Source organism: Longilinea arvoryzae (assembly GCF_001050235.1).
In the GTDB taxonomy this organism is placed as follows: Bacteria; Chloroflexota; Anaerolineae; order Anaerolineales; family Anaerolineaceae; genus Longilinea; species Longilinea arvoryzae.
The window spans coordinates 3,489,667-3,605,009 of the sequence record NZ_DF967972.1; the positions used below are offsets into that span (position 1 = coordinate 3,489,667).

Below are 115,343 nucleotides of genomic sequence, written 5' to 3' on the forward strand. Positions count from 1 at the left end.
CCGCGCCGGTAAAATTCACCGAAAGTCTGTCGTAGCAGCGCCAGCCCGAGTCCTCGCTTACGCCAGGGCCGCCGCACTCCAAAAACGTCCACCCAACCCATGTCAGGGTCTTCAGTCGTATAAATCAGGTTCAAAGCCGACCCGCAGACTTCTTCGCCCTCATAAGCAGCCAGCCACAGGCCGTAATCAAAGTCCTTTGTATGCTCGACAAAACCCATCATGCGGTTGTAATACGCCTCGAAAGGTTCGTCGACAACGCCCCAGTGATCCAAGAAAGACTCCTGCAGCGCCCGAAAAACGGGAGCTTCTTCACCTGGCTTGACGGCCCGAATTTCGATGCCGGTGGGCAGTTCGGGCAAGAGCGGAGCCTCATTCAGTACAATTTGCATCACGCGAGACTGGCGCACCCATTTCCATCCGCAATCGGCATACAGTTGATTGGCGGCTCGATTGATTTCTGGCATGTTGGTCACATAGCTGACTTGCAATCCTTCCGGAACGCGCCGCAATCCCCAGCGGCCACGTTCTTCGATCCAATTCACCAACGCACGTCCCAATCCCAATCCGCGGAAATCCGGGTGAACGACACCCCAACACCAGGCGCGAACGCGCGGTTCACGCACATCCCATACCTCAGCGAAAGCCGCCAAACGGCCTTCTGGGGTCTCGATCATCAACGTATCTGTGCCAAGGTCCATCCCCGGGGTTTGAAAATGAGTTTTCATCTCCTCCGGATCGGTATCCATCAAACCAATATCCATCATAGATGCCGCATTAAACAAATCGGTCACCGTTAGCACATCCGCAAGCGTCATGGCGCGTTTTGTATACTCACGAAGATCCGTACAAATCATTGCCAACCTCCATCCTCATCATGCTGCCTGGAATTGAAGCGCTTCCCATTCACTGCGAAGAATTCCCATGAAGATCAAATCATAACGCTCGCCGGCCTTGAGAAGGACTTTGGGCGCCCTGCCCTCTTCCCGAAAACCGGCCTTGGTGTACGATTTCATGGCGCGTTCGTTGATCTCAAAAACATCCAGGGTCACGCGGTTCAGGTTGAGCTCGGAAAATGCATAGCGCAGCAGGGTGCGCATGGCATCCGTGCCGTAGCCCTTGCCCCACATTTCCCGTTCGCCAATCCCGATGCCCACCCAGGCGTTTCCGACCTGCCAGTTGAAACCGGAAAGATCGATCATGCCGATCTTGCGATCATCATCGAGGCGCTGGATCATAAAAAAGTGCATCGACTCGATTTCCTTCTCGAAGAAGGTCTGGGTTTGTTTCGGCGTATAAAAACCCGCGTTATCGCCATTCAACAGGCGTTGATATTCGCTGTCTTGATTCCATCCGGCCATCAATTTGGCATCCGCTTCGAGGTCCGGCGCTACCAGGCGGACCAGACTTCCTGTAAAGACATCCATGGTTTTCATGTTTCACTCTCCAGCGTTTAGCTGCATCCAATCCTGCTGTGAAATACCCATCGAAAGCCGGTCCCAGAGTCGGCCCTGACGATAGACCATCTGGCGTTGGCATACTTCCACCGCCATTCCCGAGCGGGTGTATCGCGCGGTACGGGCATCGTCGTGGCTTCCAAGCCAGGTTTGCGTGTGGTGGAGGCCCAATTCTTCGAAGATGTACCGTAGGGTAATGTGCACGGCTTCTTCGAAATAACACTCTTCGTCCTTTTCATGGCCAAAATTGAGGTAGAAGTACGCATCCCGGTTGACCCAGGATACCCAGGGCAAAACGACCACGCCCAGAAAACGGTTGTCTTCCTTTGTGCGTAAGGAATAGCAGAATGAGCTTCCATTCTCTTCGGACTTTTTCAAGGCTTCTTCGCGCTTTTTCTTCATCTCGAAGGTCGTCAGAGGATGAGGGATTCCGTCGACGTCCATCCGCCAGGCATAATCCAGGTTTCGCGTAAAACCCGCCTCGATGGCGGCGTCCTGGTCCAGGTCATACCAGGTCAGGATCAAGTGTTCACTTTCGAAAAGCTGTGTGTTGAATTTCATGGTTCTCTTCTCCTCTAGGATGGCGACTCTTCTCGGGTTGGTTCATTGATGAAATTTCGATCTTCACGGCGATGCGCTGGGCTCTTCTCTTTTGTGAAGTCATTTCTTCTTTTCGACTCAATTGGATTAACAAAAAAGGACCACAGTTCTGTTTGTGGTCCTCAGGTTTTCACCTTTTCAAAAAAAAGGACCACAGGCCTGGTGAGGTGCCTGTGGTCGCTCCAGATGATCTAGAACTTACCCGGAAACAGGCACACTCCGACAAGGCGCGCCAGCAACACCGCCAGCAGCGATTCGAACAACTTTAGCAGAAACATTACTGCGTGCCATTTGCCTGTCTCCTTTCACAAAATTACGAACGCTAAGAGTTTATCAAATCGCCTATTCTCTGTCAAGCGTTTCTTTAAGAAGTCATAGAATACTATCCAAAAGTACAGGTTGCCTGACAATCATGTTCAGTTGCCGGCAAGCCCAACCCGGCAAGGCATGATACAATGATGAGAATCCATGCTAATTATCCAGGAGCGGCCAATGGACTTCTTGCGTGATATTTTTTCCCCACCCTACCCCGCCCAACTTCGCCCGGAAGTCGAACGCCTGTTGAAAGAGCTGATCCAGATCGGCAAAATGGAGGATTTTCTCTCCGAGCATCCAGGAGGCGCATTCAACTATCAATGCCGCCACATTCGCGCCATTCAGATTGGAAAACGCCTGGATGAAATTGGTGGATTGCCGATGATGGAATTCGCCCACCGCCGCATTCGCCGCAGCGTCGGCGCCCAATTGATTTCCCATCTGGATTACTGCTGGGAAGGCGTTGGAAAATGGACCGGCTAAGGTTTTCGGTTATCGCCGGACAATAAAGGAACCAGCGCCGCCAACGTAATCTCGCTCAACTTACAAATCCAGGCTGCGGTTGAATGCCGCCCCGGCATTCGCGCATGCTGGCGGATATCGACGTGCGCGCCGCCGTCTTGATCACACACTTGCCGGATGAACTGCCGAAGGGTCAAATCCCCGTCCGGCAGTTTTTGTTCCAGCCAATCCTCCAGAGGCAGAGAAGAATCTTTGGATTGGGCGTCGATGGGTTGAAAGCGAACATCGGGCCACAATCGTTTCACCAACGCCAAAGAGACAACGCGATCATGGCGCCGCACGGTATCGCATAACAGCAGGCGCAGTTCGACCGCCGCAACCCGGTAGAAATATTCCTGCCCCTCGTGATAATGCTGTAAAACCTGCTGCAGGATCAAAACCGCATCCCGGGTGTAACCCATCAGATTCGTCTGGTTCAGTTTCGGATTCATTCGAACTCCAATTCCGTGAAGGCGATTTCTGGAAGATCCTCGTAATGTGGCTGGCGAAATTCAAACAAGATTCCATTCCTGTTGAGAATTCCTGGCAAATTGCACTCGGAAAAGAAGGCAATTTGCTATAATGATTCTACGGTGTTTCATCACCCGGTAACCTGGAGGAATGGCATGCGAGACGATTGGGCAGCCCGGGCTTTTATCCAATCCTATATCGACGCATATACAACCCTTTATGGTTGCCAGACCGGTTCGGCGGATGATTTGAACTCACTGCAATATGGCGCGAATTTTCCGGCCAAACTGGAAAATATCGAAATATTTTCCCTGGAATCCAATCCAGATCAAGTCTTTCAAAAGAAAGCCAGACTCTCTCTGCCGCCCCGGGAACATTACGTTCTCAACATTTTCCACGCCGAGGAAGAGACCCAGGAAATCGAGAAACGCTTCGAGGCGGCCGGTTTTCGTTACGCATTTACGAATGTCGTCCGTGGGCTACAGCTACCGGCCCCCCTGCCAGATCGCGGAATTCCTGTAAACCTGATTGTAGAACAAAGTCAGGTCGATTTCGTCAATTTTTCACACCAATACTTCCAACCCATACCCGACGCCGTGCTCAGCAACCCGCACGTGCGCGCCTTCTATGCCATTTTGGACGGTCAGGCGGCCGGCTGGGGTTTGTTGGTCACCACCGCGCCGGAAGCCGCATATATTTCTGATATGTTCACGCTGCCGTCCTTTCGCGGGCGGGGCGTCGCCGAGGCGCTGCTGGCGGCCATGCATGAAACGGCCGCCGCGGAGGGTAAGAAATACAGCTTGCTCGTCCCGTCAGTGATGGCATGGAATTACTACCAGCGTTTTGGATATGAAACGTTGATTTGTTTTTCCATTTTTCATCAGGTAAGCAGTTAATCCGATTTGTCTGGCAAATATCTCTGACCGCTCAACGGCCCGGTGCCGCGTGCCTTGCGGCCCAATTTGCTTATTTTGTCCGCGTACATATTCTCATCCGCCAGACGCAGCACCTCACCTAACGAATGACCTTTTCCTCCGGTCGACACACCCATCGACAGGCTCAACGGCGTGTTTTTGTGCGTTTCATTGAACGTCTGTAAATTTCGACGGACGCGCGCCAGGGCGGCTTGAGCCGCGAATTCATCCGCGCCCGGCAGGAGCACGGCAAACTCATCCCCGCCAATGCGAGCGACGACGTCTTCGGATCGGAAGGAGTTTCGCAAAAGCAGCGCAGTTTGCTGCAGGAGTTCATCGCCGGCCGAATGTCCCTGGTTGTCATTGACTTCTTTCAGGCCATCCACGTCAGCGATGAAGATACTGATCGGGAAGATCCGTCCGCGTTCGATACGCGACATCTCTTCGCCAAAATAGGCCCGGTTGTACAGGTCAGTCATTGTGTCGTGCGTGCTCAAATACCAGAGCTTGTCCTCAGCCAGCCGGCGTTCGGTGATGTCGCGCGCATTCACTACCACCCCACCCACGGCCGGACTGTCAACCAGATTTCGGCCGATGGCTTCAATGATCCGGTAATCGCCGTTCTTCGTTGGCGCGCGAAACTCGATATATCGGCCGAAATCAGCCGTATACAGTCCGTACTTCACCGCCTGCACTACTTTGGCATAATCATCCGCGTGCACAAAAGTAATCGCCTGCTTTCCGACCAGTTCTTCGGGCTTATATCCAAGCACGTGCTCGACCGAGGGACTGGCGTAATCGATCCGGCCTTTCAGATTGACGATCAGGATGATATCCAGGTTTTGCTCGATGAGCGATCGAAATCGTTCTTCCCGGTAGCGCAACGCCTCTTCAGCGTGGCGGTAATCGGTGATGTCCGATAAAATGCCGGTGATCGACCGCGGTGTGGTGTGGTTAATCGAGGGCCGAAAGGCTGTACTGACGATGTGAATATGGCGCTGGCGGTCGACCATCCGGAATTCGAAACGCTGGCTATTTGATTTACATTTTTCCAGAACCGAAATGACCTGCATCTGGTCATCCGGATAGATCAAGTCGGTGATCTCCTGCCCGATCAGATGCTCGGGTTTATAGTGCAGAACCTGCTCGATCACCGGGCTGATGTAGGTAAATCGGAATGCCGAATCGAGTTGGAAAACCACATCGCTGATATTTTCCACCAGGCTGCGGTAACGTTCTTCTGAAGCTCGTAAATCGACTTCCATCTGGCGATACAAGGTCATGTCGACCATGAACAATGCAACCGATCTTGGCTGTCGGTTCGAATCCAGAATCGGATACAGGAATTCAGTATAGAAGCGCTCGCGGATTTTATTTTCGAAACGGATGGGCTGCGCTTCCCGGAGGGCTGTTTCGAGTTTTTCCTTCTGGAAGGCCGCCGGTGCGGATGGAAGCAGATCGAACAGGTTCTTTCCGCCCAACTCTGCCGGATCGCAGCCCAAGATGATGGCTCCAGTTTTGTTGCCCGACAGGATTATGCCGTGCTCATCGATAAGGTACATCACTTCCGGCACGGCATCCATGAAAAGGCGCAGCCAATGTGCCTCAGGTTGGAACTGTTCAGGCATGGAAATACACGAGGTGATATCCCGCCATGTGATGGATGCGCCGGTCACCTTTTCGCCATCCATGACCGGAGTGGTGGATACCAGCCAAACCGACCCTTCACCACCCGGCAAAAGTACCCGCCAGAGTTCATCGGTTACGGTCTCTCCCTTCAACGCGCGCCGCAGGGTGACGATTGCCGGCAGGTTCGCAGCAACCTCCGTCTTGAGAAGGATTGCATTTTCGAAGATTTGATCTGAAGGTCTGCCAACCAATTCGGTACCCAGGATCTGAATGGCCTGTGGATTCGCATTCAGGATGAAAGCCTGCTCGTCGATCCATACGACGGCGGCCGTGCTATTTAAAGCAGAATTCCATCCCGCCACCTCACCATCGTGGTCAGGCAGCGATTTCCCGGGTTCGAGGTGATTTACAGATCCAGGATGAAGCAATGCTTCCTGCTTTCTATGCCGACAATCTCCTAAATGATTTGCTCAAGCTAGAACTGGAGAAAACCAATATCCAACCCCCCATTTGGTCATGATGTAATGCGGCTCGCTGGGATTTTCCTCGATCTTCTCGCGTAGATAACGGATATAGATCGATAACGATGGAACCGCGTCCAGGTACCCATCTCCCCATACTTCCCGCAGCAGGTCTTCATGCGAAACGACGTGTCCGCGGTGGCGGATCAGGCAGCTCAACAGGCGGAACTCGGTCGGCGTCACGTGCACGCGCTGGTTGTCGCGAAAGACGTGCTGGCGTTGAAGATCGATTCGCAGCGTGCCGTCATCATACGCGATATCGCCCGTTTCGCCGTTGGCGGAACGTTTCATCACAGCCGTGATGCGAACTTCGAGTTCCCGCAGGCTGAATGGTTTTTTAACGTAATCGTCCGCGCCGGCATCGAAACCGCGCAGCAAGTCCTCTTCTGAAGCCATCGCCGTCAGCATCAATACCGGGACCTCGGAAATCTCGCGCAGCCGGCGGCAGGTTTCGAAACCGTCCAAATCGGGCATCATGATATCCAGCAGGATGATATCCGGATGGGACCGGTAAGCCAGTTTGAGTCCTTCCATTCCATTCAGGGCAGTGATGACTTCATACCCCTTGGCATGAAAGCTCTGACGGATCAGAGAGTTCAATGTCGGGTCATCATCGATTACCAAAATGCGGCCTTTGCCCATACCTGCTCCCCTAGCTAAAAGGATCGAATAGAAGAGATATTCATTTTTCAAATGAATGGACAATTGCGGTAATGAAGAAAATGAATTCTGTCCGTTGCGAAGCCCGAAGCCCTTCAGGCCAACAATGGTTTCCCCCTGTTTAAACAAACACCGGCCTGTTGGCCGGTTTCGCCCCTTGCTCCCCGAAGACCTGGCTGCAGTTCATTCCCCAGCCTGGCGACCAATACGTACTTCGGATCATCGCTCCCACAGTAATACTTTACTATAACGATGGTGTAATACAATTATTCCTAAATCTTAAAATAGATTATCACATTCAAAGAAAAAGTCAAGCATTGGTTACAATTTTCTGCGATGCTGGCACAGAACTTGTAAAAAAGGGGTGGAAATCCGGCGTCTACGTTGGTTGCGAAAGTACCTGCTCTACGGTATAGTAAAATAAGCAACTGCCTCTACGGTAATAGTCCTTATCAATGGAACGACTTCCTCCTGTCATCCGCACAAAAATCATTTTGCCCAGTCGGCGCGCGGAAATTTTAACCCGCCACCGTCTGGTCAACGCGCTTTCCGATATGATGGACCGGCGTCTGATCATTATTGCCGCGCCGGCCGGCTATGGGAAGACGAGCCTGCTTATTGACTTCTCGCATCAGGTGGAATGGCCGGTGTGCTGGTTCGCGCTGGATCCGCTCGATCAGGATCTCTTCCGTTTCGCGGCGCACCTCATCTCCTCCCTTCAGGTCCGTTTTCCCAATTTCGGCGTTTCCGCCATGCAGGCCCTTCAGAATTTGGCCCAGGAAGCGCCAAATCTGGACGTTTTGGTTGCATCCATTGTCAATGACGCGTACGAGCACATCGACGAGCATTTCATTCTGGTCCTGGATGATTTCCACCTGGTCGACAGCAGCAAGCCCGTCAATCAGTTCATCAACCGCTTCCTTCAGGATATGGACGAGAATTGCCACGTCATCACGGCTTCTCGAACCCTGCTCACCCTGCCTGACCTGCCATTGATGGTCGCGCGTTCGCAGGTCGGCGGCCTCAGCTTCGAAGAACTGGCATTCTTGCCGGCCGAAATTCAGGGGTTTTTCCTGCAAAATCAGCATCTCACCCTGCCGGATGGACAGGCTGAAGAACTTGCCCGCCAGAGCGAAGGCTGGATCACGGGCCTTCTTCTTTCAGCCCAAATGGCAGGCCAGGGAATGGCAGATCGTTTGCGAACGGCGCGAGTTTCGGGAATCGGTCTGTATGAATACCTGGCTCAACAGGTACTGGAACAACAGCCCGAGGATGTCCAGTTATTCCTGCTGCGCACATCCCTCCTGGGAGAATTCGACGCAGAGTTGTGCGAAGAGGTCATTGGGAAAACGCTCGGCCTGACGCAGGTGCCGTGGGCGCGCCTGATGGATTACACCCTGCGCAGCAATCTGTTCATCCTGCCGGTGGATCAGGAAACTCAATGGCTACGCTATCACCATCTCTTCCGAGATTTTCTTCAGGCCCGCATTCAACGCGACCGCCCGAACGAAGCGCTGGTAATTCAATCCCGCATGGCCGACCTGGCGCTCGAACATTCGGAATGGGAACGCGCGTACCGTTTGCTCCAAAACACCGGCAATCAGAACGCCCTGGTGGATTTGATCGAAAAAGCGGGCTCAGGAATGGTCGCCAGCGGCCAGTTGACTTTGCTTAACGATTGGCTCGAAGCTTTACCCGTCAGTATCATCCAGCAGCACCCTGTTTTACTCTCCTTGCAGGGCACTGTGGCGATCATGAAGAAGAATCCGCGCGATGGTCTGGTGCTGTTATCACGCGCGCTGGAGAGTTTGAAAACCAGCAACTGGAAATCTGAATACATCCGCACATTGGTTCGGCGTTCCAATGCGCAACGAATGTTGGGGCAAAACCAGGCATCACTCGTAGATGCACAAGAAGCCCTTTCTTTGACCGAAGGGATACCAGAGCTTTTAAATTTGCAGGCTGAAGCCCTGCGAGCGATTGGCGATAATTATTTTGCTGGTGGCATGGCAACTGAGTCGCTCCAATCTCTGGAAAAATCACGGGGCATCTATGAGGATTTAGACGATTCTCGCAACATCGCCGTTCTCTCGATGGAAATTGGCATGGTGCAGATGGCGCTGGGTAAATATGCCGCTGCCGAGACCTCTTATACTCGGGCACTCGAACACTGGCAATCAGCCGGAAATGCGGTCTGGCAATCCAACCTGCTCAACAATCTGGGCGTGCTCCAACACCTGCGTGGAAATTATGAATCAGCCCTGACCACCCTGGAACGGGCCATTGATTACGCGCACCTGGCCAGCATACCCCGCGCCGAAGCCTATGAACTGGTTTCGATTGGCGATATTTATCACGATTTGGACGCTTTCGAGGAGGCCGCAGAGGCCTATGCTCGCGCCAGAACGCTTAATATCGAAGTCAATGAGCAGAATCTGGCCGTATATCTGGATCTGGCCGATGCGCACCTCGCGTACCATCTGAACGATTCCCAGCGGTCCGAAATGCTCCTGGATCAATGCAGGTTGAAGATGACGCAGGATGAAAGCGGTTTCCAAAAAGGCCACTGGGACCTGGGAAAAGGCCTCTGCCTGCTGAACAGTTCGAAGTGCAAAGAAGCCATTCCATATTTGTGCAGCGCGCTGGACATTTTTTCCCAGGAAGGCCTCCAGGTCGAGTCGCTGCGCGCGCACCTTTTTCTTGCCGCTGCAGCTTACCAGTGCAACGATCTCGATCTGACGATCCCGCATTTACAGCACGTCGCATTGCATTTCAAAAATAGTGAGGCCCGAACCCCATTGATCAGCGCGGCCCGGGAGATCGGCCCGCTTCTCAAACGCATTAACACCGAAACCCGATTGCATTCATTGGTGGGTGATCTTTGGAAAGCCGTGAATCAATTCGACCAGCATGTGCCAACCCAACGCCGTCTGGTGCGCCGCTTTGCCTCCGCAGTACCGCTCTCACCCCCACGGATGATCATTCGTTCTCTCGGGCAAATTCAAGTCATCGTCAACAACCGCGCCCTGACAAGTTCGGACTGGGTCTGGCAGACCTCTCGTGATCTATTCTTCTTTTTGCTCTCCCAACCCGCCAGTGTGACGAAAGAAACCGTCGGCGCGATCTTTTGGCCGGATTGCACGCCCCTCGAACTCAAGCAACGCTTCAAGAATTCAATCTATCGACTGCGACACGCCGCCGGAAAAGATGCCGTCTCTTTCGAAAATGAATATTACCAGTTCAACCGGACCATCGATTACGAATATGACGCGGAATCCTTCGATAAGGAAATTACTTTGGCCCGGCAAACCCTGGATGCAGAAGAACAGATCAGCCGTTACCAGGCGGCTGTACAGCTTTATCAGGGACCTTTTCTTCCGGAGATCAACGAGACCTGGGTATTGCCCGAGCGAACCCGTTTACAGCAGATGTATTATGATGCGCTTCTGAAGCTCTCCACACATTATCTGGCGCAACACCGCTACGAACAGGCGCTTGAGTTCAACAAACGTCTGATCGATGAAGACCATTCTGAAGAATCATACCGGCTGTCCATGCGAATTTTCGCCGCCATGGGAAACCGTTCGGGTATTGCCCGCCAATATGAAGAATGCTGCTCGGTTCTGGACGAGGAATTTGGTTCTGAACCTTCCCTCCAAACGCGCCAGCTTTACGAATCATTGATCCGGTAATTTCCTGGCAGTCATTTCCACATATAATGCCCCCCGATGCGAGAGCTGTCGGATAAGAATTCGATATCATCTTTTTTCTAATCAGACCCACTCCCGATGGATGGAGCGGGTCTGCCCGATGATCGGGACAACCTCAATTCTTCTGGTTTATTAAGAATTAACCTGGCAAAAAGATATTGGCCGGCAGGTAATTTATAATAAAAGGCATCACCTTACAAACACCTTACAACGACTTGAAAATTATAAAAACATTGAAACTGAAGGTGTTTCTAGCATGTTTTGTAGCCACTTTTGTAGCCTCCCATCTGCCATACTGTCAACATCAATAACAAGTTTGCAAGAGGAGATTCCGCGATGTCCAAAATCATCAACACACTCAGCCAGTTAGATCCGCGCGTTCTGCGCTTCGCACTTTTCGTCATTGGTGGAATTCTGGCCCCGATCATCATCCAAACCTGCCCGGGAATGCCCGGCGGCATCAGCGGATAATTTCCCTGCGAAAATTTGTTGGTTCTACCGGCCCCTTATGGGGTGTCAATTGACCGGTGCCTTTTTCTCACGCGGTGGCGATCTACCGGATGTGAGGCTTATCGAAGGCCCTGCGCCGGGTAGAGTCGACCGGACGTTACCGTCAGTAGGATGAACGGCTAGGCACAAGCCAGACGATGTTCATCCTATTTTTAATCCACCCTGACGCGCCTGTCAGGTCTTCTTTGAGGAGGAAACGATGAATAAAGGTTTCCAGGAATCAAACTGCGTTTCCGCAGCCTCTCGCCAGAATGAATATAGTCGCATCTTGACGGCCGCTGTCATCAACGTGCATTTTCGCCAGCTTTTATTGAGCAACCCGGGAATGGCCATTGCCTCCGGCTTCGGTGGGGAAGCCTTCCACCTCCCCAAGGAAGAAAAAAGTCGGGTAGCATCCATTCACGCATCTTCACTGGAGGATTTCGCCAGCCAACTAACGCAGGGTTCCGATCTGGTACGAGGCAATCTGGCTTTTGTCACAGGGGATTGATTTATTCATTTTCATAACGATTAATAGGTAGGGATTAATGACAATGACGACCCCGGCTTGGTATCTTTCGTTTATGAGATCGGCTTCATCCAAAGAAGCCGAATCTGAAACCTTTCTGGCAGGCAGCCTCCGTTCAGCCGGCCAGATAGAAAGCGATACCAAACCCACCCGCCATCTACCCTCCGACAAGATGAGCATGTTGCTCGATCTGGGCCGGAGATTGGTGGCGACCAATTCCCTGGACTTGATCTTTACATCCACCGTTCGCGCCGCCGCTGAAATGGTGCAGGGAACTTTCTGTAAAATCCTGACTCTGGATTCGACCGGTTCTTTCATCTGCCGGGCCATATTCCCTTCCAAGATCGATCCGCAAAACAGCATTATCACCGGGAAACCGGAACCGCTGGTCTCACAGGCTATCTATGAGGAAATCCTGCAATCCCGCCTGCCCAGTTTGCTCCATTACCAGGATCCACGTTTTTCGAACCAGGAACGCCGGGCGTTGGGACTCTTCTTCATCGACACCTTGATGGTTGCTCCGCTGTGGGTCGATCTCGAACCCATCGGCCTGCTCGTGCTGGGCGATCAGGCGCGCTTCAACAACAGCGGCCTCAGCCTGGATGAGAAACTCTATCTCACCAGCCTGATATCCGATCAGGCTGCCAGCGCCATCTCGCGCGCCAGTTTGCTCTCGCAATTGACTGAAAACCGTTTGGAAACGGTTCTGGCGCTTGCCAAAACCATCGAAGCCCGTGACCAGTACACTGGCGGCCATGCCCAACGGGTCACTGATTTGACCGAGAAATTGGCGCGAAGTCTGAAGCTCGAAGAGAAAGACGTGCAAAATATCCGCTGGGCCGCGTTGTTACACGACATTGGCAAGATCGGCATATCCGACGATATCCTTCATCGGCCGGGCCCACTTTCCGATGACGAATGGGAGATGATGCGCCAGCATCCGGATATCGGGGCCGAGATCATCTTGATGGTGTCGGACCTGACCGAGGTAGCCGAATTGGTCCGCTGTCACCACGAACAATTCGATGGATCCGGCTATCCGCGCGGCTTGAAAGGCAAAGAAATTCCCATCGGCGCCCGCATTCTGGCGGTCGTCGATAGTTACGGTGCGATGACGGATGGACGGGTTTACCGCCCGGCCAGCACGCATTCGGAGGCGCTCGCGGAGTTAAAACGCTGCGCCGGTAAGAACTACGATCCTGTCATCGTAGAGCAATTCGCAAGACTCTTCTAAATTGCCCGGTTCGGGGGAAGCTCCTGATTCCCAGCCGCCCGCGTGGAAATCCCGCAGGCGGTTTGGGTCTTAAATTACCAGAATCATCCTAGTGCATCTCTTCGCCATCGGTGGCGCGCTCCAGATATTCCTTTAACGGTTGAAGATATTGTTCCTCCCACCCCAGCCGGTAATCATCCACCTGTTCGTCCGGTAAACTCCGGTGGTACAGAGTAAGGACGGTCCCACCCGTGTAGCTTTCGAACAGGATTTCAAGCTCCGAATCAGGCGCGTCCTCGGGAAAATCGGTTGTGCGCCAGGATTGCAATATCCGGTGGCCGGGTTCAAGCGCCAGATTTTTCCCGGTAATATACCCATTCCAGGCGGAAAATTCTCCCCCTACCCGATCGTCGATCACGGCCGGGCTGCCGGTGAACTCACTGTGACGTTGGCTGCTCATCCAGATCCGATATAGGATCTCAGGCCGCACCGGCAGCAATGCATGGATTGTCAGAGATTGCGTCATCTCGCACCTCCTGACCAAAGACACCATATTCCTAACACTATACAAAATCTCCTTCGGAAAATCAACTGCTGCGTTTTTGGGGTTCAAAAGATATAATCCAGGCATGCTGACCATGCCAATGTCTTCCCGGATTGCCTTATTGGAGCGCGCCCTGAAATGTCGGCGGCCGCTGCTGGACGAACCACATCTTGGCGCCTTGCGCCTGTTCAACGGCTTCACGGAAGGCTGTCCGGACCTGGTCATCGACCTTTATGCCAATACATTGATCCTCTTCGATTACTCAGTATCCCCCCAGGCCCCACAAAGCTGGCCGGGGCTGGTCGAGTGGTTATGCCAACGCCTGCCGTGGATCGAGGCGGTTGTGCTCAAGATCCGCAATTCAAAAAAAGATGCGGACCGCCGGGGAATTTTGATCTATGGGACCCGGCCGGCTCAAAAGATGTGTGAGAATGGGGTCTGGTACGCGCTCGATCTCACCCTCAATCAAGATGCCGGCCTGTACCTGGACACACGCTTGCTGCGGGATTGGCTGCGTGAAAACGCGGCCGGGAAAGAGGTCCTGAATACGTTTGCTTACACCGGCAGCCTGGGCATTGCCGCCGCAGCCGGCGGGGCGCGCAGGGTGGTGCAGTGCGATTTGAACCGGCGCTTTCTCGAACTCGCCAGTCGATCCGCCGCCCTCAACGGAATCACGAATGATCGCCATCGCATTCAGACAGGGGATTTTTTCTCGCACGTTGCCGGTTTCAAGGGCAGTTCCGCGGTATTCGATATCGTCATTGCCGACCCGCCTTTCTTTTCGAGCACCGCCAAAGGGCAGGTTGATCTGGTCGGGCAAAGCCGGCGAATCATCAACAAGCTGCGTCCATTGGTACGGGACGGCGGCTGGTTGGTGAGCATCAACAATGCACTCTTTGTTTCCGGCCAGGATTATCTCCAGGATCTGGAAGAATTATGCCGGGATGGTTATCTATCGCTGGAACGGATTATCCCCGTGCCCGAGGATTTTACGGGCTTTCCGGCGACATACCAGGGGAGTTGGCCGGCCGATCCGGCGCCCTTCAACCATCCCACCAAAATCGCTTTGCTGCGCGTCCGCCGCAAGAACGTATAAGCCGCCGGATCGACTCACTCCGGCGGCGATTCATCCCAGGAAAGATTAGATTTTGCGGATCCAGATCATGGCGCCGGCCGGCTGTTCCGGTAAGGGAAGCCGGCCCGAAGCAACCAAGGCGTGTCGGTTGTTATAGAACTCTACGAATTCCGCCCCATCTTCGATGCCGCCCTGCGCCACCGCCAGGCTGCCGGCCGGACGCGGGCTGGCGCCGCGGTGGGCCGTGACGATGATCTGCTCCTGGTCCGCATCCCGCAGGAAGCCGAAGCTGTCTTTTTCCACCGCCAGGATTTGAAAACCGCCTTCACTCAACGCGGGCGATGTTCTGCGCAGGTGAATCAAACGCCGGTAATCTTCCAGTAAGGCGTGATTCCATGAGCTTTCATCCCAGGCCATGCAGACCCGGCTGTCGAGGCCCGCGCCTTTCAATCCAATTTCGTCGCCGTAGAAAATGCAAGGCACTCCCGGCGTGGTCATCAACAGGGCAACCGCCAGTTGAACCCGGGCCGGATCATTCTTTAGTATCGTTTGAATGCGCGGGGTATCGTGGGTGCCCAGGGTGTTGAACTGCTGGTTTACGATTTGCCACGGAATACTGGATCGATACGCCTGCCAGGAATCCACCAGAGCCTGCGTGCTAAACCCGCCCGGCGCCTGGATCAGCTCCCGTTTCATTCCGGTGGAAAATTGAAAGGTTGTCAACCAGAACCACAAAGGGGTGGTAAAACCGGCGTAATTCATCGCCGCGTCCAGAAAGTCGCCCTGTAATTGGAGCGCGGGATCGAAAAAGTTTTCACCCAGCAGGTAAGCCTGCGGATTTTCGGTCTTGACCGCCGCGCGAATTCCACGCCCGACCTCCATACCCAACTGGCTGGCGCCCTGCCGGCCGAGCATGTTGGCGACATCGATCCGCCAGCCATCGATGGTATATGGCGCTTTCATCCAGTGCCGGAAAACCGAATCCGGATCTGAATACATCGCCCGTCGCAGCGCAAGGCTGTTGTAGTTCAACTTGGGCAGTGATTTCACGCCCAGCCAGCAGGCATATTCATCCGGCCGTTTTTGGAAAGTAAAGTACTCCGCTGTCCGCGAATTGGGATCTGCCTGGGCCTGTTGAAACCAGGGATGAGCCACTCCGCAATGATTGGGAACGATATCTAAAATAAGCCGCATTCCGCGATCCGCGGTGGCGCGGCGTAAAGCAATCAGGGCCGAATTTCCGCCCAGGTGCGGGTCGACGTTGAAATAATCGACCACGTCGTAGCGGTGGTTGCTGAAGGAAGTGAAAATGGGCGTCAGATACACCGAATTCACACCCAGATCGGACAGGTAATCCAGCTTCGAAAGGACACCATCGAGGTCGCCGCCATAGAATTCGACCATCTTCGCCAGGCCGCCTGGGCTGGGCGGCTCACCCCACCGGCAGGCGCGCGCGGTCTCCCCGCGGTAGGTGAATTCACCATTTCGAAGGTTGTTCTCCGAATTGCCGTCGCAGAACCGATCCGGAAAGACCAGGTAAAAAACGCTCTGTCGTACCCAATCCGGGGACTGGTAATCGGCCAGCAGCCGGAAATCGTCGCTGTCGGTTACGGTGAAATCGTGCAGGCCGGAAGCGTTGTACCAGTAAGGAATGCCGCCAACCAGAATCAGGAAGCGATATCCGGTCTGCGGCATGGAAATGGGAATCTGGATGCTCCACCAGCGGCAGGCCCGGCCGCCCGGTTCGGGCTGCATCTCATCGTAGCGCCCCTCGCCGTCCGGGCAGGTATATACAAAGACACGATCCACCGGCGTATCCAGACCGGCGCGAATGCGAAGCTGAACGTTATCGCCGAGGTGAATGGATGGGTTGGCCAGCGTTTTGACATACCGGCCGGAGCCGTCATGATGGATCGAACTCAAATCGACGGGCATGAATGTACCTCGAAACCCGGGTTTATGGCCTCCAATCATACCAGAAGAATAAGGCACGGCTTATGAAAGAACAACGGACGGGCGGAGTTGATCCGCCCGTCGCTTCTAGCTGTTTTGGTCCTTATCTTTACTGCGTTTGATGCGATATTGTTCCATGGATGCCTGCTTGCGTTCCGTCTGGTCCAAACCGCGTTTGACGCGCTCGCGCAAGGATCGATAATCCCGGGCGGTGTTTTCGTCCATATAAGGCATGGCGGCGGCCAGTTGGTGCTCCAGCAACCGGTCAGCTTCCTGGCGGCGGCCTTCCCGTTCCAGGCGCAATGCCTGCGAAGCCACCTGCGCCGTGGAAACGCGGTAGTAGCGGTCCAACAGCCCCGCGTCGCGAAGGATTTCGTTTGCTTCGTCTGCCGATCGATATTCAAACCGGACCGTACTCTCCCGCTGGATCTCCCGGCCCTCCGGTGTCTGGGCGTGGAACAGGAGGTGAATCTCCAATGCGTCCGCCTCCGACGGCGGCGCCAGCACTTCGAGGTACAACCGGCGTTGCTGTTCGGATGCCAGATCGCCGATGGAGACCTGAAGGCGGCCGTCCGCCTGCCGGGTGCGCCATTCCCCGGGTATTTGGATGGCGGTATGCGGCGGAACGTCGATGATCAGGGTAATGTCCTGTAACGTGATGGCAGCGATTTCTTCCAGCTCGCGCCGGAAAATTTCCGGGATCGATTCAGGATGGTCGATATAGTAGTAATTGCCACTTCCCTGGTTGGCCATCACTTCGAGCAGGTGTTCGTCGTAATCGCTGCCGGCGCCGAACGTGGAAGTCGAAACGCCGCGTTGGCTTAACTGGCGGGCATGCTCACCCAGCTCTTCCCGATCGGTAATCCCGACGTTGGCCAGACCGTCGCTGAGCAGCAAGGCCCGGTTGACCGCGCCGGTCGTCTGCACCAGCCCGACCTGACGGCAGCCTTCCAGCCAGCCTCCCGAGAGGTTGGTCATTGATCCGGCTTGCAAGTCGTCGATCCGGCGCAGCATGGCGGCGCGTTGCTCCGGGGAAACCGGCTGCATTTCAGACACAACCCGCACATTCGTGTCGTATACAACCAGCGCAGCCCGGTCCCGCTCGCGCAGTTGGTCGAGGAGATAGGCAGTGGCCTGTTTGGTATACGCCAGTTTATCGCCCGACATCGAACCGCTGACATCCAGGACCAGCGCCAGGTTGAAGTCGGGGCGAGTTTCACGGCGGGAACCTTGCGGCGCGCGCAAATTGATCTCGATCAGGCGTTGCGTTGGGACGGTTTTGGCAATCACCGCCGCATCGCATTTCACATCGAACTCGATTGCTGCTTCAGACATATTTCACCCCTTGAGACGAGAATAACGATCCGGCAAATTGGAGCAATTCCTTTACTCTTTTTTCATTGACATCATCCAATGAATCGCTGGCCAACAGGATGACGCCCGGCGCCAGACGGTAGTGGCGCCAGTGCTCGGCTGGCTGGCTGAGATGCGGCTGCGGTTTCGGCGCCGCGGTCAGGTGTTCGGGCGACGCGCTGAATTGGTGGGTCGTCTCGGGCGAAACCTGGCGGGACGCCTCCCTGTGCGCGGTGATCTGATCGATGTAGTCCAGCGCTGAAGAACGCGAGCTTTGCGCCGCCGGAGAGTTTTGCTCCAGTTCGGTCAGCAAGCGCTGCACGTCGGCGGTACTCAGGCCCGTCAGGCGTTCGCGGATTTCACGAAGGGGAAGGAAGGTTTCTTTCAGGCGGCGGATCACATTCAGGCGTAGCAGGGCATCCTCGCCATAGGTTGCAAATCGCCCGCGCGCCTGCGGTGCGGGCAGCAGGCCTTCAGCGATGTAGAACCGGATGGTGCGCACCGAAACGTTCGCCCGCCGCGCCAGATCGCCGATCAACATGCCTTCTTCGTCTTGATTCTGCAATTTCATGTGCACTCCATTTCGATCCATCTGGTTTGCTATTATTATACAGTATTACGTAATACTGTCAATATACCAAAAATATTAAACCGGGATGAGATTAAGCTCCTCCCGGTTTTGAGTGCTGAACTCGATGAGTTGGGCTGAACTCAGTCCCGGGTAAGGATCGCCCGGCACGGAGCGCCGTCCGCGTCGCGGATCTTGACCGGCAGACACATCAACCCGTACGCGCCCGGCTGAACCTCACTCAGGTCGAGCCCCTCGACCAGGATGATCTCGGCGCTCAACAACCGCTTGTGAACCGGCGCGCCGCGTGAGACGCTATCGCTGCGTTCGACGCCCAGGTAATCGATGCCGACCAGCCTGACCCCGCGCTGCACCAGCCACTCCGCCCCATCGAGGGAGATGCCGATGAAATCTTCGTCGAAGACGGTTGGTTTCTCACTCCACAGGCGTGAATTGCGCGTCTTCAGAATCAGGCGCGCAGTTCCAACCGGGATTTCGGCTTTTTCAAAATCCGCGGCAGTGATCTCGTGGGTCGAGCCAAATTCGGCTACCCAGGCCGGCCCGACCAGAACATCCAGGTCCAACCGGTCGACACCGCGCCGGCCGTCCAGAAAATGCAGCGGCGCGTCGACGTGCGTGCCCGTGTGCGCACCCATATTCAAGTGGGTGATATTGGCCGCGTCGCCGCCGGCGATGCTGGACTCACGCAGAATGGAGACCGCCGGGTCACCCTTCCAAACTGGAAGGTCCGGCCGGATGCTAACGGATATATCGATATACTTCATAAAACCGCCTCGCAAAAGAAATACCAGAGACGCGCGTTATGCGCGGCTCAACAACTGTTCGAAGCGCCGGACGCTGTCTTTCAAGCCGCCCGGGCGCGACCGCTCCAGCCACAACGCCCGGTATTCTTCCAGGAAAGCCGCCAGTTCGGCGTGTAATGCCGGGTCGCGGTCCGGGTCTTTCCCGGCCACAAGCCCCAGCCCGCGCCGGCAGGCATACCGCATCAGCCGGGCCGTGTTCTCGTATTCGCGCCGGATCAAGGCTGCATCCGGCCGGGTCATGTGTTCACCGGCCAGCGCCGGCATGGTGGCGTCGATGGCCTGCAGCGCGCTGCGCAGGCCCGGTTCGGTCACGAACGGCGCCTGGCTGACCTGCTCCGGCTCGGCCTGAATCAGGTGATACAGGAGTGAGGAATTCGGCGGTTCGAACCCGGCCGCGCGATAGACATTTCCCAGTTCGAACGCCAGCCTGCCCATGCTTTCGCTGGGGTCGTCGAAGGCAAATCGACTGACCGTCTGGGGCACGGCCAGATCGGCATTGCTCTTCAGGCACCAGCCGAAGGCCGCGCCGGCAGCCAGCCCCAACCAGCTCACCGGGGGCACCTGCCAGTGGCCATTGTCGCCCCAATCCGTGTTCAGATAACCGCTGGCGCCATGCTTCAGGCCGTTTTCGGCCGCATTGACCAGGTTGCCCAGGGCGTTGTCGGTGCGTCCCGCCAGGCTGTTCCAACTGGAAGTACCCGGACAGACGTAGAACGGCACCCCGGCGGCCTCGAATTGTGCGCCGTGTTCGTCGAAGGGATGGCTGGCCTCATAACCCCATTCCAGCGCGATCGCACCCTTTGGCAGTTCCGGCACCAGATCGGGGTGCTTGATGATGATATCCCCCCAGAATTGCGGTAGCCGCCCGCGGCGCTGGATCTCCGCCAGAATTCGGTTCAGATATTTCAGGTAGACGCGCCCGACGCCGGATTGCGCGCATAATTCACGGCTGCGCCCCTGCCCCAGGTCGAAAGTCTCGTCGCAGCCCACATTGACCATGCGGCTGGTAAAATGCGGCAGCAGTTCATCGTACAGCCCGCTCACCAATTCGAACGAGCCCGGATCGGCCGGCGCCAGACTGAACGGCCCATGGTGTTTGCCCCACGGCGTGGAGAATTCGCCCTGAATTTCTGCCAGCGCAGCATAACGGGGATGCTTGAGCCAGCGTTCCATGTGCCCGAACGAATTCTGGTTCGGCACCAGCTCGATGAAACGCTCCCGGCAGTAAGCATCCAGGTCGAGAATCTCCTCCGCCGTCATCGGCGAGGCTTCGCTCCAGACCTCCGGATGGGCCTGATAGGCAAAGGTGTGTTCCATATAAAGCTGGAGCTGGTTGACCTTCCAACCGGCCAGGCGATCCACCAGTTCATAGAGCGTTTGCATGGTCGGCACGCGATCCCGGCTGATATCCAGCATCACGCCCCGCGCCGGAAAATCGGGCCAGTCCTCGACAGACAGGCATTCGACCTGGAGAGCAGGCTGCTGCGCCAGCCATTGGATGAGCGTGCAGACGCCATAGAAAGCACCGGCGGCGTCGGCAGCCGTGATGGACAATCCCTGCCCGGAAATTTCCAACCGGTAGCCCTGCGGATGGACGACATCATTGGCTATGCGCAGTAAGAGACCCTGGGCCGGGGCCGGCACACAGGGCGATGCCGAAATCTGCCAGCGCAAACCGAATTGATGCTCCAACGCAATCTGGAACCTCCGGCCGGCCGGCAGCAGGGTCCGGGGATCACCCTGCAGGACGATGAAGGCCGCGGAGGGCAAGGTAAAGAACCCGGCGCGATTTTCGACACGCCGTGGAATGGGTAGGAATAACCGATCGATCGTCATGGATGTCCTTTCGCTCTGACACTTACGTGAAGTTCGATGTTTGGATCGACTGGCATTATCTTAACACGGATTTCCTGGAGGATAGGTCCGTTCTCGGAAGAAAGATAACCACAGAGACACAGAATACACGGAGAAGAGTCTTTGATAAAAAAATAGGAGAGGGTTCTCCACAGAAACACGGACCACACGGAGAATCTGCCATGCAAGAGTTGAGAAAAATGAACAAGATCAACAGGATATCCAGGATATGAAAACCTCCGCCGTGAAGCGGAGGTGATCGAAGATCCGGCAATGCGGTTCATCCCTCAATCCATCAGAATAAAGGTCACCTTCATCTGGACACGGTATTCGACGATTTTTCCGTCCTCATCGATGAAGACTTCTTGATTCTCGATCCAGGCGGATTTGACGTTCTTGAGGGTCTTGGTAACCCGGGCGATGCCCTCATGGATGGCGTCATCGAAGCTCTTGGTGGAAGAGGACTTGATTTCGGTCACACGCGCGACAGACATGGCCAACTCCTTTCACGAATACAGCCTTTCAAACGACTCGAAAGAACGGGCTTTCTTCCGTCCTGGTTTCATTATCCGATATTCTTTCGATAAAGCAACCTCCTTGTTTTTCAGCCAGGCAGGTCGGATCGTAAAAGGGCTGACCAAATTAGCAATGGGCAGCCCTTGAAAACGTAGATACGAAATTTTCACCCGAAAAAGTCGATTTTCAAGGCTCGACGACGTACCATATCTCGCTGATGTAGCCCTGCGCGTCAACCTGAAAAGTCTGATTGCCGGCGACGGCTTTGCCAGCCTGGCACTTCCACTCGTAGATCGTGGCGTGGCCGGTAACCGCAGCCGGTATGAACTCGGCGGATGGATTGGACTTGCAGTATGCATCCATATCGGGCGTGGACTCTTTGCTGGTATCCGCTTTACTGTCACAGGGCAGATTCGCGCCGACGAAACAGCCATACACCTTGCCGTCCATGCAACGCCAGACCGAACCCTGGCTGAATACGTCCAGCGGGATCTCCGCAGACGCTCCGGATGCCTTCATCAGACCCTCGATGACGGCCTTTGGCTTGGCCTCGCCGGTGTAACGACCGTCCGGCTGGTCGATCGTGCCGACGCTGGCGCAATACACAAACGGGTTGCTCAGATCCGCCGCAGCAACCGTCGGGGTCGGGCCGGGGATAACCGTTGTTGTCATCCCGGTCGGGGCGATGGCCGCTTCGGTGGGGCCGGCAGGTGGATTTGCAGCGCTCTGGCAGGCGGACAGCACCACCAGCCCGCACATCCAGAAAACGATTGCTTTGAATTTCATGATCGGTTTCATAACCTAAATTATAGGTCTGCTCGTTCTTTTTTTCGAGACCCATGTGAACTTGATGATCGAGAATGGAATATGAGCCGGTTGAACTCCAAGACGCTTTCTCTTGTGGGCCCGGATGGATTCGAACCAAAGCCCTATGGGTCAACCAAGCGACTTAGTAGAATATGAGCAGATAAAGTTACCAGTTGTTTTTTTCTTGTGGGCCCGGATGGATTCGAACCAAAGCCCTATGGGTCAACCAAGCGACTTATCAGAATATGAGCAGATAAAGTTACCAGTTGTTTTTTCTTGTGGGCCCGGATGGATTCGAACTAAAGCCCTATGGGTCAACCAAGCGACTGAATGGAATATTATCCGCTTAAATTTTACAGACTTTTCTTCTTGTGGGCCCGGATGGATTCGAACCATCAACCAAGCGGTTATGAGCCGCCTGCTCTGCCATTGAGCTACAGGCCCATCGATTCAAGATTATTCTCGCCCGATTATATCACACCCAAACCACCCTCAGGTTATCTCCACCCGGGACAGGCATGGATTATAATCAGGACATGGCCGAGGAAAACGGACTGAGCGAGCGTGAACGCGATATCCTGCGGCTGGTCGCAACGGGGGCAAGCAATAAAGAAATCGCCCAGACACTGGTGATCAGTCCCAATACCGTCAAAGTACACCTGCGCAATATCTTTGCGAAAATCGGTGTGGTTTCACGCACCGAGGCAACCTTGTATGCCCTGCGTGTCGGGTTGATCGAATCCCCCGCGGCAACTCCGATTACACCGGAAGAATTGCAGCCCGCGCCAGAGGATGCGATCAGCCTGCCTGCTGAAGAAAACGCGGCCCTGCCCTGGACGCGCCGGCTGCGCTGGGCGGGTTTGATCACACTTACACTGGTTGCCATATTCGCAATGGTCGTGTTCGGCGGACGCGCACTCGGGCTGCCGCTCTTTTTGACGCCCACTCCTCTGAATCCGGTCATGGCGTCTACCGCCAGCCAGCCCTTGAACCGCTGGGAAATCCTGACTGCCCTGCCGCAACCACTCGATTACGCTGCTGCGACGGTCTATGAGACCAATCTGTACCTGATTGCGGGTCGAGTCGATTCCACTCCCTCCGGCGCGGTATATTCTTACGATACGGTCGCTCAAAAATGGAGTACGCTGGCCGCCAAACCCACACCGGTCAGTGAAGTGCAGGCGGCTCTGCTGGGGGAGATGATCTACGTGCCCGGTGGGCTGACCGCGGACGGCAAATCCTCTGCGGTCGTGGAGCGCTTCGACCCACGTTCCAATACCTGGAAAAACGCCGCTCCCCTGCCCGCTCCCCGGTCTGCTTATGCCCTGACTTCCCTGGAGGGCAAGTTGTATCTCTTCGGCGGCTGGGACGGCCAGGAATACCGGAACGATCTATTCATCTACGATCCGGCGGAAGACCGTTGGACGCAGGGTTCGAGCATGCCCTATCCGGCCGGCGACCTGGCAGCGGTCAGTTCGAATGGAAAGATCTACCTGCTGGGCGGCACCAGCGATGGGACCACCCCACTGGACAAGGTTCTGGCGTATTACCCGCAACGCGATCTCGACGACGAAGATCCCTGGGAAACACACACCGCCATCCCCCAGGCGCGCTACGCCAGCGCGGCCACGGCATTGGGAGATCTCATTTTCCTGTTCGGCGGCAGTGCTGGTTCGGATAATTCCAATTTACCGGGCGTGCAATACCGTCCACAGCGCGAAGAGTGGTCCGTGTTGGACGACCCTTTGCAATCCATTGGCATCGGCGCGGCCGCGGTCGGCCTTGAAAATTATATTTACGTCTTTGGGCCGGGGATCACATTCCAGCGCTACCAGGCAATTTACACGATCACCATTCCGGTGATTAAAAAATAATCGATGACTTTCGTAAACTGATCTTTGGGATAGGAATAAACCATTCCGAACGGAATTGCCAGAATACTCTTGATCTGGTATGGTTATTTCTAAGCCACTCTTCAAATCGGCTTAAGTTTCTGGCCTGTAAAACGAAAAAGAGCGGGCGACCGGTTTCGAATATCATCCCCTTGCGGGGACCGGTGAAAGTCCGTGAACTTTAAAATAAAAGAGCGGGCGACCGGTTTCGAATACCATCCCCTTGCGGGGACCGGTGAAGGTCCGTGAACTTTAAAATAAAAGAGCGGGCGACCGATTTCGAATACCATCCCCTTGCGGGGACCGGTGAAGGTCCGTGAACTTTAAAATAAAAGAGCGGGCGACCGGATTCGAATATCATCCCCTTCCGGGGACCGGTGAAAGTCCGTGAACTTTAAATAAAAGAGCGGGCGACCGGATTCGAACCGGCGAATGTCAGCTTGGAAGGCTGATGCCTTACCACTTGGCGACGCCCGCAATACCAGCCCCTATTCTACCGTTGTGCGGCGCTCTGGTCAAGATATTGCACCCGTACAATCAGCCAAACGACACCTCATGGAGGGACAATGAATTTGTCGAAACGTTTGAAAATCATATTTCTGCTCCTTGCAGCCGCCGTCCTTGCCTTTGTTTTCATGGATTTCCATCTGGCCAAATCCGTGACGAACACCGACACCAACTCATCCCGGGCCAATACACAAATTCCTGCAGATTACCAGCCCTGGGGAACCGCCCTCTACATCGTACCGGCTCAAAACGATCCTTTGACGCGCACAATGGCGGAAGCGATTTATCAAAAGGCTAAAGATTCGGAATATTTCTCCCCGATTTTGATGGAAAGCATGCCCCAGAATGGGCCATATCCCATCCTGCTGGTGGGCGTGACCGGGAATCGATATTTCTGGACGCCGTTTTTTGCAAAATCAAGCCTGACGATCCAGTATGCTTTCTCAAACTTCGAGACCCTGACTTCATTGGACGGTCCGAAGACAGTTATGCTTCGCAACGATGGTGAACAACCCGCCATTCACGCTGATGGCGAGGTCGTCCAGAGGGATCAATCCTTTGGCCTGATTTCCCTGGCGGGGTATCGCGGCTTGGTTTGCGACCTGGCCGCCAGGACGATCATCAAAGATCTGGAATTGACGATACAGGCCAAATAGAAAAATCAACTGTTTAATAGCGGACGGCCGGTCCCGATACCGGCCGTCCTTTTCAGTTGAGGCCCTGGAATCGATTGTGATCCGCAGGGCAGAACCCAGACTGGGTCACTCTTTATTGGTAATTCTCATAGATCGACAAGACCAGATCCGCGTAGCGGTAGCCGATATCCATCGGCCCGTACGCCCGCAGCGCCTCACGCACATCCCCCTGTTTGGAAACCAACGCCGCCAGCATGCGCGTGCCATAGGAGATGTTGTACTCCGGGTCGAACAGCTCATCCATCGATGGCCGCGATGAAAAACACGGCCGCCCGCTGCACATGAAATCAGCAGCCAGGCCGTCCCGCGGCATGACCTGCATCAGGCCCACCGCGCCGCTATGAGAATAGGCGTCCGCGCTCCCACCGCTTTCCTGCAGGATCACCGCTGCCACCAGGCGGGGTTCCAGGCCGACCTCGGATGCGTACTTCTCGATCCATCCGCACCACTGGCGGATGCTGTCGGGATAGCGCTGCGGAATGGAACAGTTTCCCTGTGAAGAATCGCCCTGCCCACCGGCGTTTTCAACCAAAGCGGCTGACTCTGCGCTGAGAGAGGCGTCCTCGACCGCCGGGGTCGTTTCTGGATCGTTGACCGTCTCCGCAACCGGGGCTTGTGTCGGGGGTTCCGTAGCGGCCATCACGGTGATTTGCGGGCTGGCAATCAGGCGCGTAATTCCCACTAAAATCAGGGAACTGATCAGGATGGCTGGAAAAATCACTTTTTGGATGCTGTTCACGGTCAATGCCTTCAAATGACTTGATTGCATCCATTATAGGTATTTTGTTCTATTAATGCAAGAGCCCAACCTTAAAAAATAGAACTCAATTTCGACACAAAAGGCGCCTTGCGGCGCCTCAATGTCATTTTGTCTTGGATATGATTTCCGCCAGGCCCAACCGCAGCAGGCGTTCGATTTCGTTCGCTGCATCGGTATAGGCTTCGGGCGGGCCGCCCATGGGATCCTCAACGGAACCGTTCTCACCGGCCAACTCTGCCAGAGTATATATTCGTTCCCGAGAGGGTCGAAACTCAGCCTGCAGGGCCTCTTTGTGCCCGGTTTCCATGGTGATCACCAGGTCGAAACGCTTGATCATTTCCTGGTCCAGCATGCGCGAGCGGTGAGCCTTGAGATTCATACCGCGGGCTGCCAGAAGCGCGACCACCTCGGGCGCGGCCGGGCGCCCCTTTGTCGCCCAGGTGCCGGCTGATTCGATTCGCCAGAAAGTTGGATCAACGCCATTTTCCTTCAGAATCGATCGGAAAAGGGCCGCGGCCATTGGAGAGCGGCAAATATTGGCCGTGCAGACGAACAGTACTGCCGGGGTCTGTTCTTCTGCCAGCAGGCCCATGGTCTCAGCGCTCCATGCTGACGACTTGCGAATCCCAGCGGTGCCAGCCACCGAAGCGTTCCTCGAGAATCTTGCGGCCCTCGCCGGGCGATTTTCGTCCGACCAGTTCCAGGTCGGCGTCGACCATGATTCGCACCAACTCGTGAAAATGGACGCTGGGCTTCCAATTTAATTTCTGCTGAGAGCGGCTCGGATCGGCAAGTAAATAATTGACTTCGGTGGGGCGGAAATAGCGCGGATCGATCTTGACATATTGATTCCAGTCCAGGCCGACGTAGCCAAACGCCTCATCCAAGAATTCGCGCACCGAATGAGATTCGCCGGTTCCGATGACGTAATCGTCCGCGGTATCCTGCTGCAAAATCCGCCACATCGCTTCGACGTACTCCGGCGCATAACCCCAGTCACGGCGTGAATCGAGATTGCCCAGATAGAGCGTCTTTTGGGTGCCGGCGAGGATGGCGGCCAGGGCGCGGGTGATCTTGCGGGTGACGAAAGTTTCGCCGCGGCGTGGGGACTCATGATTGAATAGAATTCCGTTGGAGGTGAACAGGTGATAGCCTTCGCGGTAATTGCGCGTCACCCAGTAGGAATAGACTTTGGCGGCTGCGTAAGGACTGCGTGGCTCGAACGGGGTATCCTCATTTTGCGGAGGCTTGGCGCCGCCGAACATTTCACTCGAGGATGCCTGATAGAAGCGGGTTTCCAGCTTCGCCTTGCGAATGGCCTCGAGGATGCGGATGGTGCCCAGGCCGGTGACGTCACCGGTATATTCCGGCATATCGAAGCTGACGCGTACGTGGCTTTGCGCCGCCAGGTGATAGATTTCTTCGGGACGAATATTGTAGATCACGTCCAGCAGGCTGTCGGCGGTCGCGACATCGCCATAATGCAGATACAGGTGCACCGGTTCGCCGTTGGCGTGCGGGTCGTGATAGATGTGATCGATGCGCCGCGTATTGAACGTGCTGGCGCGGCGGATCAGGCCGTGGACTTCATAGCCCTTCGAAAGCAACAGCTCGGCTAAATACGAGCCGTCTTGACCGGTGATACCGGTGATTAACGCCTTTTTCAAAATATCCCCTCCGGGTTTTTATTCAATGGAAAATGTACTGCCCAAACGTCAAGATTTTGCAAGTATAAACTACACCCGCGCATGCTGTCAAACGGTAATAAAAACAGCGGAGGGGGTTCCTCCGCTGTCATTGATTCGATCTTGCAGGTTATTTGGCTTCTTCAGCCACGGCTTCGACTTTCGCATCCAGTTTGGTGAAGAACAACTGGTTGGTTTCCTTATCAAGGTCGACCAGCACGTGGTCTCCCTCGGCAAATTGCCCTGACAGCAGGCTGATGGAAAGCGGGCTTTCGACATGCTTCTGCAGCGCGCGGCGCAGCGGCCGGGCGCCAAAGGCCGGGTCGTACCCCACCGCTGCCAGCCAATCCCGGGCGGCATCCGAAAGACTCACATCCAAACCGTGTTCTTCCAGGCGCTGGTGAATTTCCTTCATCTGCAAAGTGACGATCGCGCCCATTTGCTCCAGGCTGAGCGGCGAGAACATGATAATTTCGTCGATGCGGTTCAGGAACTCCGGCCGGAAGGTGGTCTTGAGGGCCTTGTCGATTTTATCCTGCGTCTGGCGGTCTTCGGCATTATCCGAAGTCTGCAGGAAACCCAGTGTTCCGCCCTTATGGACGTATTCCGTTCCCAGGTTGCTGGTCATGATGAGCACCGTATTGCGGAAATCCACCAGGCGGCCCTGCCCGTCGGTCAGGCGACCGTCGTCGAGGATCTGGAGCAGGGCGTTCCACACTTCGGGATGCGCCTTTTCGATTTCATCGAACAGGATGACGCGGTAGGGGCGTCGGCGTACGGCTTCCGTCAACTGCCCGCCTTCCTCATATCCAACGTAGCCCGGAGGCGCGCCGAACAGGCGCGAAGCAGTGTGCTGCTCGCGGTATTCACTCATATCCAAGCGCACCAGGGCATCCTCATCGTCGAAAAGGAATTCAGCCAGCGCCTTGGCAAGCTCGGTCTTTCCAACGCCGGAAGGTCCGATGAAGATGAACGATCCGATCGGCCGGCGCGGATCTTTGAGACCCGAGCGGGCCCGGCGAATGGCGTCCGAGATGGCCTGAATGGCCTCGTCCTGGCCGATGATGCGTTCGTGCAGGCGCTCTTCCATGTGCAACAGTTTTTCGGCCTCGGTTTCCATCATTTGGCTGACCGGGATGCCGGTCCACTGCGCGATCACCTGGGCGATATCATCCACATCCACGACCTCATCCAGCTTATGCTCGACTTCCCACTGGTCGCGCTGCTCGTTGAATTCCGTCTCCAGGCGGATCCGTTCGGCCTTTTTGCGGGCGGCCCGTTCATAGTCGCGTTCCAGGCCGGCCTGCTCTTCCTCAGCGGTCAGGCGGTCCAGCTCGGATTTTTTCTCTTTCAGGTCGGCGGGCAGCGAGTATAACGCCACGCGCAGCTTGGCGGCTGCTTCATCCATGAGGTCGATGGCCTTATCCGGCAGGTGCCGGTCGGTGACATAGCGCGAGGAAAGGCGCGCGGCTGCGACCAGGGCATTATCCGAAAAGCGCACTTTATGATGCGCCTCGTAGCGGTCACGCAGCCCGAACAACATTTGAATGGTGTCATCGACGCTGGGTTCGTCTACATAAACCGGGGCGAAACGCCGCTCCAGCGCCGAATCTTTTTCGATGTGCTTGTGAAACTCATCCAGGGTGGTGGCGCCGATGCACTGCAATTCACCCCGCGCCAGGGCCGGTTTAAGCATATTGGACGCATCCATGGCGCCCTGGGCCGCGCCGGCGCCAATGACGGTGTGCAGTTCATCGATGAAAAGGATGATCTCGCCTTCCGAACGCTGCACCTCTTCGATGGTTGCCTTCAGGCGTTCCTCGAACTCACCCCGGAAGCGTGAACCAGCAATCATGGCGCTCAAATCGAGCGAGACCACTCGCTTGCCGGCCAAAATCTCCGGAACATCGTTGGCCGCGATTTTTTCGGCCAATCCTTCGACGATGGCTGTCTTGCCCACGCCGGCTTCCCCGATCAGCACCGGGTTGTTCTTGGTGCGGCGCGAGAGAATTTGCATGACGCGCAGGATTTCCTTCTCACGCCCGATGACGGGATCGAGTTTCCCTTCCCGGGCCTGGGTGGTCAGATCGCGCGAATATTTCTCCAGGGTGCGGTAGCGAGTTTCAGCCTGTGGATCGGTGACGCGCTGCCCGCCACGCAGTTGCAGGATGGCATCGTTGACCCGTTCGCGGGTGATGCCGGCGCCTTCCAGCAGACGCGCCGCCGGTGTGTTGCGTTCGGTCAGGATCGCCAGAAAGAGATGCTCTGTGGAGATGTACTCATCCTTCAACCGGCTGGCTTCTTCATTGGCCTGGTCGATGATTCGCTTGACGCGGGGAGTGATAAAAATCTGCCCGGCGCCGCCGCCAAAAATACTTGCTTTGGGGCTGGTGCGCAGAATATAATCCAATCGGTCCGCCAACGCGTTCGCATCAACTTTTAAAATTTCCAAAATCTGCGGAATCACGCCCTGAGGCTGCTCGATCAAGGCCAGCAGGATATGTTCGGTATCGATCTGATTGTGGCCGTAGCGCTGAATAATCTCAGCGGCCCGCTGAGCAGCTTCTTGAGCACGTTCTGTAAATCGATCAAATCGCATCATAGGAGTTTTTTCCTTTGTAATTCAAGAACCAAAGGGATTATAGCATCCCGTATATTAATAGTATATCTGAGGCCGGTAAGAAAAGTATAAGAATGGCCAGCGCTCAGTTCTGACCTGATTGTATCCAGAAGAGGCAGGATTGCAAGCCGAAAACCGGAAATGACCACCCTCGATCCTTCAACAAATCCGCTTCCGGTGCCGAAGCGTGTTTACATCCCATTCTGTGTGGTGCTAAAATACAGCCATGTCCACCTCCATTACCACCCATGCCACTCACCTTCGCCCGGTGGATGTTCGCAAGGACCTGCCTGAAATCGCGGACTTGATCGAGTTATGCTTCGCCAGCACGATGGATGCGGATGGGCGTGAATATATTCGCCAGATTCGGCGCATGGCAATGGAGAATCGCGGAATTGGGCTGGCCATTCCGGCCGCGAGGCGGTTCGTCGTACCCATTCAGGGCTACGTCTGGACCGAAAGCGACCACATCGTCGGCAATCTGACGTTGATCCCCTATTTTAAAGGCAGCAAGGTGGTCTATATGATCGCCAATGTGGCGGTACATCCCGATTACCGGCGGCGCGGAATTGCCCGCCAGTTGACTCAGCAGGGCATCAACCACGCCCGCGAGCACGGCGCATCCGCGACCTGGCTGCAGGTGCGCGATGACAATCCTGGGGCTACCCAGCTCTATCTGTCCCTGGGTTTCATCGAACGCGCCCGCCGCACCAACTGGACTTTCGATTCATCCGGCCAGCCGATACCGCCGCTGACACCCCGGGTGACTATCCGCCGGCGCACGATGAACGATTGGCATTTTCAATTCCGCTGGCTGCAGGAAATTTATCCACCCGAGATCAGTTGGAATTTGCCATTTCAAATCAACCGTCTGCAACCCGGTTTTTGGCGCGAATTCATGCGCTGGATGAACGGCGAACGCATGAATCAATGGAGCGCGTGGTTGGACGATCGTTTTCTGGGCGCCGCTGCCTGGGAACCGGGCAATGTGGTTACAGACGTCATCTGGCTGGCGACCAATCCGTTGGAAGAGGACCTGGCTGCGCAGGCGCTCCTGACCCACGCCCGGCGTATCCTGCCGCCGCACCGAACAGTGACGATCAACTTTCCGGCCGGATTTGCGGTCAAGGGCCTCGAAGCTGCCGGTTTTAAAGCGCACAACACATTGATCTGGATGGAAACATCTTTTTCGAACCCCGCCCGAAATGGTTGAAACACTTTTCTCCTTTTTTCGTATACTCTAGAAAAGGAGTGTTCCGATGCGCAGATTCCTGCTTCGCTTGATTATCAACGCCGTTGCTTTATATGCGGCAATCGCCTTGATGCGCAATTATGGCATCACCCCCACCAGCCAGAACTGGTATGACTACCTGTGGCTGGCTTTGATCTTTGGCGTAATCAATGCTGTGATCAAACCCCTGTTGATCGTGGCAAGCTGTCCGCTGCTCGTGCTGACATTGGGCCTGGGGACACTGTTGATCAATACCCTGCTGTTCTTCCTGGCCGGCTGGATCGGGACTCAATTCGGCGTCGGCTTCACGGTCGACGGTTTCCTTCCGGCATTTTTCGGCGCGCTGATCGTCAGCATTGTCAGTTGGGTGCTCAGCGCGATCTTCCGGGACGAAGTCAAATAATCCCGGGTTCCATTGCAATCCCATCGAAAAGCGGCGCCGGAACAATTCCGGCGCCGCTTGTTCTTATCTCCAAAGTCCGATTCTCAGGGCAGGGTGAAGCGCAAAATGCTGTTGTTGATGGCGTCGCTCACCCACACATGTCCTTCCGAATCGAGCGCCACGCCGGCCGGCATGCCAAAACCGCCCGCTCCGGCGCCCGGGTCGCCCCAGGTGCGAACGAAGGTGCCGTCCGTCTTGAATTCCAGGATTCGATAACCTTCCGGATCGTTGACGAACACATTGCCATCCGGGCTGACGGCAATGAAGGGCTTGTTATCCAACGATTCACCGTACCAGGCCGAGACATCCCACTGCAGGAGCGGTACGAACACATCGCCGGTCGGGGTCGGCGAGAACACCTGAATGCGTTGATTCCAGGTATCCGTCACATAAACCAGGCCTTGCGAATCGACGGCCACACCCACCGGCTCGTCGAATTTTCCGGCTTCGAAACCCTGCCCGCCGAATTGAGTGATGGATTTACCGTCCGAGGTAAACACGGAAATGCGTTTATTGCCGGTATCGGCCACATAAACCCGCCCCTGGCTGTCGACGGCAATGCCGCGCGGCCCCCAGAAAGCGTCCGGGGTCTCGGCGGTGCCGAAGTAGCCCCACTTGGTGATGAATTTCCCGTCCGCGGTGAACTTCTGGACGCGGTGGTTCCAGGTATCGGTCACATATACCGAGCCATCCGGGCCAACCGCGACGCCCCACGGCTCGTAGAACATGCCGTCAGTGCCGCCGCTCTGGCTGATATCCGTGAAGCCGCCCCACTGCTGCAGTAACTGCCCGTCCGCTGAGAAGTGCTCGATGCGGTTGTTGTGCGAATCGGCCACATAGATCGTACCGTCGGCTGCCACGGCCAGACCGCGCGGGGTGTTGAGCTGACCCTCTGCTGAACCCGGCGTACCGAAAGACAGATCCGCCGACAGACTGATCTTTCCACTTTCGTAAGGATCGACTTCAGTCACCGGCGCGACCGGCGCGGCGCCGTAGTTCCAGATCTGCGAAACGATATCCTTGCGGATATACAGGCGAATGCCGGCCGAGGGATACCAGTTTTCCAGGGTCAGGTCGGTGCGGCCTTCCAGTTCCGCGTACTTTGTATAATCCCGGTTCAACCAGATATCGAAGAGCGCCTGGCGCATTTGCGGATTGGATATGGCGCTCCACACCCGGTCCCAGGTCAGGTTGAAGTAATCCTGCATGGGCCACCACAAACGTTGGTATTGGTAGTAGATGAAATTATCCTTGAGAATCGGTTCGACCCGCGAATACATGTTATCGCTGACGATGACGATGGCCTTGTCGCGCAAATCCCGGGTCGGGGTATCCTTGTAATACGTGACGTTGGTGTAATCGCGCAGGTACCACCAGAAGGGATAGATGCCATCCTCGTCATAGGCGATCTGAACGCCCAAGCCGTCCGTCGTACGCCGGGAAATTTCCTCGATTTGCGCCAGCATTTGTTTGGGACCGTTGCCGCCATGGGCGTACACCAGAAACTCGGTCGGAAGGTCGTAATTGATATAGGATGCGGTGAAAGCCGTTCGCGCCGTCAGCACGGAAAGCAGCACGAGGAATGCCGAGGCAAAAATGCGCAGCAGTTGCCCGGTGTGAACATCGCGCAGCAGGTGAACGATCCCCCATCCCGAAAGGACTAAACCGGCGAGAGACAGAACGAAATCGCTGGTAGCCTGCAACTGGGCCAGTTCCTTACCCTGGAAGGGCAGTTGACCGCCCATCGTGGAAGCAAACAGGCCCGCGGCGCTGGCGACAAAAACGGGTAAGAGCAGCAGGGCCAACCAGCCCTTTTGTTCGCCAAACCGTTTCCAATCCGTGGTGTCGGCCAGATAACCAAAACCCCATCCAGCTGCCAGGATCATCGGCGTGGCGATGTGCAGCGTCAGCCAGGGCATTTTTTCGCCGGCCAGGCTGTAAGCGACCAGGCTGGTGAACGTCCAGAACAGCAGCAGCGCCAGAACGGGCACGCGCTGGGCTGCGTGAGGTTCTTCGATCGCTTCGATGAGATTGTTATCGGCATCCTCGGCTTCCGCCAGAGCCGGTTCATCCGGTTCAATCTCTGACGGCTCCTTCGCTTCATCCAGTTCAACGATCTTTGTCTCCGGAGTGGTTCCGTCCTCCGGTTGGTGCGCAGGCGAGAAACCCGCCCAGGTCATGAAGCGGCGGTACCGCAAGCCGAAGTACAACGCCACCAGGGCGCCGATCGCCGGTAAGTATTCATAGATGGGAATCTGGATCAAAGCATAGTAATACAACGGCTGTGATCCACGCTGTACGCCCTGTTGGGAGAGCCAGTAACCCAGGCTGGCGATCAGCCCCATGAAAAAGCCCTGTCCGTTGGTGAAGAACGAAGTATACAGAACGGTGAAAATGGCTGAAAAGATGGCCAGGCAGGTGAGATAAATGCGCGGCCGCCACCACAATCCCAACGCCACGCCGATGGCCACCATGGGAACCAGGAACAGCGCCGTATGCAGCATGCCCGAGGTGGAATAATCCAGCGGATTCCAGCCCACCATGCGCACCGGAAAAGCCGCCAGCAGCGGAATCACCAGCGCCATCAGCAGCATGATCAGGTCGAAGGAACGTTGTTTGCGAATGACCTTCCAACCCAGGGATCGCACCAGGGTCACCACCGCTGCCAGGCCGGCCACCAGGGCCAGGACCAGTCCGCCGTATTCCAGTCCGCGCAGCAGGCTGAGCGAACCGATTTGCGGCGTCGTCGCATTCGATTGCAACGGTGTGGTCGAAGCGTCCGCAGATGCCACCCCCGCACCCAATGCGACGACCACCATCACAATCATGATCCCCATCAGCAGGATGAAGCGTTTTCGTGTCGCTTCCTCGGGCCATTTCAAGCGCGTGACCTGATCGAGGAAGAACAGCGCCAGGAACATCAGCGCCTGAGCCGTATAGATATAGGATGTGGCCTTATCGCTAAAGTGGAACGCCGAGACAATCGTCAGCAAAATGAGCGCGGATTTCTCCCCTTTTTCCAGATACCGCAAGATTCCGTAGATCATCAGAACGGTCCACAGGCCCTCGAAGGCTTCATTGCGTGTGTACCGGCCGTAGAAAAGGAGGATGGGTGAGATGAGCATCATTGCCCCGGCGAACAGAGCGCCGCGCTGCCCGAGATACCGTTTGAAGGCCAGCATGCCAACCGCGATGGTGGCAATACTGAACAACGCGTAAGGGGCGCGGGCGCTGAAATCACTGTCGCCGAGCAGGAAATAAGAGGCCGCCAGCACATGGAATTGGAACGGTCCATGCGTTACCGGGTCGTAATTGTAGCCGCGACCCTGATAGTAATCCCAGGCCGGCCGCACGTGATTGGTTTCATCATGACTCATCACGCGCAGGTCGATATTGTAAAAGCGCGTGAATATCGCCGCGATCAAGATCAAGACGATGAGCAGGGTTTCCACGCGAAACTGTGGCAGTGCTCGAAAAACAGGACGGTCTAACCAGGATGCAGCAGGGGACTTTTCCGTCGATTTTTCCATAGGTTCTCAACGCTTTTTTATGAATTTGGAATATTTCAACCGTGACTATACTTTACTCTGACCGTTATGGCAAGTATACCTTGTTTGGAGCCGGCCGATATCCCGTTGGATATCGCCTCTTCGTTGACGGAAGGGCGGCTCTCTTCTATACTTTTACATTATCGTTGCACGGGAGAGAAAATTGCCGCGTTCTCGAGTTTTGCGTTACAGCCTGTTTGCATCGTTGCGGCATCCATGTTTGCCATTCTCATGGCCGTCGCCAATCAGGGTAATGCCGTCGGAATGGAATTGAGCGGAATTCTGGTCGATCTCCTCGGCTACCGCCGGACCTTTACCGTCATCGCGGGATTGAACTTGCTGGCGCCATCTTTGCTTCCGGTCATCTTTCGCAGTAGAATTCAACGATCGGTTACTACTTAATAATTTTTAGAAATGAGGCTATTTTGGATACAAATACAAAATCATCGACCATCATCGCTTTTGATTGGGGGGACACTTTGATGCTCGATTTACCCCAGTACAACGGTCCCATGGTCGATTGGCCGGAAGTCATCGCTGTGGAGGGCGCTCAATCCACCCTGTCGGAGCTCTCGCAGCATAATCAATTGATTGTTGCCACCAATGCCGCTGCCTCGAATCCGGAAAAAGTTCGCGCGGCCCTGCAACGGGTTGGCCTGGCTGAATTTATCGGCGACATCTTTACAAGTCACATCGTCAACGGCAAGAAACCGCAGCGCGAATTCTTCCGCTCCATCGAAAGGAAATATAACCCTGAGGCGGAATTCATCATGGTCGGTGACAGTTATTCGAGTGATATCGTCGGTGCCTGGCAGGCGGGTTGGCTGGCAGTGTGGTACAACCCGTCCGATGACGCCGCGCCAGGCCTGATGCCGCTGCATGACTTGGAAATCCGCCACCTGGATGCGCTGCCGGCGGCGCTGGCGCAACCCCGGCTGCCGGGTTGGACGCAGGCCATATCCTGGCTGACCGAGCAAAAGGCGCCAGCCAGCCTGCAATTACACATTCAGGCCGTTTCCGCCGCGGCATACCAGATGGCGGTCTGGATGCACGCCGCCGGCGAGCCGGTCAATCCGCTCCTGGCGCAGCGCGGCGCCATGCTACACGATCTGGCCAAAGTCAGTTCGTTGCACGACAAACACACCAATCACGGCGAAGCCGCTGCGCACATCCTGATCGAGCGCGGCCAGCCCGCGCTGGCGGAAATCGCCCGCCGGCACCTTCTCACCAACCTGCTGAATCCGGCACTTGCTCCGCGCACCTGGGAGGAAAAGATCGTCTTCATGGCCGATAAATTGATGGAAGGCAGCCATCTGGTTACGTTGGACCAACGCATCAACGCTTTGAGTCGGCGCTACAGTCGCTTCAGCGCCGGAATTCAGGCCTGCCAGGCGCCGCTGCGCAACCTACAGAAGGAATTGTGCGCCCACATGCATATTCCCGAGTCCCAATTGACCGACCGCTTGCAGGACGCATTCCTGGGCCACGCCTGACGCCTTAAGGCGCCAGGTTGTAATAGTTATAGACCGCCATCGATAATTTAGCCACCATCACGTTCGCCTGATCCCAGATCACCTGCGTGGGATGATACACGTAAACTGTCAGGATGTAATTTCCGCCTGAACTGTAAACGATTCCGGCGTCGCTGATGGTGTGAATGACACCGTCGGTTGGGTCAGTCACCCAGCCGTGTTTGTGCGCAAATTGAGTACCCTCGGGCAAGCCCGCCTGCAGCAGCACGCCGATCTTGTCCAGCACCAGGTAATTGATCATCTGGCGGCACTCATTTTGAGAAATCTTCCCCGGGAAAACCGCCGCGAAAGTCCCGCCGCCGGTTTGCGAACACTGATAGATGTCCGAAAGCAGCATGCCCATTTCGGCCGGTGTGGTCTGGTTGTAAGCGTCCGGCGACGTGTACACATCCGTGCGCTGGTTGGCCGGCGTTGAAAATCGCTGCAGCAGAGGCGCGCCGGCATAGAAATATCCCGCCAGGAAAGTGTTGGGCAGGCCCAGGTCTTCCATATCCTGGGTGAGTTCGAGCGGGCCCAGGTTGGGATCCATTACCTGTTCCATCAAACGATCAGCCGGATCGTTTTCGGACCGTTCGATCATCAAAGTCATCAGATCGGCCAAATCCGAAGGCAGTGGTTCGTCTGTGCGTTTAAAAGTCGAGACCATAATCGGGATCTTCATCGTCGAAGCAGCCGTAAAGGCAATCCCCGGCGTCACGGTCTCGCCGTTTTGATAGGCAAAATTCAACTCCTGACCGGTTTGCAGATCCATCAGGTACAATTCGGTCAGGCCATCGAAATTGGAGGCGTCGATGACCTGCTGAAGCAGGATTTGCAGGTTCTGGAACGACGGCCGCGGCGGGGACACCTGGACAACCGACAGATTGACGACCCGCGCATCCGGAGAACGCAACGCATCGCCGATCAAGGTCACTGCTCGATCGACATCCAATGTCAACCCGGCGGCGCCGGTCGAGAAATTGGTGCTGCCGGGCACGGGCTGCGCCGCAGCGGCCGGCTGGTCATAGCGGGAAGCGATTTCATCCTTCAGATAGGCGCGCAAGCGTTCTTCAGAGAATGTGGCCCGCAGAGGAACTTCGCTTGGCGTGGGCAGGCGGTTCCAGAGATAATCCCAGAAAGCTGACCAGAAGGCCTGGTTGACGCGTTGCTGGTCCGCCACGGCCAGCATGGTTTCCAAACCCAGATCAAAACCGACCACCGATGGCTTGATCTGAATTACGGCGTCGCCGTAATGGATTTCCACCGGAAAGCTGTAAGCCTGCGTCAACCGTTCAGCCGCTTCCTGTTGGTCCAGGCCACCCACCGGTACGCCCGCGATGACTGTGCCCAGTGCGAAATTGGACCGAATCCGGCTGTAGGTGACCAGTTGGATAATCAACAACAGCATGGCCAATACGATTAAAACAATCGAAATCCAACGTAAATAAGGAAAGCTTCTTCCTCGCAATTTTCAACTCCTCATTGGCGTATCCGCCAGATACGATTCTACCAGATTTAGCGCTATACTTATCCCATGGGTGACGAAACTTCAGCCGTTGATTTGTTCGGCCAGATGTCGCTTTTTAACGGCCTGGACACAGATCAACTGGCGCAAATCGCAGAACACACCCCTACCCTGGTGCTCTCCAGAAATGAGATCGTATACGAGCAGGGCAGCGAATCGGATACATTTTATATCATTCTCAGCGGACACGTTCAACTCATTCGCGCGTTTCATCAGGCAGAACGGTCCCTGGGTGTGCTGGAAGATAGCGACTATTTTGGCCAGGAAGCTCTGGAACCCGCCCAACTGCGGCAGACGAGCGCCAAAGCCGCCACGGATATCGTAGTCCTGGTATTTGCAGCCGATTATATAAAAGAACTGATCGAACGTTATCCGGTGTTGAAGAAACGCTTCAAAATCATCACCGACAGTTTTCGCTTTTTTCTACAACTGGATTTCCCCTGGCTGGGCCCGCGCGAATCGATCTATTATATTGGCCGGCGCCACATTGCCTATCTGATTCCCCGGCTAATCCTGCCGGGTCTGATGATCCTGTTGCTGCTGCCGTTGTGGATCTCTCTGTATGTCTCCCTTCACATGCTGATCTTTTTCTATTTGATTCTGGCCACAGCCCTGATCGGCGCAGCCTGGGTGACCTGGGTGGCCTTCGATTGGAGCAACGACTATTCGATCATCACCAACCGGCGCGTTTTGTTTCAGGAGAAAATCATCCTGATCTATGACAGTCGCCAGGAAGTCCCCCTGGACGCGGTGTTGGCGGATGATGTGACCACCAGCCAGATCGGGCGTTGGTTCGATTTCGGCGATTTGATCATCCGCACCTATACCGGCGCCATTACCCTGCCCGGAATTTCCATGCCGTCCGAGGTCAAGGTTCTGCTGGATAACCGCCGCCAGCGGGCCAATATTCGCGCCCAGCGGAATAAGCGTCAGACGATCCGCAGCACCATTCGCCAGCACCTGGGCATCGACGAAGAAATGCCCACCGAATCTTCATCCGAAGAAGCGATCAAGCCGACCATCCACACCGGCACCCTGCCCAACGCGCTTTCGAACCTGTTCATGCTGCGTACCGAAGTCAACGGGGTCATCACCTATCGAACCCACTGGTTCATTTTATTGAGTAAAGTGGCTCTCCCCTCTTTACTCCTTTTCCTGACCCTGACCTTGCTGATCGCTCGACTGGTCAATGCGGTTACATTTTTGAGCATTCCATCCACAGTACTGCTCTGCCTTTTGCTCTTTCTCATCTTTGGCTTATGGGAACTTTACCAGTACGTCGATTGGAGTAATGACCGCTACATCATTACAGACAGGGAACTCATCGACGTCTATAAACGCCCCCTGGGCGTCGAGCAAAAACGCACCGCGCCGTTGGAAAATATCCTGAGCATCGATTACGAGCGTCCCAACCTGATTCACCTGATCCTGAACTTCGGCACGGTTTACATTCGCATTGGTGAAGCCTCATTGACCTTCAATAACGTTTTCAATCCGGCCGATGTCCAACGGGAAATTTTCGAACGCTTCTTGAGCAAAAAATTACAGAAACAGCAACAAAGCGACGCAGACGATCAGCGTCGGCTGGCGGAATGGCTGGAAATCTACCACCAGGAAGTTACCGGCCCGGTCGCGGGAGAAGAAAATCCGGATGACGAAGAGGAAGAAAACGAGTAAAATAAGGCCGTAGTTCTACTGATTTACCCGGTAAAGAGAGAAAAAATGGCAATTCGTCAAATCGTTTTCTTACCCGATCCCGTTCTACGGCGAAAGGCGCATAAAGTAACAAACTTCGATTCCGATCTGCAGGTGCTGATCGATGATATGGTGGATACCCTGCGCGATGCCCCCGGCGTCGGGCTGGCGGCCCCGCAGGTGGGCGTTTCGCAGCGCGTGGTCGTCATCGAGTATCAGGAAGACGAAGAGGATGACGATTCTCCCAAGAAACTGTACGTCATCGTCAACCCGGAGATCATCCAGACCTCGGAAGAAACCGAAATGGGGATCGAAGGCTGCCTTTCGATCCCAGAATTGGTTGGCGAAGTAGAACGCCATTTGGCCATCACCGTCAAAGCACTCAACCGCCGCGGACAACCCGTGAAATATAAAGTCAGCGGCTGGCTGGCGCGCATCTTCCAGCATGAAATCGACCATCTGGACGGGGTCATGTACACGGATCGCGCTACGCGAGTGTGGAAACCGCGTGAGGGAGAAGAAGCGCCGGTCGATTAGCATGCACCTGTCGCATCTTTCACTGACCAATTTTCGCGCGTTCACCCGCCTGGACATGGATTTGCCTGGGCGGATTCTTTTGTTGGTGGGCGACAACGCCCAGGGAAAAACCAGCCTGCTGGAAGCCGTCTATTATCTGGCGACCTTCAGCTCATTTCACGCTCAAAACGATCGCCAGTTGATCAACTTCGTTGCCGGTCAGTCCGCCCAGGCGGTCACCCGTCTGGTGGCCGATTATCAGGTCGACACCCACAAACATCGCCTCGAAGTACGTCTGATTTTGGAAGCCGTTGGCGCAAATGGCACCCGGCTCCGCAAGGAAATCCTGGTCGACGGGGTGAAGCGCTCGGCCAACGAAGCCTTGGGTAAATTCACGGCCGTCATCCTTCTGCCGCAAATGACGCATATTCTCGAAGGCGGGCCCGAAGAAAGACGCCGTTACCTGAACCTGGCGATCTCCCAGGCGATTCCGGGCTACGCTCAGGCTTTAGCTGACTATACGCAGGCAATTACCCAGCGCAATGCGCTTCTCAAGCAACTGAATGAACGCGGCGGCGACCCCGGGCAGCTGGCTTATTGGGACGAAATGGTTGCTTCGCGCGGCGCCGTTCTCATCTATAATCGCATTCACGCCATCGAAGAATTGGAACGCCTTGCAGCGCGCACGCACGACCGCCTGACGCACGGCGCCGAAGTGCTTCGCCTGGTCTACCATCCCTCCTTCGATCCCCTGCCCATGCCCGAAGGGCAATACACGCTGCCCATGCAAACCACCCTTCAACGTACCAGCCTGGGCGTTGAAAAAATCCGTCAGGGTTTTCTGCAGCGGCTCTCCGAAATTCGGGGCGAAGAAATAGCCCGCGGCGTGACCACCATCGGTCCCCACCGCGATGAAATTCGCTTTCTCGGCAACGCCATCGACCTCGGCGATTTTGGCTCGCGCGGCCAGGTTCGCACGACGCTGCTTTCCCTAAAACTGGCGGAAGTGGATTGGCTGAAAGAGAAAACCGGCCATTGGCCTGTTTTGCTGTTGGATGAAACGCTGGCGGAACTGGATTTGCAACGCCGCGCCGATCTGCTGGAATACCTTAGCCACTGCGAGCAGGCCCTGCTCACCACCACCGATTTGCACCTCTTCTCCGAGGAATTTGTGGCTCAAAGCAAGGTATGCCGGGTCGAAAGCGGCATCGTCAGTTTGGAATAATTACAGAGATTTTTTGGCAGCCAGGCCCACCCGGCGCGGATATTGCGGGGGCGTGCCGGCAATTTTATCGATAATGACCAGGAAGCGTTCCTCGGCAATGCCGGGCAGTAGCACCGGTTTGAGCTGCCGCAAGCGTCCCCCCAACAATTTGATGGCCCGTTCAGCCTGCTGCACTTCCGCCGGTCCGCCCTCACCCTTTTGGGCCAGCACCCCGCCGCCGATCCGGACCAATGGAAGAAGGTATTCCACAAGCACCGGCAGGTTGGCAACGGCTCGCGCCACCGCCCAATCGTATTGCTCGCGGTGAGCGGCCTGCTGCCCGATTTCCTCCGCCCGCGCCTGCAGTACCAGGACTTTTTCGAGTCCCAGTTCCTTAACCACCAGCCGGCAAAAATCGGCCTTCTTGCCGACCGATTCGACCAGGGTGAGCTGCATGCCGGGATTCATGATCTTCAGTGGGATACCCGGGAAACCCGCCCCGGTACCGACGTCGATCAAGCGTCCGGGTGGGTTGTCGCGCCAGGCCTGGATGCAGGTCATGGAATCCAGGAAATGCTTGGTTCGAACGCCTTCCACATCGCGCACGGCGGTGAGGTTAAATCGCGCATTCCACTCCATCAAGAGCTGCTCGTAACGTTGAAAAGCAGCCATCTGCCGGGCGGATAGCTTCAAACCAATCAAATCTTGCATTTCTTTACACAATTTTTCCATGCCAGCCTTATTATACTTGCGGATATGAATTGGCAATAAATGAAAATTAGAAAAGTTTGCGATTCCAAATTTGTGAGTTGGCGCCAATTCGGCACAGGTGCATTAAAATAATTGGTCATGAAGAGCCATTGGATCTTTCTGTCTCCCCACCTGGATGACGCGGTGCTCTCCTGCGGCGGGATGATCTGGCAGCAAATTCAGGCCGGCGGGCGGGTGGAAATTTGGACGGTCTGCGCGGGTGAGCCGCCCGCTGGGCCGCCGCCCGAATTCGCGGTCCAGATCGAAAAACGTTGGCGGACCGGAACGCAATCGGTTGCGGCGCGGCGGGCTGAAGACATCGCTGCCTGTGAGCGGTTGGGTGTACAGGCCGTGCATCTGGACCTGCCGGATTGCATTTACCGGCGTCTGCCGGATGGCAGCCCGCTGGTGAATGGTGAAGAGGACCTGTGGCAGCCGCTTCCTGACACTGAACTGCCGCGAGTGGATGAATTGGCCGGTCTACTTGCCCGCTGTTTGCCGACCCGCTGCCGGCTGGCCGCTCCTCTTTCCATGGGGGATCACATCGATCACCGGCTGGTTCGAACCGCTGCGCTGAAATTAAAGCGCGCGATCCATTTCTACGCCGATTTCCCTTATGCGGCCCATTCGAATATGAATCTGCGATCGTACATCCAATCGGACTGGCGGCGGGAACGGTTTACGGTCTCGGAAGCCGCCCTGGATGCCTGGCAGTCCGCGGTGGCCTGCTATGCTTCGCAGCTCTCTTCTTTCTGGAGTGGGAAGGACGAAATGCGCGCTGCCTTGCGCAGATATAGCCAACAGGGCGGCGGCAGCTTACTATTTCGCAAACCAGAATAAAAGTTCATGCGCATATATTTCCGAAAGCTTATGTGCTATACTGTTACCATGCAGGCAGACCGTACCTATTGGCCGGCTTGGGGTCGATTCTTGCATCGGTGGGGATTAGCCGAACCATTTGCCGTATTGATCGAAACTGCCGGTCCGCTCAAATTGCTTTTTGCACAACTGGTTTACCTTGGTCAGCCGCTATTTACCAGCGGCGGCACTCAAAAATGGCAGGCATTTGCCAGCCTGCTGGAAAACGAAGCGGAAAGCCGGTCCTTTGCCGCGTTTATCCGTAAGGAGGAAGCCCGGTAATGAGCATTGAAAGCATCGCTGGCCTGATCATCGTGGTGGCTGGGATGGGGTTGATGATCCTCTTCTCGCTGCCCTTTGCCAACAAAAAACGAACCGTCTTCCGACCCATCACCGCTTTTATGAGCCTGCGCCGCGGCATCGGCCTGGCTGTGGAACAGGGCACACGCTTGCACATCTCCCTGGGTAAAGGCGACCTGCTGAGCAGCAATAACACCTCGGCGTTGGTCGGCCTGACAACCCTGGAGCGTATCGCCCGATTGAGCACCGCCAGCGACCGACCGACCGTGGCCACATCGGGCAGCGGCAGCCTGGCCATCCTGAGTCAGGACAGCCTGCACGCTGCCTACCGTATCGCCAATGCCGCCGAACAGTACGACCCCGACCGCGGGCGTCTGGCTGGTCCAACGCCGTTTTCGTATGTCGCCGGTGTTTTACCCGTCGTGCGCAGCGAGCATGTTTCCACTCACCTTTTGATTGGCAATTTTGGCCCGGAGATCGGCATCGTCACCGAAGAAGCCGATCAGGTTTCCGCTTTCACCCTGGCCGCCAGCGATTCACTGCCCGCGCAGGCGGTGCTCTACGCCACCACTCAGGAGCCCTTGATCGGTGAAGAGCTGTACGCCGTTCCGGCCTACCTGCAGGCTGGCCCGATCTACACCGCCAGCGTGCGCGCCCAGGATATCCTGCGGTACGGATTAGCCGGAATCATCCTGGTGGCCGTCATCTTAACAATGGTGGGAATCTTATGAGAAATCCTGTCGCCACCGCCATCGCCATTGCCGTCGGCATGATCATCCTAATCGGTTATTTCATCCCCCTCGGGATTCTCACGAATCTTCGCACTTACTTGCTCGATTGGGCCATTGGCCTGGCGGGCGTCGCATCACTGGTCGCCATCATCAATCTGGTGCAGGTGCACCTTCATAAGATTCGCGATAAGCGCGAACCGGATCGTTTCAGCATCTTTTTGATCATTGCTTTTCTGGCGACCTTTGTGGCAGGGTTGATTCTCGGACCGGCTTCAGGCACTTTCCAGAATATCATTACCTCCATTCAGATACCCATCGAGGCCAGCCTCATGGCCGTTTTGGCCGTCAGCCTGACCTACGCGAGCCTGCGATTGTTCAAGCGCCGCAAGGGCTGGATGGCTTTGTTATTCGTGATCAGCACCGTTGTTTTTCTGGTGGTCGGCAGCGGTTTTCTTTCGATCGGTTCCCAAATTCCACTGCTGCGCGATATTCTCGGGGCAATCAACATGCTGCCCATTGCCGGCGCGCGTGGAATCCTACTCGGGGTTGCCCTGGGTGGATTGACCACCGGTCTGCGAATTCTGATGGGCGCCGACCGCCCGTATAGTGGATAAGCCCATGGCCGATATTCGCTGCTCGAAATGTCAAACTCTGAATCCCGCCGGCGCCACCGTTTGCAAGAATTGCGGCCAACCTCTGGCGGACGAATCGATAAGCTGGCTGGACAGCCTGCGGAGCGGTACAGCATCTTCCGCCTGGGAAGAACCTGAAACCAACGCCAAAGCTGCCGAAGATGCTCAACCCGAGGATACTCCAGATTGGCTGCAACGGATTCGCCAGCACAACCAGGAGGAACAGGCCCGGTCCGAACCACCGGCGCCCGCGGAAGAACCCTCTGAAGATCTTCCGGAATGGCTGCGCGATATCCAGCAATCTTCTTCCGGTCAATCAACGGGTTCCGAAACAGGCGGGAATGCGGATTGGCTTCAGAATTTGCGCTCCTCCGAATCGGCCATGTCCAGAGGCGATTCTGGCCCGAGCGAGATACCCGCTGCCGGTTCGTTGCCTTTTGCGAGCGAACCTTCCGAAGAGTCCGGCGAAGACACGCCGGATTGGATGAAAAACCTTGAATCCTGGAAAGCAGGCAAAGAGGCAGAATCAACGCCCCCGGATGATTTTCCCGATCGGGTCAACCCGGATCAACCCTCCGCGCCGGCAAATTCCGCGTTCGAGGAAGATGACCAGGAATGGCTCACCCGGCTTTCCCGGCAGAGCAGCGGCCAGCCTTCCGCCGCCGGCTCCTCGGATTCGGATTGGGCAGCCGGGCTTCAAACTGGTTCTGAATCTTCTTCGCAGGACGCCGCTCCCGAAGAAAGGGACGCATCCAAACCGGCAGCCGAAGAACCCCCCGCCTCAGCCGCCGAGTCATCCGATCTGGACTGGTTGTCCAGCCTGCAAGCTGTTTCCGGGCCGGCCGCTGAAGATCTCCCCGCGGAAGAACAACCTGCCGTATCCGGTGAGGATTTCGATTGGATGAGCCGCCTATCTGGCGAAACGCCGTCCACGGAGCCAGACTCGGGCGCAGCTTCGAATCCATTTTCCAGTTCAGACTTCCCACAGAGTCAGGGGGAAGGTTTCTCCTGGGAAGGAGAAATTCCGGGTCAGGAACCTCCGACTGGCGATCCACCCGAAACGCCCGATTGGCTGCGTGCGTTCGGTACGCATCAACCTGTAATGGACTCGGGCGCCAGTAGCGAACACCCATTCGAATCCTCGCTTCCTGAAGAGGGCGAATCCGGGCAGCCTTCCGGTGAATTACCGGATTGGCTGAGCAAATTCTCCTCACAAGAGCCCGAACGGCTCGCGGACGAGACCCAGCCCGATTCCACCGGCGAGTCAAAGCCAAACGTTCCAGACTGGTTGAACAACTTTCCCTCGACAGAGCCTGAACCACCTGCCGCCGGTACGCAGGCTGAGTTCACGGGCCAACCCGAGCCGACTGAGCCTGAAAACGTCCCTGCCTGGCTGAACAATTTCCCCGGGCAGGCGCCTGAACAACCCGCCGCCGAGATGGAGGCTTCGCCAGAATCCACGGAAGAACCAAAACCATCTGAACCGGAAAATGTTCCGGATTGGTTGAAACAATATCCACCGGCGGAACAGACCTCACAGCCCGCCGAGCCGGTCGCTCCCATTTCCGAAGAACCTCAGAACGAGAAATTTACCTGGCAGTCGCTGGGCATCCAGGAGCCCTCCGAGGCCGAAAAACCCGAAGAAGCGGCGACGGATTTGCCCTTCGCCGGCGCGAATCTGCCGGAATGGTTGGATCAAGCGGGAAGCGCAGAACCGCGCCTCCCCCTGGACGAAGAATTGATTCCCCCGGCAAAACCCGCCAGCGAATCGGAGACTCCCACGCCATTCGCGCAATCCGAAATTCCCGATTGGTTGGGCGAATCGGGTCCAGCCGCCGCCGCCGCGCAGGCCGCGGGCGAGCATCCCGCCGAGAGTTCCGACAAACCCCTGGAAGCCGCCGAACTGCCCTCCTGGCTGCAATCCATGCGCCCGATCGAAACGGTCGCGCCAAAGCCAATTTCGGCTGAAGAAAAACGCATCGAAAAAGCCGGGCCTCTGGCCGGTATTTCCGGCGTGCTGCCCACCGAAGATCTGGTCGGGCAATATATCAAGCCGCCTTTATATACGGTCAAATTGCGCGTGAGCGAAAAACAGCGTGTCCACGCTTCGCTCATCGAAAGCTTGATCGGTGAAGAGACCCAGTCCCAGGCCATCCCGGCCGAACGAAGTGAAGCGCCGAAACGCGTGCTGCGCTTCCTGGTGGCCATCGTACTCATACTGGCCATCCTTCTACCAATGTTGAATATCCTGCCGTCTTTCCCGGCTCCGGATATCCTGCCGCAGGAATTAGTGGCCTTCGAGCAGGTCATGAGTGATGAGACGATCATTCCCCAGGGTTCGGCAGTGTTGCTGGCGCTCGAATATGAACCCGGACTCTCCGGCGAAATGCAGACCGCTTCAGAAGCGGTGATTCGCCAGCTCGCCGAACGGAATGTCAGTCTGACGGTCATTTCCACCTCACCCACCGGATCGATTCTGGCCGAATCTCTGCTGAACAAGGCAAAATTCGATTCCGCGAAAGTGGTTAACCTGGGTTATCTGGCTGGCGGAAGCACGGGCCTGCAGAGCTTTGGCCTTTCGCCGGTTCAGGCGGCTCCGGCCACCCTTCAGGGCCAACTCGCTCCCTGGAACAGCGGCATTTTGGCGGGTATTACTCATTTGAGCGATTTCGCGGCTACGATCGTACTGACCGATGATCCGGATAAAGGCCGCACCTGGGTCGAACAGATCCAACCGACGCTGGATGGAAAACCCATGTTGATGGTTTCCAGCGCCCAGGCTGCTCCGCTGCTGCTGCCCTATTACAATTCCGGCCAGGTAAAGGGCATCATTTCGGGCATCAACGGCGCCGCCGGGTATGAAAGTCTCGTACAGAGCAGTGGAACCGCCACCCTGCTGCGCGGCTCCTATCAGTATGGGATGTTACTGGCTGCTGTATTGATCCTGGTTGGCGGGTTAATCACGGCAATTGCTTCGTCGATCACGCGCGGAAAAGCGGAAAAAGGGGCATAGATGGAAACCGCCGATCTGATCTGGACTATCGTGGGCTTTGTACTGACACTGCTGGTTCTCAGCTACGTGCTGGGTGACAATCCATTCTTTAAACTGGTTTCCTATCTGTTTGTCGGGATTGCCTCCGGAGCGGTGGCCGTGATCGCGATCTATCAGGTGATCTGGCCGAAATTGATCCTCCCGGTGCTGAGCGGAAACTATTTGACTCTCATCCCGCTGCTCCTCTCGGTGCTGCTGATTTGCAAGCTTTTCCCGAAAGTCTCTTTCCTGGGCAATATTTCGATGGCTTACCTGGTTGGCGCCGGGGCTGCGGTCGCCGTCGGCGGCGCCGTGATGGGAACCCTGGTCGCGCAAACCAGCGCAATGGCGGCTCCGTTCGACCTTTCGAGCGCGGCTGCCTCCGGCAATCCGCTCTCGCAAATCGCTGAAGGAGTTTTCATCCTGGTGGGGACACTGGCCACCCTGTTCTACTTCCAATTTTCGGCCAGGGTGCAGGCCAATCAAACCATTCAACGTTCGCAATTCGTGGAAGTGGTGGGCAAGATCGGGCAAGGGTTCATCGCCATCACTTTCGGCGCATTGCTGGCCGGGGTCTTCGGTTCAGCCATCGCAGCGCTGATCGAACGTCTGGCTTTTCTATTGACCGCCTTCCGTTTCTAAACCGAAATTGTTATGACAACTTCACTCATTGACGCTGAATCCGTTCTGGTGTTGGACCTGGGCTCGTTGTATACGAGAGCCCTCTTTTTCGATGTCGTCGACGGGCAATATCGGTTCGTGGCATCGAGTTCGGCGAGTACAACCGCCAATGCCCCCTATCATGACGTCCGTGAAGGGGCCCATACGGCCATCCTGCAACTGCAGGAAATCACCGGACGCGAGTTCACAGATGCTGAAGCTCGTATCGTCGTCCCCACCCAACCCACCGGCGAAGGCGTGGATCGGTTGGTCATTATCTCTTCGGTCGGCTCCGAATTGCGAATCGTTACGATGGGCCTGTTGGACGAAGTTTCGGTCGATAGCGCCAATCGGTTGGCTTCCACCACCTGCAGTCAGATCGTCGAGAGTATCGGCCTGAACGACCGGCGCAAGCCGGAAATCCAGATGGACGCCATTCTGCGCGCCTCGCCTGACCTGGTTATTCTGGCCGGCGGCACCGAACATGGCGCCACCCGATCGATCGGCAAGCTGGTCGAATTGATCTCGCTGGTCTGCCGGGTGACCCCGACCGAAAAACGGCCTCAGATTCTTTTCGCCGGCAATCAGGTGCTTGCCCGCAAGATCAAGGAAATTCTGGAGAAACTGGCGCCCACGCAAATTGCGCCCAATATCCGCCCGTCCATCGACCTCGAAGACCTCAGCCCCGCCCAACAGGTGATGGGGCAAATGGTGATGCAAATCCGGCAAAATCAGATCGGCGGCCTGCAATCCCTGGCCAGCAATGCCAATCTGCCGCCTGTGCCTTCTCCGCAGGCCTTTGGACGCATGATTCGCTTTCTGAGCCATATCTATGACCCGCAAAAAGGGGTCCTGGGCATCGATCTGGGTTCTTCCTCCACCACACTGGCCGTTGGCCAGGCCGGCAAGTTGCTGCTGGACGTGCTTCCGTACGGAACGGGTTATGGATTGCGAGCTGCTTTGCAGCGTTCGAAGCTCGAAGAAATCGAATCCTGGTTGAGCGTTCATGTTCCGCAGGATGAATTGCGCGATTATCTTTATCAGAAGAGCCTTTTCCCACAAACCATACCGACCATAGGTGAAACCTTTGCCATCGAGCAGGCCATGGCGCGCCAGATTCTTCGCCTGGGCAGCCAGCATCTCGAGGCCCAGCGCCAGGGCTTGAGCCATTCCTTCGAACCCATCGTCGTCAGCGGCGGTTTCTTTTCGCAAGCTCCCCTGCCAGGACAGGCCATGCTGGCCGCCCTGGATGGCATCCAACCGGTCGGAATCGGGCTGGTGTTGCTCGACACGCACGGTTTATTGGCCGCGTTGGGCGCCGTTGCGCCGCTCAATTCGATCCTGCCGGTCCAGGTGCTCGAGTCTGCCTTCCAGAATCTGGGCACGGTCATCAGTCCGGTGAGCGACTCACGCTACGGCACGCCCATTCTCAAGGTTCGTCTCGAAATCGAACAGGGAGATGAAATTCGGACGGAAGTCAAACAGGGCGCGCTGGTCAGCCTGCCGCTCAAAACCGGCCAGGTGGCGCGCATCCACCTCGAACCGCTCAACCGCACCGAAATCGATCCGCGCCGCAAGACCGGCGGCAGCTTCAAGATCATCGGCGGTCTGTGCGGTGTGGTCATCGACGCCCGCGGCAGATCGCTCGCCCTGCCGCCGGACGCATCCCGCCGCCGGGATATGCATAAGAAATGGCTGGCCGCTTTGACCAATTGACCCAACCTGGTACAAATGTTGCACCCGTGAGAAGAGACCTATGATTGTACCCGTTACGCACGTTTCACCCCTCGCTACCATACGCCGCTCCCGCCTTTTGCCGGAGAAGGGGCAGGTGCTCGTCCATGCCGGGCAGAATGTCACTGCCACTGATGTCATCGGCGAGGTCCTTCTGCCGGGCGATCATCTGATCGTCGATGTTCGTCGCGCCCTTGGGCTGTCTCGCTCCGCTGAAGCCGAAAAGCTGATCGACCGGCATGCCGGCGAACGCCTTCAAAAAGGGGATGTCATCGCCGAGACAGGCGGAATGCTACCACGCGTGGTGCGCTCATCGGTCGATTGCCAGATCGTCGCAGTCGCCAATGGCCAGGTGGTCCTCGAAACCCAACCCATAAAGATGGCGCTCAAAGCCGGTTTCAACGGCACAGTCACCGAAGTCATGCCCGAACGTGGAGCGGTAATCGAGACCAACGGCGTCCTGATCCAGGGAGTGTGGGGTAACCAACAGGCGGATTTTGGCCTGCTGCTCGTCCTGGCGAAGACGCCGGATGAAGAATTGACCCGCGCCCGTCTGGATGTCAGCATGCGCGGCGCAGTCGTCCTGGCGGGGCATGCCAGCCAACCGGATGCGCTGCAAGCCGCGGCCGAATTGCCGCTGCGCGCGCTTATTCTGGCTTCCATGTCGGCCGATTTGATCAGCCTGGCCGGCACATTGGCCATCCCGATCATCCTGCTGGAAGGTTTTGGCCGCATTCCCATGAATGAGGCCGCCTTTAAATTACTCACCAGCAATGAAAAGCGGGATGTCTGCGTCAATGCCACCAATTGGAATCCGTTGAGCGGTGAACGGCCCGAAATCATCATTCCTTTGCCCGCCAACGGTCTGGATACGAAAGAGATGGCGGATTTGGTGCCCGAAACACGGGTGCGTATTCTGAGCGCCCCCTATCAGGGCCAGATCGGTACCGTCGTTTACATCCGGCCTGGAATCACGGCCCTACCCAACGGTTTGCGCGCCCAGGCTGCCAACATTCAACTCGAAAATGATGAGATCGCTGTTATCCCCCTGCAAAACCTGGATGTGCTAGAATAACATCATTGTGCAGGAAATTTGATCGAGAGAGGTGCCCACTATGAGCCTAAACGATTTCGACGACACCCAGTTTGAGGATTTCTCGCCGGAAGAACAACAACCCGCCGAAGGCGGCAGCCCGGAGCCCAGCGGCGGAAACGGCGGTAACCGTAATTTTATGCTGGCCGTCGGCATCATTGGCGCCATTTTTATCATCAGCCTGATCGGCCTGGGCTTATACATCTTCCTGGGACAACCCCGCCAGACGCAATCCTTGCGTGAAACCGCGGCAGTCATCAATGCCAACAATACGGCCACCGCGATGAGCGCCACCCAATCGGCCGGGCTCAACATTCAACGCCTCACGCAAACTGCGGGCGCGCCCACCAAGACCCCCATCCCTGCCACCAACACGCCAGTGGTCGCCATTCCCACGGCCACGCTCGATCTGACCGCCACCAGTCTGGCAAGCGGGCTAGCTGATCCGGCTGCGCGTACGGCGACCGTGGCTGCATTCCAAACCCAGGTGGCGGCCGGAACGAAGATCACCGGCACCTCCACTGCATTACCGAAAACCGGTTTCGCCGAGGATGTGGGCCTGCCGGGTTTGTTGGGCGCCGCCGCCATTCTCCTGCTGGTCATCTTCCTGGCCCGCCGCCTGCGCATGTCGCAATCCTGAGCCTCTGTACGTTTGCCAGGTGTGAGGAAGCATTCTTTCCCACCGCGCCTCTCTTTTACGATCGTTCCAACATCCGCCCTGACCTGATCCGTCCGGGCGGATTTCGTTAATCATAAACGCGGCCGCCTGTTTGTCGCAGGCGGCCGCGTTCGATCAAGCCAGGTATATCAAGGGTTACACGATACTGGCGGCAATTTGCTCCCCATACCCCAACAGGTCGCGGACCATGGCTGTGCTGCGTCCTTCAGCGTACACGCGCAGCACAGGTTCGGTGCCCGAGGGGCGCACCAACAACCAGGAATCATCGGCCATGATGTACTTGACGCCGTCGATGGTGCTGATTTCTGCAATGGCTTCGCCGCCGATGGTTTTGGGCGCCTGCTCGATCAATTGCTTCATCATTTGTTCCTTGGCGACGGGGCGCTTCAGGCGCAGATCCTTGCGTTCGTAGAAGGCCGGACCGACATCCTCGAGCAGGTTATTCACCAGCTCACCCAGTGGCATATCGTAAGCAGCTACCATTTCAACGACCAGCAGGCCCATCAATACGCCATCCCCCTCGGGAATGTGGCCGTGGAAGGAAATGCCGCCGGATTCCTCGCCGCCGATCAGGACGTCTTCTTTCATCATCCAATCTGCAATATGGTTGAAGCCCACCGGGGTCTCATGCAGGGTCAGGCCATACCGCGCCGCCAGGCGATCGATCATGCGGGTGGTTGAGACGGTGCGCACCACCGAGCCGGTCAGGCCGCGCTTCTCGACTAGGTAGCGCAGCGCCAGCGCCATAATTTTGTGGGGATCGACAAAATTGCCGCGTTCGTCCATCGCGCCGGTGCGGTCCGCATCGCCGTCCGTGGCGATGCCAAAACTGCCCGCTCCCGTGCTGATGGCTCCGGCCAGCGTACCCAGAAAACGCGCAATCGGTTCGGGGTGAACGCCGCCGAAGCCCGGGTTCATCTCGCCGCGCACTTCCGCCACTTCGCAGCCCGTACCCTGCAAAATGCCCCGAATCACACCCCGGCCGGAACCGTACATCGAATCGATGACGATGCGCTGCGGATTATCCGCGATAACATCGAAGTTGATCAGTTTGCGCAGGTGATCGTAATAGGCCGGAATGGGGTTGAAACGTTGAATCAAGCCGTTACTCTTGGCCAGCTCGTAATCCATCAGGTTTGGACCGCGCGCCTGGGCTTCGTTATCGTTCAAATATACTTCCACCCGACGGCACTGTTCCGGAGAAGCTGAACCGCCAAAGGCGGATTTGAGCTTGACGCCATTGTACCGCGGCGCGTTGTGCGAGGCTGTAATCATCACGCCCCCGATGGCGCCCAGGTTTTGAACCGCGTGCGACAGGGTCGGCGTAGGGATATCGGCTTGAGAGATGAACACCGTAAACCCGTTGGCAGCCAGAACGCGCGCTACTTCGGTGGCGTAACGATCGGATAAGAATCGGGTATCGAAGCCGACCACCATTTTTCGTGAATCGATCGGATGATCAGGCACATTTCCATTGAGCCAGGAACCCGACGAGATCGAATCGGCGATCGCCTGTGTAACCAGGCGCAAATTCTCAAATGTAAAGGTATCCGAGATGACGGCGCGCCAGCCGTCCGTTCCAAAATGGATCGTCATAGACTTTCCTAAACTCCTTCAGCAAAGGATCATTTTTGATATTTTTAAAAATTGCCCCTACCAGCTTGGCGCCGGAGTGGCAGTAATCAACAGAGATTGGTTGATCCAGCCCAGTGTTTCGGAATTGACCCGCACGTGCACCCAGGTGACGGAACCATCCTGCACGGTTTCCGGCAAAATCTCGACCAGGCTATCATTGAGCAGGGTGTAAACGATCTTGGAAGTCCCATCCGGTTCGAGCCGGACCAGGACGCCGTTGGATTCCGGCGCATAGACTTTTGCCCACAATGGGGTGGGAATGGGCGTCAGCGTGCGCGTTGGAGTTCCAGAGGGCACCAGTGTGTGGGTCGGAGTGGTCGTCACCATGCGCGGCGACACGGTATCCGTCGGCGCCAGGCTGCTCGTCGCGGTCACGCCAGTGACGGGCGGTTGGGTTGGTTCTGACGGGGTCAGCGGCTGGAAAACGGTCCCCAGGCCCAAAAGCGCCACCGCGGCCAGGATGCAGATCAGGGCCAGACCGGTGACCACCGTATATCCGAAGAAGTTCAATGGCCGCAGGTGCAGCGCCGCCAGGACGATCGCGCCGACCAGCACCGCCCAGGCCAGGTGCACCGCGAAAACGATCAACCCGTTCGGCCACAGGCCGGGCGCGCCCGAAATCAGGCCGAAACCGGCCACACCGGCCGGAAGATAGAGCGCATAGGTCAGGGCCACATTGCTCACCAACGGTTTTACATCCGGCGAACGCACCAGCAGAAAAGTCGTCAGGCCCGCGCCAAGCGTCAGGAGCAGAAAATCGGTCCAGGTGAAGACCGCATGTAGACTCGCCTGTGCAGAAGTCAGAACCGGAAGATATTGCGCGATCCAGCCGGCCAGCGCCCCCATACCAAATACGATCAACCCGCCAAAGAAAACAGCAGCCAGCGATTCCAGGAAAAAGCGCGGGGACCCCAGCAGGGTTCCAAAGGCCAGCCCCATCACCGGAGCCAGGAAAGGCGCGATCAACGCCGACAACACAAACAGCGCCGGCGAATCCAGCAGCAAAGCAGCGACCAGCGCCGCTCCACTGAGGAGGGTGAACAGGTAAAAATCCGCTGAAGGCGTCACCCGATGCGCGACTTCCGCCAGGAAGGCGGCCCGTTCATCGTGACTGCTGCCTGAAAAATTCAGGCGGCGCGAACGCCGGCGGCGAGCAGGCGGCATGGAATCAGGATCTTCGGGCAGGATGGGTTCGATGGAAGGCAGGTTCATTTTCGCAGGGTCGCAACGATTCGCATGGGTTTTTCCAGCAATTCCAATGCAGTGAAAATATCCGGGACCACCAGATCGGCGGCCGACAGCGTTTCCGTGGCGCATCCTTCTCGCGATAGAATCGCGATTCCCAGGCCGGCCGTTTTGAGCATCTCGGCGTCATTGGCCCCCTGGCCGATCGCCACGGCCGTCTCTGCTCCCAGGCTGCGCATAAATTCAGCTTTCTGGGCCGCCTCTCCCCCGGGCTGGATACGGTGTGCATGCAGATTGAGCAGATGATCGATCTCGGCCTGGCCCCCGTGCGTATCGGCAGTGATCAGGTGCACTTCCAGGCGGTCCCGCAGCGCATTCAGCGGTCTGAACAGGCCATCGATCAGGCGGCCATCCAACGCCAGCGTGCCGTTCACATCACATACCAGGTGGTAAAGGCGCAGGGTGGCCCGGCCAGGGATATTCAACTCAATCATGGCATAATTATAATACATACGGTATCATCAGTTTTCAGAGGAGCCTGCCTTTTCAATGATGCATTTTTCATTCCCACCTGCCCGTTGGTCATCTGCCCGTTGGTCGCGCCAGATTGCATTGATCGCGCTCGTTCTCGTCCTGGCTGCGTGCAACAGCGCAACCCCGTTGGCGACCGGCGCCCCCACCGCTGCCATCGATCAAGCCACCGTTACCAGCCAGCCTTCGCCAGAGCCAACCGCGGTGGCGGCCAAAGTAATCCTGGTCAGTGATTCCAGCGCTGCAACCGCGGACGTGCAAAACGCCGAAACGCACTTGACCGCCCTGGCCGCGCAGAACAACATGGCCCTGGTCAAAGCCGAAACGCTTGCCGCCGCCGACCTGACCGCGGATGTAAAAGTCGTCGTCTGGGTGGGCGCAGCCAGCGGCATCACAGATCTGGCTGGCGGCGCGCCGCAGGTCCAGTTCGTTGCCATCACCGCCGGTGATTTGCAGTCTGCTGCCAACCTGAGCGTCATCCGCTCACACCCGGAAGATGTTGTTTTTATCGCCGGATACATTTCCACCCTGATCGCCCCCGACTGGCGCGGCGCCGCCCTGCTCCCCTCGGACGGGCCGCTCGGCGACGAGGTCCAGACGATCTTCGAGAACGGTGGGCGCTTCTTCTGCGGGCGCTGCGCGCCGGCTTACGCGCCCGTGGTTCTCTTCCCACTCAGCGCCACGTTGCCATCCACCAGTCCGGCTTCAGCCTGGCAGGCTGCTTTCGAGACGTTAAATCAAAACGTGATCGAGGTTTTATATGTCAGCGATCCAGCTTCCAGCCCGGAATTGCTGACGCCGCTCAAGGATGCCGGCATCACCCTGATCGGCAGCCAGCCCCCCTCGGCGGAATTACAATCCAACTGGGCCGCGACCGTTCAGATGGACAACGCTTCGGTGTTGGATACCCTCTGGCTGGGCCTGCTGGCCGGGAAACCCGGCCAGACGTTGGAAGCGCCGGTGACCTTGAGCGACATTAATCCGGATAAATTCAGCCCGGGACGCCAGGACCTGGTCCAAACCATGATTTCCAATCTACAAAACGGTCTCGTCGATCCGTTCAGCGTACCGGCTCAATGATGTGAATTTAATTCGCTGGGAGTACCCGTGAACTCCCCGGCAGTCGCCTGGCCTGGCGCGGTGATCCCTTCGCGGCGCAGCACTTTCCAGATTGTCAGCACAAGGATCTTGAGATCCAGGCCGGGCGACCAGTGATCGACATACCAGACATCCAATTTAAATTTATCTTCCCAGGTCAGCGCATTGCGACCGTTGATCTGCGCCCAGCCAGTGATTCCGGGCAGCACCGCATGGCGGCGCGCCTGTTCGGGCGAATAGCGATCCAGATACTTCACCAACAATGGGCGAGGACCCACCCAGCTCATCTCGCCGCGCAGTACGTTCCACAACTCGGGCAGCTCATCCAGGCTGAACGCGCGCAGTTTGCGGCCAAATGAGGTCAGGCGTTCCTGATCCGGAAGCGGTCGGCCGGTGCCATCGAAAGCATCCCGCATGCTGCGAAATTTATACAGGGTGAAAATTTTCCCGTTCAGTCCCGGCCGCTCCTGGCGGAAAATCACCGGGCGGCCTAGTTTGGCGCGAACCAACACCGCGATCACGCCCAGCAGCGGGGACGACAGGATGATGGCCGGGATCGTAACGAACAGGTCAAAGACGCGTTTGATCCGGGGGATGCCGGGTGGGAACAGGTGGGCGCTCACAGCGTCATTGTACCAAAACTATGCGGCTTGGATTATAATTTTAGATAACTTCTCCCGCGCGAAGGTATTCGAGTTGGCGAAGTGGCATTCAACCTTCGTGGAGGCCGCTGAGATGTTATTGAAAATCGCCGTGCAATACTGCACGGTCTGAAGATATCTACCCCGGGCCGCCAGTCTGGCAGCCGAACTGCTCAACAACTTCGAACCCGAGATCGAATCGTTGACCCTGATTCCATCCGAGGGGGGTCGCTTCGAGGTCACGATCAATGACCGCTTGATCTACTCGAAATTACAAACCAACCGCCACGCCGAACCGGGTGAGATTTCCCGTTTGGTCAGGCAGTATCTACAGGAAGGCAATCGATGAGTTTGAAACCTGGTCGCGTTTTTTCCGGTGCCCGCCCCACCGGACGCCAACATTTGGGAAATTATCTGGGCGCAATCAAAAATTACGTCGCACTGCAGGACGAATATGAGTGCGTTTACAGCATCGTCGACCTGCACGCCCTGACCACGCTCGAATCAACCCAGGATCTGCGCCAGAATTCTTACGAAATGGCCCTGGATTGGTTAGCCGCCGGTCTCGATCCGCAAAAATGCATTATTTTCATTCAATCGCATGTCCCGGAAGTCACCGAACTGCATACCATTCTTTCGATGGTGACGCCGCTGGGCAAATTGACCGATCTGCCGACCTTCAAGGAAAAGGCACGCATGCACCCGCACAACATCAACTACGGCCTGGTCGGTTATCCGGTATTGATGACCGCGGATATCGCCCTCTACCGCGCTAACTGGGTGCCGGTCGGCGTCGATCAGGCCCCGCACATCGAATTTTCGCGCGAGACCATCCGCTCGTTCAATTTCCACTTCAACACCAACGCCCTGGTCGAACCGCAGATGAAGGTCACCAACGTTCCCAAAGTATTGGGCATCGACGGGCAGCAGAAGATGAGCAAGAGCCTGAACAATCACATTGAGCTGGCCGCCACTCCCGAAGAAACCCAGCAGCGCGTGTTGAGCATGGTCACCGATCCGGCCCGCATCCGCCGCACCGATCCGGGCAATCCGGACGTATGCAATGTATTCTCCATGCATAAAATCTTCTCCGGCTCCGAAGAAGTGGAGATGATCAACGTGGAATGCCGCCGGGCCGGCATCGGCTGCGTGGATTGCAAGAAACGCCTGGCAAAGAACATGAACGCCAGCTTGCAGCCCTTCCGCGATCGGCGGGCTGATTTCGACAGCAAGCCCGATCAGGTTTGGGATATTCTCCACGACGGCGCCCGCCGCGCAACGGTCATCGCCGAAGAAACCATGCACGATGTCCGCGCGGCCGTAGGCCTGGCGGAGAGGGATTAAGGCGTGCGGGCGGTCGTTCAACGCGTGACGCACGGCAAGGTCAGTGTCGATGGGCGCAGCGTGGCCGAAATTGGCCTGGGTCTGGTGATCCTGCTGGGCATCGGCCCCGGTGACGAGAAAGAAAAGGCGCGCGCGCTGGTGCGCAAGATTTCCATGCTGCGCATCTTTGGCGACGCCGATGACAAGATGAACCTGTCCTGTAAAGACGTCGGCGGTCAGGCCATCGTCGTCTCCCAGTTCACACTGTACGCGGATACCCGGCGCGGAAACCGGCCTTCATTCACCGAAGCCGCCCCGCCCGATCTGGCCCGCCCGTTGTGCGACCGCTTTGCCCAACTGCTCACCGAAGCCGGCATTCCTGCCCAGCAGGGTGAATTCGGGGCCTACATGCAGGTACAGATCGAAAACGACGGCCCGGTGACCATCGTATTCGAGATATGATCCATTTACCAACCAAAAGCGGCAAACGACTTGTTTGCCGCTTTATTATTTAAACTCATTCTTCCCAACCGCGCCACAACACGCCATCCAGGGCAACCGCCCAGGCGCCGGACTTCAATAAGACTTCCCCGTGCGCTTTGGAATACACCCCCGCGGCGGCGATCACGGGTAAGCGGGACCGGCGCGCCGAGCGCAGGGCGGAAAGCACCTGCGGAAACAGCCCCGGTCCGGTTAGATGCCCGCCGGTCACCCGGCCGTCCTCATCCGGCAGCGCGCCGCGCGGCGCCGACAGGCACACCGCGCTGACGCCCAAACCGGCCAATCGACCGATCCAGCCATCTCCGGCAGCCGTCAACGGCGCTTCCACCACCAGCGGGCGCTCACCACTGGCGGCCGCCACAAGGGATAAGGCCTGCTCTCCGTGGATATGAGGTGGAATGCCCAAAACGATCGCCGCCACGCCGTCCAATTCTTCCAAAGCCTGCACCATTTGGCGCACGTTCTCGGGGGAATCGGCCAGCAGGTGGATCCACACCGGTAACGTTGCGCGCGCCCAGCGCGATGCATAGCGCTTGATGGCTTCATTCAAGCCCGGGTTGGCCACGCCGGTATGCAGCAGATAGCCGCCCGAATATTCAATCAGCGTCCGATCTTCGGCCGGCGTCCGCGGGCGCAGGCTGATGGGGTTGGTGACGAAAGCTCCCTGCGGCATGGGAACGGACCAACTCCCGGCCGGGGCGTATCCCAGGCTGCCAGCGGCGTTGATCCAGGGGGACGTCAGAGTTATTTCCTCACGCGGTGAAAAATACACCCTGTCCTCCTTTCTGTGGGACCATCCAATCCGCAAAATCGGAAGATTTACCATCCCGCATCGGTCACCCTTCCAGTTCCTGGATGTCGAAGACGGGTCCGTCCTGGCAGGCCAGGCTCCAACCGGAGCGGGTTCTCACCGCACAAACACCGCAATCCCCCATTCCGCCGCACAGGATGGGCGTCCGCACCAACGCCTGGCCGGGAAAGGGCAGCCGCGTTCCCTCTGTCAGGCCGGCTGCTTCCTGCCAGCGATCGCGCCAGTTGCCGGCCAGGTCCAGGGCGAGATAATCCGCCCACTCCAGTGTTTCGCGAAGTTGTTCGGGCAGCAGCACCTCGACCGCGGACGGCAGTCCATTCGGAATTTCAGCCGAGTAGAGCGCCACGGCGGCGTCCTGAGCCAGGGCCTGCTCTGCCAGCGGCAGCAGCCGCTCGGGGCCGCAGCCCAGCGGCGCCAGGGCCACCCGGCGCGCTCCGGCCGGCAGCCTGAAACCGTTGCCCAACGGCCCGCGCACCTGCAAACGCATGCCGGCTGCCCACGAGACCGGCAGCGGCGGCGCCACCCGTAGGAATTCGCCGGCCTGTCCGGCCGGGAAGAGCGGCGTCGCCAGGGCTTCGGATTGTCCGGGCGCAAACGCCAGCAAATATTGTCCCGGCAGCGGTCGAATGGTCGGCGGGCAAGCCAGCAATCCCTCCAACCCGGCCGGATTCAGGCGCAGTTCGATCAGGTCGCAAAACGCAGTCGGCATGTGACGATTCTAGCCTGAAATCGAAATTGCAGCAATTTCAAAATTCTTATGAAAAATCGATCATTCATCCGGCATAATGACGGGAACAATTTGGAATACCCTGTATAATCGGAATTTCTGCATCTCGCTTTGGAGCACACACGAATGAACATTTCCAGCATTTTCTCAGCTCTGGCCGGCCTGGCCTGGGTCATTGCCATCGGCCTTTTGATTTACTTGGGCTTGCGCGCCAGTCAGGGAAGAGCCATGCGCGGTGGTGGTCGGATCGTCCTGGGCGTCGTCGTGGTGGCGGTCTTTTCCACCGTCCTCGGCGCCGGCACAATTTTCATCGAACCCCAGGAGCGCGGCGTGGTGATTTCCGCGTTTTCACCGACCGGCTACCGCGACAAGGCCCTCGAACCCGGCTTGCGCTGGGTGATTCCTTTCTTCGAATCGGTGATCCGTTATCCCATCTCCAACCAGACCTACACCATGTCGGTGGTAGACACCGAGGGCCAGAACCAGGGAGACGACTCGATTGCCGCCCGCACGGCGGACGGTCAGGAAATCTTCGTGGACGCCTCCGTGATCTTCGCGATCGATCCGAGTAAAGTGATCGATGTCCACATCAAATGGCAGGACCGTTATGCGGACGATCTGGTGCGATCGCAGGCGCGGGGTATCGTTCGCGATGCAGTGTCACAGTACAACGTCGGCGAAGTCGTCACCACCAAACGCTTCGATTTGATCAATGCCATTCGCGCCAACATGAGCCAGAAGCTGGCCGATAATGGACTGATCCTGGTCGATTTCGTGCTGCGCAACATCACCTTCTCCCCCGAATATGCCGCATCTGTCGAACAGAAACAGATCGCCGAACAACTATCCCAGCAGGCAAAATTCGTGGTCGAACAGAAACGCCAGGAAGCGGAACAGGCGCGCCAGGTCGCCCAGGGCGAGGGCGACGCGATTGTGATCCGTGCCAAATCGGATGCCGAGGCCCGCATCATCGAAGCCAAAGCCGAAGCCGAGGCATTGGGGTTGATCAGCGCGGCCATCAAAGATAACCCGGACCTGCTCACCTACCAGTACATCAGCAAACTCTCGCCGAATATCCAGACCATGCTGCTGCCCAGTAACTCGCCTTTCCTGCTTCAGATTCCACAGTATGGTCCGACCCAAACCACCACCACGACCGTACCCACGCCCGAACCGTAATTTGTGGTTTGCCGATCGATCCCCTGTCATCTGGCAGGGGATTTTTATTGGGCCTTATCTCCAAACTGGTATAATACGCTTATGAGCAATCCGACTTTATCGCCGTCCGGTAAACAAATCCGCCTGACCAGCCTCTCGAGCTGCGCGGGTTGAGCATCGAAACTAAGCGCTGAAGCGCTGGCGCACGTGCTGCGCCCGATTGCGGATACTTTCAACCCACAGGATTATCCCGACCTGCTGGTCGGTTTGACGTCGCCCGACGACGCCGCTGTCTGGCGTCTGGATGACGAGCGCGCGATTATCCTGACCACCGATTTTTTCACCCCGGTGGTGGATGACGCTTACGATTACGGCGCCATTGCCGCGGCCAACAGTCTTTCGGATGTCTACGCCATGGGCGGCAAGCCCTTCCTGGCGCTCAATGTCGCCGCGCTGCCGCCCGATCTGCCCTCCGAAATCGGTTCTGAGATCATGCGCGGCGGAGCGGATAAAGCCAAGGAAGCCGGGGTGGTCATCGCCGGCGGGCACACCGTGCGCGATAAAGAGCCAAAATACGGCCTGGTCGTCGTCGGGTTCGTCGATCCGAAGTTGACGCTTTCCAAAAGCGGCATTCGACCCGGTGACCGGCTGGTGCTCACCAAGCCGCTTGGATTTGGTGTGACCACCACCGCGCTCAAACGCCAACAGGCTGCCCCGGAAGATGTGGCCGAGGTCGTCGGCTGGATGAAAAAGCTGAACAAAGTGGCCGGGCAACTGGCCAGCGAATTGGGCCTGCGCGGCGGCACCGACATCACCGGTTACAGCCTGCTGGGGCACGGCTGGGAGATGGCCAGTGCCAGCGGCGTCGGTTTGCGCCTGGAATTCGAGCGCATCCCCTTCGTCTCCTGCGCCCGGAAGTACGCCGATCTGTTCACCTTCCCTGGCGGCGCTTACGACAATCGCGAATTCTTCAACCGGCATTTAAAATTCGATCCGCGCCTGAGTGAAGCCCAGCAAATGCTGCTCTTCGATCCGCAGACCAGCGGCGGCCTGTTGCTGGCTGTGCCGCCTGAAAAATTGGATCGCTTCCGACAACGCGCCGCCGAATTGAACCAGCCGGTCTGGGAAATTGGTGAGGCGTTTGCCGGAGACCATATCGAAGTCGAATAAGGGGTAGGCGCAGACCTGCGTGTCTGCCAATCTCTCAAACGGCCCCGGTTTTGACCGAACAGGATCCAAGAGGTGAAATCATGCCAGCCATGAATTTTGAATCACGCCGTTCGCCTGTCTTTGGGCGCGGCGGCATGGCGGCCGCTTCGCAGCCGCTGGCTGTAGCGGCCGGGTTGAAAATTCTCGCCCAAGGCGGCAGCGCCGCGGACGCCGCGGTGGCCATCGCGGCCGCGCTCAACGTCACCGAACCGACCTCCACCGGCCTGGGTGGAGATGCATTTGCCCTGTATTTCGACGCGGCCTCGAAAAAAGTCAGCGTTTTGAACGGTTCCGGCCGCGCCCCGGCCAATCTCACCTTGGAACGCCTGCAGCGGGAGGGATTGGGCGATGCCCTGCCGCCGTATCATCCATATACGATTACCGTTCCGGGCGCCTGTGCCGCCTGGTGCGATCTTCACGAACGCTTCGGCCGTCTGCCGCTCTCGCAAATTTTGGAACCGGCTGAAAAGCTGGCCGAAGAGGGCTTCCCGGTCGCACCGGTCACAGCTTACTTCTGGCAGCGCGCCGCGCAGGGCCAGCTTGCGCGATCCATCAACGGCCGCGAGCTGACCCTGGACGGACGCGGCCCAATGGCCGGTGAGCTCTTCCGCAACCCCGGGCTGGCCCGAACTTTGCGGGTCATCGCTGAAGGCGGCAAAGAAGCCTTCTATCACGGCCCGATCGCCAGCGCCATTGCAACGGTGATCGCCGAAGCCGGCGGCTGCCTGACCGAAGCGGACCTGGCTGCCCACACCAGTACCTGGGAAGAACCCATCAGCGTCGATTATCGCGGGCTGCGCATCTGGGAATGCCCGCCCAACGGGCAGGGATTGGCAGCGCTGCTCGCGCTCAACCTGCTCTCCGGTTTCGACCTGGCCGCGCTGCCGGCTTTGTCGCCGGAACGCCTGCACCTCGAGATCGAGGCCATGCGCCTGGCCTTCGCGGATGCTTTTCACTATATCGCCGACCCGGCTTTTTCACCCGCGCCGCTGGCCGATCTGCTCAGCCCGAACTACGCCGACATTCGCCGCCGTCTGATCGACCCGCGCAGGGCCGATCTGGAATTTTCACACGGCACACCGCCGGCCGTCAGCGATACGGTGTACTTTTGTGTGGTCGACGGCCAGGGCAATGCCTGCTCGTTCATCAACAGCAACTACATGGGCTTCGGCACCGGCATCGTCCCGCTCGGTTGGGGATTCAGCCTGCAAAACCGCGGGCACAACTTCAGCCTCCAGCCCGGCCATCCCAACGTGCTGGCGCCCGGCAAGCGTCCCTACCACACCATCATCCCCGCCCTGGCCACCCACGCCGTGAGCGGCGATCTCTACGGTCCCTTCGGCGTGATGGGCGGTTTTATGCAGCCTCAGGGCCACATGCAGGTGGCGGTCGCGCTGGTCGATGATGGCCTGGATCCGCAGGCCGCGCTCGACCGGCCGCGCTTTTGCATCGAACCCCAGGCTGCCGGCGGCAAAGTGGCGCTGGAGGAAGGCATGCCGGAAGCGACCCTGCAAAGGTTGGCTGAAATGGGCCACCCGATCGAGATCGCCGGCGGCATGGCGCGCAGCCTGTTCGGCCGCGGCCAGATCATTCGCCGCGATCCGCTCAATGGTGTGCTGTGCGGCGGTTCGGATCCACGCGCCGATGGCCTGGCCATGGTGATCGACGGCTGAGGGCGGCACCATTCGGATCTCCGTTCATGGGGTCACAAAAGGAGGTCGACAGATATTACGATTGTCACTATAACTATAAACAAACCACAGGTAGAATAATGGTTAGTAAGCGTAATCATCTTCACAAGGGGGTGAATGCATAACAGTTCCATTCTTCACATCGGCAAGACCTTACCGGTAATGATGGCCCATTCGATCGACATACACGGGTCATGAAGTGTCGGCTTCCTTCTTTCCCCGAACAATTTCAAGATAAAAATCCACCGGCGTGTTTTTAACCTACAGTAGGGGATGCAGGAACGTAAAACGTTCCGTCTTTTCATTTCTGTCACACAATTCATAGGGGAGGTTTGAATGAACTCACATAGCAACAGGATCCTCCGCAATCTGATGGCAGCAGCGATCATCGCTGTCCTGTTCTTCGGGCTCGGCGGCATGCAGCGTGTTCAGGCTCAAACGCCAACACCGCAGACTCTACAAGTTGCCAACTGGTCTGACCCAGCGACGCTGACCAATGTAACCGGAAGACCCACTGTGATCTTCGATGGCACCACCTATCATATGTGGTACACGGTCACAGAATCTGGAGATCTGAATTACACTTTCTTCACCGACCCGGCAAACGTGCCTGCTGGACTTCCAACGACCGGAGATTTGGTATCAGGTCATGAAAGCAGCCCGGCCGTGTTGAAGGACGGTAATACTTTCTTTATGGTCAATTACACAGACGGGACCGAAAAATCGTTCTCGCTGTACACATCCACGGATGGTATCGCCTGGGTCCAGGGGAATGTCATTTTTGCTGGCGTCAGTCTTCCTGGAGATTATCAAAAGGTCGATGCCCCTTCGCTGATCCAGGACGGCAACGGCTACCGGTTGTACTTCCAGGTGAAGGCAGCCGATGGGACGTATTCCATCTACACGGCCACCTCGAACAGTCTGGGGGGAACTTATTTCCTCGACAATTGGAATAATCCTGTCCTTACCCCGGGAGCCAGCGGCACATGGGATGCGTATCGGTTACAACACCCGATGGTTGTAAAAGACGGCGCGAATTATTACATGTGGTACGTCGGATATCCAAACGGCGGAACCCAGAGACTGGGCTTTGCCTATTCCAGCAATGGAATCACCTGGACCAAAGGTGTGGGCAGTCCCATTTTCAGCGGCAGAGCTGCTGAACCTTCGGTTGTCAAAGCCGGCGACGTGTGGCAGATGTGGTACCTTGCGGAAAGCGCTGCCATTAAATATATTTCCGCCACCGGTCCCTTCCAATTTTCCACCATTCAGGCGGCCGTAAATGCAGCCACGGCAGGCGACACCATCAACGTCGCGCCAGGCGTGTACCTGGAAGAGGTCAATCTAAACAAGGCCGGCTTACGCCTGATGGGCGCAGGCTATGAGACCGCCACCATCATGGGCCGAAAGGACACCGGCGGCGCTAACACCCTGACCCTGGCCGCCAACAACTTGCTGGTGGACGGCTTCACCATCACTCGCGACGGCAATAACGTCACCGATTGGGCTGACAACGTCAAGACCCAGGGCGTCATCTTCAACCAGAGCACCACCGGCAGCACGCTGCAGAACTGCCGCGTCACCGGCAACCGCAACGGCGTTTATCTGAATAACACTCAGAACCAGACGGTGCGCAACAACATCATCACCAATAACCGCACCGGCGTGCAGTTGGTCAACAACGTGACTGGCCTGGTGGTGAGCGAAAATGAAATCGCCAACAACTGGACCATGGGGGTGCTCTTCAACTTCAATACCGGCTCCTATACCACCAGCGTTCAAATCACGAACAACAACATCAGCGGCAACTGGTACGGCGAAATTCAGAATCGCTGGGCAGTTGACAACGGCGTGATGAATGTCTCGGGCAATTGGTTTGGCAACACCACCATAACAACCAGCACGGAAAACTCCAGTGAGCCTGGTTATGCAAGCCTGATTCCGGTAGAGTTCGGCGGCACGTCCACACCACCCTCCACGCCGGTCGCCATCATCGGCGGCGTGCAATCTGCGATGGTGGATTACTCCCCCTGGCTGGTCTACGGTGCCGACACCGACGACACAAAGCCTGGTTTCCAGGGCGATTTCTTCGCCCTCAACGTCAATGATGACAGTCCGCAGTCTGGCGCCGTCGCGCGCATACAGGAAGGCGTCGACCTTGTCGCCGTGGGCGGCACGGTAAATGTCCTCGCGGGTACCTACACCGAGCAGGTGACCATCTCCAAAGAGATCACCCTGAATGGGGATGGCCGCGCCAGCATCATCCAGTCTTTCGCCGCCATGCCCGCCTGCTTCACCACCTCCGCGGCAAACCGCCCGGTCGTGTGCGTAAAGGACACCGACAATGTAACCATCACCGGTTTCACCATCGATGGCCTGGGGCTGGGTAACTCCAACAGCCGCTTCGTGGGCGTCGCCTTCCGCAACGCCGGCGGAACCTTGCAGGATAACACCGTCCAGGATATTCGCGACACTCCCTTCAGTGGCGCGCAGGGCGGCGTTGCCATTTACGCCATGAACGACGACGCCGTTGCCCGCACAATCCACGTGTTGAATAACACCGTGACCGGCTTCCAGAAAACCGGCATCGCGCTGAACGCCTCGGATACGAATCCGTTGACCGTCGATGTCCAGCGCAACACGGTAACCGGTGCTGGCGCAACCACCATCACCGCGCAGAACGGCATCCTGGTTTGGGCGCAGTCCGGCAATGGCGTGGTCGCTGAGAACATCATCAGCGGCATCGCCTACGATAACACCAACAGTGCGACCAAATGGGTGGCCACCAGCATCCTGAACTATTACACCGACCTCAATACCACCGGCAATACGATCACCGGCGCGCACATGGGCATCTACTACTACGATGGGTACGGTCTGATCGAAAACAACGACTTGACCATCGAGAAAGTGGGCGTGTATGCCTACGGCATCAATGCCGCCGACCCGCCTCAGGCTGTTCCTTCTCCGTACGATGCCCCAACCACCTCGGCCGGAATTTCGACCCCCAGCGGAATCGATCAGCCTGCCTCCGCCCTGAGCCCGGTTGAAATCGCGAATAACACGCTAACCTTCAGCGGCGCCGATAATACCGCGACCTACGGCATCGAGGCCGATGCCGGTTTTGATGTGAATGACCTTTCGATCAATATTCACCATAATGCGGTCACCGGTTTCGAAAACGGCCTGGTGTTCTATCAATGCGACCAGAATTGCTCTAGCGGTGTTTTTGACTCCATCACGGCGGTCAGCAACGATTTGCTCGATAACACAACCGCGATTTACTTCTACGGTCCCATCCCACAGGATGTCATTCCGGTCATCCACCACAACCGTATCTTTGGCGACGTGGCCACGGACAGCGGCCTGGTCAATGACTCAGCCATCGCGCTTACCGCCGAGAACAACTGGTGGGGCTGCAACGCCGGCCCGGCAGATGCTGAATGCGTGGGCGTAACCGGCCCGGTGGACGCTGACCCCTGGTTGATGCTCACCTTCACCGCCGATCAGACCCGGTTGATCGCTGGCAGCAATATCAACCTGACCGCCAACCTGACTCACAACTCGGCTGGCGACGATACCGCGCTGTTGGGCAGGGTTCCAAACGGCCTTCCGGCAACCTTCGCTGCCAGCTATGGCACCGTAACGCCTGCCAGCGCCAACACAATTGACGCGGCGGTGGCATCGGTCCTGGCCGTGCCGGATCCGGTCACGGTTCTGTCCTCCACGGCTTCCGTGACAGTTGACAATCAAACTCTGGTGATCACCTTCGGCGGCCAAACCTACATCTTCCTGCCATTTATCACCCGCTAAGCCTTTCTTTTCTCCTTCAGCGGACGGTGTTTTACGCACCGTCCGCTTTTTTAATCATTTGATAGAACTTAATTTCTTGACACCCTGTGATAAAATCGAGCTATGACTCAGGTTCCCGAGCACATCCAGCAGATCCTCGATACGCTGCCCACCAAACCCGGCTGCTATATCATGAAGAACGGCGCCGGCGAGATCATCTATGTGGGCAAGGCAATCAATTTGCGCAACCGGGTGCGCTCCTACTTCCACAGCCCCAATGAGCTGACCTTCAAGACCCGCCAGCTCGTCAAGAACATCGCCCACATCGAGTGGATCGTGGTCGACTCGGAGCTGGAAGCGCTCATTCTGGAAATGAGCCTGATCAAGAAACACCGCCCGCGCTTCAACGTCCGCCTCAAGGATGACAAACGCTATCCCTACATCAAGGTGCACTGGGCCGATCCCTTCCCCAAGGTCACCGTGACCCGCCAGATGGTCAAAGACGGTTCGCGCTACTTCGGTCCCTATACCAGCGTGTGGGCCGTTCACCAGACTCTCGACGTTCTACGGCGCATCTTCCCCTACCTAACCTGCGATCGCGAAATCACAGGCAAGGACGCCCGTCCCTGCCTGTATTTCGACATCAAGTTGTGCAGCGGGCCCTGTATCGGCAGGGTCGATCAGGCCGGCTACCGCCAGATGATCGACGATCTGTGCCAGTTCCTGGACGGGCGCACCGAAACCATCGTCGAGCGCCTGCGCCAGGAGATGGGAAAAGCGGCTGAAGAGCTGCGTTTCGAGCGCGCAGCCGCCATCCGTGACCAGATCACCGCCATCGACCGCGTGGTGGAGAAACAAAAGATTTTCTCCAGCGAGCAGATGGATTCGGATGTCATCGCCATGGCGCGCGCCAACGGCGAGGCTTGCGTTCAAATCTTCTTCATCCGCAACGGCAGGATGATCGGACGCGAATACTTCATCCTCGAAGGCACCGAGGACGAACCCGACAGCGAGATCATCTCCGAATTCATGAAACAGTTCTACTCCGAAGCCGCCTCGATCCCTACCGAGGTGCTGCTGCCGCAGGAAGTGGAGGAAGCCCAGGTCATTCGCGAGTGGTTGAACACCCGCCGCACCGGGCCGAAAGTGGAGCTGCGCGTACCCCGCCAGGGCACCCCGCAGGAACTGGTGCAGATGGCCACCGAAAACGCGGTCGAAACCCTGCGCGCGCTCAAGGCGCAGTGGGAGGCCGATACCAACAAGCAAACCGAGGCGCTCACCGACCTGCAGCAGGCCCTGGTGTTGTCCGAACCGCCCAACCGCATCGAGTGCTACGATATCTCCAATACCCAGGGCACCGCCTCGGTCGGCAGCATGGTTGTATTCGAACAGGGCGTGCCCGCCAAGAAACTCTACCGGCGCTTCAACATCAATACGGTCGAAGGGCCGGACGATTTTGCCAGCATGGAAGAAGTATTGACCCGGCGCTTCCGCCGCTGGCAGGCTGCCCAGGAGAGCGCCGCGCCCGGCGAGAAAAAAGATCCTTCCTTCGCATTCCTGCCCGATCTGCTCATCGTGGACGGCGGCAAGGGGCAATTGGGCCGCGCCGTGACGGTGCTGAAAAAATTCGACCTGCTCGGCAAGGTCCCGGTGGTGGGCCTGGCCAAGCAGCAGGAAGAATTGTTCCGCCCCGGCATCAGCGAATCGCTGCTGCTGCCGCGCCATTCGCAGGGCCTGTATCTCATCCAGCGCATCCGCGATGAAGCCCACCGTTTCGCCATCACCGCCCACCGCAACCGGCGCACCAAACTGGGGCTGGCCTCGCGTCTGGATGCCATCGACGGCATCGGTCCCGTGCGGCGCAAGGCCTTGCTGATGAAGTTCGGCAGCATTCAGGAAATTCAACAGGCCACGATCGAAGAACTGACCAGCATCAAGGGCATCACCCCCGAAATCGCCATGGCGCTCAAGTCGCAGCTCGAGGTATCTTGACCCCTGCCGGTGAATCTTTTGAAATCCACCCCATTCACTCCCCGAATCGATAGAATAACCAAAAACCGTTCCTCCATGCATCCATGACAAGAATATTATTCGTCGAAGACGATAAGATCATTGCATCCGGCCTGTGCTATTCGCTCACACAGGAGGGTTATTCGGTCACCCACTGTCTGGACGTCGAATCGGCGAAGGAAGCCATTCAGGCCGATCAATTCGCGCTGGCAATCCTCGATTTGTACCTTCCGGACGGCAATGGTTACGATATTTGCCGGATTCTCAAAGCGAACGAAGATATTCCGGTGATCTTCCTGACGGCGAACGACGATGAAGTGAACGTCGTCATGGGCCTGGATATGGGCGCGGATGATTACATCACCAAGCCGTTTCGCATCAAAGAACTGCTTTCGCGAATCAAATCCGTACTGCGGCGCTATGACAAAAAAGAATCCTCCAAGACCCGGGTTCATTTTGGAGACGTCCAGATCGATGTCGTGCAGGCCAAGGTTTTTAAAAACGACCGGGAAATCTTACTGACCTCCCTCGAATACCGGCTTCTGCTGATCTTTGCCAATAACGCCGGCCGGGTATTAAGTCGGAATCAACTTCTGGATGGGCTGTGGGATTTTGCGGGTGATTTCGTCAATGACAACACCCTGACGGTGTATATCAAGCGCCTGCGCGAGAAGATCGAAGATGACAGCCAGAACCCAACCCTGATTACCACCGTGCGTGGAATTGGATATAAGGGCGGTGAGCCAGATGCTGCGAAATAAAGAATTGAGATTCTATTTCGCGTCATTGTTCGCAGTCCTCGTCACAGGAACGGTTATCAGTTACTCCATCGATCCCCGGGCCGGCCTGGTCGCTCTGATTGCCTTACTTCTGACGGTCGTTATTTCCGGGCTTTTTTCATACTGGAGATATCGCCAGATTGGAAAATTATCCAATTATCTCAAACGCATCACCGGCGGCGATTATTCCCTGGATATCCGGGATAACGCCGAGGGTGAACTCAGCATTCTGAAAAATGAAATTTTCAAGGTGACCGTCACCCTGCGCGAACAGGCTGAACAACTGAAGAAGGACAAACGCTTCCTGGCCGATTCGATATCGGATATTTCTCACCAGTTGAAAACTCCGATCACTTCGATGCGGGTCATGACAGAACTGCTCGGGGATGAAAATCTACCCCGGGAGAAACGCGCTGAATTCACTCAGAATATCCGCTCCCAGCTCGAAAGGCTCCAATGGCTGGTGACGTCGCTGTTGAAACTATCCAGAATGGATGCCGGAACGATCGAGTTTCGAAAAGAGACCGTGGATGTACGGTCCATGCTCACCAAGGCGGTCGAGCCCTTGTTGATCCCGATGGAAATCAAGAACCAGGCGCTCGAAATCAGCGGGGACGAGCGCACCCGGTTTACAGGCGACTTGAACTGGTCCGCCGAAGCCGTCACCAACGTCATCAAGAATTGCGTCGAGCACACGCCGCAGGGCGGAAAGATCAGCATCCAATTTGGCGAAACGCCCATCCATACCTGGATCGCGATCCAGGACAACGGCGAGGGAATTCATCCGGACGACCTGCCGCATATTTTCGATCGTTTTTACCGGGGCAGAAAATCGCATAAAGACAGTATTGGCATTGGCCTGGCAATGTCGAAAAGCATCCTGCTAAACCAGGGGGGCGCCATCGAGGCCAACAGCGAACCCGGCCGGGGCGCGCTTTTTACCATAAAAATCTACAAAAGCATCGTGTGACAAAATTGTCACCCGGATCGTCACCAGGCCGTCACCTCCAGCCGCTAAACTGAACCCATAGCCTCATCAAGGAGTGGGCAAATATGGAAATCTTGCGCGTACAAAATCTTACGAAAACATATGGGAAAGACGAGACCGCCGTCAAGGCCCTGGATGATGTCTCGTTTAGCGTTCAAAAAGGAGAATTCGTAGCCATCGTCGGGCCTTCCGGCTCGGGAAAATCGACCCTTCTGCATATCATCGGCGGCGTGGATACGCCCAGCAGCGGGAAGGTCTTCATCGACGGCACCGATATCTATGCCTTCGATGAAACCCGGCTGGCCATCTTCAGGCGCCGCCAAATCGGCCTGGTTTACCAGTTCTACAACCTCATCCCGGTCCTCAACGTTCAGGAGAACATCACCCTGCCTTTGTTGCTGGACGGGCGGGACGTGGATAAGAAACAACTGGATCAAATCATCGCCACGCTGAACCTCTCCGACCGCCTGGATTACCTGCCCAACCAGCTCTCCGGCGGCCAGCAGCAGCGCGTCTCCATCGGCCGGGCAATCATCAACAACCCGGCCATCGTGCTGGCGGACGAGCCCACCGGCAACCTGGACCGCAAGAACAGCGCCGAAATCATCGACCTGATCAAGTTGTCCAATAAGAAATACAACCAGACGCTGGTGATCATCACCCACGACGAACGCATCGCGCTCCAGGCCGACCGGATCATCTCGCTCGAAGATGGGCGCATCGCGAAGGATGAGGTGATTCGTCAATGAACGTCATCCAGGCTTTGACCCTTCGTCATCTGAAGTTGAACAAGAAACGCACCCTCACCACCCTCATCGGCGTGATCCTTTCGGTTTCCATGATAACGGCCGTTCCCACGTTCGTCACCTCTTTTCTGGACATGATGCAGAGAAGCGTCATGGAAGAAACCGGGGTCTGGCACGTGATCTACAAGGACATTTCCACTCAGGCGGTCGACGTCGTGAAGAACGATGAAAACACGAAACAAACGATTCTCAACCAGGATATTGGTTATGCGGTTTTGAAAGGATCGAAAAACGAAAACAAGCCCTATCTTTTCATCACTTCCTATGACGATCAGGGTTTCACCAACTTTAATGTCAAGCTGATCGAAGGCCGCCTTCCTCAAAACGACCATGAAGTCGTCATTTCCGCGTACATCGGAGAAAATGGCGGCGTGCAATACAAAATCGGCGACGTCCTTCACCTGGAAATCGGCAACCGTATCCTGAAAGAAAATGACCAGGAGACTGTCCTCGAGCAGGACTATAATCTTCAGGAAGCGGGTGAAGATCAGACCGGCGAGAGCCTGGTGCTGACCACGGCCAGAGACTACACCATAACCGGCATCATCGAACGGCCCGGGTTCGAACCCTACTGGGCGCCTGGGTATACGGTCATCTCGTACCTGGATAAAGATGAACTTTCTCCCGCTGATAAGGTCAACATCGCGGTCGTCTGGAAGAACATCAGCAAGCCGGCCAACAATCACGCCAACGCGCTGGCAGACAGCCTGGGTGTTACCCCCATGAACGTGGACTACAACCAGGATCTGCTGCGTTATTACGGGATCATCAACGACGGCATGCTTGGGACGTTGTTGACCCTGGCTGCCATCATCACTACGCTCATCATCATCGGATCGGTGGCGTTGATCTATAATGCCTTTTCGATTTCGATTGTGGAGCGCAGCCGCCATCTGGGTATGCTGGCAAGCGTGGGCGCGACGAAACAACAAAAGCGTAGTTCCGTTTTCTACGAAGCCTTTATAATCGGCGCGATCGGCATCCCCATCGGCGTGCTGTGCGGAACGCTGGGGATGGGAATTACCTTTGCCCTGGTTCAACCCCTCGTAGCCAGCTTTACCGGTACGAATACCGAACTAAGGCTGGCAACCTCTCCGCTGACCATTCTGATTGCGGTGGTCGTGTCGGCAATCACGATTTTTATCTCGGCTTACATCCCCGCCAGGCGGGCTTCGCGGATCTCGCCCATCGACGCCATCCGCCAGTCGCAGGATATCAAGCTCACCCACAAGGTGGTGAAGACCTCCAGGTTGACGCGCCGCATCTTCGGGATCGAGGCAGAGCTGGGTTTGAAGAACCTGAAACGCAACCACCGCAGTTACCGGACCACCATTTTTTCGATGGTGATCAGCATCGTCCTGTTCCTAACGGTCTCGTCCCTGGCGTTGCTCGCGCAGGGGTCCGCCCAGTCTATCACCGATAATGTGCCCTACGATGTAGAGGTGTTCGTAACTTCCTCTGCCACGGCGCAGGAGAAGCGGGATTTCTACACTGCGGTCAGCCATTTGGATCATGTGGATCAAAGCGTCATCTCTCAAGATTTGATCGCCGCCGGCATGATCGGGAAAGACCGGGTGCCGGAGAATATCAGAGCCATCCTCGACGAAAACGGCATCCTCCCGGAAACCGAAGGCTATCGAACGTACTTCCAAATCGAAGCGATCGACGATGACTCTCTTGCGCGCTTTGCGCGCGAAAACGGAATCGACGTCGCGATGCTCAAAGATACGGCCAACCCGTGCGGGATTTTGATTAACACGGTGATCACCCAACTCGACGACCGTTATCAATTCTCGAAACTTTTAAATGTCAAAACAGGCGAAACGTTGCCGTTGACTCTTTCCTCCCCCGAGGACGCGGTCCAACAAGACGTCACCCTGAAAATCGCAGCGCTGGCGGACAAAATGCCATTGGGGAATACCGAGCCATTCAAACCCATGCAGGCGACCATCATCATTTCCGAAGACGTCTTCGCCAGCCTGTCGGGAATAATGGCGCAGGGATACTACCTATCCGATGTCTTTCAATTTATCAAGAGCGCGGATCCCACCCAATTGGTCGAAAGCATCCACGAATACCAAAAAGGGACCTCCATCGGGAACGTGCAAATCGATGATATCGCGGCATCCCAAAAGAGGGAACGGCAAATTAAAACCTTCGTTCTCGTGTTCACCTATGGATTCGTCGCGCTCATCACGGCCATCGGCGTGGCCAATATTTTCAACACGATTTTTACGAGTATCGCCTTGCGGAAAAGAGAATTCGCCATGCTGCGATCGGTGGGGATGACCCCCAGGGATTTCCTGAAGATGGTTAACTATGAAAGCATCTTCTATGGCATCAAGGCGTTGATCTACGGGCTGCCCATCAGTTTTGCCTTGATGTACCTGCTTTACTGGGTCACGAGCGATTCATTCATGGTAAAATTCATTTTTCCGTGGAATTCTGTATTGCTCGTCGTCATTGGCGTATTTGCCATCGTGAGTTCGTGTATGCTCTATGCAAGCTCAAAGGTAAGGCATGAGAATATCATCGACGCCTTGAAAATGGAAAGTTATTGATCGTAAGGGATTCTAACGGGGAAGGTGGATCGTAGATCGGAAAGGTTGAAGGGTGAAAATGTACCCTTCCCTCGGCGGGGAGGAAGTGTTATAATCTGCCTTCGCGTCTAATCATGATGCATAGGCATTATGCAGCAGAATTATTGCGAAAAACAAGCAGGTAAGGAACTCTGACGATGGAAGATTTGATGAAGGCCGTTGAGGCTCCTGTTAATCCCAATATCCCCGACCTGCATGCCGGCGATTCGGTCAGCGTGCATGTCAAAATCCGCGAAGGTAACCGCGAGCGTATCCAGGAATTCAAGGGTATCGTTCTGTTCACCCACAACAACGGCGCCAATTCAACGTTCACCGTTCGGCGTGTTGCCAGCAATGGCATCGGCGTTGAACGCACGTTCATGGCGCGCTCTCCACGCATCGACAAAGTGGTTGTCGAACGTCACAGCGTTGTTCGCCGCTCCCGCCTGTATTACATGCGCACCCGCACCGGCAAGAGCGCCCGTCTCAAGCAGAAGTTCTCGTAACTCGCTGCCTTTCGTCCACATCAGGGTGCAGCCTGCTCACGCGGGTTGCCCCTTTTTGGCTTAAAAGAACCCATGAATATGACTACACCCGCCATCGGCCTTACTGTCAATCGTCTCGCATCATCCAATCCAACGGCGCCCTATCACGGCCTCTCTGAAGCATATATCAACGCCGTCGTTCGAGCCGGGGGAATTCCCCTGCTCATCCCGCTGGGTTTGCCGGAAAGCGATTGGAAAGAACTCTGCAGCCATCTGGATGGCATCCTCCTGACCGGCGGCAGCGATATCGATCCCATTCGTTTCAACGGCCAAAATCATCCCTCCGTTTACGATATCGACTCGGAACGCGATGCCCTTGAAATCGCGCTTGTCCAGCACGCCGCTGAAAATCATCTGCCCTTCCTGGGAATCTGCCGCGGCGTCCAGGCCATCAATGTGGCCCTGGGCGGCACGCTTTTCACCCATATTGCCGACCAGGTGCCCGGCGCGCTGCGCCACGATTGGTACCCGAATGTCCCCCGCGACTACCGCGCCCACTCGGTGACCCTGGAGCCGTCCAGTCGCCTGGCCAGCATTCTCGGCGAAACCCAACCCCAGGTCAATTCACTTCACCACCAGGGATTGGACCGCATTGGCAAAGGGCTGGTCGCCGTCGGTCACGCGCCGGATGGCCTGGTCGAAGCCATCGAACTCCCCGGCCATCTCTTCGGCATCGGCGTGCAGTGGCACCCGGAATGGCTGCAGGATGATCCGGCGATGCGCAATCTCTTCCTGGCCTTCATCCAGGCTGCGGCAAAAGGGGAATAGAAAATGGCAGATCTTCCGATCGGAATATTCGATTCGGGCGTCGGCGGGCTATCGATTCTGCGCGCCATTCGCCAGCGCCTGCCCGCGCAGCCGGTGCTCTATCTGGGAGATCAGGCACACGTCCCGTACGGCCTGCGCACCCTGAAAGAAGTTCGCCACTTTTCGGAACAGATCACCCGCTTCTTATTGAGCCAGGGTGCGCGTCTGATCGTGGTCGCCTGCAACACCGCCTCGGCCGCCGCCCTGCATGAGCTGCGCGCGCAATTTCCGGAGGTGCCCTTCGTGGGTATGGAACCGGCCGTCAAGCCGGCTGCCGAACAAACGTTGACCGGCGTGGTCGGAGTCATCGCCACCCCGGCGACATTCCAGGGCCAGCTCTACGCCTCCGTGGTCGAACGGTTCGCCAACGGCGTCACCATTCTGCAGGATACCTGCCCCGGGCTGGTGACGGCCATCGAAAACGGCCAGCTCGATGCCCCCGAGACGCGCGCCATTCTGGAACGGGCCCTGATGCCCATGCTGGATCAGCATATCGACACCGTCGTCCTGGGCTGCACCCATTTCCCGTTTGTCATCCCCCTCATCCAACAAATCGTCGGCCCGCAGGTGCGTGTGATCGACCCGGCCCCGGCGATCGCCCGTCAGGTGGAACGATTGCTCGAGGGTCACGGCTGGCTTCCGACCGGTGACCAACCCGGCGTCGTGCGATCTTTTACCACCGCTGAAATTCAACCCTTCGAAACTTTATTGCAGCGCCTGATGCGCGAGAATTTTCAGGCCGATGCCTTGTGTTGGCAAGACGGCGAGCTGCACTCCTGACCTGGAACCGGCGAAGGCCCATCCGCTGAACCGCATAACGCATATGTTATACTAATCCATATCCCGATGGAGGCGTATAACGATGTCCAGAGTGGAAATTGATCTCGATCCAGTATCACACCTGACCACCGATGCCATTGGGCAGCCCGGCCAGCGTGTTTTTTATTTACAGGGCCGGCAGAACGAACGCGTGGTCACCTTATTGATCGAGAAGGTTCAGATCCAGAGCCTGGCCATGGGGTTGGACGATTTCTTGAAAGAGATCAACGAACGCTATCCCGGCCTGCCGGAAGCCTTGGACGACTATGATGAAAAGAGGATGCGCATCCTTCCGCCTGTCGATCCCGTTTTTCGGGTGGGTGAGATCGGTCTGGGGTATGACGCAGACCGCGATCTGGTGTGCCTGATCGCCCGTGAAATCCTCAGCGGCGATATGAAACCCGATGACGCCAGTGTGGCGCGTTTTTGGGTAACCCGCTCGCAGATGCGCGCCCTGACTCACTGGGGAATGGATGTCGCCAGCCATGGACGCCCGATTTGTCCGCAATGCGGCGAGCCCATGGACCCCGAAGGTCATTTTTGCCCCAAGAAAAACGGGCACAAGCATTGATCTTTTCGCTGCGCGCGACCTGCTGCGCAGTTTAAGTATCGTAGGTGAATGACATGTTCACAACCGCCCTGCGCGATAAGGAATCCATCCTGGCCGCTTTGCAGAACGGTAAATTAAGCCTGAAGGGTCAATTCGTCAACGGCTCGAATTACACCTTTCTGGCCGAGGTGGCCGTTTCCGAGGGTGTACTGCGCGCGGTATATAAACCGGTGCGCGGCGAGCAACCTCTGTGGGATTTTCCCGCCCAGAGCCTGGCGCGCCGCGAGGTCGCCGCATACCTGGTGAGCGAAGCCCTCGGTTGGGAACTGGTTCCCCCGACGGTATACCGCAAGCGGGGGCCGCTGGGCGCGGGCTCGCTGCAGTGGTTCGTCGAACATGACCCGGATCGCCATTATTTTACGTTTTCGGATCTCGAGAAAAAGCGCCTGAAACCGGTGGCCGTTTTCGACATGCTGATCAACAATGCCGATCGAAAAGCCGGCCACATTCTGCTGGGCGAGGCCGATCATTTGTGGCTGATCGATCACGGCATTTGTTTTCACGTCGAAGACAAACTGCGCACGGTCATCTGGGACTTTACCGGCCAGCCCATCCCACCCGATCTGTTGGAAGATATCCGCCGTTTTCTGGCGCTCCTGGAGAGCCCTGAAAGTCCGCTGCAAACCGGACTGAGACCGCTGCTCAGGCTGGCTGAAATTCGCCATCTGGCGGCGCGGGCGCGCCGGATACTCGAAAATCCGGTTTTTGCGGCGCCGGATCGCCATTATCGGACTTATCCCTGGCCGCCGGTATGAATCTTCCGGCTTGCGTTGTGGTTTTTAGCGGGGCATAATACAATCAGGTAACATTCGTGAGGAGGCTTTCATGAAACAAGTAACACTGGCGATGCTGGGTTTTGGCAATGTCGGTCGCGCATTCGTCCACCTCATTCAAGACAAACAGGCCATGCTGGAAAAGGATTTCAACCTGGATTTGATCGTCACCGGCATCCTCACCGGCCATCATGGCGCCGCCATCGATTCAGCCGGCATCAACCTGACCCGAGCGCTGGAACTGGCCGAGAACGGCCAATCCCTGGATACCCTCTCCTCCCAACCCGCCCCCGCCAACGGTGTCGATTTCATCTACGCCTGTTCGGCCGGCGTGATGCTGGAAACCACCCCGGTCAATCAATATACCGGGCAGCCTGCCATCAGTCACCTGCAGGCCGCGCTGAACAAGGGGATGCACGCCATCACCGCCAACAAGGGGCCCGTGGTACACGCCTACGCTGAATTGACCCGCCAGGCGGCTGCCCAGGGCAAGCGCTTCCTGTTCGAGGCGGCGGTCATGGACGGCGCGCCGATCTTCTCGCTCTTCCGCGGGCCGCTGCCAGCCATCGAACTGCAAGGCTTTCAGGGCATTCTCAATTCCTGCACCAACCTGTTGTTGGAACGCATGGCGAACGGCGAGAGTTTCGACGCAGCCGTGGATTACGCCCGCTCGATCGGCATCGCCGAAACCGATCCCAGCGCGGATGTCGATGGCTGGGACGCGGCCATCAAGGTCGCCGCGCTCTCGACCGTGCTGATGGGCATTCCGCTCACCCCGCAGCAGGTGGATCGCGAAGGCATCCGCGGCATCACCCCGCAGATGATCGCTGAAGCCCGTGCCGCCGGCGAGCGTTGGAAACTGGTGTGCAAAGCCCGCCGCCGCGGCGGACAGATCCTCGAAGCGCGCGTGCGCCCCGAGCGCGTCAGCCCGGATTCGCCGCTCTACAGCATCGGCGGGACCAGTTCGTATGTACAGTTCGAGACCGACGTCTTGCCCGGATTGGGCATCGTCGAATCGAACCCCGGCCCGCAAACCACGGCTTACGGCCTGCTGGCTGACCTGATCAACGCCCTGCGCAAGCAGTGATCGCCAATGGCTGATGTCTTCTGGTTGGGTAATTTTTCACTCCGGGACGATTTTTCGAAAGGTCTGCGTTCTCTCGGGTTGAAATCCGAATGGGTGCAGGAAGCCCATATTCTGGGCGACGCGCCCGAACTGCCCATCCAACCCGTATACCGTTGGCCTGGAGCGGCTTCTTCGGCCCATCGATTGCTTCACTTTGCCTGCCAGGCGTTGCAAAGCGGGGACCTGGATATCCTGCTGCTGGCCAGCGCTGACCAGGCATTCGTCCTGTCATCGCCAAAGGCGGCCGGACGTTGGAATTTGATGCCGCGCGCCAGTTTGAGTGATCACTTTAATTATTCGCCCGAGGCAACCCCGGACCAATTTCTGCCTGCGTTGGCTTTGCAATTAATAGTCAAAGAAATCGACCCGGACCAGGCCGGACTGGCCGCCGTGCTGGACCGGGATGAGTTCGCGCTTTCTCCAGCCTTCCCCAGGCTCGAGTGGCTGACTCAGGGTGAGCATAATTTCCTGGCAGGATTGATCCATTTGTGCACTGCGTTGGAGGAGCGTTCGGCCGGATTGGGGCTGCTTTTCACCCCCGGTCTGGCAACCGTGATCGAACGTATTTGAGGAAGAATGACGGAAACCATTTTTCTAGCCTTGGGCACCAATCTGGGCGATCGGGTGGAGAATCTGCGCGCCGCGTTGGAAGCGCTTTTGGCAGTGGTCGAAATCAAGCGGGTCTCGCCGGTCTACGAAACCCCACCCTGGGGAGTGACCGACCAGCCTGCTTTCTTGAACATGGTCCTGCAGGCTGAGACGGAACTCGATCCGCCCGGCCTGCTGCGCGCGTTAAAAGACATGGAGGTCAGGCTGGGGCGCAGGCCGAATGTCCGCTACGGGCCGCGCCTGATCGACCTGGACATCCTCTTCTACGGGCGACAGGTGGTCGAGCTCGAAAATCTCAGCATTCCGCACCCGCGCCTGCCCGAACGGGCCTTCGTGCTCGTCCCGCTGGCCGCCGTCGCGCCGGACCTGCGCCACCCGGTTTTACACAAGACCATCTCTGAATTGCTGGCGGCTGTCGATGCGAGTGAAATTCAACCCTTCGAGGCCGTGGTCTATGCGCCGAAAATCGAACCTGCCGGCCCGGCCGGGGGTTCGGCGCTGATTCACCTGCCGCCCTTTTCACCGGCAGCGCTGGGCAAGGGCCGCAAACCGGTCAGCGCCAATCTGAACGGCTATGTGTTTCGCAGCTCGGTTTTTCCGGAGAATCGGGTTCGCCAGTACCTGGTGATCAATGCTCAGATGCGCTCCGCGGCCAGCCTGGCGCAGGGTCAGGTGATCGCCGCCAGCCTGGTCCCCGACCGCGAGCCGCGCAGTGTGAGCCTGCCCGCGGACCTGGTGCAGGCTCTGGCCGCGGAATCCGCCGCGCAGGCTCGTTTTTCGGCCCTGGCGCTCTCCCACCAGCGCGAATACGTGAACTGGATCGAAGCTGCCAAAAGACCTGAGACACGGGCACGGCGGATCGCCGAAACCCTCCATAAATTGCTGGCCTGAAGAACGGAGAAGTCCATGTCACCCCTGGCTTACCCCCTGGATTGGGGTTCACGAACCTTCATCATGGGCATCCTGAATATCACTCCGGATAGTTTTTCAGGCGACGGCCTGATGCGCCAGGATGAAGTCATCGCCCACGCGCTTGAACAGGCGCGGCGATTCGTTGCCGCCGGCGCCGACATTCTCGATATCGGCGGTGAGAGCACCCGTCCCGGCGCCGCGAAGGTGAGCGCTGAGGAAGAAGTCGGACGCGTGATCCCGGTCGTCCGGACCCTGGTAAAGGAAGGCCTGGACGCCCTTATTTCGGTCGACACCTACAAGGCCGCGGTCATGCAGGCCGCCCTGGAGGCCGGCGCGCACTGGATCAACGATATCTGGGGCCTGCGGGCGGACCCTGACCTGGCCGGTGTGGCTGCCCGGAGCGGCGCGCCGCTGATCTTGATGCACAACCGCCGCCAACCCGTCGCCACCGAACAGCACAGCGGCCTGGGCGGGCGTTACGTCGGCGCGAATTACGAAGACCTGGTTCCGGATGTGTGCCGCGAACTGATGGAAAGCGTCAAGATCGCGATGGACGCCGGCGTGAAGAGCGAGAATATCATTCTGGATCCCGGCATCGGTTTTGCCAAGACTCGCGAACAAAATTTGGAACTGCTCGACCGGTTGGATGAAGTTCGGGGGTTGGGTTTCCCAATCCTGCTGGGCCCATCCCGCAAATCCTTTATTGGCTATACGCTTAACCTGCCGCCCGACCAGCGCGCCGAAGGCACCGCGGCCGCCGTCGCGGTGGGCATCGTCCGCGGCGCCGATATCATCCGCGTTCACGACGTGGAAATGATGGTCCGCGTGGCGCGCATGACGGACGCCATCGTTCGCCGCCGGCACTAAGACAAATCATCTTCGCGCGAAATTCTAATCATTTGCTAATCCAAAGTGATTTGTTTTGACCTCCGTGTAGTGGTATGCTTTACAATAAAGGTAAATATTAACCAAATATTTGCCACTCGATGGTTCCTCGCTTTACCAGGAGGTCGATGCAATGGCTTTATCCGCAGAAACCAAGCGGGAAATGTATTGGATGATGCTGCTCGCGCGCCGGTTGGATGAGCGTGCCTGGGTGCTGCACCGCCAGGGGAAAATCGCTTTCCACATCTCCGGCATCGGTCACGAGGCCGCCCAAATTGGGGCGGCCTTTGCATTGCGGCGCGGTTATGACTGGTTCACCCCGTATTACCGCGATCTGGCCTTGATGCTGGCGCTTGGGTACACGCCCACGGACTTTATGATGAGTCTTATGGGCAAAAAAGCCGACCCTGGCTCGGGCGGACGCCAAATGCCCAGCCACTGGAGCATGCGCAGCGCCAATGCCGTCAGCCATTCCGCCCCGGTTGCCACCCAAACGTCGCATGCAGCCGGGATCGGGCTGGCCATCAAACTTCACAAAGAGGATAAGGTGGTGCTGACCAGCGTCGGAGAGGGCGCCACCTCACAGGGTGAATGGTACGAAGGCGTCAACTGGGCGGCCGTCCACCGCCTGCCCGTCATCTTAATGGTGCAGAACAACCAATACGCGATTTCGGAGCCGCCCCAGACGCAGATGGCCGTTCCCGGCCCGGCCGATAAAGCCTGCGGGTTGGGCCTGCACGGCGAACGGGTCGACGGCACGGATGTGTTCGCCGTTTACGACGCGGTCAGCCAGGCCGTCGAGCGCGCGCGGAAGGGCGAAGGACCCAGCCTGATCGAAGCGCGATTGTACCGCATCACACCCCATTCATCCGATGATGATGACCGCACCTATCGTTCACGGGAAGAGGTGGAGGATCATAAGAAACGCGATCCGCTCCTGGTGGCGCAAACGGCGTTGAAGAAAGAGAAATCGCTGAGCAACGCCCAGGAGGATGAAATGGAAACCCGCGCCAGAGAAATGGTGGACGAAGCCGTCAAAGCGGCGGAAGCCGCCCCTTACCCGAGTCCGGATGAGGCCGCCTATCCCGTGTACGTCGAGGAGATCCGCCATGGCTGAAATTACCCTGATCGAAGCCGTTCGCCAGGCCATGGACGAAGAACTGGCCCGCGATGAAAACGTGTTCATCGTCGGTGAGGATGTGGGCAAGCGCGGGGGCGTATTCCGCGCCACCCAGGGCCTGTTCGAAAAGTACGGCGGCGAGCGCGTCATCGATTCACCCCTGGCCGAGCTTTCCATCGTCGGCGTGGGCATCGGCGCGGCCCTGTATGGGATGCTCCCCATCTGCGAAATCCAGTTCGCCGATTTCATCCACCCGGCGCTCAATCAGATCATCAACGAGGCCGCCAAGATGTGCTACCGCTCCAACGGGGCCTGGACCGTGCCCATGGTCATCCGCGCGCCTTACGGGGGTGGTATCGGCGGCGGCTTATACCATTCGCAGAGTCTGGAGGCGTTGTTCACCCACATCCCGGGCCTGAAGGTCGTCATTCCCTCCAGCCCGTACGACGCCAAAGGGCTGCTCAAATCCGCCGTGCGCGATCCCAACCCGGTGGTTTTCTTCGAGCCCAAGAAAGGCTACCGCCTGATCAAGGGCGAGGTGCCGGACGGAGAATTCACGGTCCCCATCGGCCCGGCCAACGTGACCCGCCCGGGCAGCGATTTGACCGTCTTCAGTTATGGCATGATGCATTATTACAGCCTGCAGGCGGCCGAAGAAGTGGCTAAAGAGGGCATCGATGCCGAAGTGGTCGACCTGCGCACGCTCTACCCGGTCGACCGGCAGACCATTTTGAACTCGGTCCGCAAGACCGGCAAGGCGCTCATCGTCCACGAAGACAACCTGACGGGCGGTTATGGGGCGGAAATCGCCGCCACCATCGCCGAGGGCGCCTTCACCGACCTGGACGCGCCCGTTCACCGTCTGGCCGGCCCGGATGTGCCCGCCGTGCCTTTCAGCCATCCCATGCAGGACTGGTTCATGCTCAATCCGGCCAAGATCGCCGAAGCCATCCGCCAATTGGCGCGGTATTAATTCGAGGAGGAAAAACATGGCAACGAAAGTAATCATGCCCCAGCTCGGCGAATCGGTGGTCGAAGGCACCGTGATGCAGTGGCTCAAGCACGAGGGCGATCAGATTGCCGAGTTCGAGTCGCTGCTCGAGATCAACACCGACAAAGTCAACTCGGAAATTCCCAGCCCCGCCAGCGGCGTCCTGCTAAAGATTCTGGTGCCCGAAGGGGAGACCGTGAGCGCCGGATCCACCATCGCCTGGATCGGGCAGCCCGGCGAGTCTCTCCCGGAAGGCGCACCCGACCAAACCCCGCGGGCTGAACCCGCCCGGGCCGCCCCTTCTGCAACTTCGGTTCCCACACCGGTGGCGGTGGGCCGCGATCGCGAACTGGGTTTTATTTCGCCAGTGGTGGCCCGGCTGGCCCGCGATCACAACGTCGATTTGCACGCCGTGAAAGGCAGCGGCGAAGGCGGGCGAATTACCAAGAAGGATGTGCTGGCTTACCTCGGGAGCACCAGCTCCTCCACCCAGCCCTCCGGGCAGGCCGAACCGGCCGCCTGGGAGACGCCCGGCGAAGGGGATCTCTTCCGCCCGACCGAAATGATGTTCCCGACCCAACCGCCTGCGCCTGTCCCCCAGACGCCCCCTGTTCCGCCCGCAGTGGCGTCTCAACCGCCCGCTGCCGGGAACGGTCGCCTGGTGCCGCATTCGCAGATGCGGAAACGCATTGCCGAGCATATGCTGTTCAGCAAGAACACCGCTCCGCATGTCACAACCGTGATGGAGGCGAATCTCCAGCAGGTTGTGGCCCACCGCGAGGCGAATAAGCCGCTCTTCGCCAGGGATGGCGTCAAATTGACCTATACGGCCTACTTCATGGCGGCTGCGGCCGCCGCCCTGCGGGCCAACCCTCTGGTCAATTCCTCCTGGCGCGAAGACGGGGTCTGGATTCACGACGCCGTCAACATCGGCATGGCTACCTCGCTGGGCGAGGAAGGCCTGATCGTGCCGGTCATCCAACAGGCCGACGGTCTGTCGCTGCTGGGATTGGCCCGCATCATCGAGGACCTGGCCGGCCGGGCGCGCGGTCACCGCCTGCAGCCTGACGAGGTCCAGGGTGGGACCTTCACCATCACCAACCACGGCACGGCCGGATCGCTGTTTGCCACGCCCATCATCAACCAGCCACAGTGCGCCATTCTCGGCGTCGGCGCCATTCAGAAGCGGGTCGTCGTCCTGGAAAACGACGCCATCGCCGTGCGCCCCATGGTCTATCTCTCCCTGACTTTCGACCACCGCATCCTGGACGGCGATTCGGCCGACCGCTTCTTGAGCAAGATCGTTTCGATCCTGGAAAAATGGAGCTAACGATTTCGCAAACGGACGAAGGCCGAGCGCCGGGTCTGTTTCACGTGTATAATCGAGGGAACGTATGCGAGTCAAGATCTCATCACCAAAACGAGGAATGCAATGAGTGAATATGATGTCGTCGTGATTGGCGCGGGTCCGGGCGGGTACGTCGCCGCCATTCGCGCCTCGCAACTTGGGTTGAAAACCGCAATCGTGGATAAGCAGTGGTTGGGCGGTGTATGCTTGAACGTGGGTTGCATTCCCTCCAAAGCGCTGCTGAAGAACGCCGAACTGGCGCACACCCTGCGCGAACGCGCCAAGGATTTTGGGATTTCCTTCGAGAATCTCAACCTCGATTATTCCGTCGCGGTCAAACGCAGCCGCCAGGTCTCCGATCGGTTGACGAAGGGGGTTGGCTTCTTGATGAAGAAGAACAACATCGATGTCTACATGGGGACCGCCAGACTGACCGGCAAGACCTCCGTGGCTGTGACCGACAAGGACGGCAAGGTTCAGGACCTGATCGCGAAGAACATTATCGTCGCCACCGGCGCCTTTTCTTCCACCATCCCGGGAGTCACTGTGGATGGCGAGAAGATCGTTTCTTATAAAGAAGCCATCCTGCAGGAAAAACGTCCCGAATCGGTCGTCATCATCGGCGGCGGAGCCATTGGCATGGAGTTTGCCACCGTGTGGAGCGGTTATGGCTCGAAAGTGACCATTGTCGAAATGCTCCCGCGCGTTCTCCCGCTGGAAGACGAAGAAGTCAGCAGCGAGCTGACCAAGGCTTTCAAGAAACGCGGCGTGAAAATCCTCGCCGGGCATAAGGTGCAATCGGTCCAGGCCACCGAAACCGGCGTCAAGGTTGTCGTCAGCGTGGACGGTCAGGAGACGGCACTGGAAGCCGAACAGGCCCTGATGGCCATCGGTTTCAAGCCCAACAGCCTGAACATCGGCCTCGAAGAAGCCGGCGTCGAACTGAATGAACGCAAGTTCGTCAAGATCGACGAGAAAATGCAGACCAGCGTTCCAAACATCTTCGCCATCGGCGACGTGACCGGGCAGGTCCTTCTGGCTCACGTTGCGTCGGCCCAGGGCATCATCGCCGCCGAGAACATCGCCGGCGTCGAGACCATCACACTGGATTACCGCATGATGCCGCATGCCACTTACTGCCAGCCCCAGGTTGCTTCCTTCGGTTACACCGAAGCGCAGGCCAAAGAGGCCGGTTTCGAAATCAAGGTTGGGCGCTTCCCCTTCCAGCCCAACGGCAAGGCGCTGGGTATGGGCGAGACGACCGGTTTCGTCAAGATCGTCACCGATGCCTCGACCGGCGAGATCCTCGGCGCACACATGGTCGGTCCGGATGTGAGCGAATTGCTGCCCGAATTGACGCTGGCTCAGCGCATGGAACTGACCACCGAAGAGATCGCGCGCAACGTGCACGCCCACCCCACCCTCAGCGAGGCCATCATGGAGGCTGCCGAAGCCGCCGAAGGCCATTCAATCTCGATTTAAACTCGTAATTTTGTACGAAGCCAAACATGGGACGCGCGGAAATTGCGTCCCATGTTTTTAATTCTGGATGCCAGCCCTGGAGTCTGTGTTTATAGAATTCTAATAGGCCTATGCTATAATCCACCCGAAAGGGTGCCTTATGTTCAATAAAATTATCCGCATTCTGGGGGGAGACCCTCTCAGGCGTGAAGTCGAACGATTATCCCAGATTGTCGAACAGATCAACGTTCTCGAACCCGAGTTCGAAGCATTGAGCGACGATCAGTTGAGCGCAAAAACCGACGAATTCAAACAGCGCCTCGCCAACGATGAGACGCTGGATGACCTGCTGCCGGAGGCATTCGCTGCCGTACGCGAGGCCAGTAAGCGGACCATCGGGCTGCGGCATTACGACGTGCAATTGATCGGCGGCATGGTGCTCCATCACGGGAAGATCGCCGAGATGCGCACCGGCGAAGGCAAAACGCTGGTCGCCACGCTCCCGCTGTACCTCAACGCGCTGGCCGGTAAAGGCGCGCATCTGGTAACCGTCAATGATTATCTGGCCCGCCGCGATGCCCGCTGGATGGCCCCCATTTACAACCTGCTGGGCATGAGCGTGGGCGTCCTGCAGATGGCCTCGCGCACCGAAAACGGCAAGAAAGCCTTCATCGTCGACCTGGAAAAGAGCTCGCCCTTCGAAGATCAGCATCAACTCCGCATGGTCGACCGCAGCGAAGCCTATAAAGCCGACATCACCTACGGCATGAACAGCGAGTACGGTTTCGACTTCCTGCGAGACAATCTGACCTACAGCCTGGCGGAACGCGTACAGCGCGGCCATTTTTACGCCATCGTCGATGAAGTCGACAATATCCTCATCGATGAGGCCCGCACGCCGCTCATCATTTCCGGACCGGCCGCTGACGACGCCGAATGGTACATTCGCATGGCGCAGGTGGTGCGCGCGTTGAAGCCGGAAGATTACGAGATCAGTGAGAAGGACCGCACGGTCTCCCTGACCGAGGCAGGTTCAGCGCACGTGGAAGAACTGCTGGATATGCCCCTGCGCGATCCGGAACGCCCGGAAGATATCACCCCCGAACAGGCGCGTGTGATGGGCTTCCTCGAACAGGGCCTGCGCGCGCAATACCTCTTCCACCGCAACAAGGATTACCTCGTCCAGGCGGGCAAAGTCGTCATCGTCGATGAATTCACCGGCCGGTTGATGCCCGGACGGCGCTGGTCCGAAGGCCTGCACCAGGCCATCGAAGCCAAGGAAGGCGTGAAGGTCGAGCCCGAGAACGTCACCTATGCCACCATTACTATTCAAAATTACTTCCGCATGTACGAAAAGCTGGCCGGGATGACCGGCACCGGCCTGACCGAAGCGGAAGAATTCCACAAGATTTACAAGCTGGAAGTCCAACCCATCCCGACCAACCTGGAATTCGCGGCCATGCGCGCAAACGCCGATCTGGCCGAAGTGGAGGGGAAGGACGAGTCTGGGTACAAGATGACTTTCTACGCCCGGAAAGGCGATGCGGACAAGAGCCCCATCTTCTGGAAGCGCAAGGATTTCCCGGATGTAGTCTATCGTACCGACGAAGCCAAACTGCGCGCGATCATCGAAGAAATCCTGCATTTCTACCTGGTCGGACGCCCGCAATTGGTCGGCACCACCTCGGTCGAACATTCCGAACGTCTTTCAGATCGGTTGAAAGCCGAGCCCATCCGCCGCCTGCTGCAGGTGATTTTGGTCAGGCGCGCCTGGATGGAAAAGAACCAGCAGGAGCTCATCGAGCAGCGTATCAAAGAGCTGGAATTCCTCAACAAACCGTTGGATGATCTCAATCCGGGTGAACTTCGCCAGGCCGGCAAACCCCTGGGCCTGTCTTCGATCAACCCCGAGGATCCCGCCAACCTGGATATCCTGCTGCGTGCGCTGGATGTGACGCAGAATGAAAAAGAACGCCTGATCAAGTCCATTCAGGGCGGCGTCCCGCACCAGGTCTTGAACGCGCGCAAGCATGACGAAGAAAGCCAGATCATTGCCCGCGCCGGTTCGTTCGGCATGGTCACCATTGCCACCAACATGGCCGGCCGCGGTGTGGATATCAAACTGGGTGGTGAACTGCCCGAAGATGTGCTGGCCGGCGTTATTCGCGTGCTGAGCCGCAGCGAAAAAGATCCCTACGACATGAGCAACGAGCAACGCCGCCAGGCGCTGCAGGCCATGCCGCGCGAAGATTACGGGATCTACGAGGAATCGGTCAACGCCTTTTTGGAATACATGGATAACATGGAACGCGTCCGCGCCCTGGGCGGCTTGCATGTCATTGGGTCCGAACGCCACGAGGCGCGCCGCATCGATAATCAGTTGCGCGGCCGCGCCGCTCGCCAGGGCGATCCGGGCTCTTCCCGCTTCTACCTTTCCCTCGAAGACGAATTGATGCGCCTGTTTGGCGGGCAGCAGGTGGACAACTTGATTCAGCGCCTGAACATCGACGATAACTATCCCATCGAACACAATCTGCTGGGACGGTTGGTGGAACAGGCTCAGGAACGCGTCGAAGGCAGCAATTTCGATGTCCGCAAACACCTGCTGGAATACGACGACGTGCTCAACACGCAACGCCAGCGGATCTACTCGCAGCGCGACCTCGTTTTCACCAAGCCCGATTTGACCGATGACGTTCTCGAAATGTTGGAAACAGACCTGAACCTGCGCGTTCCGGAGGCGTTGAAGGATAAGGAAGAAGGCCCCTGGCGGCTTCTGGCGTTCATGGACGAAGTCCAACCGACGTTCGACTACGAAGGTGTGCTTTATCCCACCCTGACGTTACGCCTGCTGATCGACGATCTCAACCAACGGCTCGAAAAAACGCCAGGCACGGTTTATGATATGCGCGAAGCCTGCCTTGAGACGGCCGCCCGCGCCCAGCAGGCTGAAAACGAGCACATTCTCAAATCTGCGCGAAAACTGCTCGAAAACATGAGTGAGGCCCTCGAGCGCCAGCGCGACGAGCGGTTTGAAGTGCTGGATAATTACCTCGAGTCGCTGAAGGATAAAGAAGAGGAAGAACCGGCCGTCCAACGCAGGCCGCAGGAAATCGCCGATGAGTTGGGTCTGCTGCTGCACACGCCGCTCCGCCTGACGCCTGATCAGGTCCGCCAACTTTCCGACGGATCCGAACCTGTAAAAGACGCCATTCGAGAGCAAATCGAAACCAATTTGTTGAACATTGCCATCGCGCGTTCAACCGGCGTGCTTGAACGGCGCGTGGAAAATTTCGGCTTCAAGTCGGGCCAACTGCAAAACCTGAGCTGGCAGGAAATTTCAGAATCCATGCTTCAATCGGCCGAAAGTGGGCTTTCGGCGCAGGCTGAGCGTCTGGTTGGAGAAAATGGTCAAATTGCTCATGACCTCGAACCCTGGGTCGAAAAGCTCAAGGACGTTCCGATCGTGGAGCGCAATCTGGCCGCCATGCTTTCGTTGATGGCCCAGGGGACGCGGGTTGCTTTCGACAAGCGGACCCACCGCCAGGCAACCATGCGCTACGTACGTCTGAATTATGTTTACCTGGCCGCTCGCCAGTTGGAAGATCGCCCGGCCGGCGAAGTGACCAGGTTGGTGCTGGACCATGTCCGCGGAGCACTGGATGCATTACGGCGCATCTGGGGCATCAATGAATGGAAACGGTTGAACCAGAACCAGATCACGCTGAACCAACTCGAGCCGCGCCAGCAGGAATATCTGGCCGAACAGATTGGCGCCGAAAAGTTTTCCGAAATCGCCGCCCAACCCCTCGCGGAAATGGCCCCGGAAGACCGTGACCAGATGATGAGCGTCTTCGGAAAACGGATGTTGAACGAAAGCCACCGGGAGTTGTTGCTTTCGGTCATATCGCAGGCCTGGGTGGAGTATCTGACCAAGATCGAAGCCTTGCGGGTGTCCATCGGGTTGGAAGCCTATGCGCAGCGCGATCCGTTGGTGCAATATAAGGGCAAAGCCTCTGAATTATTCCAGGAACTGCTCAAGGAAATTCGATCGGGCGTGGTCAACCGCATGTTCACCTTCCGGCCCAGCCGGGCGGCCTCCATCAATGTCGAACACGAGCACGCCGAAGCGCCTGCTGAGGCCGAAGCCGTCGAAGAAAGCGTTCCGGTCGAGGCTGGCCCGGTGGAACAGACCAGCGCCGCCAGAAAGAAACGCCGCCGCCATTAACACGGAGTAAATCCACAGGCGTCGAAAATGTGATTTTAATCATGACGCCGGAGAAATTCAAACCAGAAATGGATTAAACACGTCCATTTCTGGTATAATCTTTAAGTTATAAAGGCTCTGCTGATCTAGACAGCCGAGGGGTTGTCAAGAAGCATGGATGCATTTATAATGTGCCTTATATTTTAGCAACCGGAGTACACAGATCGTATGATGGACCAAAACGACGCCCAACTCGAGCAGGGGGCAACGCCCGAGAATCATCAGGTTGACAACCAAAACGACATGGCCTCTCTTCTCGAACAAGAAGGTCCTGGCATCGATTTCCCCAAAGCCGGCGAGATTCGCACTGGAATGATCGCCAGCATCACCCCAGGACAGATTTTGGTCAGTGTCGGTACAAAATCGGAAGGTGTAATTACCGGCAAGGAATATGAACTGATTCCTGCCGATGAGCTTTCCGAGCTAAAAGTAGGTCAGGAAATCCCGGTCTTTGTCGTCAACCCCGAGGACCAGAACGGGAATCTTGTCCTCTCGTATGTTCGGGCGCGTGAAGAAGTCAGTTGGACGCGGACAGAAGAATTGCTCGCTTCCAAAGAGGTCTATCACAGCTCGATCGTCGGCTATAACAAGGGTGGCCTGATCGTCCCGGTCGGCGGCCTGCGTGGTTTTGTCCCCTCCTCGCAGATCAGCCTGTCCCGCCGCGCCAGCCTGTCGGGTGAGACGCCCGATCAACGCTGGAGCAAGATGATCGGTCAGGAAATCGATGTGATCGTGATCGAAGTCGACCGCGAACGCCGCCGCCTGATCCTTTCCGAACGCGCCGCCAGCACCGAGACCCGCGAATCCCTCAAGGAACGCGTGATCGACGAGCTCAAAGAAGGCGAAATCCGCACCGGCCGTGTCACCAGCCTGGCCGACTTCGGCGCTTTCGTCAACATCAACGGCGCCGATGGCCTGGTTCACCTCTCCGAAATCTCCTGGGACCGCATCCAGCATCCGGGTGAAGTTCTCAAGGTCGGACAGGAAGTCAAGGTCAAGGTCATCAGCATTGACCGCGAAAAGAAACGCATCGGCCTTTCCATCCGCCAGTTGCTTGAGGATCCCTGGACCCAGAAGTCTGCCAAGTATGCTGTGGGCCAGCTTGTGGAAGCCAGCATTACCCGTCTCACCAAGTTCGGCGCCTTTGCCCGCCTGGAAGATGACCTGGAAGGCTTGATCCACATTTCCGAAATCAGCGAGAAGCGCATCGAGCACCCCAAAGAGGTGCTGCATGAAGGCGAAGCCGTCACCCTGCGCATCATCAAGATCGATCCGGAAAATCACCGCATCGGCCTGAGCCTGCGCCGTGTCGAATCGATGGCCTACGCCGACATGGACTGGCAGTCGTTGGATGATATCCTCAACAATGAGGAAGAAAAACCCACCGACGAAGCCGAAGCCTAAGTCTCATATAGGTTCGATATAGGGAGCGCACCGTTGGTGCGCTCCTTTTTCTACAACTGCTAAGGAAAATCCATGGCTTTCATCATCGACGCGCATGAAGATCTGGCTTATAACGCGCTTTCCTTCAATCGCGATTATCGAAAATCCGCCGCGGAAACCCGGGCGTTGGAAGCCGGAACGACCATTCCCGGCCTGACCGGCGATTCCGTTTTGGGTTGGCCGGATTACCAGCGTGGACAGGTGGCCGTCATATTCGGCACTCTTTTCATCGCCCCGCGCAGCCACGCCGGTGGTCCCTGGGAAAACCAGGTCTTCGACAATCCTGCCAACGCCCACCCTCTTTACCAGCGCCAGGTCGCGTATTACCGCCGCCTGACGGATGAACATCCAGACGAATTCCGCCTGATTGTCTCGCAGGCCGACCTGAAGGCCGTCCTTGAACCCTGGCAATCCCAACCCGCCAATCCACCCGCCGTCACCCATCCGGTGGGGTTGGTCATGCTCATGGAAGGCGGCGAAGGGATCAAAGATCCGCGCGAACTGGAAGAATGGTGGCAAAACGGGCTGCGGTTTTTTGGCCCGGTCTGGTCGGGTACCCGTTGGTGCGGCGGAACTCATGAAGGTCGCGGTTTCACCTCCGAAGGATACGAACTTCTGGAAGTGATGGCCGAAATGGGATACTCGCTCGATATCTCGCACATGAACGAGCAGTCCGCATTGCAGGCCCTGGACCGCTACGAAGGTCAGATCATCGCCTCGCATGCCAACGCGCGCGCCCTCATCCACAATGCCCGCGACGAACGCCAGTTGTCCGATCTGGCCATCCGCCGCCTGATCGAACGGGATGGGGTGATGGGCGTGTTACCCTTCAACCGTTTTCTGGATCCCGAATGGAAGAATTCCGATCCGCGGGAAAGGGTCACGCTCGATCACCTGATCGCGCATATCGATCACGTTTGCGAGCTTGCCGGGGATGCGCGCCACGTCGCCATTGGCAGTGATTTCGACGGCGGGTTTGGCCTGCCGGCGGTTCCCTTTGAAATCGACACGATTGCCGATTTGCAGAAACTGGAAACCCGGCTCCTGGAACGCGGATATCATCAAGATGAGGTACAATTGATTTTTAATGGCAACTGGCAGCGTATGCTCGAAAGAGGCTTGCCTGCATCATGAGCGAAACTGTTCCAAACATTCCCATTCCCCCGATTCTTTCTGAAGACACCATCCCCCAACGACCCTATTCCCGCCGGCGTATCCGAACGGGATTGATGATCACGTTGGTGGGACTGTTGATTTTCCTGGTCGGCGCGCGCCCGAGCATTTTCGGGTTGGACCGAAGCCCGGTGATTGGCTTCGTGCAAATTGCCGTCTTCCTTATCGGCCTGGCGTTGATCTGCATCGGAGGATATCTGAGCATGATGGCGCTTTGGAAAAAGCAGCAGCCGTCCATCGCCGCCGATCTGGGTCTGCGCCTGGTCTGCACCGGTTATGTGGTCGCGGTCTTCGCCGGCATGGCGGATATCTTTGGCCTCGGCAGCCACCCCTTGCCGGGTCTGCCGTTTTTCGGCCAGTGGCAGGCGCGCGGGGTGGAGGTTGGCCAGGCAATCATTGCGATCGGCTTTCTGATGCTGATTCCGTTCAAAAAGCCGGACGATACCCGACCAGCCAGTAAGTAAGCTTAAAAAAACCAGCAGTCGATGCGACTGCTGGTTTTTTAATTAATGAATTTCGGCGATGCCGATGGCCTGCAGCATTTCTTCATTGGTTGAATATTTAAATTCTTCCACCTGAAGCTCGAGCGCCCGGGCCTGCTCTGCGGCCTGCAACTGCTGGAGTTCGTGCCAGGTCACCACGGGTTTCTGCAGCGCCTGAATTCGTTCCTCAATCTCGATCAGCTTATTCGGGCCCGTTTCAGGAAGATCTGTGAGATATTGCAACACGATACGAGCCCCGTTCGTGCCATCTTTTCGGGCGATGCCCACCAGCCCGGTGCTGGCTTTTCGGGACCAACCGGCCACGAAAATATCCTGGATGGGCTCCCCGGTATCCGGATCGATCAGTTCATAGGATTGCTCTTCGACCGGGTAGCGCGGCGCGGGATTCTTGATGAATTCACTGCCCTTGACCGGGATCCCAAGCGAGCCGTCCACCTGATCGCCGATGGCGAAGATCACGGTATCCACATCCAACACGCTGTATTTGCCCAGGCCGCGCGCCTTGGAATCGCCGTTGAGATTGACCAGCGTATTTTCTTCGATTTCCAGGCCACAAACGTGCCTATTCTCATCGCCCAGAATTCGGGTGGGTGAAGCCAGAAATCGCATGTGCAATTTCGTTCTGGAAGTATTCAGATCCCCCTTTTCAAGGGCGGTCATGACGAAATCGTGAAAATCGACCGGATTCTGGCCCACCGAGACCATCACCGGGCGCACCCGTTCCAGTTCGTTGTACAGATCGGATAGATCGATATACGCGACGACGTGCTCCAGCTCTTTGATGTCGAATTTAACCTCGGCCGGGCCCCGCCTGACGACGGAGATCACTTCGTCCACCATCCGGCTGGTCGCCAGGAAACGGGTGATATCCATGCTGACATTACCGGCGCCGATGATGGCGACCCGTTTCCCGATCTCGAATTCTTGAGTGCTGTAGGGTGGCAGACGGTTATAGTGATAAACCAGGTCTTTGGCGTGATAGACGCCGGTCAGGTCTTCTCCGGGCAATCCCAACCATTTGGTGCCCTGAGCGCCTACCGTAACCAGGATTGCCTGAAAGCCCATTTTTCGTAAATCATCCAGGCTGAAATCCGCCTGCGAGCCAATCAAAACATTCCCAAAATAATGCACATTGGGAAGGGATAGGATCTGCCGGAATTGCGTGCGCAAACCTTCCTTCATTTTATGCTTGTCCGGATAGATGCCGTATTCGGCCAGCCCGCCGGGCTTGATATCCCGGTTGAACAAAATAACATCGACTCCCTGAACGGCCAGTTCGCGGGCAGCGAACAGACCAGCCGGACCAGCTCCAACGATCGCCACAAGATGTTTATTGGGTTGCATGCGTCCTCGTTAGATGATCATTTTTGTATAGACATCTCAGTGATTATACATGAGTTTCATTTTCTTTTTTGTCATTTTTATGCTATAGTCAACTCGTCCAGGTCAGTTTGAACTGGAATAATGGTTGAAACCCGATTATCATTCTAGCATCATCAGAAAGGACGATTCCAGATCATGACACTGACCGATTCAGATCCTTCTTCACAATTCAACGCCCCCCAACCTGAAACCGGGCTTTCCTCCGCGAAAAAGAGATCTCTGCAGCAGGCGGCTTACCGTCCGCGCTTCTGGACGCTGACTGCGATCTTTTCCCTGATTGTGAATTTTGTGTTGGTCATTGTTGTCATCGTGCTGTTGACGCAGGTCTTCGCCATCAAGAGCGCCATACAGACCGGTCTGATCGATCCGTTATACGATAATTTCGTCCGGATGGACGAAGCGCGTATTCAAACCACCGTCACCGTCGACACCAGTGTGGCCGCTCGTTTCGATCTGCCGCTGGATACGGACACAACCGTCCGTCTTTCCCAGGATACCTTAATCGATAACGCAAACGTCGACATCAACTCGGGTTCGCTTTCACTCAAAGCCCCGGCGGATATCATCCTGCCCTCCGGAACGAATCTTCCCATTCATCTGTCCCTGACGGTTCCGGTCGACCAGCAAATTCCCATCAGTCTGACCGTGCCAGTGGATATCCCGCTTGACCAGACCGAACTGCATACGCCGTTTGTCGGCCTGCGCGACACCGTTGCGCCTTACCGCGACCTGTTGAATCACATTCCCAACAGTTGGGAAGAAGCCCTGTGCGGGCTTAATCCTGCTAAATTCTGCGCCGCATTGATCCCCTAAGTGCCCCTGAGGGAACTCCATATGATCCCAACGACTTTGGTAAAGCTCCCGAACGGCCTGACCATCCACCTAAAAGAAATCCACACCGCCCCAATCATCAGCCATTGGGTCTGGTATCGCATCGGCTCGCGCGATGAACGCTCCGGTCTGACCGGCATTTCGCATTGGGTCGAACACATGCAATTCAAGGGCACGCCGACCTTCCCAGCGGGCAGCCTGGATAAGGCCATTTCGCGCGAGGGCGGTTTTTGGAACGCTTTCACGCATCTGGATTGGACGACCTTCTTCGAGACGCTGCCCGCGGATAAAATCGACCTGGGCCTGCGCCTCGAGGCGGACCGCATGGTCAACAGCCTGTACGAGGAAGCGGAAGTCGAATCCGAACGCACGGTCATCCTTTCCGAACGCGAAGGAAATGAGAACGAACCGCTCTTCCGCCTGGGTGAAGCCGTCCAGCAGGCCGCTTTCGATCGCCATCCTTACCGCAACGAAATCATCGGTTTGCCGCAGGATCTGGCCGCCATTCAGCGCCCGGATCTGTACCAACACTATCACGCCCATTATCACCCGGGGAATGCGCTTGTGACCGTCGCCGGCGACTTCGAAACCGAAGCCATGCTCAAACGCCTCGAAAATCTATACGGGGCCATTCCAGCCGGCGAACCCGTCGACCATCCAGCCCGCCCTGAATCCCCCCTGACCGCTGAACGGCGGATCGAGGTGAAGGGCCCCGGCAAGACGACCTTCCTGCAGCTTTCCTACCGTGCGCCCGACGCGGCCAATCCGGATTTCTTTCCCTTTTCGGTCATGGACAGCCTGCTGACCGGCCCGACCAGCTTGAACATGTTCGGCGGGGGCGGCACTTCCAACAAAACCAGCCGGCTCTACCGCGCGCTGGTCGAAAAAGAACTTGCCATCGGCGTCAGCGGCGGCACCCAGGCAACCATCGATCCCTTCCTGTATGACATCACCATCACCGTGCGCCCTGGCAAGAACATCGAGACCATCCTGAGCGCCGTGGACGCGGAAATCGATCGGCTGCAGCAGGAAGATGTCCATCCGGACGAAATCGCACGCGCCATCAAACAGGCGCGCGCCATTTTTGCTTACGGCAGTGAGAACATCACCAACCAGGCTTTCTGGCTCGGATACGCCGAAATGTTCGACCATTATGAGTGGTTCGTGGAATACATGCGGCGGCTGGAGCAGGTCACGCCGGCCGAACTTCAACGCATCGCGCGAGAGTATCTCGCGTCGAGCCGGCGAGTGGTCGGCATTTACATCCCCAGTGGAGAGGAGGACCCCAAAGAATGAACAAGAATTCCAATTCATCCTGGAAGTCCCTGCCCGGCCCGCTGGATATTACGCGCAGCGTGCTGCCGAATGGCATCATCCTGCTCACGCGCTCCAACTATAACAGCCCATCCGTTGTGGTGAGCGGTTATCTGCCCAGCGGTAGTATTTTCGATCCGCGCGAGAAATTGGGATTGGCGCATTTTACCGCGCTGGCCTTGATGCGCGGCACGCAAAAGCACACCTTCCAACAAATCTACGATGCGCTCGAATCGGTCGGCGCCAGCCTGGGGTTTGGCGCCAGCGTGCACAACACCAGTTTTGGTGGCCGCGCGTTGGCTGAGGATCTGCCCCTGCTGCTGAACACACTGAGCGAGGCGATCCGCGAGCCCGGCTTCCCTGCCGAACACATCGAAAGGCTGCGCGCTCAATTACTCACCGGCCTGGCCATGCGCGATCAGGATACCGCTGATCGGGCTTCCATCCGCTTCGATGAGGTTGTATTTGCCGATCATCCGTACGGGTTGCCCGAGGACGGTTACCCGGAGACGATTCAGGCCATCCGGCGCGAGGATATCCTATCCCACCACCAGCGCATATATGGCCCGCGCAATATGGTGCTGGTCGTCGTCGGGGCAGTTTCCGCCAGTCAGGTCTATGATTATGCCAGCCAGGCCTTTGGGGAATGGGAGAATCCACTCCAGCCGGCCGCGCCCGAACTCCCGGTGCTGGCTCCGCTGACGGTACCCGTTCGCGAGCATATTCCCTTGCCCGGCAAGAGCCAGACCGATCTGGTGATGGGCGGATTTGGCCCCAAACGCAGCAGCCCCGATTACCTGGCGGCTTCATTGGGCAACAACATTCTGGGCCAATTCGGCATGATGGGCCGCATTGGCGACGTAGTGCGCGAACAAGCCGGATTGGCTTACTACGCCTCCACAAGTTTGAACTCCTGGATTCACACCGGTTCCTGGGAAGTCTCCGCCGGCGTCAACCCGGCCAACCTGCAACGCGCCATCGACCTGATTCTGGTCGAGATCAACCGTTTCATCTCCGAACCGGTCAGCCTGGAGGAACTGCAGGACAGCCAGGCGAACTATATCGGGCGCCTGCCGCTCTCCATGGAATCGAATAACGGCGTCGCCGCCGCCCTGCTCAATCTGGAACGTTTCCAGCTTGGATTGGATTATTACCAACAATTTCCGGTGCTGGTGGCTGCCATCACGCCCGAGGATGTGTTGCAGGCTGCCCAACGCTACCTGTTCCCCGATCGGATGGTCGCCATCAGTTCGGGTCCCGAATTGCAATCCTGAAGGTCGCAATGCAGCTTCGCAGCGGGGTAGACGTGGTGGAAATAACGCGCTTCGAGCGGTTGAATCCCGCCATAAAACCCCGATTCTTGCAGCGGGTTTTCACGCAGCAGGAGCTCGATAGTTGCCGCGATTCGGCTGCCAGCCTGGCCGGCCGTTTTGCCGTCAAGGAAGCCGTCGCCAAGGCCTTGCACACCGGCATCGGTCCGGTAAGCTGGCAGGACATCGAGATATTCGAAGGGCCGGCCGGTGAACCTTTACTCGCCCTGCACGGAGAAGCTGCCCGCCTGGCCGATGGGCTGGGTTTGCATCAATGGTCGATCAGCATCAGCCACACCAACACCATTGCCATCGCGGTTGCGGTCGCCATGGGTGAATCCGATTTACCCGACGCTACCGATGGGATCAAAATGAGATAGAATCAGGTTGATCGATGAAAATCCTATCGGTAAGCGATGTCGAACTCGGGATCATTTACAGCTCGCAAATCGCCGAGCGCTTTTACGATGTGGATCTCGTCGTCAGTTGTGGTGATCTGCCGTATTACTACCTCGAATACATTATCAGTACCCTCAATGTTCCACTGTATCACGTGCGGGGGAACCACGCGAATGTGGTCGAAATGACCAGCATGGGCGAGCGCACTGAACCCTGGGGAGCCGTCAACCTGCACCGCAAGGTCATACAGGATGACACTGGCTTGATTTTGGCCGGCATTGAAGGATCGATCCAGTATAATTTCGGCCCGCACCAATATTCACAGGCAGAAATGTGGATGATGGTGTTCATGATGACGCCGGCGTTGTTTCTAAACAAATTACGCTACGGCCGCTATCTGGATGTCTTCGTAACCCATGCCCCGCCCTGGAAGATCCACGACATGACCGATTTGCCCCATCAGGGCGTAAAAGCCTTTCGCTGGTTCGACCATGTCTTCCAACCCCAGGTGCAGTTGCATGGCCACATTCACATCTATCGCCAGGACGCGGTGACCCAAACGCAATTCGAAAAGACTCTGGTGATGAACACCTACGGCTATCGCGAGTTTTACATCAATGTTCCACGCAGCCGGCTGCATCGATAACCGCAAAACCGTTTACCGGTATTGGAAGGAGGCAAAACATGCCTGAAGAAAGTAAACCCGGATCGTTGAATTCAATGCTTTCCCAAACCGCCAAGGATGACTTCGACCAGGCCCTGCGCAAGGGATTCTGGCGTTCGTTTTCAGCCTGGTTCAAAGGAAAGGAAAATCGCCTGCTGCCATATGATGAGGTGCGCCGTCTGATGCCCTATCAAGGCCAGCATTATCTGGGTATGCGCGAGATTCCGTTGAACAAGATCATTGGCAGCGTGGGGCGATACCAGGATTTCGACCGCGCATTTCTACCCCGCCGCGCGAACCTCGGTTCGCGATGGGTCAGCATCGATATAGCCCATCTACAGGACGTCATCCTGCCCCCCATCGAGGTCTATAAAATCGGGGATGCATATTTCGTCAAGGACGGCAATCACCGTGTATCGGTGGCCAGGGAACGGCATCAGGAAGAGATCGATGCCTATGTCATCGAAGTCGATTCGCCGGTCGTGGTGGATGAAAACACCAACATCGATGATTTGATCCGCCAGATCGAGAAAAAGGATTTCGAACAACGTACTCGCTTGATGGATCTTCGCCCGGAAGCAAAAATCGACCTATCCTTGCCCGGCGCGTATACCAATCTCTTCGAACACATCGAAACTCACCGTTGGTTTCTGGGTGAGCGTTGGAAACGACCGGTGTCCATCGAGGAGGCCACGGCTTCCTGGTACGACGAGGTGTATATGCCATTGATCCAGGTCATCCGCGAACAAGGCACGGTCAAGGAATTTCCCGGCCGCACCGAAGCCGATCTGTATCTCTGGATCATCGAACATCTATGGTATCTGCGTGAAGAGTTGAACAAGGACGTCAGTCTGGAAGATGCCGCTCACCACTTCACCGAGGAATTCGCGTCCTCACCCCTCCGGCATATCGCCAACCTGTTCCGGCAAATCGCAAACGCATTTTCAGAGGGTCATGATCCTTCAATCACGAACGTAGAAAATTCACCAGAGGAAAACCCGGCGCAAAAGAAAGAGGAATAGTTGGGATTGCCTAAAACGCGGACACATTCTCCAGACAAGGTCAGGGGAATGTGTCCGCTCAGAGTTTGCTTTGGGTTTCGAGAATAGCGGTCTCTTTCGGATTACCGCGTATGATTATCAATGTTCCAACAGCCCGATCCAGAGATGATTGGGCAAAACCATCTGGCTGCCGCGAATTTCGATACCGTCGCAGCGCTGCGTCTCTTTGACAGCGCTTGGATGGACGAAACACACCTCGGGTTTCTTGCCGTACTTCTTCTGATAATAATCGGCGGCCCGCGAGACCTTGGCAGGCAGATCGCTGCGTGGATCATTGTCGAACCATAACATGCCTGTTTCCATGGTAGCTTCTCCTTTTATCGGCCAGGAAGCCAGAAATTCATCCAATTTCGCTGAATACGCACACAGAACTGCTGGGTGGGGTGAAACGAACCTGTATCCGGCGGGCGGGTATTGGCCAGCCAGGTCGAATGGAAGGGATCGTTCACATAACCCAGGATTCGCGTTCGAAAGGCGCCTATAAATGGATCATTTTGTTCGACCTTTTCAGGCTGAATCGCGGCCAGGGTCCACATGCGGTGCCTGGCGCCCTCTTTGGCGAACCACTGGAAATTGATCTGGACATCGAAATCCACCCGGTTGAGATAATCGATATCGTCCACCAGCAACAGGTGAATTCCACCTCGAGTCCGGCCATTCATGCGCTGATCGAGAATCCGGCTGAAGCGTAGAATGGCGGGACCGGAGGCGCGGTCGAAGACCGGCAAGATTTCGAGGATATGTTGCCCGGCCAATGCCTGAAACGGCTGCCAGGCACTCGGATCTCGTGAGACAACCAGGATATTCAGATCGTTCGCCGTCGTACAGATCAGGGTCGAAAGAAGGGCCGTCTGGAGCAACCGGGTGCTCCCTTCGATGTGGGTGCTTCCCACCAGCACCGAACCCGGATTGGGATCCGTTAAATCCAGTAAGATCGGCAAACCATCTTCGCAGACGCCCAGGACGGCGGTGGATTCGGGCAGATATGGATGGCGTTGGAGGATTTCCTCGAGGCTCAGCGTAGCGAATGGATTGGCTATCTCCACCACCGGCGCCACCTGGAAATTCAGGGGCCGGATCGTCTTTCCTTTGATTTGAGGCAGGTTTTGAACAGCCATAGCATCACCTTAGAATTTATTTTCTAGTATTCACATTATACCTGAATAGAACATATTTTCAAGACCCAATTTTCAGAATTCTAATTTGGCTACGCGAATTGAATTATTTATACTATTATGATAAAAATAATTAATATTAAACCTCCTCAAGGAGTTTATCATGGTCGATTATGCTCATCCAGAAGTTCTCGTCGAAACGGAATGGGTCGCCAGGCACCTGGACGATCCTAAAGTTCGCCTGGCCGAATCGAACGAGGATTATCTGTTATACGACACAGGCCATATTCCCGGCGCCGTGAAAGTGGACTGGTTTACCACCCTGCAGGACCCACTCCGGCGCGAATTTATCGACAAGGCCGGCTTTGAAAGGCTTTGCTCAACCCTCGGCATCGACCGCGATACCCTGGTGGTCTTCTACGGCGACCGGAACAACTGGTTCGCGTGTTACGCCTTCTGGCTTTTCGAATACTACGGACATCCGCAGTTGAAGATTCTAAACGGCGGGCGCATGAAATGGTTCAAAGAGAATCGTCCGGTCTCGATGGAGTTTCCCAAGTTCCCGCAAACGAATTACAAAGCATCCAAACCCGACCTGTCCATTCGCGCTTTCCGGGATCAGGTGCTGGCTCACGTGCAGCAGCACGGCGCACTTGTGGACGTGCGTTCCCCGGGCGAATACAGCGGCGAACTGTTGCACATGCCCAATTACCCGCAGGAAGGCGCCATGCGCGGCGGGCATATCCCCGGCGCAATGAACATCCCCTGGTCGCAGGCCATCGATGAAATCGACGGCACCTTCAAGCCCGATGAAGAACTGACCCGGCTGTACCTGGGCAAGCATAACCTCGATCCGAAAAAAGAGACCATCGCCTATTGCCGGATCGGCGAACGCAGCTCGCACACCTGGTTCGTCCTGAAGTATCTGTTGGGTTTCGAAAACGTTCGGAATTACGACGGTTCCTGGACGGAATGGGGCAACCTGGTCGGCGCCCCGATCGAAAAAGGATAAGAAAAGACACCATGGATCGCAGCGAAATTCTGGAAATGGTCCTCGATCATTACCATAACCCGCACAATCGAGGTGAATTGACGGATGCGAACGCCATCTGGAATGGTGGGCTGCCCGGTTGCAGCGATATCGTCACCACTTACTTGAAGATCGAAAACGGGCGCATCATCGGGGCCGCTTTCACCGGCGAAGGCTGCACCATCAGCCAGGCGGCCACCTCGATGCTTACGGAAGAACTGGTCGGTCAGGATGTCGAAGCTGTCGCCGGGTTGGACCAATCCACGGTGGTGAATTTACTGGGAAAAGAACTGGTACAAACGCGGCCGCGCTGCGCCACCCTGGGCCTGGATACCTTCCGCGCCGCGGCTCAGGAATATATGCGCCTGCACCCGACGAAGCCATAGATTTCTTACGATTGCCGGAAAGCTGCATATCAGGTGATCCAGATGAAAGGAGGGCCTGAAATGTAGCTTTTTTTACTATTTTAAGGTATCCTTATAGGCGTTTGCAGGCAAGAATTCTATTCCTGCAAATAAAAAGAAAACCCAAAGCCGGAATAAAACTGCATAGGGAGGCCAGTGTGATTAAAGAAACGGTAAAAGAAGCTGAAACTCGCATGAAGGGCGCCCTTCAGAATCTCGAAGATAGTCTCGCGACGATTCGAACTGGACGCGCCAGCCCTGCTTTGGTCGAAAAACTACCGATCGACTATTACGGAGCCCCCACGCCCTTGATGCAGTTGGCCAGCATCAGTGTCCCCGAACCACGCACCTTGATGATTCGACCATTCGATGCCTCCAGCCTTAAAACGATCGAACGCGCTATCATTGCCTCCGATCTGGGTCTGACGCCCAACAATGACGGCCGGGTCATTCGCCTGAATCTACCGCCCCTGACGGAAGAGCGCCGCCGCGACCTGGTCAAGATCGTCCACAGCCGCCTGGAAGAATGCCGCGTTTCCATCCGAAATGTTCGTCGCGATTTGCTTAAGGATTTGCGTGAATTCGAGCACGAGAAGATGATTTCCGAAGATGACCTCAAACGAGGCGAGGAAGAGCTTCAGAAATTAACCGATAAAATGATTGCGCAAACAGAGGAAATCGGCGAACGTAAAGAAAAGGAAATCCTGGAAGTGTAAGCTTCCTATTCGTTCGATGGACCAATCCCAACCCTCCAATTCGTCTGCTGATCTACCAGCCAAAACCCCTACGCATATTGCCATCATCATGGATGGAAATGGTCGTTGGGCGGCAGCCCGTGGCCTTCCACGACTGGCGGGTCATCGCGCCGGCACCGAAAACTTGCGCCGCGTGATCCGAGCATGTGTGGAGTTTGGAATCCAGTATCTGACCATTTATGCGTTTTCCACTGAAAACTGGGGCCGTCCCAGCGATGAGGTGGAAGGCCTGATGCATATCCTTTCCGAAGTCATCGATAACGAACTCGAAGAATTGAACAGTGAAGGCGTCCAGATCCGCCACATCGGTCGCATCGACCGCATGGAAGAGGATGTGCGCAATAAAGTTCTTCATGCGGTCGAGGTGACCCGCCTCAATCACCGCCTGGTGTTATCCGTAGCCTGGAATTACGGCGGGCGCGATGAAATCGTCTACGCCATCCAACGCATGATCGCGGATGGGAAACGCCCCGACGAGATCGATGATGAACTGATTGCCCAGTACCTGTTTACGGCCGGCATGCCGGATCCCGATCTGGTCATCCGCACCTCCGGAGAAATGCGCGTCAGCAATTTCCTGACCTGGCAATCGGTCTATTCGGAATGGTACTTCACCCCAACTCTGTGGCCTGATTTCGACAAAGAAGAGTTGCGGAAAGCGCTCGAGGTTTACAGCCAACGCGATCGGCGTTTTGGCCGGTTATCCACTACTGGGTGTTAAAGGGGGCCTGATGTTAACCCAACGCCTGTTGGTAGCAATCCTGATGATTCCGATCGGCGTGACATTTATCGCGTTGGGCGGGTGGCCATTTGCGTTATTGATCATGGCCGTGATGGGTGTGGCTGCCTGGGAATACTGGCGCATCTTCAAGACCGGCGGATATTCAGCCTCGGCGGCGCTGGTGGTGGGTGGGACGGCAATACTCGTCCTCACCCGTTTTTTATTGGGCTTCCGTGAAGCGGATGCCGTACTGGCCGGGCTAGTCCTGGCCAGTCTGGTGCTCCACACCTTCCTCCACGAGAACGGCTCCGATCATTCGGCTACCGATTTTGCTATAACCATTTCCGGCCTTCTATACATCGGTTGGTTGGGTAGTTATATGGTTTCGTTGCGCAACCTGCCCGACGGCCTGTGGTGGACTCTGTTGGTCGTTCCAGGCACAGGCCTGGCGGATGCAGGCGCTTATTTCGTAGGCAGTCACCTGGGCAAGCACCCGCTTGCGCCGCGCGTCAGTCCCAAGAAAACCTGGGAAGGTTATATCGGTGGAATCGTCATTGGCTCCCTGGGGTGCGCTTTGATGGGTGCATTATGGGGTATCATGACCCCTGCCATCACGCCGCTGCGGGGTTTGATTTTGGGCTTCGTGCTTTCCACGCTAAGTATTTTGGGCGACCTGGGGGAGAGCATGATCAAGCGACAGTTCAACGTCAAGGACTCAAGCCATCTCCTCCCGGGGCATGGCGGCATCTTCGATCGGATCGATTCCTGGTTATGGGCCGCCCCCATTGGGTTCTATCTGATCCTCTGGTTGTGGTAATTCTGGCAATCCCGATGCCAGTTGATTCCTTATCATCTATCCCTGAGGAGGCGAAATGATCCACTCTAAGCCAACGCGTAACCTGGCGCTCGATTTGGTGCGTGTGACCGAGGCAGCCGCGCTGGCCGCCGGTCGATTTATGGGTCGCGGTGACAAGAATGCTGCCGACAAGGCTTCGGTCGATGCCATGCGCCTGGTATTGAACGAGGTCGAAATGGACGGCATCATCGTCATCGGCGAAGGCGAGAAAGACGAAGCGCCCATGTTGTATAATGGCGAGCACCTGGGAACCGGCGAACCACCCCAGGTTGATATCGCCGTGGACCCCATCGATGGCACCCGCCCGTTGGCGCACGGCCAATATAACTCACTCTCGACGGTAGCACTGTCCCCGCGCGGAACGATGTTCAATCCGGGTCCTTTCGTGTACATGAATAAAATCGCGGTTGGCCCTGAAGCGCGGGATGTAATCGACATCGACGCTTCCGTGGAAGATAACCTGAAGGCCGTCGCCCGCGCCAAAGGAATGGATGTCAACGACGTGACCGTCGTCATCCTTGACCGCCCGCGGCATGAGAAACTGATTTCCGAAGTCCGCCGGTTGGGGGCTCGTATTCGCCTGATTCCGGATGGGGATGTAGCCGGCGCCTTGATGACTTCCATGCCCGAAACCGGCATCGACATTCTGATGGGCATCGGCGGCACTCCCGAAGGCGTCCTGGCAGCCTGCGCGCTGCGCTGTCTGGGTGGGAATATGCAGGGCAAGATCTACCCGCGCAACGACGTGGAACGCCAGAAGGGCATCGAATTGGGCTACGATCTCGATAAAGTGCTCAAGCTGGAAGACCTGGTCTCTTCCGAAGACACTTTCTTCGCCGCTACGGGTATCACGGGCGGTGAACTTCTGCACGGCGTTTCATACACCGGCGCTGGCGCAACCACCGACAGCATCGTAATGCGCGGGTTGACTGGAACCGTCCGGCGGATCATGGCGCAACACCGCTTTGCCAAACTTAGCCGCATTAGCGCAATCAATTATTAGAAAAGATTATCTGTACTTATCAAAACAGCGCTGACCTTGAATCAGCGCTGTTTTGATTATTGAAATGGACTCTGTTCGGGTTACTTGATCTCGTACGCTACGCTGGCGTCCGCAGTGATCAGCAACTGGCCGGCGGCTACCGGCACCTGGCCTGACGCCGCTGACATGGCAGCGCCGCCCTTGCCTTCGTAGACAGTCACGGGTGAACTCGAATTGTAGACGCTCACCGAAATGAGTTTCCCCAGTTCGACGCCCGAAACTTTGGCGACCTCGCCGGCGCGGGACTGGGCATCCTTGATGGCCAGTTCGCGAGCCTGGGCTTCGATGGTCGTGCGATCAGCGACGTCGAAGGAAATTCCGTTGATGCTGTTCGCGCCTGAGCGAACGACCGCATCCAGCACCTGGCCGAGCTTGCTCAAATCGCGCAGGGTCACGTTGACCGTGTTTTCGACCACATATTGGATCTCGGTCGGCTGTCCGTTTGGGTCGTAGTTCTGCTGCGGATAGACGTTGAAGGCGCTCGTCTGGATGTCCTGATCCGCCACGCCCAGTTCTTTAAGCTGCGAGGCGATATCTGCGGCTTTGGTATTGCTCTGATTGAGGGAATCACTCAGGCTGGCCGTCTGGACATGCACACCGACATAGATATAAGCTAAATCCGGCACGATGTAGACTTTGCCCTGGCCCGAAGCGTTCAACTGCCGCGGATAGGGATTGAACGAATTCGCTGCCGTCGGCGCGCAGGCGCTCAACAGACTGGCAACGAGGATAACGATCACGCCGAAGATAAAGTACTTTTTCATTGTTCTTCTCCTGATTTATCGATTATTTCCAAGACGAATCTTACAGGAAAAAGTTCCCGGAGGATAAAAAAAGCAGGCAGCAATTTGATTCGCTGCCTGCAATTCTATTCAGATGAGCCTTAGGGTAAATATTCGATCTTGACCGCGCCGAATACGTCCTCAAGGGTCAACACGATGTCGGCGTTACCATTTGCGGCACCCGGGGAATAGACCCGGTCCTCTTCCTTTACGAAATCCTGTGGAATGTTCTTACCCACCAGCACAGTGTCCAGGATAAATTCGACGGATGTGCCCCGCGGAACGCGAATCACAAGCTCGCCGAAGATCACGCCGGCCTTGCCATTCAACTCGCCATTCTCGGGCAGGATAAGGGTGGATTGTCCAAAGATGGTTTCTGTTTTCAGGTCTGTGATCTTCAGGTTTTGAAGATCGAGGTCTTGTTTGCCGGCGATCAAGGTCAGATCGAGATCGGTCGAGATGGAGTTGTTGATCTTGAGCTCGGTCTGGTTGCCCTCATAATTTCCGATCAACGGAATGTGGTTATATGGCGCGGGTTCCAGCACATAACGCCCCTCGCCCCCGCTGACGGAGTAGCTTTCGTTGACCTTCGCCTGTCTGGGTAACATCACCGTGCCTTGGATCAACTGGTCTGCTTCCGCGTCTCCCGAGATGTTGACATCCCCGGAAAGGAAGGTCATTTTCATCGATGCGCTTTGAGCGCCTTCCAGGGGCTGGCTGATATCCACCGGTGTGGTCCCAGTGCTGCCGGGCCCGACAAAGCCGATCCAGATCATGCCTGCGACCAGCGCCACGGCCAGGACCACCACCACAATGCCACCCAGGGCTGAAGAGCGGCCCTGCATCATCAAATCCAATCCGGCGGCCACAATGATCACCGGCCACAGGCGCAGCAGCAGGTCCAGACCGCTCCACGGGAGCGCGTTAAAGTTACCGGCCAGCAAAACGCCGCCCAGACCCAGCATGATCACCGCCCCGACCCAGCTCTTGCCCTGATAAATCTGGTCCAATCCGCCCAGAATGAACAAGAGCGGCCAATATCTGGCTACATAGTCCCACAGATTCCCTGAAAGTGCATTCAGGTTGGTCAACAACAATACAATGCCAACCGCCACCAACATCAGCGGCCAAAAAATGCTATGACGGGTATGGGATTGATTTTCTGCCATCGTACACGCTCGCTTTCTGCCTTAATTCTCAAGGCGCCTTACTTTTTCATCGCCCGCCACACCAGCAGCAAACCGCCGCCGATCAGCAAAACCGCCCAGACCACACTGGTGACCTTGAAGGAGGATACCAGAACGATCAACGCAATAACCGCCAGAGCGGTCGCAGGATACCAGGCCCAGGTTAATTTTCGGCCGGTCGCGCGTTCGGGCAGCAACGCCACCATTGCAAAAGTCGCCGCCATGCCACCCAGAAAAACCCAGCCGCTGTCGAAATTATGAATATTATCCAGCACGCTAACCAGGGCCAGGGTAGCCATCACCCCGGCCGGAATCAACGCCCACCAGTTTAACGGGCTGAGCGCGTAAACGGCGAAAAAAGCCGCGCTGATGCCGCCCAGGATGATCAGGCCGCTGATCCATTCCGCCGCATTCGGAGCGAAAGAATCCAGGATAATCGCCGCGCCAATGCCCAGCAGGACGATGCCCGGAATTGCCGCCCACCAGCGGCTGCGGTCTTGAAACACCACGTACAGGAAACCGATGCCAGCCGCGGCGAACAAGGCTCCCCAGATGACCCCGGTATTCTCGAACCCGGTCAGGGTTTGCAACAGCGCCAGAGCGCCCACCAACACCAGCAAAACCCCAACCAAAACACGCCAAGAATTTGGATTTTTCATTTCGATCTCCTTTTTCCCTCGCATCCGAAACTTCCGGGGTTACCGGATTTCAATCCCGCCCATACCGGCTTCGATCTCGATATCGACTTTATTCGCCGCGCTGTCGAAATCCGGAGATTGGTAAACATCGCCGTTTTGCGGAAAACGGAGTGTGTTGACCTTGCTGCCCGAAATTCCGGTGTGCAGGCTGATCCGGGCGGCCACATCCTGGGGAACATTGAATTCCAGCGAAGCCATGCCGGCTTTGGCCATCACGCGAGTTGCGCCAGCCTTCGCCGGCAGGGTGACTTTGGTCGAACTGGCGCCGGTTTCGATGCGCAGTTCTTTGACCTGGGTGTCGCTCAAATCGAGCGTGGTCTCACCCGCGCCGGTGTGAAAGTTCAAGCGCATGGGTAAATCGCGATTTACCGACAGGTTCCAGATGAAACCTTTGAAATCGGTGCTCGGAAAAGGAATCCCGAAGCTGACTTTTTGCATGGAAAGCGCCGCGGAAAGGATGCCGCCGTTGTGGGCGATCTCTTTATCGACCCCACCCGTGATCGTGCCGCTGAGAAGTTCACCCGGCAAATTCGCTGAATTCACGTTCAGGCGTCCCGCGCCATGCTCGAAACGAACTTCCGCCTCACTGGCGCCTTCCAATGGAATTGAAATCGATTCTTCGGTCCAATCGCGTCTGTACAGTCGCGGTCCCATTAAGAACCAGACGCCCGCCAGGATCAGGAAAATCGCCCAAAAAACCGGCCAGAAGTTGAAGACGAAGATATTCAACGTGTTCAACAACAGCAAAAGCCCGGCCAGTAAAACAACCACCCCCCAGAAGAAACTACTGCGTCGCATCGCTTACTCCTTGATCAACGAATGAAATGCTACTTGCGCCAGAACGCTCGGACCAACAGCCATAAACCGGCCACGATGACCAACGCCGGCCAATAGGGTCCAAGCCAGGTCAAACCGCCAAAAAATGAGGCAAAAATGACGAACAAAAGCAGGCTGGCGGCAATGGTGTTCAACCCACGGCCTATGCGGCCGCGTTCGCTGTTGAGCAAGCCGGCCAGCACCTCACCCACTCCGGCGCCGCCCGGGATCAGGGTCCAGGCATAGGACCAGGAGAGATGGCTGCCGGCCGTTTCGGTGGCCAGGATAATTCCACCCACACTGGCGATCACACATCCAGGCACCATCAGATTGCCGTCCCGCGTGATCAGCCCGACCAGCAGCAAGAGACCCCCTGCTCCGATGACAATCATCGAACCCGTCGAAAAAAGCTGCGCCCAATTGCGCAACGCCGGAAATAACTGAACGGCCAGCAGCCACAAACCAACGAGCAATACGATCAAGCCGAAAGCCAACCTTGAACGTTGTTTGGATTCCATTTCGAATATTCCCTTTCAGTTGAATTTAGCCGCCCCCCAGGAATGCTAAGGCGCTTTAATCTGCTACATAGATCTACGTTGGTGGCTCGACAAAGTTGCTGCGCTTCAATTACTTTACCAACATTCAAGGCAAATGTGCACTGGACAAAAGTAGAGAATGCCACTATCTAAATTAATAGCAAATCTTACAATAAACTAACGCGTTATGTGATATACTACGCGCTATTAATTTGCGACGAACATCCTTTACAAGGATGATATAAGTTTGCAACGATCGTCTGTAGATCAAGTAGAGGAAGACTAAAGTAAATGCGTTGGGTTCGTGATTACAAACCAGAACCAGAGAAAGGAAGACTCTTTCGCCGGGCGTTGATCATTACGCTTGCCGGTAATATTGTGCTGGCCGTCACCAAGGCGATTGCAGCCAGATTATCTGGGAGCGCAGCGCTGTTCGCGGATGCCGCCAATTCGGTATCCGATGTGGCGTATTCCGTCATGATGGTCCTGGGGCTCTGGATGGCTCAAAGACCGCCAGATATCGGCCACCCGCAAGGCCACAGCCGGTTCGAACCGCTGGTGGGCTTGATGGTGACCTTCTCGATGGCCTTCGCGGGCTACGAGGCGGCCCGGAATTCGATCGAGCGTTTCGTGGTAGGCGGTGAAACGATCCAGATGGGGTTGCCCGTCTTCGTCCTTTTGTTCGCTGCGGCGGTCAAAGCCGGCATGTTCGGTTCCATTCGCAGCATCGCCAAAAAAGTTGACAGCCCCACCCTCTCGACCACCGCCGCAGACAACCTGAGCGATGTGCTCACCTCGGCCGCGGCCTTTGTTGGCATTCTCGGTTCATCCCTGTGGCCGGTGTTGGATCCAATCGCCGGTATCGTCGTGGCAGTATGGATCTTCCGGGCAGTCTATAACGCCGGCAAGGAAAACCTGAAATTCCTGACCGGGGCAGGCGCATCCGAAGAGACCCGCCAACAGATCGTCGAGGTCGCCGAAAAGGTCCCGGGCGTCCTGCGCGTTCACCACATGATGACCGATTATGTAGGCCCCAAACTCGTGATCGAACTGCATGTCAACATGGACGGCGCGATGACGCTGAGCGAGGCCCACCTGGTCTCGGATGAAATTACCCGCCGTCTGCAGGAATTGCCGGATGTGGATCGAGCCTACGTTCATATCGAACCGGACGGTTGGGAAGACGAAAAGCCGTAACAGCCTTTTACTTGTAAACATCCTGGCTGCTGCTATTCCGACCCGTGAGGTTTGAATAGTGGCAGCCAGTCTTTTTTCACTGACCTTCATCAATCCGGCAAGGTAGGTTTGGAAAGGGGACTGGTGGTCCTGAAAGCCGTCCATTTCGGAGACTCGCTCGCTGTCCCCTGAAAATCAAAGCCACTGGGCTTTGGATCAGCCGCCGACCTGGCACAGTACTTGCTGCGATTAAACCTGCCTGGCAAACATCCCCGGGCTTTGATGTATAATCACTTCAACTTGCACAAAAAGACCGGATTGGACCACCACCTTGTTTGATCTTCTTTTCAATCCACTCTCTCTGGCTGCAGGCCAGGAACAAACCAGTCTGCCCGGATTGTTCATTTCGCAGTCGCCCCGCAAAGCGTCTCGCAATCGCAGCGGCGACATCCTGCTGATTCTGCTTGGCCTGGACGGCAATTCCCCGCTGCCGGCGCCTGCGCTGGAGAATCTGCTGCTGCAAACTGCCGAGGTCTACTACCGCTCGCAGCATTCGGTTACCGCCGGATTGCGCGAAGCTGCCGATTCCCTGAACGAATTTCTGCTCAACCGCAATCTGAAGAGCGCCCGCGAGGGTTTGCAGGCCGCCGGTCGGCTTACCTTGCTGTCCATCCATCACGATCAGGTTTTACTGGCGCAGGCGGGGCCGACCCGCAGTTTCGTCGTCTCCAATTCCGGCGTCGAAGAATTTTCCGACACCAGTATTGGGCGCGGTTTGGGCCTCAGCCGCACCACAACGCTCCGTTTTTACCAGCCGAATTTCGAACCGGGTGACCTGCTGTTGGTCAGCCCCAATCCACCCGCAACCTGGATCCCGGCCACGCTTGCCAGCATCAACAAATTGGGCAGCGAAGCGCTTCGCCGGCGGTTGGTGGCGCAGAGCGGCCCTGATTTGCAGGCGGTCATCCTTCAGGTCCAGCCGGGACGGGGCGACGTTCGCCCACTGCGAAAACTGGCGCCCCAAAGCGCCGATGCGGTCGAATCCAACCCGATTCCATCCAGCGCGCCGGCCGTAAGCATGCCTTCCCAGCCTTTCGAAAGTCTTGAACCGATCGCGCCGATCGCCCGGGAAGAGTTCATTCCACCCGAAGCCGTGGAATTGCCCGCTGAGCAACCCCGCGTACCTCAGACGCCCCCTGCGCCTGCTGAACGAAAACCGCCGCAGCCTTCTTCTGCAACCCACGAGCCAGCCTTCACGCCCCGCCCAACTCGTACACGCCGTTCCGCCGGGCAGGCACAAACTCTCAATCCTGAAACCCGCCGCCGCCTGGCCAAAGCCTGGAAGGGTTACGGCGCATTCAAATCCCGGATCGGCCAGGGTTTGAAGACCTTTGCCAAACGGGTCTTGCCCGGAAATGGCGAGCCGGGCGGCCTTTCGACCTCTTCCATGCTTTTCATCGCCCTGATCATTCCGCTGGTGGTGGTTGCCCTGGCGATGACAGTCTATTTCCGCAGCGGCCGCAGCGAGCAACATACCGCCTACCTGGAACAGGCTCAAAAATTCATTCAGCAGGCCAGCCAGCAAAACGATGCCGCCTTGCAGCGCGC

103 protein-coding genes, 2 tRNA genes and 2 pseudogenes (2 of these 107 only partly in view) are annotated in these 115,343 nt (G+C 56.9%); 70 read left to right on the top strand and 37 right to left on the bottom strand.

Going from position 1 to position 115,343, the window contains the following annotated elements:
- The 3 genes in view from LARV_RS15660 to LARV_RS15670 are tightly spaced (at most 18 nt apart) and all read right to left on the bottom strand, a layout consistent with a single transcriptional unit that may run on beyond the window.
- Positions 1-854, bottom strand: the 5' portion of a protein-coding gene (locus LARV_RS15660; RefSeq protein ID WP_075074518.1) for a GNAT family N-acetyltransferase. 157 nt of this gene lie to the left of the window's left edge; only the first 854 of its 1,011 coding nucleotides appear in the window; it begins with the start codon at positions 852-854; its stop codon lies off the left edge, out of view.
- Between the two features lie 18 nt (positions 855-872).
- Positions 873-1,433 (bottom strand): GNAT family N-acetyltransferase, encoded by a 561-nt coding sequence (locus LARV_RS15665; RefSeq protein WP_075074519.1) that lies wholly within the window; start codon positions 1,431-1,433, stop codon positions 873-875.
- Between the two features lie 3 nt (positions 1,434-1,436).
- Entirely contained in the window at positions 1,437-2,015 is a 579-nt protein-coding gene (locus LARV_RS15670; RefSeq protein WP_075074520.1) for a GNAT family N-acetyltransferase, read from the bottom strand.
- Between the two features lie 531 nt (positions 2,016-2,546).
- On the opposite strand from LARV_RS15670, the gene LARV_RS15675 reads away from it, so the two are divergent.
- Positions 2,547-2,852, top strand: coding sequence for a hypothetical protein (locus LARV_RS15675; protein WP_075074521.1), 306 nt, complete (start codon positions 2,547-2,549; stop codon positions 2,850-2,852).
- Here the strand turns inward: LARV_RS15675 and LARV_RS15680 are convergent.
- The gene (locus LARV_RS15680; RefSeq protein WP_075074522.1) at positions 2,849-3,322 is read right to left on the bottom strand and encodes a hypothetical protein; all 474 of its coding nucleotides are present in this window, start codon (positions 3,320-3,322) and stop codon (positions 2,849-2,851) included. The genes LARV_RS15675 and LARV_RS15680 overlap by 4 nt on opposite strands.
- A 174-nt stretch (positions 3,323-3,496) precedes the next feature.
- Between LARV_RS15680 and LARV_RS15685 the strand changes: the two genes are divergently transcribed.
- On the top strand, positions 3,497-4,237 hold the full coding sequence (locus tag LARV_RS15685) for a GNAT family N-acetyltransferase (protein ID WP_075074523.1): 741 nt from the start codon (positions 3,497-3,499) through the stop codon (positions 4,235-4,237).
- Here LARV_RS15685 and LARV_RS15690 read toward each other — a convergent pair.
- Together LARV_RS15690 and LARV_RS15695 are read right to left on the bottom strand one after the other, a co-directional pair.
- Positions 4,234-6,312 (bottom strand): PAS domain S-box protein, encoded by a 2,079-nt coding sequence (locus tag LARV_RS15690; protein WP_075074524.1) that lies wholly within the window; start codon positions 6,310-6,312, stop codon positions 4,234-4,236. The two genes, LARV_RS15685 and LARV_RS15690, sit on opposite strands and share 4 nt — an antisense overlap.
- Before the next feature lie 42 nt (positions 6,313-6,354).
- On the bottom strand, positions 6,355-7,047 hold the full coding sequence (locus LARV_RS15695; RefSeq protein WP_075074525.1) for a response regulator transcription factor: 693 nt from the start codon (positions 7,045-7,047) through the stop codon (positions 6,355-6,357).
- Positions 7,048-7,520: 473 nt separating this feature from the next.
- On the opposite strand from LARV_RS15695, the gene LARV_RS15700 reads away from it, so the two are divergent.
- From LARV_RS15700 to LARV_RS15710, 4 genes are all read left to right on the top strand, one after another.
- Positions 7,521-10,757: a BTAD domain-containing putative transcriptional regulator gene (locus tag LARV_RS15700; RefSeq protein ID WP_075074526.1), complete on the top strand. Its 3,237-nt coding sequence runs from the start codon at positions 7,521-7,523 to the stop codon at positions 10,755-10,757.
- A 354-nt stretch (positions 10,758-11,111) separates the two neighbouring features.
- Complete coding sequence (locus LARV_RS20825) at positions 11,112-11,246, top strand: hypothetical protein (RefSeq protein WP_269084964.1); 135 nt, start codon at positions 11,112-11,114, stop codon at positions 11,244-11,246.
- A 238-nt stretch (positions 11,247-11,484) separates the two neighbouring features.
- On the top strand, positions 11,485-11,775 hold the full coding sequence (locus LARV_RS15705; RefSeq protein WP_075074527.1) for a hypothetical protein: 291 nt from the start codon (positions 11,485-11,487) through the stop codon (positions 11,773-11,775).
- A 43-nt stretch (positions 11,776-11,818) separates the two neighbouring features.
- On the top strand, positions 11,819-13,027 hold the full coding sequence (locus tag LARV_RS15710) for an HD-GYP domain-containing protein (protein ID WP_236709989.1): 1,209 nt from the start codon (positions 11,819-11,821) through the stop codon (positions 13,025-13,027).
- Positions 13,028-13,115: 88 nt separating this feature from the next.
- Here the strand turns inward: LARV_RS15710 and LARV_RS15715 are convergent, their stop codons facing one another.
- The gene (locus LARV_RS15715; protein ID WP_075074529.1) at positions 13,116-13,532 is read right to left on the bottom strand and encodes an SRPBCC domain-containing protein; all 417 of its coding nucleotides are present in this window, start codon (positions 13,530-13,532) and stop codon (positions 13,116-13,118) included.
- A gap of 112 nt (positions 13,533-13,644) precedes the next feature.
- Here LARV_RS15715 and LARV_RS15720 point away from each other — a divergent pair, with 112 nt between their 5' ends.
- Entirely contained in the window at positions 13,645-14,646 is a 1,002-nt protein-coding gene (locus tag LARV_RS15720; protein WP_236709990.1) for a class I SAM-dependent methyltransferase, read from the top strand.
- A 45-nt stretch (positions 14,647-14,691) separates the two neighbouring features.
- Here the strand turns inward: LARV_RS15720 and LARV_RS15725 are convergent, their stop codons facing one another.
- From LARV_RS15725 to LARV_RS15765, 8 genes are all read right to left on the bottom strand, one after another.
- A complete protein-coding gene (locus tag LARV_RS15725) occupies positions 14,692-16,560 on the bottom strand; it encodes an alpha-amylase family glycosyl hydrolase (RefSeq protein WP_075074531.1) in 1,869 nt (622 codons plus the stop codon).
- Between the two features lie 105 nt (positions 16,561-16,665).
- The gene (locus LARV_RS15730; RefSeq protein WP_075074532.1) at positions 16,666-17,913 is read right to left on the bottom strand and encodes a vWA domain-containing protein; all 1,248 of its coding nucleotides are present in this window, start codon (positions 17,911-17,913) and stop codon (positions 16,666-16,668) included.
- Positions 17,906-18,502, bottom strand: coding sequence for a MerR family transcriptional regulator (locus LARV_RS15735; RefSeq protein ID WP_075074533.1), 597 nt, complete (start codon positions 18,500-18,502; stop codon positions 17,906-17,908). The genes LARV_RS15730 and LARV_RS15735 overlap by 8 nt, the downstream gene beginning before the upstream one ends.
- A 140-nt stretch (positions 18,503-18,642) precedes the next feature.
- Positions 18,643-19,284, bottom strand: a complete 642-nt coding sequence (locus tag LARV_RS15740) for a cyclase family protein (RefSeq protein WP_075074534.1) — start codon at positions 19,282-19,284, stop codon at positions 18,643-18,645.
- A 36-nt stretch (positions 19,285-19,320) separates the two neighbouring features.
- Positions 19,321-21,159, bottom strand: a complete 1,839-nt coding sequence (locus LARV_RS15745) for a glycoside hydrolase family 20 zincin-like fold domain-containing protein (RefSeq protein ID WP_075074535.1) — start codon at positions 21,157-21,159, stop codon at positions 19,321-19,323.
- Positions 21,160-21,464: 305 nt separating this feature from the next.
- Positions 21,465-21,671, bottom strand: a complete 207-nt coding sequence (locus LARV_RS15755) for a dodecin family protein (protein WP_075074537.1) — start codon at positions 21,669-21,671, stop codon at positions 21,465-21,467.
- 208 nt (positions 21,672-21,879) lie between these two features.
- A complete protein-coding gene (locus LARV_RS15760; RefSeq protein ID WP_152031823.1) occupies positions 21,880-22,479 on the bottom strand; it encodes a hypothetical protein in 600 nt (199 codons plus the stop codon).
- Between the two features lie 393 nt (positions 22,480-22,872).
- Positions 22,873-22,944 (bottom strand) — tRNA-Ile (locus LARV_RS15765).
- A 74-nt stretch (positions 22,945-23,018) separates the two neighbouring features.
- Here LARV_RS15765 and LARV_RS15770 point away from each other — a divergent pair.
- Entirely contained in the window at positions 23,019-24,374 is a 1,356-nt protein-coding gene (locus LARV_RS15770) for a Kelch repeat-containing protein (protein ID WP_075074539.1), read from the top strand.
- Between the two features lie 423 nt (positions 24,375-24,797).
- Here LARV_RS15770 and LARV_RS15775 read toward each other — a convergent pair.
- Positions 24,798-24,869 (bottom strand) — tRNA-Gly (locus LARV_RS15775).
- Positions 24,870-24,958: 89 nt separating this feature from the next.
- Between LARV_RS15775 and LARV_RS15780 the strand changes: the two genes are divergently transcribed.
- Positions 24,959-25,555, top strand: coding sequence for a hypothetical protein (locus LARV_RS15780; protein WP_075074540.1), 597 nt, complete (start codon positions 24,959-24,961; stop codon positions 25,553-25,555).
- Between the two features lie 112 nt (positions 25,556-25,667).
- On the opposite strand, the gene LARV_RS15785 is transcribed toward LARV_RS15780, so the two are convergent.
- The 4 genes from LARV_RS15785 to LARV_RS15800 form a co-directional block, all read right to left on the bottom strand.
- Complete coding sequence (locus tag LARV_RS15785; protein WP_083522625.1) at positions 25,668-26,363, bottom strand: lytic transglycosylase domain-containing protein; 696 nt, start codon at positions 26,361-26,363, stop codon at positions 25,668-25,670.
- 94 nt (positions 26,364-26,457) lie between these two features.
- Positions 26,458-26,997 (bottom strand): arsenate reductase/protein-tyrosine-phosphatase family protein, encoded by a 540-nt coding sequence (locus tag LARV_RS15790; RefSeq protein ID WP_152031824.1) that lies wholly within the window; start codon positions 26,995-26,997, stop codon positions 26,458-26,460.
- Positions 26,951-28,024: a GDP-mannose 4,6-dehydratase gene (gene gmd / locus LARV_RS15795; protein ID WP_152031825.1), complete on the bottom strand. Its 1,074-nt coding sequence runs from the start codon at positions 28,022-28,024 to the stop codon at positions 26,951-26,953. Before gmd ends, LARV_RS15790 begins: the two co-directional genes overlap by 47 nt.
- 145 nt (positions 28,025-28,169) lie before the next feature.
- A complete protein-coding gene (locus LARV_RS15800; protein ID WP_075075266.1) occupies positions 28,170-30,638 on the bottom strand; it encodes an ATP-dependent Clp protease ATP-binding subunit in 2,469 nt (822 codons plus the stop codon).
- A 247-nt stretch (positions 30,639-30,885) separates the two neighbouring features.
- On the opposite strand from LARV_RS15800, the gene LARV_RS15805 reads away from it, so the two are divergent.
- On the top strand, positions 30,886-31,872 hold the full coding sequence (locus tag LARV_RS15805; protein ID WP_075074544.1) for a GNAT family N-acetyltransferase: 987 nt from the start codon (positions 30,886-30,888) through the stop codon (positions 31,870-31,872).
- A 46-nt stretch (positions 31,873-31,918) separates the two neighbouring features.
- Positions 31,919-32,293 carry a phage holin family protein gene (locus LARV_RS15810; RefSeq protein WP_075074545.1) on the top strand — a complete coding sequence of 125 codons (375 nt, stop codon included), beginning with the start codon at positions 31,919-31,921 and terminating at the stop codon, positions 32,291-32,293.
- An 83-nt stretch (positions 32,294-32,376) separates the two neighbouring features.
- Here the strand turns inward: LARV_RS15810 and LARV_RS15815 are convergent, their stop codons facing one another.
- A complete protein-coding gene (locus LARV_RS15815; RefSeq protein WP_075074546.1) occupies positions 32,377-35,862 on the bottom strand; it encodes an SMP-30/gluconolactonase/LRE family protein in 3,486 nt (1,161 codons plus the stop codon).
- A 234-nt stretch (positions 35,863-36,096) separates the two neighbouring features.
- Here LARV_RS15815 and LARV_RS20720 point away from each other — a divergent pair, with 234 nt between their 5' ends.
- Together LARV_RS20720 and LARV_RS15825 are read left to right on the top strand one after the other, a co-directional pair.
- Complete coding sequence (locus LARV_RS20720) at positions 36,097-36,282, top strand: hypothetical protein (protein WP_152031826.1); 186 nt, start codon at positions 36,097-36,099, stop codon at positions 36,280-36,282.
- Positions 36,283-36,305: 23 nt separating this feature from the next.
- Positions 36,306-37,373, top strand: coding sequence for an HAD family hydrolase (locus LARV_RS15825; protein WP_075074548.1), 1,068 nt, complete (start codon positions 36,306-36,308; stop codon positions 37,371-37,373).
- Between the two features lie 4 nt (positions 37,374-37,377).
- Here LARV_RS15825 and LARV_RS15830 read toward each other — a convergent pair whose 3' ends face one another.
- Positions 37,378-38,799, bottom strand: coding sequence for a serine hydrolase (locus LARV_RS15830; RefSeq protein ID WP_075074549.1), 1,422 nt, complete (start codon positions 38,797-38,799; stop codon positions 37,378-37,380).
- A gap of 126 nt (positions 38,800-38,925) precedes the next feature.
- On the opposite strand from LARV_RS15830, the gene LARV_RS15835 reads away from it, so the two are divergent.
- The 3 genes from LARV_RS15835 to recF are packed head-to-tail and all read left to right on the top strand — an operon-like array spanning position 38,926 to position 42,352.
- Positions 38,926-40,593 (top strand): cyclic nucleotide-binding domain-containing protein, encoded by a 1,668-nt coding sequence (locus LARV_RS15835; protein WP_075074550.1) that lies wholly within the window; start codon positions 38,926-38,928, stop codon positions 40,591-40,593.
- Positions 40,594-40,638: 45 nt separating this feature from the next.
- Positions 40,639-41,148, top strand: coding sequence for a peptide deformylase (def, locus tag LARV_RS15840; protein ID WP_075074551.1), 510 nt, complete (start codon positions 40,639-40,641; stop codon positions 41,146-41,148).
- Positions 41,120-42,352, top strand: coding sequence for a DNA replication/repair protein RecF (gene recF / locus LARV_RS15845; RefSeq protein ID WP_172797898.1), 1,233 nt, complete (start codon positions 41,120-41,122; stop codon positions 42,350-42,352). The genes def and recF overlap by 29 nt, the downstream gene beginning before the upstream one ends.
- On the opposite strand, the gene rsmG is transcribed toward recF, so the two are convergent.
- Positions 42,353-43,063, bottom strand: a complete 711-nt coding sequence (rsmG, locus tag LARV_RS15850) for a 16S rRNA (guanine(527)-N(7))-methyltransferase RsmG (protein WP_075075267.1) — start codon at positions 43,061-43,063, stop codon at positions 42,353-42,355. It lies immediately after the preceding gene.
- A gap of 117 nt (positions 43,064-43,180) precedes the next feature.
- Between rsmG and LARV_RS15855 the strand changes: the two genes are divergently transcribed.
- The 9 genes from LARV_RS15855 to LARV_RS15895 are packed head-to-tail and all read left to right on the top strand — an operon-like array spanning position 43,181 to position 52,760.
- Complete coding sequence (locus tag LARV_RS15855) at positions 43,181-43,921, top strand: PIG-L deacetylase family protein (protein ID WP_075074553.1); 741 nt, start codon at positions 43,181-43,183, stop codon at positions 43,919-43,921.
- Positions 43,922-43,951: 30 nt separating this feature from the next.
- The gene (locus LARV_RS15860; RefSeq protein ID WP_075074554.1) at positions 43,952-44,221 is read left to right on the top strand and encodes a hypothetical protein; all 270 of its coding nucleotides are present in this window, start codon (positions 43,952-43,954) and stop codon (positions 44,219-44,221) included.
- Positions 44,221-44,970, top strand: a complete 750-nt coding sequence (locus tag LARV_RS15865) for a DUF6754 domain-containing protein (RefSeq protein WP_075074555.1) — start codon at positions 44,221-44,223, stop codon at positions 44,968-44,970. Before LARV_RS15860 ends, LARV_RS15865 begins: the two co-directional genes overlap by 1 nt.
- A complete protein-coding gene (locus LARV_RS15870) occupies positions 44,967-45,584 on the top strand; it encodes a hypothetical protein (RefSeq protein ID WP_075074556.1) in 618 nt (205 codons plus the stop codon). Before LARV_RS15865 ends, LARV_RS15870 begins: the two co-directional genes overlap by 4 nt.
- A 4-nt stretch (positions 45,585-45,588) precedes the next feature.
- Entirely contained in the window at positions 45,589-48,615 is a 3,027-nt protein-coding gene (locus tag LARV_RS15875; protein ID WP_075074557.1) for a zinc ribbon domain-containing protein, read from the top strand.
- A complete protein-coding gene (locus tag LARV_RS15880) occupies positions 48,616-49,275 on the top strand; it encodes a hypothetical protein (RefSeq protein WP_075074558.1) in 660 nt (219 codons plus the stop codon).
- A gap of 12 nt (positions 49,276-49,287) precedes the next feature.
- Complete coding sequence (locus LARV_RS15885) at positions 49,288-51,009, top strand: glutamate mutase L (protein WP_075074559.1); 1,722 nt, start codon at positions 49,288-49,290, stop codon at positions 51,007-51,009.
- 40 nt (positions 51,010-51,049) lie between these two features.
- Complete coding sequence (locus LARV_RS15890) at positions 51,050-52,102, top strand: hypothetical protein (protein ID WP_152031827.1); 1,053 nt, start codon at positions 51,050-51,052, stop codon at positions 52,100-52,102.
- Between the two features lie 40 nt (positions 52,103-52,142).
- Positions 52,143-52,760, top strand: a complete 618-nt coding sequence (locus LARV_RS15895; RefSeq protein WP_075074561.1) for an LPXTG cell wall anchor domain-containing protein — start codon at positions 52,143-52,145, stop codon at positions 52,758-52,760.
- A gap of 174 nt (positions 52,761-52,934) precedes the next feature.
- On the opposite strand, the gene LARV_RS15900 is transcribed toward LARV_RS15895, so the two are convergent.
- The 3 genes from LARV_RS15900 to LARV_RS15910 are packed head-to-tail and all read right to left on the bottom strand — an operon-like array spanning position 52,935 to position 56,131.
- The gene (locus tag LARV_RS15900; protein ID WP_075074562.1) at positions 52,935-54,395 is read right to left on the bottom strand and encodes a phosphoglucomutase/phosphomannomutase family protein; all 1,461 of its coding nucleotides are present in this window, start codon (positions 54,393-54,395) and stop codon (positions 52,935-52,937) included.
- A gap of 57 nt (positions 54,396-54,452) precedes the next feature.
- Positions 54,453-55,646 (bottom strand): DUF389 domain-containing protein, encoded by a 1,194-nt coding sequence (locus LARV_RS15905; protein WP_075074563.1) that lies wholly within the window; start codon positions 55,644-55,646, stop codon positions 54,453-54,455.
- Positions 55,643-56,131: an HAD family hydrolase gene (locus LARV_RS15910; protein WP_236709992.1), complete on the bottom strand. Its 489-nt coding sequence runs from the start codon at positions 56,129-56,131 to the stop codon at positions 55,643-55,645. Before LARV_RS15910 ends, LARV_RS15905 begins: the two co-directional genes overlap by 4 nt.
- Positions 56,132-56,168: 37 nt before the next feature.
- Between LARV_RS15910 and LARV_RS15915 the strand changes: the two genes are divergently transcribed.
- A complete protein-coding gene (locus LARV_RS15915) occupies positions 56,169-57,230 on the top strand; it encodes a hypothetical protein (protein ID WP_075074564.1) in 1,062 nt (353 codons plus the stop codon).
- Here LARV_RS15915 and LARV_RS15920 read toward each other — a convergent pair.
- On the bottom strand, positions 57,224-57,871 hold the full coding sequence (locus tag LARV_RS15920) for a sugar transferase (protein ID WP_330219127.1): 648 nt from the start codon (positions 57,869-57,871) through the stop codon (positions 57,224-57,226). The genes LARV_RS15915 and LARV_RS15920 overlap by 7 nt on opposite strands.
- A gap of 163 nt (positions 57,872-58,034) precedes the next feature.
- Between LARV_RS15920 and LARV_RS20830 the strand changes: the two are divergent.
- The 3 genes and pseudogenes from LARV_RS20830 to dtd form a co-directional block, all read left to right on the top strand.
- Positions 58,035-58,238, top strand: a pseudogene (locus LARV_RS20830) (Rdx family protein); the annotation flags it as partial.
- Positions 58,235-59,233 carry a tryptophan--tRNA ligase gene (gene trpS, locus LARV_RS15930; RefSeq protein ID WP_075074565.1) on the top strand — a complete coding sequence of 333 codons (999 nt, stop codon included), beginning with the start codon at positions 58,235-58,237 and terminating at the stop codon, positions 59,231-59,233. The pseudogene LARV_RS20830 and the gene trpS, both read left to right, overlap by 4 nt.
- 3 nt (positions 59,234-59,236) lie before the next feature.
- Positions 59,237-59,674: a D-aminoacyl-tRNA deacylase gene (dtd, locus tag LARV_RS15935; RefSeq protein WP_075074566.1), complete on the top strand. Its 438-nt coding sequence runs from the start codon at positions 59,237-59,239 to the stop codon at positions 59,672-59,674.
- A gap of 55 nt (positions 59,675-59,729) precedes the next feature.
- On the opposite strand, the gene LARV_RS15940 is transcribed toward dtd, so the two are convergent.
- Together LARV_RS15940 and LARV_RS15945 are read right to left on the bottom strand one after the other, a co-directional pair.
- Positions 59,730-60,485 carry a beta/alpha barrel domain-containing protein gene (locus tag LARV_RS15940; protein WP_075074567.1) on the bottom strand — a complete coding sequence of 252 codons (756 nt, stop codon included), beginning with the start codon at positions 60,483-60,485 and terminating at the stop codon, positions 59,730-59,732.
- A gap of 64 nt (positions 60,486-60,549) precedes the next feature.
- A complete protein-coding gene (locus LARV_RS15945; protein ID WP_075074568.1) occupies positions 60,550-61,233 on the bottom strand; it encodes an iron-sulfur cluster-binding protein in 684 nt (227 codons plus the stop codon).
- A gap of 144 nt (positions 61,234-61,377) precedes the next feature.
- Here LARV_RS15945 and LARV_RS15950 point away from each other — a divergent pair, with 144 nt between their 5' ends.
- The 27 genes and pseudogenes from LARV_RS15950 (at position 61,378) to LARV_RS16075 (ending at position 95,616) form a co-directional block, all read left to right on the top strand.
- Positions 61,378-62,430, top strand: a complete 1,053-nt coding sequence (locus LARV_RS15950) for an SPFH domain-containing protein (protein ID WP_075074569.1) — start codon at positions 61,378-61,380, stop codon at positions 62,428-62,430.
- 81 nt (positions 62,431-62,511) lie between these two features.
- A complete protein-coding gene (gene selD / locus LARV_RS15955) occupies positions 62,512-63,579 on the top strand; it encodes a selenide, water dikinase SelD (protein WP_083522630.1) in 1,068 nt (355 codons plus the stop codon).
- Between the two features lie 80 nt (positions 63,580-63,659).
- Positions 63,660-65,291, top strand: a complete 1,632-nt coding sequence (locus LARV_RS15960; protein ID WP_075074571.1) for a gamma-glutamyltransferase family protein — start codon at positions 63,660-63,662, stop codon at positions 65,289-65,291.
- A 354-nt stretch (positions 65,292-65,645) separates the two neighbouring features.
- Entirely contained in the window at positions 65,646-69,122 is a 3,477-nt protein-coding gene (locus LARV_RS15965; protein WP_075074572.1) for a right-handed parallel beta-helix repeat-containing protein, read from the top strand.
- Between the two features lie 102 nt (positions 69,123-69,224).
- Positions 69,225-71,093: an excinuclease ABC subunit UvrC gene (gene uvrC, locus LARV_RS15970; protein ID WP_075074573.1), complete on the top strand. Its 1,869-nt coding sequence runs from the start codon at positions 69,225-69,227 to the stop codon at positions 71,091-71,093.
- Positions 71,094-71,176: 83 nt separating this feature from the next.
- A complete protein-coding gene (locus LARV_RS15975; protein WP_075074574.1) occupies positions 71,177-71,872 on the top strand; it encodes a response regulator transcription factor in 696 nt (231 codons plus the stop codon).
- The gene (locus tag LARV_RS15980) at positions 71,859-72,860 is read left to right on the top strand and encodes a sensor histidine kinase (protein ID WP_075074575.1); all 1,002 of its coding nucleotides are present in this window, start codon (positions 71,859-71,861) and stop codon (positions 72,858-72,860) included. Before LARV_RS15975 ends, LARV_RS15980 begins: the two co-directional genes overlap by 14 nt.
- An 83-nt stretch (positions 72,861-72,943) precedes the next feature.
- Entirely contained in the window at positions 72,944-73,627 is a 684-nt protein-coding gene (locus LARV_RS15985) for an ABC transporter ATP-binding protein (protein ID WP_075074576.1), read from the top strand.
- A complete protein-coding gene (locus LARV_RS15990; RefSeq protein ID WP_075074577.1) occupies positions 73,624-76,245 on the top strand; it encodes an ABC transporter permease in 2,622 nt (873 codons plus the stop codon). The genes LARV_RS15985 and LARV_RS15990 overlap by 4 nt, the downstream gene beginning before the upstream one ends.
- A 176-nt stretch (positions 76,246-76,421) precedes the next feature.
- On the top strand, positions 76,422-76,769 hold the full coding sequence (rplS, locus tag LARV_RS15995) for a 50S ribosomal protein L19 (RefSeq protein ID WP_075074578.1): 348 nt from the start codon (positions 76,422-76,424) through the stop codon (positions 76,767-76,769).
- Positions 76,770-76,841: 72 nt separating this feature from the next.
- A complete protein-coding gene (locus LARV_RS16000) occupies positions 76,842-77,576 on the top strand; it encodes a gamma-glutamyl-gamma-aminobutyrate hydrolase family protein (protein ID WP_083522631.1) in 735 nt (244 codons plus the stop codon).
- 3 nt (positions 77,577-77,579) lie between these two features.
- Positions 77,580-78,395, top strand: a complete 816-nt coding sequence (murI, locus tag LARV_RS16005) for a glutamate racemase (RefSeq protein WP_075074579.1) — start codon at positions 77,580-77,582, stop codon at positions 78,393-78,395.
- A gap of 82 nt (positions 78,396-78,477) precedes the next feature.
- The gene (locus tag LARV_RS16010) at positions 78,478-79,005 is read left to right on the top strand and encodes a DUF3090 domain-containing protein (protein ID WP_075074580.1); all 528 of its coding nucleotides are present in this window, start codon (positions 78,478-78,480) and stop codon (positions 79,003-79,005) included.
- A 53-nt stretch (positions 79,006-79,058) separates the two neighbouring features.
- A complete protein-coding gene (locus LARV_RS16015) occupies positions 79,059-79,799 on the top strand; it encodes an SCO1664 family protein (protein WP_075074581.1) in 741 nt (246 codons plus the stop codon).
- A gap of 70 nt (positions 79,800-79,869) precedes the next feature.
- A complete protein-coding gene (locus LARV_RS16020; protein ID WP_075074582.1) occupies positions 79,870-80,904 on the top strand; it encodes a homoserine dehydrogenase in 1,035 nt (344 codons plus the stop codon).
- A gap of 6 nt (positions 80,905-80,910) precedes the next feature.
- Positions 80,911-81,513: a hypothetical protein gene (locus tag LARV_RS16025; protein WP_075074583.1), complete on the top strand. Its 603-nt coding sequence runs from the start codon at positions 80,911-80,913 to the stop codon at positions 81,511-81,513.
- Positions 81,514-81,519: 6 nt separating this feature from the next.
- Positions 81,520-82,443, top strand: a complete 924-nt coding sequence (folK, locus tag LARV_RS16030) for a 2-amino-4-hydroxy-6-hydroxymethyldihydropteridine diphosphokinase (protein ID WP_075074584.1) — start codon at positions 81,520-81,522, stop codon at positions 82,441-82,443.
- A gap of 15 nt (positions 82,444-82,458) precedes the next feature.
- Positions 82,459-83,331, top strand: coding sequence for a dihydropteroate synthase (folP, locus tag LARV_RS16035; RefSeq protein WP_075074585.1), 873 nt, complete (start codon positions 82,459-82,461; stop codon positions 83,329-83,331).
- Between the two features lie 151 nt (positions 83,332-83,482).
- Complete coding sequence (locus LARV_RS16040; RefSeq protein WP_075074586.1) at positions 83,483-84,466, top strand: thiamine pyrophosphate-dependent dehydrogenase E1 component subunit alpha; 984 nt, start codon at positions 83,483-83,485, stop codon at positions 84,464-84,466.
- Positions 84,459-85,442: an alpha-ketoacid dehydrogenase subunit beta gene (locus tag LARV_RS16045; RefSeq protein ID WP_075074587.1), complete on the top strand. Its 984-nt coding sequence runs from the start codon at positions 84,459-84,461 to the stop codon at positions 85,440-85,442. Before LARV_RS16040 ends, LARV_RS16045 begins: the two co-directional genes overlap by 8 nt.
- A gap of 16 nt (positions 85,443-85,458) precedes the next feature.
- On the top strand, positions 85,459-86,790 hold the full coding sequence (locus LARV_RS16050) for a dihydrolipoamide acetyltransferase family protein (RefSeq protein WP_075074588.1): 1,332 nt from the start codon (positions 85,459-85,461) through the stop codon (positions 86,788-86,790).
- A gap of 102 nt (positions 86,791-86,892) precedes the next feature.
- Positions 86,893-88,290: a dihydrolipoyl dehydrogenase gene (gene lpdA / locus LARV_RS16055; RefSeq protein WP_075074589.1), complete on the top strand. Its 1,398-nt coding sequence runs from the start codon at positions 86,893-86,895 to the stop codon at positions 88,288-88,290.
- A gap of 139 nt (positions 88,291-88,429) precedes the next feature.
- Positions 88,430-89,731 (top strand): annotated as a pseudogene (locus LARV_RS20970) (preprotein translocase subunit SecA); the annotation flags it as partial.
- Between the two features lie 54 nt (positions 89,732-89,785).
- Positions 89,786-92,497, top strand: a complete 2,712-nt coding sequence (locus LARV_RS20610; RefSeq protein WP_407936373.1) for a preprotein translocase subunit SecA — start codon at positions 89,786-89,788, stop codon at positions 92,495-92,497.
- Between the two features lie 207 nt (positions 92,498-92,704).
- Entirely contained in the window at positions 92,705-93,940 is a 1,236-nt protein-coding gene (locus LARV_RS16065; RefSeq protein ID WP_236709993.1) for a 30S ribosomal protein S1, read from the top strand.
- Between the two features lie 72 nt (positions 93,941-94,012).
- Positions 94,013-95,113 (top strand): dipeptidase, encoded by a 1,101-nt coding sequence (locus tag LARV_RS16070; protein WP_075074591.1) that lies wholly within the window; start codon positions 94,013-94,015, stop codon positions 95,111-95,113.
- Positions 95,110-95,616 (top strand): hypothetical protein, encoded by a 507-nt coding sequence (locus tag LARV_RS16075; protein WP_075074592.1) that lies wholly within the window; start codon positions 95,110-95,112, stop codon positions 95,614-95,616. The genes LARV_RS16070 and LARV_RS16075 overlap by 4 nt, the downstream gene beginning before the upstream one ends.
- Positions 95,617-95,658: 42 nt before the next feature.
- On the opposite strand, the gene LARV_RS16080 is transcribed toward LARV_RS16075, so the two are convergent.
- The gene (locus LARV_RS16080; RefSeq protein ID WP_075074593.1) at positions 95,659-96,999 is read right to left on the bottom strand and encodes an FAD-dependent oxidoreductase; all 1,341 of its coding nucleotides are present in this window, start codon (positions 96,997-96,999) and stop codon (positions 95,659-95,661) included.
- A gap of 174 nt (positions 97,000-97,173) precedes the next feature.
- Here LARV_RS16080 and LARV_RS16085 point away from each other — a divergent pair, with 174 nt between their 5' ends.
- From LARV_RS16085 to LARV_RS16110, 6 genes are read left to right on the top strand one after another with little or no spacing between them, the layout of a single operon-like run.
- On the top strand, positions 97,174-97,851 hold the full coding sequence (locus tag LARV_RS16085) for a hypothetical protein (protein WP_075074594.1): 678 nt from the start codon (positions 97,174-97,176) through the stop codon (positions 97,849-97,851).
- 21 nt (positions 97,852-97,872) lie between these two features.
- Complete coding sequence (locus LARV_RS16090) at positions 97,873-99,165, top strand: M16 family metallopeptidase (RefSeq protein WP_075074595.1); 1,293 nt, start codon at positions 97,873-97,875, stop codon at positions 99,163-99,165.
- Positions 99,162-100,457, top strand: coding sequence for a M16 family metallopeptidase (locus LARV_RS16095; RefSeq protein WP_075074596.1), 1,296 nt, complete (start codon positions 99,162-99,164; stop codon positions 100,455-100,457). The genes LARV_RS16090 and LARV_RS16095 overlap by 4 nt, the downstream gene beginning before the upstream one ends.
- A gap of 8 nt (positions 100,458-100,465) precedes the next feature.
- On the top strand, positions 100,466-100,873 hold the full coding sequence (acpS, locus tag LARV_RS16100) for a holo-ACP synthase (RefSeq protein ID WP_075074597.1): 408 nt from the start codon (positions 100,466-100,468) through the stop codon (positions 100,871-100,873).
- A 14-nt stretch (positions 100,874-100,887) separates the two neighbouring features.
- Positions 100,888-101,538 carry a metallophosphoesterase family protein gene (locus tag LARV_RS16105; protein WP_075074598.1) on the top strand — a complete coding sequence of 217 codons (651 nt, stop codon included), beginning with the start codon at positions 100,888-100,890 and terminating at the stop codon, positions 101,536-101,538.
- Positions 101,539-101,576: 38 nt separating this feature from the next.
- Positions 101,577-102,578 carry a DUF4032 domain-containing protein gene (locus LARV_RS16110; RefSeq protein ID WP_075074599.1) on the top strand — a complete coding sequence of 334 codons (1,002 nt, stop codon included), beginning with the start codon at positions 101,577-101,579 and terminating at the stop codon, positions 102,576-102,578.
- A gap of 117 nt (positions 102,579-102,695) precedes the next feature.
- Here LARV_RS16110 and LARV_RS16115 read toward each other — a convergent pair whose 3' ends face one another.
- Together LARV_RS16115 and LARV_RS16120 are read right to left on the bottom strand one after the other, a co-directional pair.
- Positions 102,696-102,920, bottom strand: a complete 225-nt coding sequence (locus tag LARV_RS16115) for a hypothetical protein (protein WP_075074600.1) — start codon at positions 102,918-102,920, stop codon at positions 102,696-102,698.
- Between the two features lie 14 nt (positions 102,921-102,934).
- Positions 102,935-103,735: a hypothetical protein gene (locus LARV_RS16120; protein WP_075074601.1), complete on the bottom strand. Its 801-nt coding sequence runs from the start codon at positions 103,733-103,735 to the stop codon at positions 102,935-102,937.
- 160 nt (positions 103,736-103,895) lie between these two features.
- On the opposite strand from LARV_RS16120, the gene LARV_RS16125 reads away from it, so the two are divergent.
- From LARV_RS16125 to glpX, 6 genes are all read left to right on the top strand, one after another.
- Positions 103,896-104,744, top strand: a complete 849-nt coding sequence (locus tag LARV_RS16125; protein ID WP_075074602.1) for a sulfurtransferase — start codon at positions 103,896-103,898, stop codon at positions 104,742-104,744.
- 11 nt (positions 104,745-104,755) lie between these two features.
- Positions 104,756-105,148, top strand: a complete 393-nt coding sequence (locus LARV_RS16130) for an iron-sulfur cluster assembly scaffold protein (protein WP_075074603.1) — start codon at positions 104,756-104,758, stop codon at positions 105,146-105,148.
- A 176-nt stretch (positions 105,149-105,324) separates the two neighbouring features.
- Positions 105,325-105,882 (top strand): ribosome recycling factor, encoded by a 558-nt coding sequence (gene frr / locus LARV_RS16135; RefSeq protein ID WP_075074604.1) that lies wholly within the window; start codon positions 105,325-105,327, stop codon positions 105,880-105,882.
- A gap of 16 nt (positions 105,883-105,898) precedes the next feature.
- Positions 105,899-106,642, top strand: a complete 744-nt coding sequence (locus tag LARV_RS16140; protein ID WP_075074605.1) for an isoprenyl transferase — start codon at positions 105,899-105,901, stop codon at positions 106,640-106,642.
- Between the two features lie 10 nt (positions 106,643-106,652).
- Positions 106,653-107,459 carry a phosphatidate cytidylyltransferase gene (locus LARV_RS16145; protein WP_075074606.1) on the top strand — a complete coding sequence of 269 codons (807 nt, stop codon included), beginning with the start codon at positions 106,653-106,655 and terminating at the stop codon, positions 107,457-107,459.
- 55 nt (positions 107,460-107,514) lie between these two features.
- Complete coding sequence (gene glpX, locus LARV_RS16150; protein ID WP_075074607.1) at positions 107,515-108,501, top strand: class II fructose-bisphosphatase; 987 nt, start codon at positions 107,515-107,517, stop codon at positions 108,499-108,501.
- A gap of 80 nt (positions 108,502-108,581) precedes the next feature.
- Here the strand turns inward: glpX and LARV_RS16155 are convergent, their stop codons facing one another.
- From LARV_RS16155 to LARV_RS16175, 5 genes are all read right to left on the bottom strand, one after another.
- Positions 108,582-109,304 carry an SIMPL domain-containing protein gene (locus LARV_RS16155; protein ID WP_075074608.1) on the bottom strand — a complete coding sequence of 241 codons (723 nt, stop codon included), beginning with the start codon at positions 109,302-109,304 and terminating at the stop codon, positions 108,582-108,584.
- Between the two features lie 119 nt (positions 109,305-109,423).
- Entirely contained in the window at positions 109,424-110,491 is a 1,068-nt protein-coding gene (locus LARV_RS16160) for a LiaF transmembrane domain-containing protein (protein ID WP_075074609.1), read from the bottom strand.
- A gap of 38 nt (positions 110,492-110,529) precedes the next feature.
- Positions 110,530-111,168 (bottom strand): hypothetical protein, encoded by a 639-nt coding sequence (locus LARV_RS16165; RefSeq protein WP_075074610.1) that lies wholly within the window; start codon positions 111,166-111,168, stop codon positions 110,530-110,532.
- Between the two features lie 39 nt (positions 111,169-111,207).
- The gene (locus LARV_RS16170; protein ID WP_075074611.1) at positions 111,208-112,005 is read right to left on the bottom strand and encodes a LiaF transmembrane domain-containing protein; all 798 of its coding nucleotides are present in this window, start codon (positions 112,003-112,005) and stop codon (positions 111,208-111,210) included.
- 29 nt (positions 112,006-112,034) lie between these two features.
- Positions 112,035-112,541 (bottom strand): hypothetical protein, encoded by a 507-nt coding sequence (locus LARV_RS16175; protein WP_075074612.1) that lies wholly within the window; start codon positions 112,539-112,541, stop codon positions 112,035-112,037.
- A 309-nt stretch (positions 112,542-112,850) separates the two neighbouring features.
- Here LARV_RS16175 and LARV_RS16180 point away from each other — a divergent pair, with 309 nt between their 5' ends.
- Together LARV_RS16180 and LARV_RS16185 are read left to right on the top strand one after the other, a co-directional pair.
- Entirely contained in the window at positions 112,851-113,756 is a 906-nt protein-coding gene (locus LARV_RS16180) for a cation diffusion facilitator family transporter (protein ID WP_075074613.1), read from the top strand.
- A 310-nt stretch (positions 113,757-114,066) separates the two neighbouring features.
- Positions 114,067-115,343, top strand: the 5' portion of a protein-coding gene (locus LARV_RS16185) for a hypothetical protein (RefSeq protein ID WP_075074614.1). The gene runs 1,030 nt beyond the window's last position; 1,277 of the gene's 2,307 nt are visible here — the first part of the coding sequence; its start codon is at positions 114,067-114,069; its stop codon lies off the right edge, out of view.

Bases quoted from the DNA above. Each gene is read 5' to 3' on its own strand.
- LARV_RS16125 (WP_075074602.1), top strand. From the start codon at position 103,896: ATGGTCGATTATGCTCATCCAGAAGTTCTCGTCGAAACGGAATGGGTC.
- LARV_RS15985 (WP_075074576.1), top strand. From the start codon at position 72,944: ATGGAAATCTTGCGCGTACAAAATCTTACGAAAACATATGGGAAAGAC.
- rsmG (WP_075075267.1), bottom strand. From the start codon at position 43,063: ATGGAAAAATTGTGTAAAGAAATGCAAGATTTGATTGGTTTGAAGCTA.
- LARV_RS15725 (WP_075074531.1), bottom strand. From the start codon at position 16,560: ATGCCCGTCGATTTGAGTTCGATCCATCATGACGGCTCCGGCCGGTAT.
- LARV_RS15680 (WP_075074522.1), bottom strand. From the start codon at position 3,322: ATGAATCCGAAACTGAACCAGACGAATCTGATGGGTTACACCCGGGAT.
- LARV_RS15885 (WP_075074559.1), top strand. From the start codon at position 49,288: ATGACAACTTCACTCATTGACGCTGAATCCGTTCTGGTGTTGGACCTG.
- LARV_RS16165 (WP_075074610.1), bottom strand. From the start codon at position 111,168: ATGAAAAATCCAAATTCTTGGCGTGTTTTGGTTGGGGTTTTGCTGGTG.
- LARV_RS16110 (WP_075074599.1), top strand. From the start codon at position 101,577: ATGCCTGAAGAAAGTAAACCCGGATCGTTGAATTCAATGCTTTCCCAA.
- LARV_RS15980 (WP_075074575.1), top strand. From the start codon at position 71,859: ATGCTGCGAAATAAAGAATTGAGATTCTATTTCGCGTCATTGTTCGCA.
- LARV_RS15755 (WP_075074537.1), bottom strand. From the start codon at position 21,671: ATGTCTGTCGCGCGTGTGACCGAAATCAAGTCCTCTTCCACCAAGAGC.
- LARV_RS15915 (WP_075074564.1), top strand. From the start codon at position 56,169: ATGATGCATTTTTCATTCCCACCTGCCCGTTGGTCATCTGCCCGTTGG.
- LARV_RS15865 (WP_075074555.1), top strand. From the start codon at position 44,221: ATGAGCATTGAAAGCATCGCTGGCCTGATCATCGTGGTGGCTGGGATG.
- folK (WP_075074584.1), top strand. From the start codon at position 81,520: ATGACGGAAACCATTTTTCTAGCCTTGGGCACCAATCTGGGCGATCGG.
- LARV_RS15895 (WP_075074561.1), top strand. From the start codon at position 52,143: ATGAGCCTAAACGATTTCGACGACACCCAGTTTGAGGATTTCTCGCCG.
- LARV_RS15870 (WP_075074556.1), top strand. From the start codon at position 44,967: ATGAGAAATCCTGTCGCCACCGCCATCGCCATTGCCGTCGGCATGATC.
- LARV_RS16075 (WP_075074592.1), top strand. From the start codon at position 95,110: ATGAGCGAAACTGTTCCAAACATTCCCATTCCCCCGATTCTTTCTGAA.
- LARV_RS15715 (WP_075074529.1), bottom strand. From the start codon at position 13,532: ATGACGCAATCTCTGACAATCCATGCATTGCTGCCGGTGCGGCCTGAG.
- LARV_RS15880 (WP_075074558.1), top strand. From the start codon at position 48,616: ATGGAAACCGCCGATCTGATCTGGACTATCGTGGGCTTTGTACTGACA.
- acpS (WP_075074597.1), top strand. From the start codon at position 100,466: ATGCAGCTTCGCAGCGGGGTAGACGTGGTGGAAATAACGCGCTTCGAG.
- LARV_RS15990 (WP_075074577.1), top strand. From the start codon at position 73,624: ATGAACGTCATCCAGGCTTTGACCCTTCGTCATCTGAAGTTGAACAAG.
- LARV_RS15695 (WP_075074525.1), bottom strand. From the start codon at position 7,047: ATGGGCAAAGGCCGCATTTTGGTAATCGATGATGACCCGACATTGAAC.
- LARV_RS20610 (WP_407936373.1), top strand. From the start codon at position 89,786: ATGACTTTCTACGCCCGGAAAGGCGATGCGGACAAGAGCCCCATCTTC.
- LARV_RS16180 (WP_075074613.1), top strand. From the start codon at position 112,851: ATGCGTTGGGTTCGTGATTACAAACCAGAACCAGAGAAAGGAAGACTC.
- LARV_RS16115 (WP_075074600.1), bottom strand. From the start codon at position 102,920: ATGGAAACAGGCATGTTATGGTTCGACAATGATCCACGCAGCGATCTG.
- LARV_RS16130 (WP_075074603.1), top strand. From the start codon at position 104,756: ATGGATCGCAGCGAAATTCTGGAAATGGTCCTCGATCATTACCATAAC.
- LARV_RS16045 (WP_075074587.1), top strand. From the start codon at position 84,459: ATGGCTGAAATTACCCTGATCGAAGCCGTTCGCCAGGCCATGGACGAA.
- def (WP_075074551.1), top strand. From the start codon at position 40,639: ATGGCAATTCGTCAAATCGTTTTCTTACCCGATCCCGTTCTACGGCGA.
- LARV_RS16160 (WP_075074609.1), bottom strand. From the start codon at position 110,491: ATGGCAGAAAATCAATCCCATACCCGTCATAGCATTTTTTGGCCGCTG.
- LARV_RS15735 (WP_075074533.1), bottom strand. From the start codon at position 18,502: ATGAAATTGCAGAATCAAGACGAAGAAGGCATGTTGATCGGCGATCTG.
- lpdA (WP_075074589.1), top strand. From the start codon at position 86,893: ATGAGTGAATATGATGTCGTCGTGATTGGCGCGGGTCCGGGCGGGTAC.
- rplS (WP_075074578.1), top strand. From the start codon at position 76,422: ATGGAAGATTTGATGAAGGCCGTTGAGGCTCCTGTTAATCCCAATATC.
- LARV_RS15815 (WP_075074546.1), bottom strand. From the start codon at position 35,862: ATGGAAAAATCGACGGAAAAGTCCCCTGCTGCATCCTGGTTAGACCGT.
- LARV_RS16105 (WP_075074598.1), top strand. From the start codon at position 100,888: ATGAAAATCCTATCGGTAAGCGATGTCGAACTCGGGATCATTTACAGC.
- LARV_RS15830 (WP_075074549.1), bottom strand. From the start codon at position 38,799: ATGCTGTTGTTGATTATCCAACTGGTCACCTACAGCCGGATTCGGTCC.
- LARV_RS15705 (WP_075074527.1), top strand. From the start codon at position 11,485: ATGAATAAAGGTTTCCAGGAATCAAACTGCGTTTCCGCAGCCTCTCGC.
- LARV_RS15800 (WP_075075266.1), bottom strand. From the start codon at position 30,638: ATGCGATTTGATCGATTTACAGAACGTGCTCAAGAAGCTGCTCAGCGG.
- uvrC (WP_075074573.1), top strand. From the start codon at position 69,225: ATGACTCAGGTTCCCGAGCACATCCAGCAGATCCTCGATACGCTGCCC.
- LARV_RS15700 (WP_075074526.1), top strand. From the start codon at position 7,521: ATGGAACGACTTCCTCCTGTCATCCGCACAAAAATCATTTTGCCCAGT.
- LARV_RS15855 (WP_075074553.1), top strand. From the start codon at position 43,181: ATGAAGAGCCATTGGATCTTTCTGTCTCCCCACCTGGATGACGCGGTG.
- LARV_RS15740 (WP_075074534.1), bottom strand. From the start codon at position 19,284: ATGAAGTATATCGATATATCCGTTAGCATCCGGCCGGACCTTCCAGTT.
- LARV_RS15965 (WP_075074572.1), top strand. From the start codon at position 65,646: ATGAACTCACATAGCAACAGGATCCTCCGCAATCTGATGGCAGCAGCG.
- LARV_RS15905 (WP_075074563.1), bottom strand. From the start codon at position 55,646: ATGAACCTGCCTTCCATCGAACCCATCCTGCCCGAAGATCCTGATTCC.
- LARV_RS16050 (WP_075074588.1), top strand. From the start codon at position 85,459: ATGGCAACGAAAGTAATCATGCCCCAGCTCGGCGAATCGGTGGTCGAA.
- LARV_RS15745 (WP_075074535.1), bottom strand. From the start codon at position 21,159: ATGACGATCGATCGGTTATTCCTACCCATTCCACGGCGTGTCGAAAAT.
- LARV_RS20720 (WP_152031826.1), top strand. From the start codon at position 36,097: ATGTTTGCCATTCTCATGGCCGTCGCCAATCAGGGTAATGCCGTCGGA.
- LARV_RS16065 (WP_236709993.1), top strand. From the start codon at position 92,705: ATGATGGACCAAAACGACGCCCAACTCGAGCAGGGGGCAACGCCCGAG.
- LARV_RS15720 (WP_236709990.1), top strand. From the start codon at position 13,645: ATGCCAATGTCTTCCCGGATTGCCTTATTGGAGCGCGCCCTGAAATGT.
- LARV_RS16025 (WP_075074583.1), top strand. From the start codon at position 80,911: ATGGCTGATGTCTTCTGGTTGGGTAATTTTTCACTCCGGGACGATTTT.
- LARV_RS15780 (WP_075074540.1), top strand. From the start codon at position 24,959: ATGAATTTGTCGAAACGTTTGAAAATCATATTTCTGCTCCTTGCAGCC.
- LARV_RS15670 (WP_075074520.1), bottom strand. From the start codon at position 2,015: ATGAAATTCAACACACAGCTTTTCGAAAGTGAACACTTGATCCTGACC.
- LARV_RS15900 (WP_075074562.1), bottom strand. From the start codon at position 54,395: ATGACGATCCATTTTGGAACGGACGGCTGGCGCGCCGTCATCTCGGAT.
- LARV_RS20825 (WP_269084964.1), top strand. From the start codon at position 11,112: ATGTCCAAAATCATCAACACACTCAGCCAGTTAGATCCGCGCGTTCTG.
- LARV_RS15805 (WP_075074544.1), top strand. From the start codon at position 30,886: ATGTCCACCTCCATTACCACCCATGCCACTCACCTTCGCCCGGTGGAT.
- LARV_RS15710 (WP_236709989.1), top strand. From the start codon at position 11,819: ATGACGACCCCGGCTTGGTATCTTTCGTTTATGAGATCGGCTTCATCC.
- LARV_RS15685 (WP_075074523.1), top strand. From the start codon at position 3,497: ATGCGAGACGATTGGGCAGCCCGGGCTTTTATCCAATCCTATATCGAC.
- LARV_RS16010 (WP_075074580.1), top strand. From the start codon at position 78,478: ATGTCCAGAGTGGAAATTGATCTCGATCCAGTATCACACCTGACCACC.
- trpS (WP_075074565.1), top strand. From the start codon at position 58,235: ATGAGTTTGAAACCTGGTCGCGTTTTTTCCGGTGCCCGCCCCACCGGA.
- LARV_RS16015 (WP_075074581.1), top strand. From the start codon at position 79,059: ATGTTCACAACCGCCCTGCGCGATAAGGAATCCATCCTGGCCGCTTTG.
- LARV_RS15875 (WP_075074557.1), top strand. From the start codon at position 45,589: ATGGCCGATATTCGCTGCTCGAAATGTCAAACTCTGAATCCCGCCGGC.
- LARV_RS16095 (WP_075074596.1), top strand. From the start codon at position 99,162: ATGAACAAGAATTCCAATTCATCCTGGAAGTCCCTGCCCGGCCCGCTG.
- LARV_RS16170 (WP_075074611.1), bottom strand. From the start codon at position 112,005: ATGCGACGCAGTAGTTTCTTCTGGGGGGTGGTTGTTTTACTGGCCGGG.
- LARV_RS16070 (WP_075074591.1), top strand. From the start codon at position 94,013: ATGGCTTTCATCATCGACGCGCATGAAGATCTGGCTTATAACGCGCTT.
- LARV_RS16020 (WP_075074582.1), top strand. From the start codon at position 79,870: ATGAAACAAGTAACACTGGCGATGCTGGGTTTTGGCAATGTCGGTCGC.
- LARV_RS16090 (WP_075074595.1), top strand. From the start codon at position 97,873: ATGATCCCAACGACTTTGGTAAAGCTCCCGAACGGCCTGACCATCCAC.
- LARV_RS15950 (WP_075074569.1), top strand. From the start codon at position 61,378: ATGAACATTTCCAGCATTTTCTCAGCTCTGGCCGGCCTGGCCTGGGTC.
- LARV_RS15945 (WP_075074568.1), bottom strand. From the start codon at position 61,233: ATGCCGACTGCGTTTTGCGACCTGATCGAACTGCGCCTGAATCCGGCC.
- LARV_RS16120 (WP_075074601.1), bottom strand. From the start codon at position 103,735: ATGGCTGTTCAAAACCTGCCTCAAATCAAAGGAAAGACGATCCGGCCC.
- LARV_RS16155 (WP_075074608.1), bottom strand. From the start codon at position 109,304: ATGAAAAAGTACTTTATCTTCGGCGTGATCGTTATCCTCGTTGCCAGT.
- murI (WP_075074579.1), top strand. From the start codon at position 77,580: ATGGCAGATCTTCCGATCGGAATATTCGATTCGGGCGTCGGCGGGCTA.
- LARV_RS15770 (WP_075074539.1), top strand. From the start codon at position 23,019: ATGGATTATAATCAGGACATGGCCGAGGAAAACGGACTGAGCGAGCGT.
- LARV_RS15785 (WP_083522625.1), bottom strand. From the start codon at position 26,363: ATGCAATCAAGTCATTTGAAGGCATTGACCGTGAACAGCATCCAAAAA.
- LARV_RS15730 (WP_075074532.1), bottom strand. From the start codon at position 17,913: ATGTCTGAAGCAGCAATCGAGTTCGATGTGAAATGCGATGCGGCGGTG.
- LARV_RS15975 (WP_075074574.1), top strand. From the start codon at position 71,177: ATGACAAGAATATTATTCGTCGAAGACGATAAGATCATTGCATCCGGC.
- LARV_RS15760 (WP_152031823.1), bottom strand. From the start codon at position 22,479: ATGAAATTCAAAGCAATCGTTTTCTGGATGTGCGGGCTGGTGGTGCTG.
- LARV_RS15860 (WP_075074554.1), top strand. From the start codon at position 43,952: ATGTGCTATACTGTTACCATGCAGGCAGACCGTACCTATTGGCCGGCT.
- LARV_RS16000 (WP_083522631.1), top strand. From the start codon at position 76,842: ATGAATATGACTACACCCGCCATCGGCCTTACTGTCAATCGTCTCGCA.
- LARV_RS15835 (WP_075074550.1), top strand. From the start codon at position 38,926: ATGGGTGACGAAACTTCAGCCGTTGATTTGTTCGGCCAGATGTCGCTT.
- folP (WP_075074585.1), top strand. From the start codon at position 82,459: ATGTCACCCCTGGCTTACCCCCTGGATTGGGGTTCACGAACCTTCATC.
- glpX (WP_075074607.1), top strand. From the start codon at position 107,515: ATGATCCACTCTAAGCCAACGCGTAACCTGGCGCTCGATTTGGTGCGT.
- LARV_RS15675 (WP_075074521.1), top strand. From the start codon at position 2,547: ATGGACTTCTTGCGTGATATTTTTTCCCCACCCTACCCCGCCCAACTT.
- LARV_RS16145 (WP_075074606.1), top strand. From the start codon at position 106,653: ATGTTAACCCAACGCCTGTTGGTAGCAATCCTGATGATTCCGATCGGC.
- LARV_RS16175 (WP_075074612.1), bottom strand. From the start codon at position 112,541: ATGGAATCCAAACAACGTTCAAGGTTGGCTTTCGGCTTGATCGTATTG.
- LARV_RS15810 (WP_075074545.1), top strand. From the start codon at position 31,919: ATGCGCAGATTCCTGCTTCGCTTGATTATCAACGCCGTTGCTTTATAT.
- LARV_RS16140 (WP_075074605.1), top strand. From the start codon at position 105,899: ATGGACCAATCCCAACCCTCCAATTCGTCTGCTGATCTACCAGCCAAA.
- LARV_RS15960 (WP_075074571.1), top strand. From the start codon at position 63,660: ATGCCAGCCATGAATTTTGAATCACGCCGTTCGCCTGTCTTTGGGCGC.
- LARV_RS16040 (WP_075074586.1), top strand. From the start codon at position 83,483: ATGGCTTTATCCGCAGAAACCAAGCGGGAAATGTATTGGATGATGCTG.
- LARV_RS16080 (WP_075074593.1), bottom strand. From the start codon at position 96,999: ATGCAACCCAATAAACATCTTGTGGCGATCGTTGGAGCTGGTCCGGCT.
- LARV_RS15890 (WP_152031827.1), top strand. From the start codon at position 51,050: ATGATTGTACCCGTTACGCACGTTTCACCCCTCGCTACCATACGCCGC.
- LARV_RS16085 (WP_075074594.1), top strand. From the start codon at position 97,174: ATGACACTGACCGATTCAGATCCTTCTTCACAATTCAACGCCCCCCAA.
- LARV_RS15665 (WP_075074519.1), bottom strand. From the start codon at position 1,433: ATGAAAACCATGGATGTCTTTACAGGAAGTCTGGTCCGCCTGGTAGCG.
- LARV_RS15910 (WP_236709992.1), bottom strand. From the start codon at position 56,131: ATGTATTATAATTATGCCATGATTGAGTTGAATATCCCTGGCCGGGCC.